Here is a 115,343-nt window from a genome sequence, read left to right on the forward strand (position 1 = left end):
GTTCACCTTTTATAAGTTCAGGCTCCCGCAACCACTGAAATAAATAAGAATGAAACGACACGCTTAAAGCGTGTTTTTTTATGTCTAAAATTTGGTGTGTATATTGTGGCTCATAACCCGAAGGTCGTCGGTTCGCTTTTTACAAACTCAGGCTCCCGCAACCACTGAAATAAATAAGAATGAAACGACACGCTTAAAGCGTGTTTTTTTATGTCTAAAATTTGGTGTGTATATTGTGGCTCATAACCCGAAGGTCGTCGGTTCACTTTTTACAAACTCAGGCTCCCGCAACCACTGAAATAAATAAGAATGAAACGACACGCTTAAAGCGTGTTTTTTTATGTCTAAAATTTGGTGTGTATATTGTGGCTCATAACCCGAAGGTCGCCGGTTCACCTTTTATAAGTTCAGGCTCCCGCAACCATTGAAATAAATAAGAATGGAACAACATACTTAAAGCGTGTTTTTTATACCTGAAATTTGATGAGTGTGGTGATTTAGCTTATAGGTTAAAGATCGTCTTCACAGCATGAGGCATTCACTACTCATAAGCACAAGCTCCCGCCTCCCTGAGATACACTTAACAAAAGTTATAAACGACTTAAAATAAATCGTTATTACTTAAAACTTTGTTTAGTTTGTGTTAAAACGGCACAAATATTTTTGGGTTGTTACAAATATGACTGAACTTTACCACTGGTTTGATTTAATAGGTATTGCGGTGTTTGCTGTATCGGGCACTTTACTAGCGTACGAAAAAAAAATGGATGGCTTTGGGGTCGTAGTTTTAGCGACGGTAACTGCTATTGGTGGTGGTACAGTGCGAGATCTAATTTTAGATGTTCCTGTCTTTTGGTTACAAGATCAAAGTTACTTTTTTGCCATACTAGCTTCAGTATTTGTTACAACGCGCCTTATAAATAAGCAAAAGCCGATACCTCATTATATTTTACAAACAGCGGATGCGTTTGGTTTAGCTTTTTTTGCAGTAATGGGGGCACAAAAAGCGCAGCTTGTTGGTATGCCCGATATGACTGCGGTAATTATGGCTGTAATTACAGGCTGCTTTGGTGGATTAATTCGAGATGTGCTTGCACGCGAAATCCCTATGCTATTAAAAGGTGAGCTTTACGCTATTACCTGTATAGCGGGTGGCACTGTTTATACGCTTGGCATTAGTTTTTCGTTAGCAACCGAAATGGCGATGGTATTAGGTATGTTAATGACCTTATTACTTCGTTTGGCTGCTATAAAATGGCAAATCACATTACACGTTTTTAAATATCCTGACTAAACTGGTGTAATCACACCATTTACTAGGATAAGGAATGTCGTTAGCTCGTATATTTTCTCGTGCTCAAGTGGGTATAAATGCCCCTGAAGTTATTGTAGAAGTTCACCTAGGCAATGGGTTACCCGCTTTTCATATTGTAGGCCTGCCCGAAGCGTCCGTTAAAGAATCAAAAGACAGAGTGCGTAGCGCACTCGAAAACTCTCAATTTGGTTTTCCCGACCAACGAATAACCGTAAATTTAGCCCCAGCTGACTTGCCAAAAGATGGTGGCCGGTTTGATCTTGCTATTGCGGTGGGTATTTTAGTCGCCTCTGGGCAAATAGTGTGCCCTGATATTCATAAGTACGAGTTTTATGGTGAGCTTGCTCTTAATGGTGAGGTGCGTGGTGTAAACGCTATTTTACCTTCGGTACTTGCTGCAAAAGAGCAAGATCGTTGCTGCTTTTTACCTCTTGCAAACGACAGCCTAGCAAGCCTAGTTAATGGCGTTAAACGCAAAGCCGTAAGCTCTATTCAAGAAGTGTGGGGGGATTTACTTAATCAACAACCCTTACCATTAAATATAGAGTATCCCGACTGCACACAAGCCCCTGACTTTTTACTCGATTTAAGCGATGTGAAAGGTCAGCCCGGTGCAAAGCGAGTACTCGAAATTGCTGCAGCTGGCGGGCATAATTTACTTAATTAAATGTCTAATAGACCCATAAAGTATTTAAAGTAAATATTAGAGAATTACTTTAATATAAGTAGCAAAGGATTAGCAGAAAGAAGACAGGACTATTATGATTTGGGCTATATACGTGTCAGACAAACCACATTCACGAATTAACTTCCCGATTGGGATGAGCAATGGTGTATGGGGTGTCCATGATACGAAAAAAGATTCAATCTCTAAGGTTAAAGTAGGGGATATAGTATCCTTTGTTTATTCAATTTCATGGTTAAAAGCAGAGGGTAAACCACCTAGAGGCTTCTCTCGGGTCAGTAAAGAAAATGTACATAACTTTAGAGGTGTTGTGCAGCAGCTCATTACAGGAAAGGTTACAAGGTCTTACTACTCTTCGGAGGCTGAGGTGTGGCCTGATGATAAATACCCCCATAGATTTGATTTTGAAATTATCGAACGGCATGAAGGTGGGGTCTACTTCGGTGATGAATTTTTCCACAATGATTTCGTTGAAGCTGTGCGTTATTCAGCGTGTACGCAAGGCTCTATTACTCCCGTATCTAATATCGAACAACTTACTGAAATTAAGGTGGTTGAAGATAATGAAGAGGTCTCTGAAGAGCATTCAGGACATGAGGGAAAGCCTATATGGCGGCTGCATAAATCACGAGAAAGAGACTCAAAATTAGTACGAAAAAAGAAAGAAGAAGCCCTAAAAAATGCGGGTAAACTTGAGTGTGAAGTTTGCCAAATGGACTTTGAGAAAACGTATGGAGCAATCGGTTATGGATTTGCGGAGTGCCATCATGTTAACCCTCTAGCCTTCAGAAATGAGAATGAAGAAACTAAGCTTAAAGAGTTGGCAATCTTATGTGCTAATTGCCACCGAATGATTCATCGCCAAAAGCCGTGGATGTCCATCTCAGAGTTACGGAAAGTTTATAATGAGCAAAACAATTAAAGACATACAAAATAACTTGAAAGACTTTGCTATCGAAAGGGACTGGGAGCAGTTCCACTCCCCCAAAAACCTCAGTATGGCTTTAGCTGTAGAGGTTAGTGAGCTACAGGAGCACTTTCAATGGTTAACAGAAGAGCAGTCTTACTTAGAAGGTAATGAGGTTACAAAGGAGGCGGTGCAAGAAGAGCTTGCGGATGTTTTTCTGTATTTGGTTAGGCTTTGTGACCAATTAGATGTAGATATTATTGAATCGGCTAATAAGAAAATCAAAGTAAACGCTGCTAAGTACCCTACTGAGCTTTGTATGGGGAAGTCTTTAAAATATAACCAGCTTTAAATTGTGTAGGGGTTATTAGTCATAACTCTTTCGATAGAAGGGTAATTTTATAATGAAAACGCTGATGGAATTTTAAAAGTGAGGTGCTTACTTCTTCTATTACTAACTTTATTGTCGGTTAACTCAACATGCGCACATTTCATCCCCAGCTCTTGGACTAAAGCTAAGCAGTTGGCTAGGGATGTAGTTTACTCCGATAATGCTATTACACAGTATTGTGGATGTTCGTATGAGCCTAAAGGAGTTAGTGGTGGCGTCGTAGATACGGTTTCATGTGGTTATGACGGCTCTAATATAAAGCATCGTAATGCTATAAATGTTCTTGATTGGGAGCATGTTGTGCCTGCCTCTTTGACACCAGCTAAAGAAATGAATTGTTGGGTTAATGGCAGTCGTAATATATGCGAAAGAACTTCTAAAGAGGCTAAAGCTATCATTTTTGACCTTCATAACCTCGTACCATCAATAGGGCAAACTAATCGAATCAGGTCTAACTCAAGGTATGGGATTATCGAAGGGGAAGAGCAAAAGCTGGGTTTATGTGATTTTGAATGGTCTAAAGGTATTACTGAACCGTCGGAACGAATTCGAGGTGAATTGGCTAGAGTGTGGTTGTATATGAGTTATAGACACAATGTCGTTATGCCTGAAGGTGAGCGCCTAATGTTTCTTAGGTGGTCTCTTAGTGACCCTCCTGATGAGTGGGAATATACTAGGAATGCTAGGATTAAGGAGCTTCAAGGTAACTCTAATATATTCATCGATATGTTTAAATATTAGTTTAATTGAGCAGTAAATCGTGACGAGTGACGTTAATAGCCTAGCGAGCATTCATTAGATAAGTGATTACTTAGTGTTTGTTCGTGTTAGCTGTTAACACCTGAAGAGGCATCTTATACAACACTATACGAGTTTATACTGTAAGCTTATCGAGCATAAGTTTGAATATAATCAGGTTTACTGCATGGTTCGGAAACCCCTGTAGGCCTTATATATAAAGACCTGCAGAGGAATTCTTATGTATAACTATAGGATAGGGCTGAACTAGAACGCAGCGACTTCCTTCTCTAGTTGCTTTCTAGCTTCTTTCGCCATTTTGACTCGCTCATGAGGTAATGTGAAGTCATACTCAATCATTGAGTTGTCACATTGAGTGCCATGTTGAGCCAGTTCTTTAAGAGCTAACGTACCACCAACCTTAAAAAACGTGTCATAGACTCCATTGGCTAGGCGCTCTATGGTTTGTGGCGGGTGATTTGTAATTGTTTGAGTTACAGGGTACCCAAGCCTCTTTAGCTCTTTAGAAAGTGTCGTTGATATATTTACCCCACTAGATGTGAACTCTGTTAAAGCCTCTCCTTTTTTTTGAGGTATTAAGCAAAACTCAGCAGCTAGTAAAGGTAAGTTGTAACGCTCACGACATATGTCTTTAAAGTTGCTGTCAGTTATGTTTTCACCTTTAAGTACGGATTGTTTAGAGGTAAATGGGAAGGGAAGGTTTGAATGCTCTCTGTTGAGTTTTGCAGGTGCAATCATTAGATTAGCGTATGTGAGTTTACCTACAAGTTCTCCTTCCCCTTTGATTGGGTCGATATGGCATAGGTGGTAATCGTAGGTTTTAGTAACCTCTTGACCATCACTTTTAAATCCGCATGCTTGACGGTAGAATTTCCATAGGTGGAGTAGTGCTCTTAGCTCATTGGTATCACTAGGTATTGAGTTAGTGCATTGGCGCTGGAAAGCTCTTCGTAGCCACTGACCAAAAGAGCTACTAAAGAATTTATAGTCTATAGTCTTGGAATGGCAGTCTTGGCATATCTTAATGGTAGAGCGGCGTTGCTTACCTGTAATTGGATTGGTTGTGAGGGCTTTTACCCTGCGTTTACCGCACTCTTTACAGGTAACAACCTGTTGTTTTGACATTAATATGATTCCTTAATTGTCTTTATGTTTGATGCACAAATGAATTAGCGAACGATTCAAACTTACGTATCGCTGTGCTGATATGGTGATTTTTGAGGGAATGAGCTATTTGCTATTCTTAGACTCTTTTATAATGCGACTTACTGAGCTTACTGCAATATTGTGCTTTGAGGCTGTTTTACGTACTGAAAGGCCGTTGTTGATGTCTCTCATTATCTCTTGTCTATCTATGCTCGCACTACGACCTTTATAAAGACCTTTCTGCTTTGCGGCCTCAATACCTTCACGCTGTCGCTCTAATATAAGTTCACGTTCAAATTGAGCTACTGCACCCAACATGGTAAGCATTAAGTTATTCATTGAGTTTTCACCACCAGCGGAAAAGGTTAAGTTTTCCTTTATAAACCTGATGCTTACACCTTTTGATTTAAGGCTTTCGACAATCTCTAAGAGGTCTTTCGTATTACGTGCCAGCCTATCCATAGAGTGAACAACAACCTCGTCACCCTCACGAACATGATTAAGCATAGCGTTAAGTTGGGGGCGCTCAGTGCTCTTTGCTGAGGCTTTCTCAATAAATTCCTTGTCATAGCTTACATTCACAAGTTGTCTGTCAGTGGATTGCTGAGAGGACGAGACACGAATATATGCGACTGTTTGATGCTTACTCATTATGAGTGTGTTCCTTTATAAGTCTAAGACCCATAAATGATATCGTGCCGATAATAATAAATCAACTTTAATGGGAACGGTTTTGTGTTCTTTTGAGTGTACTCATTTAGTATACCTTTATAGGCACATTATATAAGTAAGCTGGGGGGGGTAAACAGAGGTGGATTGAGCGAACAAGCTGAGATATATAAAGTTAGTCTAACTTTGTTATCAAACTCACTACTGCAACATTCATTTACAAATCAATAGGTTATGTGTATATTGTTGTGAATTGTATTGAAGGGGTTATAGTTATGACTAAATCAGAAAAAGCGCAAAAGATTAAATCTTACCTTTGTAGTGGTGACGATAAGTGGCTCTCATATGATTCAACCTTAAAGGGTTGTATCGGTTTTAAAGTTGATGGATTAGCAAGGGTAATTAAAATCTCCTCATATTCTTCTGTCACTAGCGGGTACGAAGAGGTAGCTAGAGAGGTTAAGAATGCAGGCTTAGACCATGGGCGATGCTTGGAAGTCGTTGATAATTACCTTAGGGTGGCTCGAGAGCGTCGGGAGTCGTTTGAGCAGCTCAGAAGAGAGTTGAATGAGGTGTTTGAAGAGAAGGTTCAGCAGCGTGTGGATAAGGCGTTACAAGGGCAGCGAGAGAGCAGCTGTTGAATATCAATATAATAATACTTAGCGATTTAGCCTAAAAATCAAACTTTTCAAAACAACGTTTTGTTCAAAAAGCATGGTACGACGCAATCGCTAACTTTATCTATTACCTCCGACCCTCCCCCGCAGCGTGGTGTGGTGCCAAAGCTTTATTTTATGTGACTTCAATATGGTAGGTGGTGAAATAATACACTTTTTGAACATCGTTATATTCAATTGTAGCTTGTTGCCATATGTCTTTCTTTACATCATTCCCAAGCCAATCTTTCTCTGTAGTATACTTAACCCTATCCTCTAAGTTGTTGTAAACAATCTGTGAAATACCAATGTCATTATGATGCTTATCACCAATCTTTACTGATTTATTAATGGCATTTCCAATCCATACAAGGTCACGGTTATTTTCACCTGCTATACCCACTTTAGAGCACAGGATATCTCCATAGTGAATACCTATACCAAAATCAACGGCAGTATATTTTTCCATTTTCCTTTTTACTTTTGAATCTGGAGATGTGAGCATCCATTTCATTTGCATCGCTGCTGAGACAGCATCGCTTAACCTAGTTACGGTCTTCCCTTGAAACAATACAAGCATACCATCACCATTAAAGCTTCTAACTTCACCATTAAGGCTTTTGGCGATCGTCACAATAGTATGAAAATATGCTTTGTGGATTTTAGCTACCGAAGTTCTATTATGCTTATTTAGGATAGCAGTCGAACCACGCATATCAATATATAGGACTGTAGCGGTTAGTCTTAAGCCCTTATTTCCAAAGGTTAATTTTTTATCATTAATGTCTGGAATATATGTAACCTCAGTTACTTCAAATGTATCATCGATTATTTCGGTTACTTTATTATCAATGCCTGATTTCATTATTTCTTTTCCCTAAGAAGGTAGATGAGTATTGTGATGGCTGGAGATATTACAGAAGCCAGAGTAAACCAAATTGCTGCATTAAAGTAATTGTACTTACGATTAGCAATAGTCGCGTTGGTTATAATCTGAAATGCCAAATCTTTTTGGTAGCCAGTAAAATCAGGCGTTTTTTCGCCAATCTTATCTGCTAGTTTGGTTAAATACGATGACGTGGAATATTTCGCAATGTGCCCAAAAAATAAAATATTATCATTATCGTATTTTCCTTTAGGTTTTGACTCCCAAGGCATGTTCAGTGCAGGCATAACTGATAATAAACATATTGATAGGGATATAAGGCTCAATAAGCTACAAAATATCAAATAGTAACTCGCATAGCAGTTGATATTTTCACTTAAGCTGAGTCTACTAAACCCAAAAATTAGAGCTCCATTTCCTGCGATTAATGTTGCAGATTTAGTTTCTGCATATTTGAGCCAGTCATTTATATTTGAAAAGATGGCACTTAATTTTTCATCCATGCTACGATTTTTTCCTCCAGTAATTTAGCCGTCTTGTTGGGACTGCTATTCTATTTTTACATCATGCTCTTATGTGGTGAACCTTTATTAGTAACAAATCGAATTAACCATTACCAACAATAAATATGATGTCGAGATTAGGTTATCTCACAAAAGAAAAGAGTTCCTCACAGTATTGTGAGTCTAAACACAAAAGTGTTGATTAAAACAATGCCCACATCACCCTTTTACTAACTGTCAGGTGAAGGCTAAACTTATTGGTTAAGACTAAAAAGAGCAATAGCAAAGTTGAAGTTGGTGGTTAGGCTTCTACCTTAAAACTCATTCCGTCACCTGAAGTCCATATCTCAGTATTCTCATCATAACTCAAATGTATATCGTCACCCTCATTCACTAAGATATCAATAGACTTCTTGCTAGGGTAAAGCACGATGGTTTTTAGCTGTCGCTTAAGGTGCTGGTGGAGCTTTAGTCGTTCAGATTGCTCGTTTATGTTCCCTGTGAGTTCAGTAAGGTCTAAAGGCTCATCATTAATAGCCTTAGCTGCTTGTATGTCGGCTAGCTCTCGACTTACCTCACTAATGCGGCTTTCTTTGTTACGGATAGCTTTACTAATGTATGTGCTAAAACCATTCTCATCGATGTCTTGAAGTAGTTCATCTATTTGCTTTTGCAGTGTTATTAATTCACCTTCTAGACTCATGGTTCTAGCTGTGTCCTCAGGCTTTTTGGCATAAGGTGTAAGCAGGTTTTGTAGTGCTATTAGAATAACCCATTGGGTATAGTAATAACGGTGACTAGTGTACTTACAGCCCCCGCCATATCTCGCGAGGCTACATACTAAGTAGTAACCACCTTTGGGTGAACTCCCTTTATTTACAAATTGAACAGATGAACCACACTCGCAGGATATAAAACCCGAGAAGATGTTCCTTGTTAAACCCTTTTTAATTGAACCTGTGCTACCTGTTCTTCTGCTTTTAATGCCTGCTTGGGATTTATACCATAAGCTCTCATCTATTATGGCAGGGTAATAGTCTTTGATGACCTCTCCTGTAGGTTCACGTTTACCTAAAGAGTTGTTTATGTGGGGATGGTATTCGCCAAGAGCAATGCGACCATTAAGTATTTTAGTTATATAAGATGGGTGCCATTTGCTTGCTCTAGAGCTAATAGGAAGAATGCCCTCATCATTTAACTTTCTAACAATAGCAGCTTTTCCGTAACCCTCAGCTGACAGTAGGAATATGTACTTAACTACAACAGCTTTTTCCATTGATATTAGTATATCTTTTTTATCATCGCTGTAGTGTAACCAAGCGGGTAGAGGTGACCCCATTAACTCTGTGGCAGCTCTTTTCTGTTTCTTGTGCCACGCATCGCCTACACGTTTACTCTTTGTAGCAGACTCCTCATGAGCGCGACTCATGGATACAAGCGATATCATAAGGGCTTGCATATTCATCTCACCCTTTTTATACACTTGCCTATCCATTAGCGTGACGACTGTTATACCGAGGTCAACAATAGTCATAAGGAGCATAAGTGAGGTTTCAACAGGTTGGCGGCTCATGCGGTCAAAGCTCTCAATGAGTAAATAGCTACCTTGTTCTATCGCTCCTTCTTTTACTGCCTCTATAAACTTACCTAACTCGCCATCTGAGGAGTTCTTACCTTTATAGCCACTAACACCTAAGTCTCTAAATGAGAGACTCTGAAGAGCTAATCCATTACTATTAGCGTATTCTTGTGCGCTTTCTAGTTGGCGTTTAAGACTTCTTCCTTCGATTTGTCCTTTGGTGCTGAAGCGAATGTAACTATATGCTTTATTCATAAATCTTAATTTTCTGCAGTTGAATACTGATGGGTCTATTAGGGTATTATAACCTATTTTTAGGTCCTCCAGGTACTGGTAAATCGATGCTGGCCCAGCGAATGGCAACTATAATGCCTACTATGTCGGACGATGAAGCTATTTCGACAGCTGCGCTTTACTCTATTATTGGGCAATCCATAGATTTAACTAATTGGCGACAGCGGCCATTTCGTAATCCACATCATACTTGTTCAGCTGTTGCCTTGGTGGGGGGCTCTTCGAATCCTAAACCTGGTGAAATTTCTCTGGCACATAACGGTGTGCTCTTCTTAGATGAGTTACCGGAATTCGAGCGTAAGGTACTTGATTCACTGCGTGAGCCAATGGAAACCGGTACGGTTACTATTTCACGTGCAGCTAGGCAAATGGAGTTTCCGGCGCAGTTTCAGCTTATTACAGCATTAAATCCAAGTCCAACAGGAAGTCATACAGATAAGCGGGCAACTCCCGATCAAGTTATGCGTTATTTATCGCGCGTGTCGGGGCCTTTTATTGACCGTATTGATTTGCAAATAGAACTGCCTCGTCTAACGAGCGTTGAACTACAAAGTACTCAGCCAGAGGAAAGTAGTGCTGAGGTTAGAGCAAGAGTTGAAGCGGCTTATTACCTACAGTTAAAACGCCAAGGTAAGGTTAATGCGAGGCTTAATAATAAAGAAATGAGTGTGCACTGTGTACTGGCGCCAGCAGAGTTGCAGTTTTTAGCCAGAGCAAGCGAAAAGTTGTCTTTATCGCCACGCTCTTACCATAGAGTGATTAAAGTGGCGCGGACTATTAGTGATTTAAACGGGGCTGAAAATATTAGTTTAAATGAGCTTAAGGAAGCACTTAATTACCGTGCATTTGAGCGCCTTATTGCGCAATTAACTAAATATTAAATAGAGAGCATATAGCCTTTACCGCGAACGGTAACAATACGTTTTTGATCTTTTTCGTCATTTAATTTTTTACGTAAACGACCAATAAGCACATCAACAGTACGATCGTTTGGACTCCAATCGGGCTGGCCTATTTCTTCTGATATTTTTTCACGGGATGTAGCTTTACCTGCATTACTAATTAAGCAAATAAGCACTTTATGTTCGGCTTCAGTTAAGCGTGATTCAACGCCTGCAGCAGTAATTAATGTGCGGTTATCGGGGTGAAGCTTAAAGTCAGCATATTCTATAAACTCTTCGCTTTCGTCGTCTTCTAGGTTAACGGCAACACGCTTATAGAGCGCGCGCATGCGAAGTTCTAACTCAAGTAAATCGACAGGCTTACAAATATAGTCATCGGCACCTTGTGCAAGGCCTGCAATACGATCGGCTTGGGAGTCACGACTCGATAATACAATAACGCCAATATCGGTAAGTGTGTTTAATTCTTTTGCGAGTTGAAGCCCATCGCGCTTTGGCAAAACAATGTCAATTATGGCTAATGATATAGCACCGCGCAGGTTTACCCGCTGCCTTACAATGCTAAGTGCATCAGCGCCAGTTGGGTCTACCTCTATTGTAAATTCGGTATCTGAAAAGTGATTTTGGATGCGTTTAACGAGTAGTTCATCGTCTTCAACCAATAAAACATTAATAGCCATAGTACTTTATTTTGAATGCTTATAGCTCTGTATGGTAGCACCATTAGGTAAATGCTGAGAAGGGGGTTTATTAGTTTTAAGTAACTTAATATTTCAAAGGTGTAGAAGGTGTTATTAGAGGATGAGATTAGCACCTTTAAACTAATTAAAAGGTGCTAAGTAATTAATACTACAATTAATAAATCTGTATTAAGTCGTTATTTAGAAGAAGCAGACTCAGTCATTTTTATACATTGAGTCCCACCATTGAGGTTCATCTTTTAGCTTTTTATCAAAGTATGCGAGCATGGTGTTCCACCAATCAAATCGTTTATCGCGTGCAAATATTTGATGATCGGCGCCTTTGTATTCGATTAACTCTACGTCCTTATTAAGCAGTTTAAGCGCAGTGTACATTGTTAAGCTTTCGCCAACAGGTACATTGGTATCACTATCACCATGAAGAAGTAGCATAGGTGTTGTTACTTTGTCGGCATGAAACACAGGGCTGTGCTGGCTGTAAAGCTCAGGGTTATTCCACGGAAAGCTATTTTTTGATGCTTCGCCAGAATATAGGTAGCCCCACCAACCTTCACCCCAATATGAGGTAATGTTAGAAATACCTGCATGGGCAATGGAGGCACTAAATATATCGGTTTTAGTTGCTAGTAGCATGGTCATAAATCCACCGTATGATGCCCCTAAATTTCCTACCTTTTCACTATCAACATAGTTGTATTTCTTTAAAAAGGCTTGCGTGCCTTCGATAATATCGTCTGCGGTGTAGTCGCCCCAGGCATTAACATGTTGCGCTGAAAACTTTTGTCCAAACCCTGTTGCGCCAGTAGGTTGTACTACATAAACAACGTAGCCATTTTCTGCCCATAAGTTAAACGGGTAACGACCTGTAAAACCACGCGTAACGGGTGAAGTACCGCCGTAGTAATACACGAGCGCAGGGTGCTTTTTAGTTTTATCTAAGTTGCTAGGAATGTACACACGACCCGTTATTTCGACACCATGTTTATTTTTAAAATTAAACTCTTCTAATGTAGGGAGTCGTGTATTTGCATAGCTACTTGGTTTTGAATCCCATATTAAATCTGTTTTATTTTTACTTACGTTAAGGCGCTTTAGTTGTTGTGGAGCTAAAGCGTTGGTACCACTTAGTAAAATTTCGGTATTACGGTCGTATGAGTAACTAAATTGTTCAACAATATCCAATCCTGTATTTAACTTTTTAAAGCGCTGTTTACTTAAATCAAATAGGTAAAGTGGTTGAGTGTCTTGCTCTGTTACTTTAATGAGCGCATCGCCGTTTTCTAAAACTTGCAGTTGGCCAATAGCGGGGTCGAACTGTTTACTAAGTGCTTTTACGTTTTTACCGCCTTCAGTAAGTAGATAAAGTTGCCCGTCGTAGTTATTGGCAAGCATTGCTTTTGGTAGAGCTCTGCCTGCGCCATTTTTAAAGTCAGGGCCTGCAACTACATAAATGTCTTTATTTGCATATTTAGCTAAATTAAACGTTTTAAATTTACCAAGCGATGAAAGCTTATTTGATTTTAAATCGAGTTCAACTAACTCTGTTTCTGGGTGTGTTGATGCCTGCATTGCCATTACTGGGCGGCTCATTAATATTTTGCCACGGTTACTATTTGAATCTTCAAGGCTGTAAGAAAGAGGACCTTGGCTAAGTGCTTTTGTTAAACCACTTTTAGTATCAAGCATATAAATTTGGCTGGTGGAGCGTGCATACGACCAGCGATCTTGTAGACCTTTATAGTGCTTAGTTAAGCTGTTAGTGTTCTCAGGTGATTTAGACCAGCTAAACAAAAGACTGGTGTCGTTATAAAAGGTAAAGCCATTGGCTCCTTCTAAATCGTTTGCTAATGTTTTTATTGAGAAGTTTTTACGGCTAAGTTGTTTAAGCTCACCATTTAACAAATACACTAAATATTGGTTATCTGGACTCCAAATAATGTTACTTGGTTGGCCTGCTTCGAAGCGATAAAGCGTTTGATTATCTGAATCTTTAAGGACAGTAACTGTATTTGCTTGGTTTTGTGTTTTATCGCTATAAGTGCGAGTAGTAGTAACGTACTGCTTGGCGTTAGGTGCGAGTGATAATTGGCTAATTGTAGGAGCATCAAACAATTGTTTTGCAGATAAGCGCTTTGTTTGTGAGGCGCTAAGCGTAATTTTATCAACCTCGCTTTTAGCTGCAAAATCAAGCATTACGTCGTGCCAATTAGCTACTTGTTGGGCTACTATTAAAATAGAGTGAGTACTGTTATTTAAAGCTAACTTATAGCTATTTTTATCACCTGTTTGTAGTTCGCCATTAATAAATAACTGACCTTGCTCAATCCCTTTTAAGGTAAGCGTACCTTGTGTAAAGCGGGTTGTTTCAATATTAAATTTTAGTGCCTGTAACCCACCTAAAGTGAGCGCATTGATTTTATTAAATGGCTGCCAATTTTGTTTTTTCCCAAATACAGAAAAACTATCTGAGTCTGCTTGTAATTGAGGTAATAGGTTATTAATAATGGCATTACCATGAGGTGTTTGAAAAGGCTTTAACTGCATGTCTTCGGCAAGTGGGCCGATAAACTGAATTTTTGATTTATCCAATGGTGCAGCTATTGCAGCAAAGCTTAAGCTGCTAAGCGTTAAAAGAGTCGCTGCATGCTTAAATAGCTTATTTTGATGACACCATGGTGCGCTAAATTTCATTATTATGCCTATTATTATTGGAAGTTTGGCCAAATATAGCATGTATTGATACCATGCTCACATATCCAATATAGAGGAGAGAAAGTGACTTTACTGATAGTTTATATGGTAGTGGCGATTGTTATTTCGTTTTTATGTTCTGTGATGGAGGCTGTGTTATTAAGTATTTCGCCCAGCTATGTTGCATCACTTAGGAAAGATCATCCTGAGCTTGCTAAACAGCTCGAAAAACTTAAAAACAACATAGATCAGCCTTTAGCTGCTATTTTGACTTTAAATACGGTTGCCCATACTGCGGGTGCTGCTGGGGTCGGCGCACAGGCAGCTGTCGTGTTTTCCGATGCGGCTGTAGGTATTGCATCAGCCATTATGACATTCCTCGTATTAATCCTTTCTGAAATTATTCCTAAAACTTTGGGGGCTAATTACTGGCGAGCTCTAACGCCAAGTGTTACTTACGCTTTGCGGTTTTTAGTTATATCGCTAAAGCCTTTTGTATGGTTTGCACAAAAGCTAACAAATTTAATGGGTCCAAAGCACGATGAGGCTTACTATATTCGTCAAGAGATAGAGGCAATGGCTGATATAGGTACGGAGTCGGGCGCATTACATCAAGATGAGTCTGAAATAATTCGTAATCTATTGCATTTTAGACATGCAAAATTATGCGACTTAATGACGCCTCGAACTGTTATTTTTAAAATCCACAAAGACTTAACCGTTAATCAGTATTTAAACGATCACGGCTCGTCATCATTTTCTCGTATATTGGTATTTGATAAAGACAGCGACGATATTGTAGGGTTTGTGCATAAAAACGATATTATGCTGGCATTTCACCGTTTAGGTACCGATTACAAAATTAGCAAATTGATTAAGCCTATTTATACGGTGCCGAGTTCTCAAAATGTATCGTCGTTACTGCAAACTCTTTTAACAAAGCGCACGCATATATGCCTAGTTGTAGATGAGTACGGTGACGTGCAAGGTATTGTAACGCTAGAGGACATGATTGAAGCTTTAATGGGGCTAGAGATTGTAGATGAGCGTGACCAATCTACTAATATGCGCGCAGTAGCAAGGCAGCGTTGGCACAAACGTTTAGCAAGTAGTGCGCATATAGTCAGTGAAGAAGATAAACACACTCGGGGTGATAATTAGTTAACCAGCCCCGATTAAATATTAATACCGCTTTAAGCGGGGCTACCATCAGTTTTCAGCCAATCTTTAGCCCAAGATATAAATTCGTCTTGTGGTTTAGGACGACTAAATAAAAAACCTTGTATGGCTAGTTTTCTTTTATAGTGCCTTAAATAAACGAGCTCTTCTGGGCGCTCAACACCTTCTGCCACTAAATCTAAATTATCTTTACTCGTAATGTTAAATAACGAACTTACAACCACTTGAGAAAATAAATCTGTTTCTATATGGCTAATGAGTGAGCGGTCTATCTTAATTTCAGTAAAAGGAAGGTTTCGAAGTTGATTCATATTAGTAAAACCAACACCAAAGTCATCTAGCGATATACCAAAGCCGTGCATTCTTAACCTGTTTAGTGTTTCTAATTGCATGAGGCTTGAGAGTGCATGTTGTTCTGTTATTTCTATAATTATATTACTAGGCGTGAGTTGATTTAGTTCTAATATGAGTAGTAATTTATTAGGACAGTTTAGGTCGTCGAGCTGAGTTGGCGATAAGTTAAATGCCATCTTAAAATCATGACCTAGTTGCGCTTTCATATTTTTGAATTCGCTGGTGGCCTTTTCAAAAAGAGAAAATGTAATTTGATTAATTAAGTTATGTTGCTCGGCAATACCTATAAACCGGTTAGGTAAAATAATATTGCCGTCTTTACTTGATAGAATACGCGCTAATACTTCAACGCTCTCAATTCTATTATTATCAGCGTTTATTTTTGGTTGATAAAAAGGCGTTATTTCATCATTTTTTAATGCTTCAATAAGCTCATCTTTTGAAATGGCTGACTCTTTTAATAAAGTATGGCTATTTAATTGCGCTACTTTAATAAGTAACCTACTTACCTGAGATAGTTGCACTGGTTTTGTAATATTACCAATGAGGTGAGCGTTATGTTGCTTGGCAAGGCTGGCAGCTAAACTAATAACTTTATGATCCATTTCAGATACAATAATGATACCGCCTTGATAATGTAGCCCTCCTAAGTGGCGGATTAATTCCATACCATCCATTTCGGGCATATTAAGGTCAGTAAAAATAGCATCAAAGTAGTTTATATCAGAAGCAACTTTTTCGAGGGCTTCAGCAGCACTCAAGCAGGTGACTACATTATCAGACATATTTAATTCATTTAATATGGCTTCCATAACAATCAAAATCGCTTTTGAGTCGTCAACAACTAAAATGTTAGGCACTATTTTGTTCACTGTTATCCCTTTCAATGTATAGCTTATGGTTACTATAAAAGTAGTAGTGTTTTTTTATTTTGTCAGTATCAAATGCTTTTATTTTGAAAATAGTTATAGAACACCTTCACTCGTGTTTTTAAGTTGATTAGGTATACTAGCGCCATTATTTTAAATGGTCTTAATTATGATAAGAATAGATCTTACTTTAGCCGAGCAGCCATTTTCGCTTATGGTGTCTGGGCAAAAAATTGTGCAGGTGTTTCATGCTCAACAAGCTATTACCTTTGATAATCCTCGTGAAAACTATTATCAGTTTACTTACGACAACAAAGTAATAGGTATTGATACAGCGGCGGTGAAAGAGCAAAGTATTTCGCTTTTTGTGGATGAGCAATTTGCAACACAACTTGCGTTACCAGCACCTACAAATGGATCACCTAAAAAAGGCTTTTTAGGGTTGGCAGCATTAGGTTTTAAGCTTTTTAAAAGTGCTAAGGTAATTAAAGTAGTGCTTGCTGGGGCTTCTGTTGCAGGCTATGCGTGGTTATTTAGTATTGAATTTGCATTAATGCTAATTGGGTGTTTAGTTGTACACGAATACGGCCATGTGCGAGCAATGAAATACTTTGGCATAAAAACTAAAGGTATTTATTTAATCCCATTTGTAGGTGGGCTTGCTGTAAGTGACGATAAAATAACGACTCGTTGGCAAGATGTAGTTATATCATTAATGGGGCCTGCATTTGGTTTAATAACTTCTGTGCTGGGTGTGGTTTTATATTACGTCACTGAAATGGAAATATTTGCAGGTGTTGCGGTGCTTAGTGCGTTATTAAATTTATTTAATTTATTACCAATTTTGCCGCTTGATGGCGGGCATGTATTAAAAAGTATCAGCTTTTCAATGCGTTCATGGATTGGCTTAAGCGTATGCTTATTAGGCGTACTATTTGGCTTATGGCTAAGCTACACCTTTGGATTAATGTTACTGGTATTCTTTTTGTTTGTTGGTGCGCTGGAAATTGTATTTGAATGGCGAGGCCGTCACTATTCACATTTAATGCCACTAGATAAATATGGCCAAGGCTTTTCAGCGGTTATGTATGCAGTTGTAGTAGCTGGGCATGTAGCTGTAATGATGCACTTTGCCGATTCAGAAAATCCAATATTGAGTTTGCCGATGACTATTTTATCGAGCTAGCAATAATAACAGCATGGTAGTTCAAAGCTCGCTCACTATGCTGTTTTTTGTACGTTGCTTTTTAAGGTTTTTGTGCATTTGTTGTTTAGAAAGGAGGCTGTCGCTCAGCAAAGTGGGCGTTTAACAGGGGCAATTACGCTTGCCCAACCGCTCGGAATAAAATTAACAGTGTTTATTTTAGCTTGTGTAGCGATAGCAAGATATTAGTTTTGGTTCGTTTCTTAATGGGGTAATTGATATGGTACTATCCCCCAGAATGAAAAATAACAAGAAGCCGTGAGCTGATAGAATTATGAATGATGCGATAAAACAACAAGTAAATCAAAGCACAGGGGAATATTTATTGTACACGCTCTATTGGTTGGCCTTTTTTTTACTGGTGCTCCCAATACCCTCAAACTTGATTATTTTTTTATTGGATGGTGGATCATTAGTATTCAATTCCAATCCTATTTACCTTCTTATATCTACCTTCCTCACTGCTGTACTTACGCTGCCATTTTTAAAGTTTACTCTTGATGCGCAAAATAAAAGCGAAGTTATTGGGCGCTTAGCAATAAAAAAAGTGGCTCTTTTTCCTTTAATCATTACAGTGCTATTAACAGCGGCTTTCGTTTTACTGGAACAATGGCTTTTTGGTTTTATGGAAGTCGCCTTGCCAGATTTTATGTTAGAAGTTGAAGCACAAACAAATTCGCTTTTAGCCAAAATTATGCTGCTTTTAGCAGTAGTATTTATTGGGCCCATATATGAGGAGGTGATTTTTCGAGGAGTGGCATTCTATAGGCTGAAAAAAACCGCCTTGGGAGCCAGTGGCGCAATTATTATCCCAAGTATTGTATTTACATTGATACACTGGCAGTATGATCAAGTTGAAATTTATATTTCAGTGTTTGTATTTTCGTGCTTGATGGGACTACTTCGTCATCTATCGGGTAACTTGTGGTATTGCATTATCGCTCACATGATCTGTAATTTATTAGCACTAGGTGAAATTATTTTGTGATATTAGGTGACTCATCAGTTAATTTTACTTTCTTGCTTAGTTCTTTTGGTTTGCAGCTGGCAAGCGCGATATAAAATCGCGCCTATTTATTACCAAAATACTTACGGATAAAAACTTAGTATCAACGCAATAAAAACCCCTGTTACCAACAACTGCACAACACAAAACCCCATAATATCTTTTGCTTTTAAGCCTGCGATAGCAAGGACTGGTAATGCCCAAAACGGTTGAATTAAATTAGTCCACGCATCACCCCATGCAACGGCCATTGCAACGCGCGATATATCAGCACCTAGCTCTTGCGCTGCAGGTATTACAATGGGTGCTTGTACAGCCCATTGGCCACCGCCAGAGGGAACAAACATATTAACGAGCCCTGCACTTATAAAACTAAAGAATGGCAAGCTATCAGCATCTGCAACGGCAATAAAGCCACGTGATATTTGTTGTGCTAATCCGCTATCAACCATTACCGCCATGATGCCGGCATAAAAAGGAAATTGAATAACAATGCCAGCCCCGCTTGGAATTGCTTGTTGCAGACTGTTAAGTAAATTATGGGGTGTTTGATGCAGCGTAATAGCCATAAACAAAAACAGGGCAATTATACTATTGAGGTTTAAGCCGCCACCAGAGATAAAAAAGTAATAGCTTAAGTAGGCAAGCCCCATTAAGCCAATGCCCATACCTAGCAGTTTGCTTTGTTCCAAATGTTGGGCGGGTCTGGTTATTGTTGTCAACTTAGGTGCTATCTCTTGTAAAAGAGCTGGGTCGATATATACGCTTTCTTGCTCACTTGGCAGCATATAGCGATTAACGAGCGGCATAATAATAAATAAGCCAACTAATATTGCTATATTAAAGCCCGCAAATAAGGTGTGCTCTGTACTAATAATACCAATGCTGGCTTCTGAAAAGTGGCCATCGGTTGCGATAGTTAAAGGAATCGAACCGGCTAATCCGCCATGCCATACAACAAAACCTGAGTAAGCGCTGGCTACTAATAATCGATAATCAACACGAGTATGTTTTGCAATTGCCTTGGCAAAAAGGGCACCAATAACTAAGCCAAATCCCCAATTTATCCAGCTTGCTAAAAGCGAAATAAGCGTTACTAATATAATTGCTTTAGGTGCGGTGCTTGCAAATGTTGCTAGTTTTTCTAATAACTTACTTATAGGTGGCGTACTTGCCAGCATGTAGCCTGTGATTAACACTAGTAGCATTTGCATAGCAAAACTTAATAAGTTCCAAAAACCACCTCCCCACGCTTGTAATACTTCAATGTTGGTTGCGGTTGTAAATAAGCTCGCACTGACAAGAGTAATTGTTGTAAGTAAAATTACAAATATAAAAGGGTCGGGAAGATAGCGCTCTACAATTTTAGCAAAAGGGCGGGCTATTTTATTAAGCATAAGCACAACTGTTTTGGTTATTATTTTAACGCTAATTAATCATGAAAAATCACCATTGGCAAACAGCATTTAGTCTTATATTTGCGGTTAAAAGCTTAAACATTGCTTAAAAGCATCGCTTACAGTAACGTACTGTTTATAGATAATTTACTAACGAAGACTTTGTATTATGCCGGTGATATTTAAAAGGCTAGCGTTACTTGTTCGCGCTCATATAGATCAGTTGAGTTGGCAAGCAGTGGCATTAGCTATTTTGACTCATATGCTATTAACATGGAGCTTGCTATTTATAGCGAATGAGAAAGCGTTAACTTCGCTTACTACCTTTTTTTACTATTACACAGTAACAACATCAACAGTGGGATATGGTGACTTTAGTCCAACTACTGATCTTGGTCGTTGGGTGGTTGCATTAATACAAATTCCATTTGGTTTAGCTTTATTTGGTGTCTTGCTAGGAAAAGCAGGACAGACAGTTACTTACTTAATTAGGCGCGCTATGACTGGTGATAAAAACTTTGCCCACAGTAACCACCATATTATTATTTTTGGTTGGCACGACACTCGTACAAAAAAGATGATTGATTACATTTTGGCAGATACGAAGCGAACCGATCGTCGTATTTTACTCGCGGTAACCGAGCAAATGGATCATCCTTTTTTAGCTAACGAAAGCGTCGATTTTGCACGTTTAACGAGTTTTACTAATTTAGCTGAACTAGAGCGTGTAGCTATTCGCCGTGCCGATAAAGTGATTATTGATGGGCAAGATGACGACCAAACATTTACGACAGCGCTGCGTATTAGTCGCTTAGTAAAAGACGATTGCCATATAAGCGCTCACTTTTTAGATGAAACCAAAGTTGAGATGATGTTAGAGCATTGCCAAAATGTAGAGTGTAGTAGTGCAAAATCAGCTGAGATATTAGTACGCTCAATGCAAGACCCAGGTTCGAGCCGTGTGCAAGAGGAGCTGCTATCTACTTTACACGGCGATACACAATTTAGCTTGAAAGTACCAAGTGGCTGCAAAGATATGGAGTTTGGTACTTTGTTTCATCACTTTAAACTTGAGCATGATGCAATACTGTTAGGCGTAGCTCATAATTTAAGTGCGCAAAATATGGATTTAAACCCGCCATTAGATTACAAAGTAAATGAGGGTGATATTTTGCATTATATATCGGTAGAACGAGTATTAAGTAGTGAAGTAGATTGGTCGAGTTTAGAAAAATAATGAATGAAGTTGTATTTTTAATTGTTGTTTTAAGTGCTTACATTTTACCTGTCGTTATTGTACTTAATAGTAAGCGTTCAAAAGGCCATGAAAAGAACGGCTGGCTGATGGGAATCATTATATTTTCGTGGTTAGGATTAATGATGTACTTTGCTATTGTGCCCAAGCATGGGCACAAAAAGAAAAAGGCAAAATAGAGTCATTAGTTTTTATAGCCGCTTTTGCTGGAATATTACTCTTCTAGCTGTTTGAGTTTATGCTCAATTAGAGGGTCGTCAGGTAAAAGTTGCTGGGCGACTTCTAATAGCTGGATAGCATCATTAGGGTGTTCATCTTGGTGCTTAAGCGCCACATCAATCAAGGGCTGAATATCAATTTTTGCCTGATGCTCTTGTACATGCACTTCTTTTTCATCAGCTAAAATTTTATGCGCTGTACTCAATAATGCTAAACGATGCGGTGAGCTTGCATTAGCCGAATTGAGGCTTTGATAATAATCCTCTTTTAAGCGTAAGGTTTTGGTTTGCATGCGAAACTGTGCAATATCGATTTGCTGATGTTGAATGAAATCAACGGCTACTTGCTTATAAAACCCAAACTTATTCAAATATGTGGCGTGTGTGCCATGTCCCATACCAAATACTCGTAAGTGAGTTAGCTGCTTATAGCGCTTAGCGTGCATTCGGTCTACACGATTAGTAGGATCGTAAATGATATAGCCTTGGGCATCTCCTAAATCTAGATCGTGATAATCCTGTTGCCAGTCAAACTGCTGAGCTATATCGGTACTAGAGCGGTCATCCCACGGTACTAATTCTTTATTTTTAGTACTTACCGGGTGAAAGAACAGTACGTGGTTTAGTTTCAATAGTTTAGCAAAAGCGCCAACAGCAAATCCGCCGCGGCTTAAGCCATAGCCTAGTCGACAATCAAATGGAGTGATTAATGTTGATAATTGCTCGAGAAAAAAGATTAAATTACGATTACGAAACCAATTACTTTTACCTAAATGTTGAAAAGCGATTATGTTTACGTTTTGTTTTTGAGCTAAGTGATAACCCCATGGTGCAAAATCAGGGTGAAGATCTTGCTCTTGTACATTTGTGCCTGCAGGGGAGAAAGTAAAAAGCAGGGGTTTATTAATGTCAATAAACTCATATTTTACAAATACATCGCCTAGTAAATCACTACCCGTCATGGGTAATTGAGTTTGTTGCTCATTGCGCGGGAGAGTTAACCATTCATCTAACCAATACAGTAATTTCATTAATCCTCCAGCTATAAGTCAGCGTAGATCATATCAAACTCAATGAAATCAGGTCAAACCGAGAGGGCGTTACTGCGCCATTTTGATTATTTCATCCCAGTCATTTTTAGTAACAGGCATTATTGATAATCGTCCGCCTTTTTTAAGTGCTATTTCGGTAATATTATTATTCGCTTTAATATCTTTAAGGCTAACCAACTTGTTTAAATGGCTTTGGTAAGTAACTTCAACAACAACCCAACGTGGTTTATCGCTGGTGGCTTTGGCATCGTAATAGTCGCTGCTTAAATCAAACTGAGTAGGATCTGGGTAGGCATCGTGTGTCACTTCGGCAATACCCGCTACGCCTACGTGTTTACAGCTTGAATGATAAATCAAGACTGAGTCACCAACTTTAACGCCATCACGCATAAAGTTTCGCGCTTGGTAATTACGCACTCCTTCCCAAAGTGTAGTTTGTTTTGGTGCATTTTTTAAATCATCAATCGAAAAGGCATCGGGTTCGGTTTTAAAAAGCCAGTAAGCCATAACAGTATTCCTAACAAATATTTACTTCCCACTATTGTATAGTATCATTTGGATACTAGGGTAATGAGGAAGAAATAATGAGCCAAGTATTAGATGATTTATTGTCGTTGTTAACACTTGAAGAAATTGAGCAAGGTTTATATCGAGGACAAAGCCAAGATTTAGGCTTTGGTGCTGTGTTTGGCGGTCAAGTTATGGGGCAGGCGCTTTCTGCAGCTAAAGAAACTCTACCTGAGGGGCGTATAGTCCATTCATTACATTCTTACTTTTTACGCCCAGGTGATCCGGCTAAACCGATTGTTTACGACGTAGAAACTATTCGTGACGGAAAGAGCTTTAGTACTCGGCGAGTAAAAGCGATTCAGTACGGTAAGCCTATTTTTTATATGACCGCGTCATTCCAAGGTGAAGAAAATGGTTTGTCGCATCAAGCAACAATGCCTGATGTACCTGCACCTGAAGAGTTACGTTCATCGCTTGAGTTTTATCAAGATAACGCTTCGCATATCCCTGAAGTCATCCGTAATAAGTTTACGCGTGAAATGCCAATTGAAATGCGACCGGTTACTTTTCATAACCCATTTAAGCCAGAAGTTATGGAGCCGGTAAAACATATTTGGTTTAAAGCTAATGGTGAAATGCCGGACGATCAGCGCATCCATAACTATTTATTAGCGTATGCGTCTGACTTTGAATTTTTGCCAACTGCATTACAGCCACACGGTGTGTCGTTTATGCAGCCAAATATGCAGGTAGCTACTATTGATCATGCAATGTGGTTTCATCGCCCATTTAGAATGGATGATTGGATTTTGTATTCAATTGATAGTCCAAGTGCGAGTAATGGATGTGGTTTGGTACGTGGACAGTTTTTTGATCGCCAAGGCAACTTAGTTGCCTCAACAATGCAAGAAGGAGTTATGCGCCAGCGCTAACCGCCTTCTATAGATATAGTACTAGTTACACTGATCTTGTACTATATCGCTGATTGACTGCCAGACGCGTGCTGGCAGTAATGTTTTAAGGTATGCGTAGGTTTCGCATAGTTGTGTACTACCTACCAAGCCCTTATCACCTTCTGTTATTAATGACTCGCCACGTAAGTTTTCAATAAAACTAACAAGTACTTTTTTATCAAAAAACTCAGGTGTTTTAATACCATGCAGTGTACCTAAACGCTGTGCAAGTACTTGGCTCTCTCGTTCTAATTCTGCTTTTTCAATACCATCACTTGTTTGAATAAAACCAATTACAATAGCGTATCGTTGCAGAGTAAAGCTAAGCGCTCGTCCAAGCATTTCTAGCTTAGCTAAGCAGTCATTACTGTTCGTTATATGAATGTTATCGCCATCAAACTCAATTAAATTTTGATCAGCAAAATTAGCTAAAATACGCGTTATATAGTTTTCATCAAGAGGCTGTAAGTACCATTCTTTAGCAAATAACGGATAAAACGTTTTTACAAGTTGCTGGCATTGCTCAATAGTTGTGCTGTGTTGTTTAAATAGATGCAGTGCAATTAAGCTTGGAACTGCAAACAAGTGCAATATGTTGTTTCGGTAGTAGTTAAACAATACCTTTTCTTTATCGCTAATAGTAATAATTTCGCCAAATTCATCACTTATAACTTCAAACTTATTAAGCTTTAATGCATGCGTTAGTAATTGCTCTGGTGTTTCGTCTGGGGCTGTTACTTTATCGCTGTAGCTGGCGTCGCGTTGTAAGCGTAGATAAAAATCAAGTTGTGCTAATAGCTTTGGTTTACTCAATGCTTGTTTATCGTTAACCAGCAATATCATCGCTAGTAAGTTAACCGCATTAAGCGCCGCTGCATTATTAATTTTAACCATTACTTGGTCAGCAAGTTTAGTCACTTGTGGTGCTAACCATTGTGGCTTCTGTACATCAGTAGGATGTATTGAGTCACGCCAATCAGGTTGGTTATCATTTAAATATTGGTTAATGGAGATTGGATCACCAAAGTTTAAATTACCACGACCGTAGTTTTTAAGGTTTTTGATTGCCTTAAAAATTCCAAAAATAGATTCGCCTTTTTTATCTTTTCCATCCAGCTCTTTAAGATAGGTGTTAATTTCCATTACGTGCTCGTAGCCAATGTATACAGGAACGATAGATATTGGTCTGTCTATTCCACGTAGCATTGCTTGTAATGTCATTGATAGCATACCCGTTTTAGGTGGAAGCAGACGCCCAGTTCTACTTCGACCGCCTTCTGTATAAAACTTAACAGAGTAACCTTTAATAAATAACTGGCTTAAATACTCTTTGAATATGGCAGAGTAAAGTTTATTGCCTGCAAACGAGCGACGAATGAAAAATGCGCCTGAGCGTCTAAATATGCCTCCGGCAGGGAAAAAATTAAGATTTACGCCTGCAGCAATATGTGGCGGCACCAAACCTAAATGGTAAATAGAGTAGGTAAGTAGTAAATAATCCATATGGCTGCGATGGCACGGCATATAGATAATTTCATGGCCTTTATCTGTTAGTTCATGAATTTGCTCTGCGTGCTTAATATCTATACCGTTATAAAGCTTATTCCATAACCAAGTTAAAAATCGCTCGGCCACACGTATCATTGCCTCAGAGTAATTAGCTGCTATTTCATCAAGTAGTTTAAGTGCATTTTGACGGGCTTCGGTTTGGCTAATATTTTTAGCTTTAGCTTCATCTTGAATTGCTTTTTTTATTGTTGGTGACGCTAATAATGAATTAAATAATTGCTCGCGAGAGGGCATTTTAGGACCAGTTGCTGCAAGTTTTTGACGTTTAAAGTGTACGCGTGCAACACGTAACAACTTATGGGGTAATTCACTTACGTCAGCTTTTTCATTTACTAAAAGCGATAAGTCGAGAGGCTGACTGAAGCGAATAAAGTTATCGCGACCTGAAAACAACACCACAAAAATCTTTCTAAACCAGCTCGGAGTTAGAGAGTGTGTAATTAAAGTACGTAATCCTGGCTTTTCTTTACCTGGGTCGCGTCCCCATAAAATAGTAACCGGAACAACTTGTACGTTTTGCTGTCCGCTCTCTATTAGGTACTCAATGATTTGTTTACCTTGAGCTAAAGCATTGGTTGGTTTAGCTTCATCACCAAATAGTGGTGGCGGGTTTTTAATACCAATAAAACGATCTAAATTTTGGTTGCCTAATACTTGCTCTTCGGTTGGGCTAGGTAGACCATTTTTTTTACACGCATGTGCGAGAGCCGCTAAATCAAATCGTGAATTTAAACGCACTATATAAAATGTAGGGTACTCAGGGTTTAGCTCATACTGTTTAATAGGATTTTCTGGCAGCACTTTGCTTTTTACAAATAAGCGGCTAAATCCAGCAGACATAACATTTAAACAATAATTAAAAATACGCATCGACTCACCATATTGAGAGTATTAAGGCCAAAATTAGCGCAGTAGGATATCATAATATCTAAAAATCCCTTAGTTTGCGTAATTAAGGTGTTAACTTGCTTTATTGACTAACAGTAGAGGTATTAGTTCAAGTATAGCTAGTAAGTATGTATGGGTGCTTATTTAATCAAATTTACTGACATAGTATTGTTTCTAAATAGTTGTTGCATTTATCACCAATACCTCTATAATACGCAGGCTTTCAAAATTCCTCTGGGAACTAGAAAGGATAAATTAAGCTTGGATTTCAAGCTAATAAACAGGAGTTCCGATTTGGAACTCAACGTAGATATAATCAAACAGCCGGCATCTTAAGTTTTAAGATTGTTTCGGTCGTTTTTTTATGCTCTTTTATATGCTCTTTATATTGAGGTTAAGAATGTCAAATCAACGCATTCGTATTCGCCTAAAAGCTTTTGACCACCGTTTGATTGACCAATCAACGGCAGAAATCGTGGAAACTGCGAAACGCACTGGCGCACAAGTACGTGGTCCAATCCCACTACCTACACGCTTTGAACGTTTTACTGTACTAACTTCACCGCACGTTAATAAAGATGCGCGTGATCAGTACGAGATCCGCACCCATAAACGTCTGATAGACATCGTAGAACCAACTGACAAGACTGTAGACGCGCTTATGCGTTTAGATCTTGCTGCTGGTGTTGATGTTCAAATCAGCCTGGGTTAATCGAAAGATTAGAGAGGTTTTAGGAAAATGGCATTAGGTCTAGTCGGTCGTAAAGTGGGTATGACACGAATCTTCACTGAAGATGGTGTATCTATCCCTGTGACAGTTATTGAAGCGACACCTAACCGCATTGCTCAGATCAAATCTGACGCAACAGACGGTTATAACGCGCTTCAAGTAACCGCAGGCACTAAAAAAGCAAGTCGTGTAAACAAAGCTAAAGCGGGTCATTTCGCTAAAGCTGGTGTTGAAGCGGGTCGCGGTCTGTGGGAATTCCGCCTTAACGGTGGTGAAGGCGATTTTGAAGTAGGCGCTGAGCTTACTGTTGAATTATTCAACGAAATCAACAAGGTTGACGTAACCGGTACTTCTAAAGGTAAAGGTTTCCAAGGTGGTGTTAAGCGCTGGAATTTCAGCATGCAAGACGCTACACATGGTAACTCTCTATCTCACCGTGCTCCTGGTTCAATCGGTCAAAACCAATCACCTGGTAAGGTGTTTAAAGGTAAGAAAATGGCCGGTCATATGGGTGCTGAGCGTGTAACGACTCAAAACTTAGAACTAGTTCGCGTTGACGCTGAGCGTAATTTGCTTTTAGTTAAGGGTGCAGTACCTGGAGCTATTGGCGGTGACGTTATCGTTAAACCAGCTGTTAAAGCATAAGTCCTGGAGATTTAGTGATGGAATTAGCAATTAAAGACGCTTCTGGCGGTCTTGAAGTTTCTGAAGCTACTTTTGGACGTGAGTTTAACGAAGCATTAGTACACCAAGTAGTTGTTGCATACGCAGCAGGTGCTCGTCAAGGTACTCGTGCTCAGAAGACACGTTCTGAAGTAAGCGGTGGTGGTAAAAAACCATGGGCTCAAAAAGGTACTGGCCGTGCACGTGCCGGTACAATCCGTAGCCCAATTTGGCGTTCAGGTGGCGTTAGCTTTGCAGCTAAACCACAAGACCACAGCCAAAAAGTAAACCGTAAAATGTACCGTGGTGCGATTAAAAGCATCTTATCTGAATTAGTTCGTCAAGAGCGTTTAATCGTTGTTGAAAGTTTTGCTCTAGCAGCACCAAAAACTAAAGAACTAGTTGCTAAGCTTAAAGAACTTGAGCTTAAAGATGTTCTTATCGTGACTGAAGAAGTAGATGAAAATCTTTTCTTATCGGCACGTAACCTTTATAAGGTTGACACACGTGATGTAGCTGGTATCGATCCTGTAAGCTTAATTGCTTTCGATAAGGTACTTATTACAGCCGCTGCTGTTAAGCAACTTGAGGAGGCGCTAGCATGATTCGCGAAGAACGTCTTTTAAAAGTGATCCTTGCTCCACATATCTCTGAAAAAAGCACAATTGCTGCTGAAGAAAACAATACTATTGTTTTTAAAGTAGTAAATGACGCAACTAAAGCTGAAATTAAAGTAGCAGTTGAGAAGCTTTTTGAAGTAGAAGTAACTGGTGTTCGCACACTTAACGTTAAGGGTAAAACAAAACGTACTGGCGCACGTTTCGGTCGTCGTAGCGACTGGAAGAAAGCTTACGTTACTCTTAAAGAAGGCAGCGAGCTAGACTTTGTCGGCGGCGCCGAGTAATAAGGGGATAGAATTATGGCACTTCAAAAGTGTAAGCCTACTTCTGCGGGCCGTCGTCACCTAGTTAAAGTGGTTAACTCTGATCTACATAAGGGTAAGCCATACGCACCACTTTTAGAGAAAAACTCTAAATCAGGTGGTCGTAATAACAATGGTCGTATTACGGTTCGTCATATCGGTGGTGGTCATAAACAACACTACCGTTTAATCGATTTTAAACGTACTAAAGATGGCATTCCAGCTACTGTTGAACGTTTAGAATACGATCCAAATCGTAGCGCAAACATCGCTCTTGTATTATATGCAGACGGTGAGCGTCGTTACATTATCGCACCTAAAGGCTTAAAAGCTGGCGATGCAATCCAGTCTGGTGTTGATGCACCAATCAAGCCTGGTAATGCATTACCAATGCGTAATATGCCTGTAGGTTCGACTGTTCACAACGTAGAATTAAAACCAGGTAAAGGTGCTCAAATAGCACGTTCTGCTGGTGCATACGTTCAAATCCTTGCTCGTGATGGTCAATATGTAACATTACGTCTTCGTTCAGGCGAAGTTCGTAAAGTTGAATCTGATTGTCGTGCGACTCTAGGTGAAGTAGGCAATGCTGAGCATATGCTTCGTTCACTTGGTAAAGCAGGTGCAAATCGCTGGCGTGGTATTCGTCCGACAGTTCGTGGTGTTGCCATGAACCCGGTAGATCACCCACACGGTGGTGGTGAAGGTCGTACATCTGGTGGTCGTCATCCTGTGTCTCCATGGGGTAAACCGACTAAAGGTGCGAAGACGCGTAAGAACAAGCGTACGGATAAATTTATAGTACGTCGTCGTACTAAGTAATATTGAGGAATAGCCATGCCACGCTCTCTCAAGAAGGGTCCTTTTATAGACCTACACTTGCTGAAGAAGGTAGAGAAAGCTTTGGAAAGCGGTGAGAAAAAGCCAATTAAAACTTGGAGCCGTCGTTCAATGATCATACCTAACATGATCGGATTGACCATTGCTGTCCATAATGGTCGCCAGCACGTACCAGTTTTCGTTTCTGACGAAATGATCGGTCACAAACTAGGTGAATTTGCACCAACTCGCACTTACCGTGGCCATGCTGCGGATAAGAAAGCGAAGAAACGATAAGAGGGGAAGATAAATGCAAGCATTAGCTAAACATAAATTCGCCTCTGGTTCGGCGCAAAAAGCACGTCTAGTTGCAGATCAGATCCGCGGGTTACCTGTAGATCGCGCACTAGAAATCCTGGCGTACAGCCCTAAGAAAGCCGCTGTATTAGTTAAGAAAGTACTTGAGTCTGCTATTGCTAACGCAGAGCATAACGAAGGTGCTGACATTGATGAGCTTCGTATAACAACGATCTTTGTGGACGATGGTCCTACAATGAAACGTATTATGCCTCGTGCTAAAGGACGCGCAGACCGCATCCTTAAGCGTACAAGCCATATCACTGTTATGGTTTCAGATAGCTAGGAGTATAAGTAATGGGACAAAAAGTTCATCCTACTGGTATTCGCCTAGGTATATCTAAACCTTGGGTTTCTACCTGGTACGCGAGTTCAAAAGATTTCTCTGCACAGCTTTTTGGCGATCACAAAGTTCGTACATTCCTTACAAAGGAATTGAAAACGGCTTCTGTGTCTAAAATCGTTATTGAGCGTCCAGCAAAATCAATCCGAGTAACAATCCACACGGCTCGTCCGGGTGTTGTTATCGGTAAAAAAGGCGAAGACGTAGAAAAATTACGTCAAGCGGTAACTAAAATCGCTGGTGTACCTGCTCAGATTAATATCTCTGAAGTACGTAAACCAGAACTAGATGCACAACTAGTAGCAGACGGCATTGCCTCTCAACTAGAGCGTCGTGTTATGTTCCGTCGCGCTATGAAGCGTTCGGTACAAAATGCAATGCGCATCGGTTCTAAAGGGATTAAAGTTGAAGTTAGCGGTCGTCTTGGCGGCGCTGAAATCGCACGTTCAGAATGGTATCGTGAAGGTCGTGTACCTCTACATACTCTTCGTGCTGATATCGATTACGCAACTTCTGAAGCCTTAACCACTTATGGTATCATTGGTGTTAAAGTTTGGATCTTCAAAGGCGAAGTTATTGGTGGTTTACCACTAGTACAAGAGCAAGAGAAGCCAGCTAAACGCGCACCAAAGAAAGCCAAGAAAAGTGCTAAGTAGAGGTAGCGAGTAATGTTACAGCCAAAACGTACAAAATTCCGTAAAATGCACAAAGGCCGCAACCGCGGTTTAGCGCAAAACGGTAACAAAGTAAGCTTCGGTACTTTCGGATTGAAAGCAACTGGCCGTGGCCGTATGACTGCTCGTCAAATCGAAGCAGCTCGTCGTGCTATGACGCGTCACGTGAAACGTCAAGGTAAAATCTGGATTCGTGTCTTCCCTGACAAACCGATTACAGAAAAACCTCTTGAAGTTCGTATGGGTAAAGGTAAAGGTTCTGTTGAATATTGGGTTGCTGAAATTCAGCCTGGTAAAGTACTTTACGAAATGGAAGGTGTTTCAGAAGAGCTTGCTCGTGAAGCGTTTGACCTTGCTGCTCGTAAATTGCCATTCAAAACAACTTTCGTAACTCGGACGGTAATGTGATGAAAGCTAGCGAACTAAAAGATAAAAGCGTAGAAGAGCTTAATGCTGAACTTCTAGGACTACTTCGTGAGCAATTTAATATGCGCATGCAAGCTAGCACTGGTCAGTTAGCTCAGACACACACGCTAAGAACAGTACGCCGCGATATCGCGCGTGTAAAAACAGTTATTAACCAGAAGGCAGGTCAATAATGAGCGATAAAATTCGTACTCTTCAAGGCCGTGTAATCAGCGACAAGATGGAAAAATCTTTCACTATCGCTATCGCACGTTACGTGAAGCACCCAATCTATGGGAAATTCATTAAACGTACGACTAAGTTACACGTACATGACGAAAATAACACAGCAAAAGCGGGTGACGTAGTTACTATCCGTGAATGCGCACCAATTTCTAAGAATAAATCTTGGACTTTAGTAGACGTTATTTCTAGTCCAAAACAAGCTTAATTTTTTAATTAAGTTAGTTTTGTAAAAAGCCCTGGCATTAGCTGGGGCTTTTTGTATTTAAAGCACTCGCAAGCAACAAGCTAGGGTGAGCCGGACCACTTGGGTTTTGTCTTTATCTGAAAAAATAAAGTGGTGTAAAGTAGTGATTGAGAGTTTCATGTACCAGTTACCTTTTTTTGGTAGACGAATTATCTACTAGATCAAAAATGAGATAATGAAATTACACATCTCAGTTAATTTAATGACAACATAGAGTCATCTAATTCATTATGTTGCTTTTACCTTACTCTCTTTTAATTTAAAACTCACTTATCTTATTTTATTACAATAATACAGTTTCAAAGTATCGAAAGTAGTTATCCATATACAACTTTCATCATCATCGAATCTGGTTTTTTTATGTCTAAAACCTCAATTTATCGCCTTAAATTAATATTCTGGTATGATTAGCTAATATGCGCTTTTGAATGAATTTTTGAGGTAGTAATGACGCGTAGTTTTGAATTTCATTTAACTGATGAAATTGCCACGGTTGCAATGGGGAATTGCGTTGCTGATATTATCGAGCAAGGTGCGGTTATTTATTTACATGGTGATTTAGGTGCGGGTAAAACAACGTTTACACGTGGTGTAGTACAAGGTTTTGGCCATACAGGCAAGGTTAAAAGCCCAACGTATACACTCGTAGAGCCTTATGAACTTGAGCGCGCAAATGTTTATCATTTTGACTTATACCGTTTAGGTGATCCTGAAGAATTAGAATACATGGGTATACGCGATTATTTTTCAACAGATGCAATTTGTGTTGTTGAATGGCCTGAAAAGGGTGGTGAGTTTATTCCTGTGCCTGATTTAGATATTACTCTGAGCTATGTGGGTAAAGAACGTAAAATTGTTATTAATAGTGCTAGTGAGCGCGGTATAACAATTGTCGAAAAACTAAATAACAAATAATAATATAGTTAAGGCAGTAATATTCAAATGAGCCGAGGTGCAGTTAAACTTTTTATTTATCTTATGGTTATTACCATAAGCTTGCCGTTGTGGGCCAAAAATACAATTAATAGTGTACGCGTATGGCCGTCACCGGATAGTACTCGTGTGGTATTTGATTTAAATGATAAGCCCGACTTTAGCTATTTTATGCTTAAAAATCCTAGCCGTTTAGTGGTTGACTTAGAGAACACTAGCGAGTTAAAAATATTGCCAGGTGTGCCGCCAAAACATCAAATAGTAAGCAAATTACGTTACTCAAAGCCTAAAAATAAACAAAGCGTGCGTTTGGTATTTGAATTAAGTGCGCCAATAAAGCCTGTTGTATTTGCTTTAGCGCCTACCGGTCCTTATAAAAATAGACTCGTTGTTGATTTATATAATAAGAGCCAAGAAAAATCTGTTGTATCACCTGCACAAACAGCGGCTAAAAATCGCCAATTAAGCCAAGAACGAGACATCGTTATTGCAATTGATGCAGGGCATGGCGGCGAAGATCCTGGCTCCATAGGTCCATCAGGCACGTACGAAAAAACAGTAACACTGCAAATTGCAAAACGGCTTGAGCGCATGATTGATGGCGAGCGTGGGATGATTTCGCGCATGGTACGAAGCGGTGACTATTTTGTAAAACTTAATACGCGTACTAACCGTGCTCGTGAAAAAAAAGCTGACTTTTTTGTTTCTATTCATGCTGATGCATTTACAAGCCCTGGACCAAATGGTGCCTCTGTTTGGGTATTGTCGTTAAGGCGTGCTAATTCAGAAATAGGTAAATGGATAGAAGATAAAGAAAAACACTCTGAGCTTTTAGGTGGCGCTGCTGATGTAATGAAAGATGCCGCTAACGAAAAATACTTAGCGCAAGCATTGCTTGATATGTCGATGGATCACTCTATGAAAACCGGCTTAAACGTAGCTGACGAAGTTGTTAAAGAGCTCAGTAAAGTTGCTAAATTGCATAAAAAAGATCCTCAACATGCGAGTCTTGCTGTACTTAAATCACCAGATATTCCATCAATTTTAGTAGAAACAGGGTTTATATCTAATCCACGAGAAGAAAAGCTGCTTAAAAGCGCTAACCATCAAGAACGTTTGGCTAAAGCTATATTCACTTCAATTAAAAATTACTATTTAAAAAATCCACCGGATGATTCTTTGTTTGCTAAATTAAAATCGCAATATCCAACAAAGCACAAGGTACGCCCGGGTGAATCTTTAAGTATGTTGGCGAGTCGCTATGGCGTTACAATTACTGAATTAAAACAAGTTAATAAGCTTAGCTCTAATACTTTATTTATTGGGCAAGAGCTAGATATACCGCAAAGTTAGTCATTATTATTAGCGCAATGCTTGCTAGGAAATCTCATGAATATTGAAATACTACCCGCGCGTTTAGCTAACCAAATTGCCGCTGGCGAAGTGGTTGAACGCCCCGCGTCGGTAGTAAAAGAACTGGTCGAAAACAGTTTAGATGCTGGCGCTACACGTATTCAAATAGATATTGAGCGTGGTGGTCATAAGCTTATTCGCATTCGTGATAACGGCTCAGGGATAAGTAAAGATGAGCTAACGCTTGCACTTTCTCGTCACGCTACCAGTAAATTAAAGTCACTTGATGATCTCGAAAATATTTGTTCACTTGGTTTTAGGGGCGAAGCGCTTGCGTCAATTAGCTCTGTATCGCGTTTAACGCTGAGTTCAAAACCAAAAGATCAAGAAGCAGCATGGCAAGCATTTGCAGAAGGTCGCGATATGGCCGTGCAAGTAAAGCCAGTAGCGCACCCTGATGGCACAACCATTGAAGTAAAAGATTTATTTTTTAACACCCCAGCTCGTCGTAAATTTTTGCGTACCGAAAAGACTGAATTCAGTCATATTGATGAATTGATAAAGCGTATTGCGCTTAGTCGCTTTGATGTTTCTATTACACTAACTCACAACGGAAAAGTAGTAAGGCAATATCGTGCGAAGACAGATCCTTCTCAGGCTATTACACGTGTGGCACAAGTTGCAGGTAAGGCCTTTGCAGAGCAAGGTTTACATATTCAATCAGGCGAGGGCGGCCTACAGCTGCATGGCTGGGTGTTACCTGTCGGTTCAGCTAATACGACTCAATATACTTATGTAAACAATCGCATGATGCGCGATAAGCTTATTTTGCATGCTATACGCCAAGCATTTGAAGAGGTAAGTGGCACTCAAGAGCTTCCAGGGTTTGTTATTTATATTGATATTGACCCACGACAGGTTGATGTAAATGTTCACCCTGCCAAACATGAAGTGCGCTTTCATCAAGGGCGCTTAATTCATGACTTTATATTGCAAGCTATTAAGCAAGTGGTAGTGCCGCTGCAAGGTGAGTTTACGAATGAACCGTTTGGCTCTGAGGTGGAATCTGCGCCTGTGTTAATGGGGTCAACGCATATTAGCGCTAATAATATAGAAAGCGAAGGTGTGTTTGATTACCCTAAATCGCAATTACAGCCCTCTTACTCTGGAAGTGCTGGTAGCTCAAGTTCGTCCTCAGGTACTAGAAGTGTTGGCGGTAGTGGTGCATTCCGTGCTACACCAAGTACGAGCCATCATGACGTAAATGCGTTTTATCAAGGTGTAAGTGAGCAACACGCTGCGCATTTTGATAACGTAGCAAATATACCAGCAACACAGCAGCAGTTTGAGTCAGCGCATAATGTTTTAAAGGTTGTTTCCATCATCAGTATTAATGAAGGTGTGTGTGTATTTAGTGAAGAGCAGCAATTGTATTGCTCACATTTCAAATATGCATTGGTAGATGATTGGCATACACAAATCAAGGAGCTTGGTAGCTTAGAAGGGAAAGCCCTTTTGCTGCCCGTAAGAGTAAACCTATCGAAAGAAGATTGCTTGCTCATAAAAGCACAGCAATCATGGTTTACTTTACTTGGTTTTGAACTCGTAATAGAAAAACAGTTTGTAATGGTTAAAAAATTGCCAGCGTGCTTATATTTACTTGATGTAAGTACCGCGATAGGTGAGTTACTTAATGGATGTAAAGCGGAGCTTGAAAATATAGAGAGTTGGTTAGAGTGGCAGATGAAATGTGTACCAACTCGATTTTATTTGAGCAATGTATTTTTAGCGCAACAAATGCGCTTACAAAATAATCCGCAAACTATTGAACGCTTGCGCGAAAAAGCAGTTAAAATAGAGCTAAATCACTATTTAACGCAATTAGATTAAGGTATCAGTGTTGAGTAATTTACCAGTCATATTTTTAATGGGTCCAACTGCTGCTGGTAAAACAGCATTGGCAATCTCACTGTGCGAGCATTTAAATACAGAAATAATCAGCGTTGATTCAGCGTTAGTGTATAAAGATATGAACATTGGTACTGCAAAACCCGATGCAGAAGAACTTGCTAAAGCTCCGCATCATCTGATTGACTTGCTCGATCCGAGTGAAACATATTCAGTTGCTGATTTTAGGCGTGATGCAGTACATAAAATTGACGAATTTCATAGACAAGGTAAAGTGCCTGTATTGGTTGGAGGTACAATGTTGTACTTTAAATCTTTAATTGATGGTTTATCGCCTTTACCTGAAGCAGATGCTGTAATAAGAGCTGAGTTAGAAGTACAAGCTAAAGAATTTGGCTGGCCTCATTTATATAAAGAATTAGCTAAAGTTGATCCAAAAGCAGCCGAAAAAATAAGTGAAAATGATTCACAAAGAATTAATCGAGCTTTAGAGGTTTATAGATTAACTGGTAAGACCATGACTGAGTTGCAAAAGCAAAAGCAGCCTGCTTTACCTTATACTTTTCATCAATTTGCGATTGCACCGCAAGAACGCAGCGAATTACACCGCCGAATTGAAGAAAGGTTTAAAATAATGATTGATCAGGGGTTTGAAAATGAAGTTTCGACCCTATATCTACGTAAGGATTTACACCCCAATATGCCTTCTATTCGTTGTGTTGGTTATAGACAAATGTGGGATTACCTTGCGGGTGAAACAAACCATGATGAAATGGTTTTTCGTGGCATCGCAGCAACACGTCAATTGGCAAAACGTCAGTTAACGTGGCTTCGTAGCTGGCCTGATGTTACGTGGTTAACAACAGGTGACGAAGAAAACTTGCATCGTGTAGTAAGTTCGCTAAGCTAGTAGTAGTTGAATATTGTTTTTTATCAAATAAGTTCAGCCACTTAATTATAATAACACCTAGAACGAAGGAACAATAACATGGCAAAAGGCCAATCGTTACAAGACCCATTTTTGAATGCACTACGACGTGAGCGCATTCCAGTATCAATCTTTTTGGTAAATGGCATAAAATTACAAGGCAAAATTCAGTCATTTGACCAATTTGTTATTTTACTAGAGAACACCGTAAATCAAATGGTTTATAAGCATGCAATTTCAACAGTTGTCCCTGCTCGCGCAGTTAACTTCCAAGCAGTTCAAGGGAGTGAAGAAACTGAAGAGCCAGAAGCTGGTAACTTTTAATTAGGAGCATAATGTTTGTTTGACCGCTATGAATCCGGCGAACAGGCAATTTTAGTTCATATCGACCTACCTAAAGAAGGGGATCGTGAAGATCTTCATGAATTAGAGATGTTGGTATCTTCTGCTGGTGTTAGTAGTTTGGCGGTTGTGCAAGGCAGCCGTCAAGCACCACATCCGAAACTATTCGTCGGTACCGGTAAAGCAGAAGAAATAGCTGAGATTGTTAAAATCCACAATGCAGATGTCGTAATTTTCAATCATCAACTCAGGCCGTCACAAGAGCGTAATTTAGAGCGTGTTTGTCAGTGTCGTGTGCTTGATAGAACGACGCTAATTCTTGATATTTTTGCCCAACGTGCACGTACCCATGAAGGTAAGCTGCAGGTTGAATTGGCACAACTTCGCCATATGTCGACTCGATTAATTCGTGGCTGGACCCATCTTGAACGCCAAAAAGGCGGGATTGGTTTACGTGGACCTGGTGAAACCCAACTTGAAACCGATAGGCGATTACTTCGTGCCCGTATTCAAAATATTCGTGCGCGTTTAGCTAAAGTAGCAGTGCAACGCGAACAAGGTAGGCGAGCTCGTACTCGTAACGAAATACCTACGGTATCGTTAGTTGGCTATACTAATGCGGGTAAATCTACATTATTTAATCGAATTACGAATTCAGATGTATACGCGGCCGATCAGTTGTTTGCAACGCTTGACCCGACTCTACGTAAGCTTGAATTAGGTGATGTTGGTCCTGTTATCTTAGCTGATACAGTGGGCTTTATTCGTCATTTACCGCACGACTTAGTTGCTGCTTTTAAAGCAACGCTAACTGAAACTCGTGAAGCTGATTTACAATTACATGTAATTGACGCAGCAGACTCTCGTCTTCAAGAAAATATTGAACAAGTACAATCGGTGCTTAAAGAAATTGAAGCCGATGAAGTACCACAGCTATTAATTTATAATAAAATTGATGCGCTGGATAACGTAAGCCCACGTATTGATCGAGATGACGAAGGCCAACCTATAAGAGTGTGGCTTAGCGCTCAGACTGGTGAAGGGTGTGAATTACTTAGTGAGGCTATTAGTGAACTACTTGCTAAGAAGATGTTTAACGAAACATTATTTCTTACGCCATTGTATGGTCGCCTAAGAGCTGCATTGTTTAGTTTAAATGCAGTACATGAAGAACGCTTTGATGAGCAAGGTAATTGGCTGTTAGATTTTAGAATGCCAATGGTTGAGTGGAATCGTTTAATTAAAGAATTTGGTCCTGAAATTGCTGGTTTTATCTACCGTAATTAAAAATTGACGTTTTAATGTCGGTTTTTGTATGAGAAACGCGGTAGATTTGTTAGATTTAACACAATTTCCTAATTTATTTAGATAACAATGGAGTATAGCTATGGCCTGGAATGAACCGGGTAATAATGGCAATGACAAAGATCCGTGGAATAATAAAGGCGGACGTGATCAAGGCCCACCTGATTTAGACGAGGTGTTCCGCAAGTTTAGTAACAAGTTCGGCGGCTTATTTGGCGGGAAAAAATCCGGCAATGGTAGCGGCGGTGGACTTGGCGGAGCCGGTATTTCATTCATACTTATTATCGCCGTTATTGTATGGGCGTTAAGTGGTATTTATACGGTTAAAGAAGCCGAGCGTGGTGTAGTTCTACAATTTGGTAAATATGACCGAATTGCTGATCCCGGCCTGCGTTGGAAAATGACTTTCATCGAAACGGTAATCCCAGTAGATATTGAAGCAGTTCGTTCACTATCGGCTTCTGGTTTTATGCTTACTGAAGACGAAAACGTAGTGAGCGTAGAGTTTCAGGTGCAATACCGTGTTATTGACCCATATCTTTATGAGTTTAGCGTAACCAACGCTGATAGTAGCTTAGAAGAAGCGCTAGACAGTGCACTACGTTATGTTGTGGGCCATGCAAAAATGGACCAAGTATTAACTAATGGCCGTGAGGTTGTTCGTCAAAATACATGGGATGAGCTTAATAAGATTATCGAACCATATAACTTAGGTTTAATTGTTACTGACGTGAACTTTAAAGACTCTCGTCCGCCAACTGAAGTTAAAGATGCATTTGATGATGCGATTGCTGCACAAGAAGATGAAGAACGTTTCATCCGTGAAGCAGAAGCATATGCTCGTGAAATTGAGCCTCGTGCTCGTGGTCAAGTAACGCGTATGACTCAGGAAGCTGAAGGTTACCAAGAGCGTATAACATTAGAAGCACAAGGTGAGGTAGCTCGCTTTGAAAAGCTATTACCTGAATATCAAGCAGCTAAAGAAGTTACTCGTGAGCGCTTATACATTGATGCAATGGAAGAAGTGCTAGGCAGTAGCTCTAAAATATTGGTTGATGTTAAAGGCGGTAATAACATGCTTTATTTACCTCTTGATAAGATTATGGATAAGCAAGGGACAGCAACACGTGTTGCACTTCCAAGCTCTAGTGATATTCAAGATTTACGTAATAAAGTAAATACGTCGCGTAATAGCTCTGTTAACAGTGGCAATGACCGCTTTAACAACGACCGCTTTAATGATGGGAGATAATCATAATGAAAAACTTTAGTTTAGTAATACTATTAGCTGCCATTGTTATGTCTTTCTCATCGGTATTTGTTGTACCTGAAGGGCAAAAAGCAATTGTAATGTTATTCAGTAAAGTACAAAAAGATAGCGACGACAAAGCGATTGTATATGGCCCAGGCCTACAATTTAAGGTGCCATTTTTTAGTCAAGTACGTCGCATTGATGCACGTATTCAAACGCTAGATGGTGCGCCAGACCGTTTTGTTACTAGTGAGAAAAAAGACTTAATTGTTGATTCGTTTGTAAAATGGCGTGTGAACGACTTTAGCGCTTTTTACTTACGTGCACGTGGCGATAAGCAATACGCTGAAACGCTACTTAAACAAAAAGTAAATAATGGTCTTCGTACAAACTTTGGTACACGTACAATTCGTGAAATTGTATCGGGTGAGCGTAGCGAATTGATGGAAGAAGCGTTAGTACAAGCTTCTGAAAGTGCGCGTGAGCTTGGTATTGAAGTACTAGACGTACGTGTTAAGCAAATTAACCTACCACAAGAAGTAAGTAGCTCTATTTACCAACGTATGCGCGCTGAGCGTACTGCTGTTGCAAAAGAGCACCGTTCTGAAGGACAGGAAAAAGCTGAGACCATTCGTGCGGGTGTTGACCGTCGTGTAACAGTAATGCTTGCCGACGCGGAGCGTAATGCGCGTTCTGTACGTGGTCAAGGTGATGCTGACGCTGCTGGTATTTATGCTAATGCGTATAACAAAGACCCTGAGTTCTTTAGTTTTGTGCGCTCGCTTGAAGCTTATAAAAAGACTTTTAAAGATAAGCAAGACGTTATGGTGCTTTCACCAGATAGCGACTTCTTTCAATATATGAAAGGTGCTAAAGCTCAATAAGCTTTACCTTAATTATTTAAAAGTTAAAAAGCCTCGCATTTGCGGGGCTTTTTGTTAAATGCTATTTGTAATCATAAATCACTGTTATTTATGTGGTTATTAGCTGATATTTCGGTAGAACAGTTACGCGCAGAAAAAATAAGCTGAACAGGGGTGATCTTTACTTTAGTTTTCTGGTAAAATCTCGTCCTAATTTTCTCTAAGTGAATTTACGATGGGTAAAAACGTTGTTGTATTAGGCACCCAATGGGGTGACGAAGGAAAGGGTAAGGTAGTTGATCTCCTTACAGACAAAGCATCTTTAGTAGTTCGTTATCAAGGTGGCCACAATGCGGGTCATACTTTAGTTATCGAAGGTGAAAAGACGGTTCTACACCTTATTCCATCGGGTGTATTACGTGACAATGTTAAATGTGTGATTGGTAATGGTGTAGTTTTATCACCAGAAGCGCTAATGAGAGAAATTGGCATGCTTGAAGAACGTGGCGTACCAGTACGCGAGCGTCTTTTAATAAGTGAAGCATGTCCACTAATCTTGCCTTTCCATGTTGCATTAGATGTAGCCCGCGAAACTGCTCGTGGCGATAAGCCAATTGGTACAACTGGTCGTGGTATCGGTCCAGCGTACGAAGATAAAGTGGCGCGCCGTGGTTTACGCGTAGGTGATTTATTTAATCCTGAAGTTTTTGCAGCTAAATTAAAAGAAGTTCTTGAGTACCATAACTTCACTTTAGTTAACTACTACAAAGTAGATGCTGTAGATTTTCAAAAAACGTTTGATGATGCAATGGCTGTTGCAGATATCTTAAAAGCAATGGTTGTAGATGTAACTGAGCTTTTAGATCAAACGCGTTTAGCAGGCGAAAACATTTTATTTGAAGGTGCACAAGGTACATTACTTGATATCGATCACGGTACTTACCCTTATGTAACATCTTCAAACACAACTGCCGGTGGCGTTGCTACTGGTGCTGGTTTTGGTCCACTAAACCTTGATTACGTTTTAGGTATTATTAAAGCGTACACGACACGTGTTGGTTCAGGTCCTTTCCCTACAGAGCTTTACGATGGTCTTGAAAAACAAGATCCAGTAGGTAAGCACTTAGGTGATAAAGGTCATGAATTTGGCGCAACAACAGGTCGACTTCGTCGTACTGGTTGGTTAGATGCAGTGGCTATGCGCCGTGCAGTTCAAATCAACAGTATTTCAGGTTTTTGTTTAACTAAGCTTGATGTTTTAGATGGCTTAGAAACACTTAAAATCTGTACTGGTTATAAGCTTGAAGATGGCACTGTTACTAACATAACGCCATTAGCAGCAGAAGGTTACGATAAAGTAACGCCAGTATACGAAGAAATGCCAGGTTGGTCAGAAAACACTGTTGGTGTAACAAGCCTAGACGGTTTACCAAAAGCGGCGATTGACTACATCAAGCGTATTGAAGAAATTACGGGTGTTCCGATTGATATTATCTCTACAGGTCCAGACCGTGTAGAAACTATGGTACTTCGCAACCCGTTTGCGTAATTACTATTAGATTGAAAAAAGCTGCTTAGTGCAGCTTTTTTTATATCTAAAATTCACCTTGGAACGATCTTTGTATACTATTTAGTAGGTTTATTTTTAAAAGTGGTGAACATGCATTTATTTTCTCGTAATTGCGTATTAAAGCTTTCATTTATTTCATTAGCTTTATTTATATCAACCAATAGCTTAGCTACGGAAAGTCCAGCAGCCGTACCGCTGTATACAGAATCTGAGCTAATTGCGTTAATAAATAAAAACACGCATTTAGCGCGCGTAAAGGCAGATGATTGCCAGTTGGTACAAGATATAGAAGCACGAGCCAATAAAATGGCATTGCCGTCTTATCAGTTTTTGTATGGCGATATGCTGGCTTATAACGTATGTGTCGATCGAAATGTAGAGTTAGGTGTGTATTACATGCGAAAAGCGGCTGAGCAAGGCTTAGCGGCAGCGCTAGAGCAATTGGGGCGTTACTACGACACAGGGCGTTTAGTTCAGCAAGATAAAGCAATGGCAATTACGTATTTGCGTGAGGCATCGTCGCAAGGCAATTTAAAAGCACAATTACGTTTAGTTAAATTATTTAATGATGGCTATGGCAGCCCGCGTGATTTTGAAGATGCCTATCGTTGGCTATTTAATTCTATGGTGGCAGATAAATCGACTCATAAAAAAATTGAGCGAGCGTTGACTAAGTTAGCGCAAAAAATGCCAGATAGTGTGGTTGCGCGAGCTCGTCTTCCTATTTAATGGCCCTTAAAAAACAAAACCCTAACTTTTTAAGTTAGGGTTTTTTGAGTTTTTACAGGTAGTAAAAGTGTTTAACTTTCTTCTTTAGCCTTTGTTTGCGGGTCTTTTAAAACCGACATTTTAGGCGGCTGTAATGCAACAACACGCTCGCCTTCTTGCGGCGGTTTTTCCATGTTGATTGTAAATGGTCTTAGTTTAATTGGCGTATCGTCGTCGCTGTCTTTATCACCTTTAAGAATAAATAAAGGGATAGCCTCAGGGTTCATTTCTAGGTATTGCTCCCAGCTAAACTCATCCGAGATACGTGTTGAACTAACCTTACCGCCTTTAGCTATAATACTGCTCAAACGTGCATATGAACCTTCGTCGCCAAACAGTATTTGTCTGGATAAAAACGTTGCGCTGTCTTTATTTGCTTTAGCATGCGACGTTGATGAGCGAAGCGAGAATACATTTTTTTCATTAAGTAAATGCGAAAAGTATTGAACGCCTAGCGCATTATGATGACGATTTGGCGATAGCGCTAAGACACTGCGAATAGTTGTCAGAGGTAAATAACGTTCAGCATGCTCTGACTGTGGGTTACCGTAATAACAAGCTAAGCCATCCATACGTGCCATTCTGCAGTTTTCCCATGCAGGATCTGAAAGGTGAACCGGAATATTCTGCTCTTGTAAGCCACGCCCAATTGCACGTGATACATGGTTCGCACCAATAATTAATATTGTGTTTGGTGATGGTTGGCGAACACCTAATAGCTTAGCAACAGGAATGGCTGTTAAGCTTTGCAGCACAACCGTAATGATGATCACTGTAAATATGAGTGGCACCATTTTTTCAGCATCAGCAACGCCAGCTTCCATCATACTTAGTGCAAATACCGACCCAACGGCTGCGGCAACTATACCCCGAGGAGCAATCCAAGCAAGTACCAAGCGAGACTTCATTGGTAGGTCAGTGCCAAAAGTCGAAATAGCAATACACAGTGGGCGTGCAACAAAAAGCACAATAGCTAAAAATATAAATACGTCGCTGTCGAGCATCATCAAATCAGAAAGCTGTAAGCGTGCTGCAAGTAAAATAAACAGCGTTGATATTAATATCATCGACAAGTCTTCTTTAAACTCAAGTACAGAATCTATTTCTAAATCGTCTTGGTTCGCAAGCCATATACCAAATACAGTCACTGCCAATAAACCTGATTCATGGCTTAAATAGTTTGATACAGAAAAACTAATAAGTACTAGCGCTAAAATCCCAAACTTATGTAATTCAAATGGCAGCCACTCGCGACGCATTAATAGTGTTGTTAGCCAACCAGCGGCAACACCAATACTTAAACCAACACCTAGGGTTTTAACTAAAGCAATAATAGTATGACTAAATACTTCGCCTTGGCCTACAAGCATTACGGCTTCAAATACCAATACAGCAAATAATGCGCCAATAGGATCTATTACAATACCTTCCCAGCGAAGTATGCGGTCTATATCTTGTGTTGGGCGCATTGAGTTTAATAACGGTGCTATAACGGTAGGGCCTGTTACAACTAGCACTGCGCCCAATACTGCAGCTACACGCCAATTAAGCTCAAGCAACCAGTAGGCGCTAAGGCTAATAATAATACAGGTAGTAAGCATACCGATTGAGCAGAGGTTTCTTACGACTTTTCCTATCCCTTTTAATTCCCTGAAATGCAGAGTTAAGGAACCTTCAAATAAAATGATGGCAACGCTTAGAGATACTACTGGAAACAGTAAATCACCTAAAAGCGCATCAGGGTCTAAAACACCGCTAAATGGTCCAAGTAAAAGACCAGTAAGCAATAAAAAAAGAATAGCGGGTACTCTAAAAGCCCACGCGACCCATTGGGCAAGCACAGAGCAAAGTGCGATACCGGCTATGTAAATTGCTGACATAGATTAAGAATTCCTTATTTATGACGATATGTTTAGAAAGTATAACTTTTGTTAATTATTAATACAGGGGTATACACCGGAAACTCAAATATTACTAATCAATTTTAGCTGCTTATAAAAGATTAGTACGCTTAAATCATTTAACGAGAGCTTAGCTAGCTTATTTTAATGTGTATTAATTGTTTAATTTATTGAATTTTAATGACAATATAAAAAATGTGAGTGTTTTGTAATAATCTAGTTCGATTTTTAACCTTGATTTTAAAGGGGTATTTAGTGTATTATGCTTCGTGTTCTAATAATTAGTCATCTAACGAAGTTTATTGAAGATAAAACAGGCTTGTTAATCTTAACGTCATTTTTAATCTTTATAATCAGGAGTTAGTAATGTTTCTGGTGTTCGAACATTAAAAAAATATCATTTGCCGAATTCTTGGTATGGTTTTGCCAAACAAGTTTATTTAATTATTTAAGTAAATAAAGGTTTGAGTTGAACTATTACTTTCAATGTTTAACCCCCATCGTGGCGGTTAAATCTCGGTCCTTTGGTCTTCACCCTATCTGTTGGTGTATCAGACTTTAGAGGCTCTATGCATGTTGTTAATAAAAAAGCCACACACAGCTTTTTACAGCGATGCATAAACAACACTTTTAAATTTTTTGATTAGTGCTGCTCAATATTATTGGGTTGTTGCTACTTTACACTTGACCTCAAATCTAAGCTTCTTGTTTTAGATGTGGTTTTTGCGTGTGTGTAAAAAAGTGTTGCCTAAATGAAAAGCAAAATTCGAAGCTATGTTTTAAACCTAGCTACTTAGTTTTAGCTCGTCTAATTAAGATGAGCGCAGATAAAATGGAAAGTTGAGCATTTATGCAAAAGTTAAATTGGCGACGTATCGTACTTAAAGTAGGTAGTGCATTAATTGCACCAGATCAAGATGGCTGCCGTTCGCGTTACATATTAACCATCGCACAGTTCATTGTTCGTTGTCGTGCCCGTGGAATTGAGGTGATTTTAGTATCATCGGGTTCTGTAGCGGCTGGAGCGCATTTATTCCCTTCAGACAAACCTCGTTCTGTGGTGATGAAAAAAGCAATGGCAGCAGCAGGTCAAACAGAAATGATCGCCATGTGGGACCGCTTTTTTGACTTTCCATCTGCGCAGCTATTATTAACGCACGGTGATTTACGTGATCGCGAGCGTTACCAAAGTATTCGTGAAACAGTGTTTACTTTACTTGAGCATGGTGTTCTTCCTATCATTAATGAAAATGATGCTGTAACTACCGACGACTTAAGAGTGGGTGATAACGATAACTTATCAGCAATGGTTGCAGCAGCTGCCGACGCTGATGCTTTATTAATATTCTCAGATGTTGACGGGCTATATGATAAAAACCCTAACTTGCATGATGATGCGGTGCTACTGCCTGAAATAAAATCAATTGATGAATCTATTTATGCTATGGCAGGATGTGCTACAAGTGCCGTTGGTACTGGTGGTATGAAAACTAAAATAGAAGCGGCAGAAAAAGCAACGTCACATGGTATAGCAACTTATATTATAAACGGCTTTAAAGAAGAAACATTTACGAAATTGCTAGCTGGGGAAAATCCTGGTAGCGTATTTTTACCGTACGAAAAACCGATGCAGGATTCTGTGCATTGGATGACACACACAGCAAACGAGCAAGGTGAAGTTGTTGTTGATGGATCATTTGATGAATCCCTGGAAGGGGAAAGCGGCTGTATTCGCGGTGATGAAATCATGGAAGTCCATGGTGAATTTGCTGTTGGTGATACTATTTTAGTACGTAGTGAAGACGGTACGCGTTTAGCTAAAGCGACCGCAAATTATAGTAGCTGTTTGTTAAACTTTATTGCAGACAACGAACAGAGTGAATTCAGCGAAAAAATGCAGGATTCAATTGGACCAGTTATATCTGAAAAACATATCGCATTATTGGAGAAGTCATGAGCTTAATTACGGACATTTCACGCCAGACAGCTAAAGCTGCCCATACACTTGCTTTACTCGACACCGAGACTAAAAATCAAGTACTAGTTGAAATGGCAGCGGCACTAAGAGAGCAAAAAGCATTTATAATCAAAGAAAACGAGAGTGACCTAAGCGCAGCACGCGACAATAACTTAGCAGCCTCAATGATAGACCGCTTAACGCTAAACGATGAGCGCATTGAAGCAATGGCAGAAGGCATTGAAGTAATAGTAAGCCTAGATGATCCTGTTGGTCAGCTACGTGATATTACAGAGCGTCCAAATGGCATTAAAATTCGTAAAATGCGCGTACCTCTTGGCGTTGTGTGTATGATTTATGAAGCACGCCCAAATGTAACAGCAGACGCTGGCGCATTGTGTTTTAAATCAGGTAATGGCGTTATTTTACGTGGCGGTAAAGAAGCACTTAAAAGTTCGCAAGCTATCGCAAGTGTAATGCACAGTGTACTTGAAAAGCATAACTTACCAGTATCACTTATTTCAGTGATCCCAGATCCAGACCGTGCACTATTAATGGAATTGATGCAGCAACGTGAAAGCATTGATTTAATAATTCCACGTGGCGGTGAAGGCTTAATTAACTTTGTTACCGAAAACAGTACGATCCCAGTAATTCAGCATTACAAAGGCGTTTGTCATCTATATGTAGATAAAGATGCAGATCTTGAAATTGCGCTTAACTTACTACTTAACGGTAAAACGCAACGTACGGGTGTTTGTAATGCACTTGAGGGCTTAGTAGTTCATCAAGATGTTGCAGATGAGTTTTTAAATCTTTGCGCAGTTGTATTACGCCAAGAAGGTGTAAAAATAAATGCCGACAGCTTTGCAGCTAAATATTTTGATAATGCAACTGTGTTAGCCGATAAGGAATTTGGTGAAGAATACCTAGACCTTGAAATTGCTATTCGTGTGGTGCCAACTTTCAGCGCTGCTGTGGATCATATCGCTCAGTTTGGTTCCAACCATACTGAAGTGATTTGTACTAAGAACGCAGCTGCTGCAGAGTTATTCCAGTGTAGTGTTGACGCTTCTGTAGTAATGGTTAACACATCATCTCGTTTTTCTGATGGCTCACAACTGGGTTTAGGTGCAGAGATTGGTATAGCAACCTCTAAGCTTCATGCGTACGGTCCGATGGGTCTTGAATCACTGACCACAGAAAAGTATTTAGTTAATGGAGTGGGCCAAGTTCGCGAGTAACTGCAAACTTAGGTTCATAAAAAGCCGAGCATATTCATGCTCGGCTTTTTAGTTTGTAAATTACGCAACGGTTATTTTAATTTATCAAGCCAATCGCTTGCAGGTTCAGGTCTATGTAAATAGTAGCCTTGAAGAATAACTTCTGGATATTCCTGCAATAAATCAAAATGGGATTGGTTCTCTACGCCTTCAGCTACAATCTCTAACTCGAATAAACGGCCTAAGCTTACAATCATATCAATAATTAACTTATCGTTATTATCAGTCGGTGCTTCCAATACAAAAGAGCGGTCAATTTTTAGTTCTTGTATAGGTAATTGTTTTAGATAAGTTAAACTCGAATACCCAGTACCAAAGTCATCAATAGATACCCTAATACCTAGCTTCTTGAGACAATGAACAGCCTCAATAGCCGCTTCCATATGATTAAGCAATGTCCCTTCAATTATCTCAATAGTGAGTTGCTGAGGGTTAATGCTATGTTGCTTTATTTGTTGGCTAATAAAGCTTAAAAAACGCGCTTCATGAAAGTGCCTGCCACTTACATTAATTGATAGGTTTAACTCAGGGTGAGTTTTACTAAGTTGCGTTAATATTTCTAGCGCATTTGTAGTCACCCAGCAATCTAAGTCATAAATTATATCTGACTCTTCAGCTATAGATATAAACTCACCAGGGCTAATAAAGCCTTTTTGGGGATGCTCCCATCTTAATAAAACCTCAGCCCCTTTAAGATTTTGGCTTCGGTCAAATTGGGATTGTAAATATAGCGATAACTCATTATTTGAAATAGCTTTGCGTAAATCTTGCTCTATTTCAAAACGACGTTTTGCTTGCTCGCCAAACGAAGTATCAAAAAAGGTAACTCTATTACCGCCTTTCTCTTTTGCCTTGTAACAAGCTGCCTCACAGTTACGAATAGTTTCAATAGCGCTTTCCCACTGATCTTCTCGAGGAAAAATATACGTGCCAATACTTACCGTTAAGCTAACGTCTTGCTCACCTACCTTAAAAGGATGGTTTACACTTATAAGCAGCTCTTGAGCTTTATTTTCTGCCATAGCTTGGGCTCTAACTCTGCCAACGCCTTTTTCAACTGTACACAGTACTGCAAATTCATCACTGCCTAAGCGAGCAATAACATCTTTTTTACTCACCTTAGAATGAATTCGTTTAGTTAATTCTTTTAAAATGTTATCGCCAGCAAGTAGGCCTAATCCATCATTTATTGAGTGGAAGCTGTCTATGTCAATAATATAAATATAGGCATAACTATTTTCGGTACTACAAACCTGAAGTTGCTGCTCTAACTGTTTTAAAAAGCCATTTCGGTTTGGCAAACCCGTAAGCTCATCATGCCATGTGAGGTAGTGTATTCTTTCTTGTGTTACTTTAACGCTCGAAATATCACTAAACACACCAATATAATGCACATTAGTATCTTGATCGCCTTTAACCATACTTAGAGTTAGTAGCTCAGGGTAAAGCTCGCCATTTTTGCGTCTGGTTACAAGTTCTCCACTCCAATATCCAGCTTGATTCGCATGCTCCCATACTTGATCAAAGCTAATACTAGGGTGGTTATTTTGTTTAATGTCGTGCAACTGCATTTGCAGGGAGTCAGATTCAGAGTAACCAGTAATGCGGCAAAATGAAGGGTTTACGGCAATAATTTTTCCGTTACTGTCGGTAATAACAACGCCATCGGCGGTTCCCGTTAGGGCTTGATAAAATAACTTTTGTTTTGAAGAGAGCTCTTTTAATTCTTCTTCACGCTGGCTTAGTTCTTTCGCCAGTGACTCTATTTCAAGTAGTTTATCGTGTAGGTCAAAGTTTTTTTCTATAAGCCTATCAAGCATGCCCTGTGCGGTAATATGGGTACGGATACGTGCTCTAACGAGCGCTAGCTTGTAAGGTTTGTGTATGTAGTCAATTGCGCCCATAGCAAAGCCTTTTTCTTCAGACTCTTCTTCGGTAAGCGCAGTGACAAATATAACAGGGATCCCTTTAGTATTTTGTTTCGCTTTGAGTATATTGCATACTTCGTAGCCGTCCATGCCTGGCATCATTATGTCTAATAAAATTAAGTCAGGGCGAGTTGACTCAACAAATACTAATGCTTGTTCACCACTAGTCGAAATACGTACATCGTAATCAGTTAAAAGTCCTTCAACTAATACGTGTAAATTACTAGGTTCGTCATCAACAATAAGAATTAAAGGTTTATGCTTTTTCTCTGTGGTTAATCCATTACTGTTTGCGAGATAATTTGAATGCACTATCTATCCTTCTTTGCGTTCTTTGCAATATTAAATCTAGTTCAGGTTAGTGGTTATGCCTAATTTTTATTATCGTTTCTATACTTATCAATAAGCTCAATCACTAGCGCGTAGTTAAAATGATCAATTGCTTCTTTGAGTTTAAATAAAGAGTGCCCTCTATCATATTGATTCATTTCTAGCTGTCTAATCAAACTGCTAGGTACAGGGCGAGCTGTTAATGCTAATGAGTATATATTATCAATAACCGAGTCTTCGTTTTCTAACTGATTTAGTTGCTTATGCTCTTTTTTAAAGCCGTCAGCTATCAAAAACTGTTTTACAGCAAAAAGTGTAAGAGTTAATTGCTCGTTAAAGCTAGATAAGTTAATACTCTTCTCATCTATTAAGTTTTTCTCAATACTTTGCGTGCTTTGTTGCAGTAGCTCCAAGCCTAATGTTCCGGCCAATCCTTTAAGTGTATGTACTAGTCGAATTAAGCTTTCTAACTCTCCATTTTTGATTAATATATCAGCTTTAATTGAAAAGTCATTGTAATCGTTGACAAACTGAGTAAATAATTTAGCTAACAATTCATCATTGTTTTCTACGTTTTCTTTTGCCAGCTGCAGATTAATTGTATTTAATGGTTTGTTACTTTGTAGGTGTTTTTCTATACTTTCGAAAAGAGCATCAAAAATAATTGGTTTTACTAAAAAGTCATCCATACCCGCTCTAAACGCTGCTTTTTTATCATTAGGATCTGCGGCTGCTGTAATTGCAATTATGGGAGTTTTGTAGCCCCGCTCTCTTAATATACTTGTTGCCTCTAAGCCGTCCATAACTGGCATCTGAACATCCATAAAAATAATATCAATGTCATTTGTCTCTACTTTACCTAATGCATCATGTCCATCATTAGCAATGATCACGGCCATATCTAACCTTGCTAAAAGGGCAGAAGCTATTTCTTGGTTAATCTTATTATCGTCAACCACCAATGCATTAAAACCCGAGAATTTAGGATGAGGCCTTAATTGCTTTTCTTTAAAATTATCAGGTGAAAGCTTCCTTAAAATTTCTACTTCACTATTTTTATTACCAATAATTGTAATGTCTATACTTTCATTTTTTGTAATTGGCTCAGGAGACTCTTCATCAGTAATCAATAAAATAAGCGTCAATTTTTCATTAGTATTTTTATTTTGAGCATACAGTTGTTGTAATATAAAGTTATCTTTGAGCTCTTTTTGTTTTATCGACATTATTACAATACTAAATGGGCTATTAGGTTGAGCCATTTTAGCAATGGCTCTTAATGGTTCTTGTGTGGTTTCTGTTGTTATATTTATATCACTTAGCAAGTCCATTAATTTTTTAATTTGCTCATTATCGGGGCTAATTAATAGGGCATGTTTTTTAAGTTTTTGCTGCTCAGATAAGGTAAAGGGTAGAGTGAAGAAAAACTCGCTACCTTGATTAATCGTGCTCCTTACTTGTATATCTCCGCCAAGTAGTTTAGTTAATTGTTTGCTTATAGTGAGTCCTAAACCGGTTCCACCATACTTTCTTGTTGTGCTTGAATCACCTTGCGAGAAAGACTGAAATATAATTTTTGATTGCTCTTCAGTCATCCCAATACCGGTGTCTTTTATACTAAAGCGAAGGTTTATTGTTTTTTCGTGTTGAGATGTCGCTTCTATAATTAATGATATTTCACCATGCTCAGTAAACTTAATTGCGTTACCTACACAGTTATTTATTATTTGGCTTAAGTGCATGGGGTCGCCAATAAGTTCAAGCCCTGCATCAACATGCAAAGTAAAGTTTAATAACAAACCTTTTTGCTTTGCATTGGTTGAGAACAAGTTTTGTACGTTAGAAACAATAGTATGTAAGGTAAATGGAATTTTCTCTAACTGGACTTTTTCCGATTCTAGTTTAGAAAAATCCAGAATATTATTTAAAATCTGCAATAAATTTTGAGCGCTTGAAAAAGCTTTGTCTGCATAGTGTTTTTGCCTTAAAGGAAGCTCGCTGCTTTGTAACAGTTGCAACATGCCCAATATGCCATTCATTGGGGTGCGAAGCTCATGACTCATGTTGGCTACAAAATCTATCTTTGTTTTATTGGCTTTATCAGTTTGCTCCATAGCACTCGTTAGGTCGGCATTCATTGCTTCCATTTGGGTATTTAATACACGAGTTTCGTTGAGCAGTTCTTTGGTTTGCTTGTTTTTTAGATACAAAGCGTTAGCGGCTTTTATTACCGATGCTATTTCTGTTTGATTTTGGTTGTTATTTGAAATAGTTACTGGCTTTTCGTTATTCATATCTTTAAGTAGTAAAGTGAGCTGAGTAATCGGTTTTATAACTGATCTGAAAATAAAATAGCTTAAAAACAAAATGATTAACATAATTAAAACGGCAAATATATTTGCCTGCTCTGTATTTTTTGTTAAGTGGTTACCTAATAGCTCTTCTGTTTCGGTTAGTTTATTTTTTTCTATATTTTTAATTTCATTAGTTAAATATAGCAATTCGTTTTCTATGCCTGTAAGCACTACATTTACAGAAAAAGTGTAGCTACGGGTAAGTAATACAAGTTGGTTATAAGCTTGTTTTAAGCTTGTTGTTTTATTGGAGAGGGATTCATTTATTACAGAGGTGCTCGTTAGTTTTTTATGTAAGTGATTTAAGTTTTGTTTTACATTTTGTGCTTCATCAAAATTAGGTTTATAGAGGTAGCTTATAATTGCGTGTTGTAAATTACTTATTGTGAGTAAAACATCGTTGAAAATAACCTTGTTACTGTCGCTTGAAGACTCCTCTAAATTACTAATTGTTACTTGTAAGTCATCAATAGGCTGTTTGAACTGAGTAGTGTAAAGATGTTCGCGTTTTTGTCTGTTTACGACAACTTGGCCAAATGTATCTTGGTAGTTACTTAAATACTCGCCAAGGCGTATTAGTGAGTTTTTGTATTCAAGGGGATGGTGTAGAGTATTTGTTTTTAGTTGCTTAAGGTTTAGATTTGCCTTATTTAAATAAAAATTAAATTTGGTAATCGTATTTTCATTTGCATTGTCAATAAATGAGACTGCATACGCTTGCAAAGAGATAATATCGTTTTCTAAGTGATTCACAGCTTCGCTTTGAATAAGCGCGTTATGCTGCGACTTTTGCAAGTTTAGTAAGGTCGTTTGCGAATAGTTAAACAAGTAACTTTGCAAAAGAAGTAATCCAATCAGCGGACACAAAGCTAATATTATTTTTGATTTAATTGAATTTATTATCATTATCGGCTAATCAACTCATACCATTTTTGTAGACTGTAGTCATAGGTTGGCATAACGGTGTTCCATACTGCTACATTGCTAAAGCGTTTATGGTAACTACCGCCGTTGCGTTGCTCACCCGCTTTTACTGCTACGTCGCCATTTGTATTTAATAAATCTATGTTTGTTGCTTTTCCACCATACCAGTAATCCCATTCGGCCTGAGATAGAAGTAGTTTAGAGCGTTGTGGGTTACTAATGTAATAACCTTGGCGAGCAATAAATGCACCAGGCCAGCCTGAAAGCCACCAATTCATATAGTCGTAAGCTGCATCTTTTACGCTACTTTGTGTTTGTGACGATAAACACATAACACCATGCCATCCTCGGTAGCCTTCTTTTGGCGCGGCAAAACGAACATTAATATTTTTACTGTTTAACGCAGAGACGGCAGGCGAAAACATACTTTCTATATGGGCACGCTTACTTTTCATAAACTCAATCGATTCAGGGACCGAGTTCCAATAGCCACTAAAATGACCTTGGCGTTTAAAGTCGAGTAATATACTAAACAATCTATCAAGTTCTGGGCGGGTCATTGCACCTATATCGTTAAACTTTATAAGTCCTTTGCTTTGTGCTGCTAGGGCTAGGTCAAATAATCCAATGGTAGGCGCATTTACAATGGCTACTTTACCTCGGTTCTCGTCATCAAGCAGCCAACTCCAGCTTTCTGTTTCGTATGCTATACCGGGCTTAATAAAGTTGGTGTTGTAACCAAAAGAGTCAACATTATGCACATAAGGCAAAAAGCTAATATGATCGCTTTCTTGAGCGCTTAATGTGCCATCGGGTTGAACATTTAATAATTTATAGGGGGCATCACCTGCACCAATACTTGCAGTTTCGGTTAGTTTTCCCGTTTTAGTGAGTGGATTTATCTCGTTAAAGTAGGTGAGTCGCTTTTTTTCTATTGGCTGAATAGAACCTGCATCCCAAAGCACATTAATGCTGTTTGACCACTGTTCGTATAAATCAAAGGAGCTAGGGTCCATTGATGCCTTTTGCAAAACAGCAGCGCTGCCTGCTGGAGTAAATTCTATATTAATACCTAAGTCACTCATCGCTTGCTTGCGGATAGCCTCTTGGAGTGTTACATGAGTACCAAGTACTCTTAATGTGACTTTTTTTCGGGCAAAAACATAAGGCGCATGTGTTATCGCACCAGCTGTTAAACCTATAGCAGCTAGCTTTTTTAGCGTTGAACGCTTAGGGTTGTCCATGTTAAGCCTAAAGTATTAATGTGTGACATTATGTATAGCTAAGAACTTGTAAAGACACAAGTTGAATGGATAAATTTAAAATTATATAGAATGAAAATTAGAATAGTAGGGTATCAAAAAATAATAAAAACAATGGAAAAATAGAAGAGTAGAACGAATTTGAAAAGGAGTAGGAAAGTGGTGGAGCTAAGCAGGATCGAACTGCTGACCTCCTGCGTGCAAGGCAGGCGCTCTCCCAGCTGAGCTATAGCCCCACATTCCTAAATTACATATAATGTAACTGCTTGACTGCTGAGTTCCAAGCGGGACGAACTTTAAGTTTTTTTATAAATTTGGTCAAGTATTTTTTCGTAAATTTTCACCGTTTTCGTCAATTTTTGTTAGACTCGGCTTAATTCAAAACTAAAACGATAAAAAACAATGAAAAAATGTGTTCTGGCGCTTATGGTTTTACTCGCTGGTTGTGCCTCGAATGATGAGCCGCCTTTTGAAATAAATAATAAACAGTTTCACGAAAAGCAAGATGATCAAGGCAATAAACTTTTTGCTTATGTTGTTTCGGTAAAAGCTAAGCATCGTGAAAACTTTAACTTAGACCGTGGTCCAAACAAGAGACCAAGCCGTGGTGAGGTTAAGCAGTATATTGAACAAGAGCATTTTGAAGAATCGAGTGTTTTAAAATTGCAGTTAGAAGATCAAGCTGTTGAGTTATTAAACGAAGAGTTAAAAGAGCGTCAGTATTGCGATAATAAACACGAAGTAAGTGAAGTTTTATGGCGAGACCTAAGCGTGCAATTAAGAGGGCGTTGTTTGTAATATGTATGCGGATAAAACTAAGTTAGCAGAGCTTTTAGCGCACCTAGATATTGACTATGATGGAATAGAGCATCCGCCGCTACATACTAGCTTAGCAGCTGATGAATTTATGATTGAGCGCCCTGGTACTCGCCTAAAAAACTTATTTTTACGTGATAACCAGGGTAAACAACACTTTTTAGTTATTACAGCACACAATAAGCAACTCGATTTAAAAGCGCTCTCAAAACAACAAGGGCTTTCGCGTTTAGGGTTTGCATCGAGTGAACGATTAGCTAAGTATTTAAAAGTAGCACCAGGGTGTGTATCAATGTTGGCGCTTTTAAATGATAAGCAAAACGAAGTAAGCTTATGGGTTGACCAAGATATTTACAGCGGTGATTTATTTCATTGCCATCCGTTTGAAAACACCCAAACATGGTTGCTTAGTAAAGCTGACTTAAACACATTTTTTAATCACACAAACCATCAGCCACGCGTTGTATTTTTACCCTCAAAATAAGCCCACATAATTAATGACAAACCACATAAGCAAACGGCTAATAAAGTAAACATAAATGCCGTTTGACCATGATGTTGGTATACCACACCGGGTAATAACGAACCCAATGCACCACCACTGTAATAAAACGATACATATCCGCCGTTGGTTACACTTGGTGGGGCTTTACTGATTTTATTAACGAGCGGTGCGGCAGTTGAATGAATCACAAACATAGCACCGCAAAACAAAGTAAATGCGATTAAAAATAAGCTAAGCTGACGGCTCATTAATAAAATAATACTCACACTATAAAAACTAAATACCGCAGTTAATAAATGCCAAGGCGAAGGGACTTTTTTAAGTAACCAAGGTGCAGCAATAGAGGCGAGGGCACCAATTAAATAACCACTGTAAACCAAACCTATGTCACGAGTATTGGTAATTAAAAACGTGTTTTGTAATATAAACGGTAAGTAGTTAAGTAGTGCCGCAAAGCAAAAAAACATACAAAAAACGGCGCCGTAAACTTTAAGTACAGCGCCTTCTTTAAGTTGTTTAATGTAATCGAGTGGGGAGAGCTGCGACTGTTTAGCTGGGTTTGTAAAGCGAGAATGCTTAACTGTCAAAGCTAAGCAAATAAGCATAAAAGCAATTACGTAATAAAAGCTCTGCCAATTCCATAAGTCGCTAAACAAAGCTGCGAGCACACGACCAAAGTAACCACCAACTATGCTGCTACCAATATATAGGGTCATATTTTTTTGAAGTGTATCAGCGCTATAACTCATACCTATATAGCTAGTCATTGCGGTTAAAGCTGCAGGGAGCGTTAAACCTTGTAAAAATCGGACTAATAATAAAAGCTCAAAGCTAGGTACATAAATAAAAAGTAAGCAGCTAAGGCCTAAAAGCACCATTGCAATACGTAATATAAGTAGTGGATTTATTTTTGCTAAAAATAAACCGTAAACAAGCGGGGCAATGGCTAAGGGCAACATAGTTGCAGTCATTAAGCTGCCAGCTACCGCAGGGGCTACATTAAATTCGCTCGCAAAAAGACTAAGTAGAGGTTGCGGTGCATAAAGTACAAAAAATATAAATACCGAGCAAACGAGTAGATGAGGTAAACGCATTATATGGCTTATACATTTGCTGATTGGTTGTCTGGTATTGTATTAAAAATTGTTTTTAATTGATAATTAAAACCATGCCCTTTGCGCCATATCATGGTTTGTTTTAACTAGTTTGCTAGATTAATGTCGATAGCGCTGTTATTTGAACTCGTTGGTGATTAAAATAACCCTAATATTAGTTTTTAGTGGAACAAAGCCATGGGTTCATTACAAGACCAATTGCTTCAAGCAGGATTAACAACATCGCATAATGCTAAAGTTGCTAAATCAGAAAAGCGTAAGCAACAAAAAAAGCAAAAGAAAGGGGCTACTAGCAACCCAAGTGATCTGCAAAAGCATATTCAACAAACCAAGCTAGAGCAGCAAAAAAAAGCTGAAGAGCTTAACCAAACACGCCAAGTGAGCTTAAAGCAGCGCGAACAAGAAGCGCGTGTTAAACAAATTTTAGAGCACCACAACCAAGACGCTATTCGTGGTGAGCGCACATTTAATTTTACTTATCAAAACAAAGTAAAAAATATCGACGTGAACGAGAAAACGCAAAAAGCGTTATCGGGCGGTCGTTTAGCTATTTGTGTACTAGAAGGGCAATTTTACGTATTAGACGACGAACCAGCACGCAAAGTGGCTGAAGTTGACGAAAAGTATATTGTTTTTCATGTAGAGCCAGAAAACAAACCAAAAGATGAAGATGACCCGTACGCAGACTTTGAAGTACCAGATGATATAGTGTGGTAATAGTTTATTAAGGGTAAGCTCATTTTTATTTGCTAAAGTATATAAAAGTGAGACAGAAACGAGTTAGCGGTTTTTGGTTAAGTTGATCGTCTAGCGTCGTTTCGTACGTATGCTTTTTATTTGATTGTTTACTACAATCAATAGAACAGTTTTTCTAACCGTCAAAAAAGAAGAGTAAATACAATGAGCAAGATGAAAACACTACTATTAGGTGCGGGTATTACTTTAGCCGCAAGCTTCTCGTTTAATGCAGCAGCGGCCGATGGCGCCACACTTTATACCGCTAAAAATTGTCAAACTTGTCATGGCGCTGAAGGCAAAGCACCAATTATGGGTATGTATCCTAAGCTAAATGGTCAAAACAAAGACTACTTAGTAGCGCAAATGAAAGACATCAAATCAGGTGCACGTAATAACGGTATGACTATGGCTATGAAAGCAATGGTTGCAACGGTAACTGATGAAGAGTTTGAAGCAATTGCAGATTACCTAGCTAACGTAAAATAATCTACGCAGCTATACCATTTAAATACAATTGGTATTTTAGTTTTACAAACAGCCACACAATAGTGTGGCTGTTTTGTTTGGTGTTTGCTATAAAATAGAGACTGCTTTAGACTTCTAAACATCTGTTCGTACAGGTTAGTAATGTACGTTTTTAAAAGGCTTATTATGTTTGATTTACCCCAACTCAATTTAAAAAATAAAGTATCAGCACAAGAGTGGCAACTTCGTGTTGATTTAGCCGCATGTTATAGACTGGTAGAGCACTTTCGTTGGGGGGATTTAATCTATACGCATTTATCAGCACGTTTGCCTGGCACCGATCACTACCTAGTGAATGCCTTTGGTTTAACCTTTGATGAAGTAACTGCGTCTAATTTAGTAAAGGTCGACTTAGACGGTAACATTATTGATGATACGCCATTTAGTATTAATCCAGCTGGTTTTACTATTCACAGCGCTATTCATGAGGTACGCGAAGACGCTCATTGTGTTATTCACCTTCATACTAAAGAAACAATCGCTGTTGCTACACAAAAAAATGGTTTATTACCGCTTAGCCAGTATTCAATGTTTTCACTGCCATCGCTTTCTTATCATGGCTACGAAGGGCTTGCGGTAAACGACGACGAGCGAAAAGTGTTGCAAGACGATTTAGGCAGCACTAACCATATGTTATTGGTAAATCATGGTGGCTTAACGGTAGGCCCAACGGTAGGCGATGCGTTTATGCGCTTTTATGATTTACAGCGAGCGTGTGAAATTCAATTAGCGCTACAATCAAGCTCGCAAGAGGTTATTGAAGTACCGCAGCCTATAATCGACAATATTTATAATCAAGCAAACGTAGTACACAGTGGCAGCACTGGCGGGCAACTTGCGTGGCCTGCGATGTTACGTAAAGCGTATCGACTTGACCCTAGTTTTGCAAAATAACCCATAGCGGTTAATAAGGAATTTTAATGAAAGTAAATCGCGTTGAAGTATTTGATATTCACTGTCCTGATAGACCTTCTTGGACACCTGTGTTTGTACGTATTCATACTGACGAAGGTATTAGTGGTGTTGGCGAAGCGGGCCTTGCATACGATTTAGGTCACAGTGCTGCAGCGGCTATGATTAAGGAAATGGCAGATGCCTTTTTAATCGGCCACGACCCATTTCAAACAGAAAAGCTATGGTCTCGTATGTTACGTGAGAGCTTTTGGGGCTTAGGTGGCGGACCTGTTGTATATGCTGCAATGAGCGCAATTGATACCGCGCTTTGGGATATAAAAGGTAAAGCGCTTGGTTTACCTGTATACCAATTACTGGGTGGTAAAGTTAACGATAAACTACGTACGTACGCATCGCAATTACAGTTTGACTGGGATAGCGAATTTAAAGCGCTAGTACAGCCGCAAGAATATGCAGAAGCGGCTTTAAAGGCGATGGCCGAAGGTTACGATGCAGTAAAAGTAGATCCAATTCAGTACGATAAAGACGGTAATACTTATTACGACCGTACAAAAATAATATCACGTACTGAAATGAAGCTATATCGTGCGCGTATGCAAGCTATTCGCGAAGCAGTTGGCGACGAAGTGGATATTATTTTTGAATGCCACAGTTTACCAGGTGTGACAACAGCCATTCAGTTGGGTGAAATTGCAGAAGAATTTGACTGTATGTACTTTGAAGAGCCAGTTAACTATTTAAACCATTCATTACATGCAAAAGTAGCAGATAAAGTTAATGTGCCAATTGCTGGTGGTGAACGTTTGTATAATCGCTGGGGTGTGCGCCCGTACTTAGAAGATCAAAGTATTGATGTTCTGCAACCTGATATTGGCTTATGTGGTGGTTTTACCGAAACCAAAAAAGTGTGTGATTACGCTGATATTTTTGATGTGCGTATTCAAGCTCATGTATGTGGCGGGCCTGTTGCAACAGCAGCATCACTGCACTTAGAAACGGCTATCCCTAACTTTTTAATTCATGAGCACCATACTTATGCGATTAAAAAGTGGAACCGCGAGTTATGTTTACAAGATCCACAACCTAAAAACGGCTTCTTTGAAGTGTCAGAAGAGCCAGGGTTGGGTATTGAGTTAAACGATGAGATTGTCATGCGTTCTCAGCGTGTAGAAATTAAGTAACTTTTTAACCTGAGTTTAGGTTATATAAAAGCCGGTAAGTGATTAGTCACTTACCGGCTTTTACTTGCTTGGGGGGAGGTAAAGCTTGTTATAACTCGTTAATTTTACATTCGACATCTTTAAGCTCAATAGTTGCTTTACTATCAAGGTGGCGTATATAGCATCGCTTGCCTTTAATCATCAATTCAAACTGATCGGGTGTATTGCGACTTTGCGTGTCGATAATATTATTACCATCTACATTGCTAATGGTTACTGTGCTGCTGGTAGTAAATACATCATCAGCTAATTGAGTCTCTTGCATATGTACCAGTGTTCTAATTGCCTTGCTAACGGCTGTTTTATTCGGCTTTACCAGTAGAGCATGTTGCAGCTTAGGTGTAGGGTCTGGACTTTGCGATATGCAGCCATTGAGAAGAAACGCTGAAAATACAACGATTAGTAAAAAGTACATTTTCATAAATTGGCCGTATTATCATAAAAATAGAGTTTAATATAACTAGTTTTACTTACACTTGGTAGTAGTGCTTAGCGTTTACATAGCTAAGGTCATGCCATGTCTTATCGTTTGAGCATAGCGCCTTATGGCAGTGCCATAGATTGTTGTAGCTTGTATTTATTTGGCACACAGGGAAGTTGCTGGCAAACATAATACGCTGCTGGCCAAAGTGATTAAAAAGAAAATTAAAACACGCCGCTTGTTGTTCGCTGGTGAGTTGTAGTAATTCAAAACCAGAAAACTTAATTGCAATATTGTCATGCTGAGCAAGTAACTCAACACCTTGTTGCCAAGTATTTAAATTACTTGGCAGTCCTGCATGATTAATTATAATTTGAAGCTGCGGTAGCTGCTTAGCGTAGTAAGCTATTTGTTTGGTTATTTCGCCATTTTCAATATCAAACTGAGCTTCAAAATGCAGTCGGGTATCTGATAATGTTGTTAGGTTTTTAAAGCTATTAGCATCTAATAAACGCTTTGCGTCAGTACCTTCGGTTATATCTCTAATGCCACACAAACTCAGATGAGCTAAAGCTTCTAGCGAGTTTATAAACTCATCAGCCGATGAGTCAATTTGGTTGTAGCTAATGGCTTTAAATGGAATACCTTTTAAATGCAAGCTTAGCCAATTTAACTCGTTAATAGGGGAGATGTTATCAAACCCAGCTTCTATATGAACAAGCCCTACGAGTTCAAAGTCAGTACTTTGAACTAGTTGCTGTGCACTTACTGGCTGTTTTATTTTTTCTAAATTTGGCCACGCTGGTGGGTTAGCACCTTGTAGCCATGAGTATTGACCTTCTACTAAATTAAAAAAGTGTACGTGTGGGTCAATAATTTTTAGGCTCATTGCGCATTACTCATTGAACAGTCTTCATTGTGCAGTGTAGCCACCGTCTATGCTTTGTAGGCTGCCAGTAATAAAGCTGGCATCGTCGCTTGCTAAAAAGCTCACAAGAGCAGCAACTTCGTCGGCTTGACCTAATCGGTTAAGCGGTTGCAGACTTGCTTCCTCGGCAACTATTTCAGCTTTGTTTGCGCCACTTTTTGCACAGTACGCATCTATTGCGTTATGAAAAAGCGGAGTTTCTATTGTGCCTGGGCATACCGCATTTGCTCTAATATTAAAACTCGCGTAATCAAGCGCTGTTGTTTTAGCCATTGAAGCAAGGGCATGTTTTGTTAGGTTATACGCAAAAGAGTTTTGCTTACCTATAATTGCCTGATCGGAAGCGACTAATATAATAGCGCCGCTATTTTGCGCTTTCATGCTTGGCAATACGCTTTGTACAGCGGCATAGGCGCCTTTAACATTAAGCGCAAAAAGTGCATCGAGAGTTTGCTCGTCGGTGCTTTCTATATTTGCGCTTAAGTGTTTACCAGCATTAGAAACAAGTACATCAATACGTTGGCTTTGTTCACAGATAGCGTTGATACAGTTGCGTACCGCCGATACATCACTTACATCACACTGATGAAATATACCGATTTCGCTTAGCTCTATATCAAGGTTATGTACTTCATAGCCATTGTTTAGCAAACGCTTTACTACGGCTAGGCCAATACCTTTTGTGCCACCTGTAACTACTGCAACTTTAGACATACTTACTTCCTTTATTGCTAACTAGTGAGAGTGACCACAGCCGCCTTCAGCGTGCACGTGTCCGTGAGAAACTTCTTCACTTGTTGCTTCACGTACCGATATAACTTCAACGTCAAACGTTAGCGTTTTACCAGCAAATGGGTGGTTTAAATCACAATCTGCGTTAAAACGACCAACCTTAACTATAGTAACCTGATGACGACCTTGGTTAGAGCTAACCATTGCTGTCATACCTGGTTTCCATACTTTAACGTCGCCTTGTAGATGCTTAAGCGGAATGCGTTGAATTAAGTCATCAACACGCTCGCCGTATGATTCACTTGGCTCTAGAGTTACACTAAATTTTTCGCCTGCTTCTTTACCTTCAAGTGCTTTTTCTAAACCAGGAAGCATGCCTTCGCTGCCATGAATGTAAGTAAGTGGCGCTTCGTTTGTGCTACTTTCTATTTGCTCGCCCGCTTCGCTAAGGGTGTAATGAAATTCAACCGCTGAATTTTTGCTAATTTGCATGCTTGTCTCTTCAAATAATAACTATGTTAGGGCGCAATTTTACGCGAAATATACTTGTTTATAAACTTAACGTGGCTGATTTAGTGTTTTTTGTAAATTTAGCAGAAAATCTTTTTTTGTTGGGGCTGCTTTTTGCTTTTCAGCCTGTGGTATAAACAGTACTAATTGAGTGCCAGGCTTTAAAATACTTGATGCAGAGAGTTTGTTCCATTTTGCCAAGTCGCTATGGGGTACATCGTAAAGTTGACTTATACTCCAAAGGCTATCGCCCGACTTAACTTCGTAATCTATTTCAATGGTGGGAATCGCAATCTCTTGGTGTTCTAAATAAGGGCTAATTTTGTAATCAACAGTTAATGTGCTTGGCAGGGTTTTAGGTTGTCCAACTAATAACTTTTCTCCAACGCCTATTAAATTATTATTTTTGTTATTAAGTTGTTTTAAAGCTTTTACCGACATACTAAAACGTCTAGCGATACCGTAAAGCGTGTCGTTTTGTTTAACGATGTACTCTCCAGCAAAGTTTGATTTAAAAAACTGACTTTTTAATAAAGCCTCTTGCCCTATAGGAAGCAGTAAAGTATGCGGCCCGTTAGGTGAGCTTTGATTTTTTAAATATCCCTGATTAATCGCGTGTAACTGCTTTGAACCTATACCAGAGAGCTTAGCGATGACTGAAAAGTCGAACTGCTGGCCTATATTCATTTGTGTGGTAAATGGCTTATATGCAAGCTTTGGGCGTTTAATGCCCTTTTGTGGGTGCTTAACTAAATAGCTTAAAGCGAGTAACTTGGGTACGTAGTCGGCGGTTTCTTTTGGTAGACTAAGTGACCAGTAATCGGTGCTTTTACCGCGTTTTTTGTTTTTTTCGATTGCGCGTTTAACGCGGCCCTCACCACTGTTATAAGCAGCCAAAGCATGTAGCCAATTACTATCAAAGCGTTTGTGTAAGTAGCTTAAGTAATCAAGTGCAGCATCGGTTGAAGCAAGTACGTCTTGGCGACCGTCGTACCATTGGTCTGACTTAACTCCAAAGTGATGCGCTGTTGCGCCAACTAACTGCCAAACACCAACAGCTTGCTGTGATGAGGCTATCGTTGGTCTAAAATCGCTTTCTACAAATGGTAGTAATGCGAGCTCCATAGGTAATTGCTTTTGCTCAATTTTTTTTACGATGTGATACAGGTAAGGCGCTGCGCGTTTGCTCACAGTTTGTAAGTAGTTAGGTTGCTTTGCGTACCAGCTGATACGCTTTTTTAACGCGCGATTTTGATAAACCGTAAAGTGTAGATTGTTGGCTATATGCACCCACAGATCGGTGGTTTTTGGTGGGCGCTTTTTTACGATTGTTTTTTTGAATTGAAGTGGCGTAACGTGCTCACTAACTTGGGGCGTTTGAGCTACTTCATCATCAGTATCATAAGTATAGTCAGGCTCAAAATGAGTAAATATTTGTGGAGCTTCTAGTGGTTCTTGCTCCGTTGATTGACAACCAAATAACAAAATACCCAAACAACATAAAACCAAACTGCGCATAGTGATCACTTTTGTAAATTCCTTTTATTATTTTAACACAATCCGTTGTGTTGAGTTATTCTGCGCTTTTTGCGCGATTTAGGCCAGCTTGTAAAAAGAAGTTGCTCGATTTTATATTAAGCGCTTCTTGTTTATAAGGCTCAATAACTGATTCAGGAAACGACAGCATTAACTGCTCAATACTTTGATCTTTATTGTTTTTAACGTGCTCTGTTATGGCTGTTAAAAATGATAGAGGCTGTTTCAGTTGCTCTTTTGTTAATGTACCGCCGTGCCCAGGTAAAATAATAGTGAGCTTTTCGTCGTTAATATATTGCTTAAGCAACGCTTGCCAACTTTTAAGTTCACCGTGTCCAGGGTAAGGAAGCCAGTCAACGATATCGCCACCAATCAGCACACTGCCATTATTAGTAGTAATAGTTAAATCGCCGTTAGTATGGGCTTGCTGCGGCTTAAGCGTTACCTCAAAATCACCAAGGTCGATAACTTTACGACTATCAATTACTATTTTGGGTTTGCTAAGCTGATACTCCTGCCAGCGAAAAAGTCGTTTTTTTGCAAGTTCTAACTTATTTCGCCATTTAGCTTGCTCTTCTTTGGGCACATTCGCTAATCGTTGGTAGCTCAGCTCAATGCTCTTTTCATAGGTGTCTAGTTTGTCGGTATATGCTGTTTGATAAAGGTTAAAATTTTTATTTACCTGCTGATGGACAATGAGCTTAGCACCTGGATAAAAATTTTGCATAACCGCCATACCTAGCAAGTGATCGTCATGGTAGTGGGTAGCCACTAAATAGCATAAGGGTGTTTTAAGGCGCTTCTTTAAATCTTCAGCAAGTTGTTCAACTGCGGCAAAATTGGCGCTCGTATCAACAAGTAGGGCACATTTTTCGCCTTCAATTAATACTTGGTTAGAGTCGTAAAAGCGAAGCTTGTCTTGTTGCTTTAAAAACTGAATATGAGGGTTTATTGTATTCCAAGTGACGGCAGCATAGGTGCTAGGTACTATTGATAATAAAGTGCATGCTAATAGTAAGTGCTTACATGAAGAGGCTATGTTTGAAATTTTTAACTTCATTTATTATCTCTACGCTGATGTTTAATTACTTTAATAATAAACAAAAAGCGCAGTATGCGCTTTTTATTTTTGGTGTTTGGGGTCATTTGCCAAATGCTGACTGAGTTTATCAATCAATTGGTCTTGATGCTGTTGTTCAACTGTAGCCTGTGTTTTTGCTTCTAGCAATTCGTGGCTTAAGTTTAATGCTGCCATTAGTAGGGCTTTTTGATCGTTTCTAACGGTTGAGCGTTGCTTCATTTGCTCAACTAAGTCATTTAGATTTTTAGCTGCTGCTATTAATGCATCTTCCTGCCCTTCAGGGCAAGCAAATTGCTGCTCTTTACCTAGCAACTCAACAGTGACCCGCTGGTTTTGCAGCTCAGACATTAGCTAGCCTGTTGTGCGCTTTGTAACTTATCAAGAAGACCAGATAAAGTAGTGCTGGCATCTTTTTGCTTTTCTTCATTTTCTAAAGCTTCAAGTTGTAGCAATTCGTTGTCATCGCTTAGTTTAGTGTTCTGTTCTTTTAAAGTAACAACATCTGTTTGTAATTGGTTATTACGTTCGATTAAAGAATCGATCAGTTGTTCGAGTTGTTGAAGAGTAGTGTTATTCATAAAGGCGCTCATATAACTGTAATTAATGTCATGCAAATGTAAAGCAAAGTGTGTTGATTTGCCAGCATTTACGGTGGTTTTAGCTGATTTTTCTTCTTCATTAAGGGATAATTCAGCATATGAGCTTTTTCATTCAGAAATGGTTCACTTAAACACTCTCTTATCTTGGTGTAAGTTGCCAAAGCCTAGTGCTTATGGTTCACTTACGATATTAAATTGCGTATGGCGAAAATAAATAATGCTTAGTTACAGACACTCATTTCATGCGGGTAATCCTGCCGATGTGCTTAAACATTTAGTACTGGCACAAGTGCTAAATTATCAAACAATTAAAGATAAACCGCTTGATTATATAGACACACATTCAGGTGCTGGCTTCTTTGAACTTGCAGCTGCCGATGCGCAAAAAACGCAAGAGTATCAAGATGGTATTGAAAAACTTTGGCAACATAAAAGTGAGCATGCTGAGCTTAATAAATACATTGAATTAATTAAGTCATTTAACGACACTGACGAACTTGCGTTTTATCCGGGTTCACCAAAAATTGCAGAACATTTTTTGCGCCGCCAAGATAAGGGTTGGTTTTTTGAACTGCACCCGCGCGATTTATTATTACTTGAAGAAAACATGCAAGGTAAGCGATCTATTCGTGTACGTGGAGAGGATGGTTTTGCAGGTTTAGTTGGTTTATTACCACCAGCATCTCGCAGAGCGTGTGTGTTAATTGACCCTCCATACGAAATTAAAGATGACTACGAAACGGTTATAAAAACCTTAGTTAAAGCTCATCAGCGTTTTGCTACAGGTACTTACATGATTTGGTATCCGGTTGTAGACAGAGAACGCATTGATAATATGGAACAGGGCTTAATTGACTCAGGAATGCGCAACATTCAGTTATTTGAATTAGGCACTGAAGCGGATACTGACGTACATGGTATGACAGCATCGGGCATGATTGTAATTAATCCTCCGTGGAAGCTAAAGCAAACAATGGATGCAATAATGCCTGAACTTGTTAGTTTGTTAAGTGAGCCAAGTGGTTTTTACAGAAGTGAGCAACTCGTTGATGAGTAACTTTAAATAGCGCTTATAACGAATAATAAAATGCCCAGCTTTGCTGGGCATTTTATTTAAAATCAATACGAATATGTTAGGTAATATATATGAGGGAGCTAAATATTAATTAAAATAAACCGCACTAAAAGTAGCAAGCGTATTACCGCGACTGTTTTTAAGTTTTAGTGATTCACCTGTTATTTCCCACTTTGAAGTTTTGCTAAGTACGTCAGACATAGCCGCTTCTTGGCTCATATTATCCGAGCACATCTTTTTTGTACTTGCTAGCTGACTAAGTGTAATTGTTTGCTGCTCGGTACTATAGCTTCCGCTAAAATTATTACAGCCTAAAAAGCCATTAACGCGGTGGTCTTTATTGAACTGAATGAACGGTTCTTTAGTTGTAACATTCACAGTTTGAGCATTTATTGTTATTGCTTTCCAGTAAGTATTTGTGAGTGTTACATCGGGTTTATGAGTCGACACTTTTGAAAGCTCAATTTTATAGGGGGTAGTTAACTGTGATTCTGTAAACGGGTCGTGATTTGTTGTACTTGTGTAAAGCACTTTGTCTTTATTTATAATTCTGGCGCTTAGGCTATAGCGATGTTTACCGCTAATTTTGCTGGCATCATAAATTAGCTCAACGGTAAATGGCGGGGCTTGGGTAACATCAATCACTTCTTGTGTGATTATATCGGCTTTTACATCCATTTTAGATACATTGGAAAGCGTAACTATTAATTGCGAGCCAGGGCGAAGCATACTGCGATCTTTGTAGCTAACTTGAATAGTTAGGGTAGATATTGCTTTTGCTTGCTCTGTATTTTCAGTTGGCTTAGTTTGCTCACCGCAGCCAGTTACTGCAAAAGCGCTAAGCGCCAATAAGCCAATCCCTGCAACTGCCTTTTTACGCGAAGATACTGCTTGATGCTTTTCCATGTTGGTTATCCTTACTCAATATTATGTCCTTAGTGTATTACCTAGTTACTTAATCATTCCTTAACTTATTTTAAACATAAAAAAAGGCGCATTAGCGCCTTTAATAATTAAAAACAAACGATTATTTTTTAACAAACTTAGTTAAAATAACAATGCGCTGGCCGTCAACACGCCCTTCAATATGTTCAGGGTTGCTGGTTAGACCAATATTACGAACAGCTGTTCCACGTTTAGCGGTAAGGCTACTGCCTTTAACATCTAAGTCTTTAATTAGGGTAACAGTATCGCCTGCTTGAAGTACTACACCGTTGCTATCTACATGCCTTAAATCATCATCTTCGGCAAGTGCTTTTTTAGCCCACGTTAGCGTGTCTTCTTCAAGGTAAATCATGTCTAGCGCATCTTGTGCCCAGCCATTATCAGGCGCTAAACGCGAAAGCATTCTGTAAGCTACAACTTGTACTGCAGGAGTTTGGCTCCACATGCTATCGTTTAAACAGTGCCAATGTGTAGGCGTTATTTCGCTGTTATTCTCGATTTGATCTTTACATGTTTGACACGTATAAATGCATTTATCTGAGTGGGTTTCAGTTACCGGTGGTACTTCATAAACAGATAAGTTCTCGGTGGCTGCACACAATTCACATTGATTACTACTACGTTCGATTAAGGCTTTTTCAATACTCATGGGGCTCTTTCTGGTTCTGGTCGAGTTAACATTTGCTGCTATTATACTCCAAAACACGAGCTCTGCGCCATTAGTCCCTTAATTTTGTGTGGGTATATTGCTCATATACTTATCTTCAATACTTTTTATATAACCTTGAGTATGAAGGTTTTTAATTGCTAGGTTTATTTGTGGCAATAACTTTTTATGTTTGCTCAATAAACGAATTCTTAAAAAACCATGGGAATGCTGTGCGCCAAATGTAATGTTTATCCCTAACTTTTTTGCCCAATATAGCGCAGTTAACTTGCCTGCTAGTGCAGCTTCTACGCGGTTTCTTGATAGAGCGGTCATAAGTTCTTTTTCGGATGGAAAGTCAACACGCTCAAAGGTGTTGTCATTAAAGTAATAGTAACCTAGTACCGTTCCTATATTTTTACCCTTTAAGCTATCAGTGCTTTGCCAGTTCTGGGCATTTTGAGGAAGAGTAACAATCATTTCTGAAGCATAAATAAGCGGCTCTGAAAAAACATAACGAGGATCATTTCTCTTACTCTTTGGCAGCCATTCTAATGAAATAACATCAAAATCGATTATTTCATCTTGTAAATATTTGGTAATACGCTTTGTGGGTAGGTCGATATGAGAAGCTGCAATATTTGCATCATCGAGAATTTTTTCAATAATTTCGGGTAATACACCAGGCTTTTCTGGATCATTTGTATAATATGGATAATGACTACCTGACGCGCTAACATTATATTTGAGGGGAGTAGGATTAATGCTGGCATAGCTAGAAAATACAAATAGCAGAGGACTCAGTAGTAATAACCGAATAAAGTTAGCCAAATCTCCACCTTTTATATTAATATTTTTATATTAGTGTTGTGTAATTTTAACATTTTTGCAATGACGACTATGTTTATCTTATGCGAGTTGCATTAAAGTACACATATTATTGGCTGTTTTGCCATCTTTTATTTATAGGTTTAGAGCCAAGTGAAATTAAATAACATACCTGATGAGGTACAAAAAATAACTCAGTTTGTCGCGCGGCAACCTATTTTTGATATAGACCAGAATGTATTCTCTTACGAACTGCTCTATCGAGACTCTGCTAATAATGCGTTTCCTGTGGGCACTTCTGATGTGCATGCAACAAGCCGGCTGTTTTTTAATGCATTAATGTTGGTAGGTTTAGATAGGCTTACCGCGCATCATTTGGCTTTTATAAACTTGTCATCAGAAACTATTCTCGATAACTTTCCCAAACTTTTATTGCCAGAAAATAGTGTTATTGAAATAGTGGAGCGAACAGGTAATATTCCTGCGGTTGCTGAGCGTGTGCAAGAACTTAAAAAAGAAGGCTATGTTTTTGCACTTGATGATTACGATGGCGATCCAAAATGGGAGCCTCTGTTAGCGCATGTTGATTACATAAAAATTGAGATAGATGATCCGGTTATTAAAACCAATATACGCATTAAAAAAATAAAACGTGCAAATCCACATGCAAAAATAATTGTTGAACGAATAGAAACGCATGAACAATTTAATATATTAAAATTGGCAGGCTGCGATTTATTTCAGGGGTTCTTTTTCTCTCGCCCAGAAATGATTACATATAAAGGTGTAGAGCCTTCAAAGTTAACTGTATTTGATCTATTGCGTTTTACAGCAAAACAAACACTTTGCTTTAAAGAAGTTCATCAACGTGTGGCCAGAGATGTCGCCATAACAGCGCGAGTTTTAAAGTTAGCTAATGCGCGTTCAGGTAAAGCAAATTTAGTCATTACTTCTATTTCGCAGGCTGTTATTTATTTAGGTGAAGACACAATTAGGCAATTTGTACGTGTTTTAGCAATTAGTGAGTTGGGGGTCGAAAAGCCAACAGAATTAACTAAGCTTGCTTTAACGCGAGCGCAATTTATGTCGCTTATTTTGGAGCAAAACAACAGCGATTTGACAGAACAAGGTTACTTAGTCGGTCTATTTTCTGTGCTTGATGCTATTTTAGATGCTGATTTAAAAGATATAGTTAATGAATTTACCTTGGATGCAGCTATATCAGATGCTTTGTTACTTGAAAAAGGTATTTTAGGTGAATGTTTATCATTAGTAAAAGAGTTTGAAGTTGATAACCTTGATAAAGCGATGATTCAGTTGGCTAAAATAAATCCTGAGCTACATGTTGGGCATATGTTTAATTTTTTACTGGATGCTGTTTTATACAGTGATGACATTATTGAGGCAATAGCAGAATAAATATGCGTAATTGGTTGTCGGTTATAAGTGTAGTGGTTGCTCTTTGTTTATTGTTTCCTGGTATTACAAAACCAGTATTAACAATAGAGGGCAGCATAGATAAATCAAAACTAGCGCAAGCGGGTATTGAAATGCTGGCTGAAGAGGGCGATGGTCGCACTCGCAGCATGCTAATGATGTTCTCGAACATGCTAGGGCTCGATAAGTTAGAAGGTGAGATTAGCGCCTATAACAAAACACAAAGTATTTTAGGCACAGTTAAAGAGCTTGCTAGCAATAATAATTTATTTGTAGCCGCTTTAGTGGGGTTGTTTTCTATTGTTATTCCAAGCTTGAAGCTGCTATTACAATTGCTTTATTGCTGCCTACCTTTGAATGGGTTTAAGCAAAAGCTCGGTCTGGTTATTTGTGCATTAAGTAAGTGGAGCATGGTTGATGTATTTGTTATTGCATTAATAGTGACTTACCTAGCAGGTAACGCCCATGGTAAAAGTGGTGAGCTACTTGTTATGAATGCACAATTTGGTGAGGGTTTTTGGTATTTTAGCGCATATTGTATATTTGCAATTATTGCGAGTAACTTAATTAAAACACCTGCTAAACCGCAGTCTACATAATTAAAGTATTTGTGGTTGCCGTTAGGTTACCTTACAATCATTTTAAAGTTTATTAAAAGGCATAATGTTGCAACGTTTTTACGCTAGTTTACTCATGATAACTTTGCTGCTCACTTTTGTGGGTCAGGCAGTTGCGTCTGTAGCTATGGTATGCGAAATGCCACATATGCCAACTAAAACAGTAATGCATGCCCAAATGCCAATGACACAAAGTAGTGATGCAACTGCGGCTGCTAGTATGTCTGAAAATATGATGCAGATGGATTGTTGCGACGACGAAAGTACGCCGCAAAATGATTGTAAATGCCCTATCAGTGGCTGCGCTGCTAACTCAATGCTTAATGTTGATACTTTATTTAGCGTTACTTTACTTGAATCTGAAAAAGTAAATGTACGTGTATTTACTACACAAATTAATATACCTCGTTCACTCTACCGCCCTCCTATGTCTGCTTAATAGCAGGATAGGTGTAATATCAATTTTATTGAAAACATGCTCATCTAGGAACTAAATACCTCTCTAACTGCGTTAAAAATTACTTATATAAAGCAACTATACTGCGTAATTTTTTCCTTGTTATAGAGCTATTTCCCTACCGCAATAATAGATCATTAATTCAATGCAATTGATATAAAAGGTTTTTGTAAAACTCCTAAACACCTTTTTTGCTTCCTAATTTAAGATTTTCTTTTATTTTTAGATGGAGCAGGTGATGAACCACGCTGTAAGTATTAAAGTCGTATTATGTAGTGTTGTGTTATTTAGCACCGCTGTTAATGCGCAAAACAATCCAAACAACCTAAATACCGAAATACTAAAGCAAACTAGTCATGAGCAAACGCTTAGCTTAACGCAAGCGCTTAATTATGCGCTAACGCATGAGCCATGGCTAAAAGCGAGTGGCTACCAAGAAGATGCAGCAATAGCACAAAGCATTGCCGCAGGCACCTTACCCGATCCTGTTTTAACGGTTGGCTTACTTAACTTACCTACTAACGGTTATGCGTTTGATCAAGAAGGGATGACGCAGCTTAAAGTTGATTTGAGCCAAAAGTTTAGCCGAGGGAATAGCTTAGCGCTTAAACAAAAAGCATTAGCACAGTCTGCTCAACAATATCCTTGGCAGCGCGCCGATCGCTTAGCACAAGTAAAAGCAATTGTGATTGAGTCGTGGTTAAACGCGTATCGTGCTCAGCGAAGTATTGCTTTGATTGAGCAAGATAAAGGGCTATTTACTCAGCTTATTGACATTACCGAAGCAAGCTACGCAAGTACCTTAGGTAAAACACGTCAGCAAGATATTATTCGTGCGCAATTAGAGCTCACCCGCCTTGAAGATAAGCTAGTTATGCTTGAGCAGCAGTTTGAAAGTGCTAAAGGCCGTTTAGCACAGTGGTTACCTATTAATATGCTTGTGCAGCCTTTAAATGCCGAGTTTACTAAAACCACAGGGCTGGTTGATTTTTCGAGCCTTGAATTTGATGAACTAATACAGTTGCTTATGGCGCATCCCGCAATTATTGCGATAGAAAAAACCGTAACGGCAAAGCAAACCGAAGTTGCACTCGCTAAGCAAAGCTACAAACCTCAAATGGGCGTTAATGTGGGTTATGGTTACCGAGATGATACCCCGATGGGTGAGTCGCGAGCTGATTTACTCTCGGTAGGGTTTAGTATTGATTTGCCATTGTTTACTGATAACAGACAAGATCAACAGGTTAAATCGGCTATTGCTAGTGCAGAAGCGACTAAAACACAAAAGCTGGTGGCGCTTCAAAAACTCAAAGGCATGTACTTTAAGGGGTTTAGCCAACTCGCTCGTTTGCAAAAACGCGATGCGCTTTATCAAAATACGTTATTACCGCAAATGTCAGAGCAATCTCAGGCAACACTTAATGCTTATACGCGCGACGATGGGGATTTTTCTGACGTGATGCGCGCGCGCATTAGTGAGCTTAACGCCAAAATAGACGCACTTAATATTCAAGTAGATCAACATATTATTACCGCCCGCCTTAATTATTATGCAAGTAGCTTAGATACCCAAGTAATGGCAGGACAAACTGGAGAATTACACAATGAATACTAATTTAAAGTTACTTGTTGCCGCCTTAGTTGGCGCAGGCGCCTTTGGGTTAATAGGCGGCTTAGTAATGCAATTTTTACCTAGCAACTCGCCAATGAATGAACAGCAAAATGCTAACAAACAACCCTTATATTGGGTAGCCCCTATGGATAGTAATTACAGGCGTGATACGCCAGGGCTTTCTCCAATGGGAATGGATTTAGTACCTGTGTATGAAAACGCTAGCAACGCTCAGGACGGACTTGGTGCTGTAACTATTTCGCCTGCAGTCGTTAATAACTTTGGTGTAAGAACTGCCAAAGTGCAGCTTAAAACACTTCACAGCGATATAAATACTGTGGGTTATGTGCAATATAACCAAGACCAACTTATTCACATTCATCCGCGTGTAGAAGGCTGGATTGAAAGTTTATACGTTAAAGCACAAGGCGCAGAAGTTAAAGCTGGTGAGCCTTTATATACATTGTATTCACCACAATTGGTGAACGCACAGGAAGAGCTTTTATTGGCAGTTAATCGTAATAATACCGTGTTAATTCGCGCTGCAAAGGCGCGTTTAGAGTCGTTAAATGTGTCTGATGGATTTATTGAGCGCTTACAAAAAAATAAAAAGATAATGCAAAATATTACTTTTTACGCAAAGCAAAGTGGTGTGGTAGATGAGCTAACAGTACGAGAAGGCTTTTACGTTAAACCTGGCACATCAATGATGAGTATTGCTCAGCTTGATGAAATTTGGGTAGAGGCGGAAGTGTTCGAGCGCCAATCAGAACAAGTGAGCGTTGGTTTACCTGTAACAATGACGCTTGATTACTTAAAAGGTCAAAAGTGGGAAGGTAAGGTTGATTACATTTACCCCGCGCTTGATGCTAAAAATCGGACGCTGCGTGTAAGGCTTAGGTTTGAAAATGCAGATCATCGGTTAAAACCAAATATGTTTGCACAAGTGAGCATTCACGCTAAAGCGAGTAAGGCGCAATTTACAGTCCCTAAAGAAGCGGTAATTCGCACGCAGCATCAAAACCGTGTAGTTATTGCATTAGGTGAGGGTCGTTTTAAATCGGTAGAAGTCGACGTTGGGCAAATTAATAGTAATGAAGCGGTGATTTTGTCAGGTGTAATGACAGGTGACACGGTAGTGACTTCAGCGCAATTTTTAATAGACTCTGAATCGAGTAAAAGCTCTGACTTTAAACGAATGGAAATGCCTAGTTCTGGTATTAGCTCAGGTATGAGTTCGGATTCTGGTTCAGACTCAAATATGAACATCAACATGCAGCCACAAAGCGCCACGGTTAACGGCACTATTAACTCCATAGATACACAAAACCGCATTATTAATATTAGCCGAGAAGCCATTGAAAAATGGAATCGAGAAGCCGCCACAATGGACTTTGTATTAGCGCCAGACTTTGATATTAGTCAGTTTGAAAATGCCCAGTATATTAATTTTACTTTTAGCATTATTAACGATGAATTTGTAATTACTAAAGCGCAAAACGCAGAGCCGATTGATCATTCTACTATGCAACCTATGCAACCTATGCAATATAGTTCTCACTAGGAGCCATTATGATAACTGCCATTATTCGCTGGTCTGTTAGCAATCGCTTTTTTGTGTTGTTGCTTACATTAATTTTACTGGGTGGAGGATTGTTCGCGGTAAAAAATACTCCCGTGGATGCCTTGCCTGACTTATCTGATGTTCAGGTAATTATAAAAACTACTTATCCGGGGCAAGCTCCGCAAGTAGTGCAAGACCAAGTCACATTTCCGCTCACCACCGCAATGCTTTCTGTGCCGGGTGCGCAAACGGTAAGAGGTTTTTCGTTTTTTGGTGACTCGTACGTTTACGTTATTTTTGACGAAAAAACCGATTTGTATTGGGCGCGTAGCCGAGTACAAGAATACCTAAGCCAAGTAGCAAGTAGATTACCCGATAACGCTACGCCAGAGCTTGGTCCTGATGCGACAGGGGTCGGTTGGATTTATTTATACGCACTCGTTGATAAAACAAATAAACACGATATTAGTCAGCTACGAAGCTTACAAGATTGGTTTTTAAAGTTTGAGCTACAAACTGTGCCCGGTGTATCTGAAGTGGCTGCTGTTGGTGGCATGGTTAAGCAATACCAAGTCAATGTAGAGCCCGATAAATTACGGGCATATGGTATTCCGCTAAGCCTTATTCAAACGGCTATTCAACAAGGCAACCAAGAGATGGGCGCCTCGGTAGTTGAAATGGCTGAAGCTGAATACATGGTAACAAGCACCGGCTACATTAAGAGTGTTGCCGACTTGGAAGCTATTCCGCTTGGTGTAAACGCCAACGGTACTGCGCTGCAATTACGTGATGTAGCTGATATTCGGGTCGGACCGCAAATGCGCCGTGGTATTGCAGAGCTAAATGGCGAAGGCGAAGTAACCGGCGGCATTGTTATTATGCGCTATGGCGAAAATGCACAAAAAACCATTGAGCTCGTAAAAGAAAAACTAGAATCGCTTAAAAAGGGATTACCAGAGGGCGTTGAAATAGTCCCTGTGTACGATCGCTCTAACTTAATAAATAACGCGGTAGATAATCTAACAAGTAAGCTAATTGAAGAGCTTATTGTAGTTGCCTTAGTGTGTGTGGTGTTTTTGTTTCATGTGCGCTCATCGCTGGTGGCGATTATTACGTTACCGCTTGGGATTTTAACGGCATTTATAATTATGTATTGGCAGGGGATTAACGCCAACATTATGTCTTTAGGAGGAATTGCAATAGCGATAGGCGCAATGACCGACGGCGCTATCGTTATGATTGAAAATATGCATAAGCATATGGAAAAAACGCCCCTTACCAAGGAAAACCGTTGGGAAGTTGTGGCTAAATCGGCGAGTGAAGTAGGTCCTGCATTATTTTTTAGTTTATTAATTATTACCGTCAGCTTTATGCCGGTATTTATTTTAGAAGCGCAAGAAGGGCGTATGTTTGCGCCACTGGCTTACACTAAAACCTATGCTATGGCAGCGTCTGCTGGGCTTGCGATTACCTTAGTGCCGGTATTAATGGGTTACTTTATTAGAGGTAAAGTTATTTCGGAGCAAAAAAATCCAGTTAACCGATTACTTGTTGCAGCGTATCGGCCATTACTTAACTGGGTGCTTAAATTTCCAAAAATGACATTGGTACTCGCGGTGGTTGTTTCTGTTATTGGCTTTTACCCGGTAAACAAAATAGGCAGTGAATTTATTCCGCCACTCGATGAGGGCGACTTAATGTATATGCCCACAACGTATCCAGGTTTATCGGTAGGTAAAGCGCGCGAAATACTACAGCAAACCGACAAGTTAATTGCCACAGTACCTGAGGTTAAAACGGTATTTGGTAAAGTTGGGCGAGCAGAAACTGCAACAGATCCTGCGCCTCTTACAATGATAGAGACGTTTATTCAGCTAAAACCAAAAGACGAATGGCGCGAGGGTATGACCCTTGAAAAGCTGAAAAAAGAACTCGACGGCTTAGTTAAGTTTCCAGGGTTGACGAATGCGTGGGTAATGCCAATTAAAACACGTATTGATATGCTCGCAACGGGTATTAAAACTCCCGTGGGCATTAAAGTTGCGGGACCAAAGTTGAGCGAAATTCAAAAAATTGGTCAACAAATAGAAGTGCTTTTAAAAGATGTGCAAGGCACCGCATCGGTTTACTCAGAGCGAGTAGCCGGTGGACGTTATATAAAAGTAGATATAAATCGTGAAAAAGCCGCGCGTTATAGCTTAAACATTAGCGACGTACAGCAAGTTGTATCTACTGCAATAGGTGGTACAAACGTAACACAAACGGTAGAAGGGCAAGAGCGTTACCCTGTTAATTTACGTTATCCGCAAGCATACAGAGACTCGCCAGAAGAGTTAATGTTGTTACCTATTGTAACGCCTACAGGGCAGCGTATAGCACTTGGTGATGTAGCTGATGTATTTATTGAAGATGGACCGCCAGGTATAAAAAGCGAAAATGCGCGCTTAAACGGTTGGAGCTTTATTGATATAGACGGTGTTGATATTGGTACTTACGTTGAGCACGCTCAGCAAGTGCTCAATAAAGACCTAATACTACCTGCTGGCTACTCAATTACGTGGGCTGGGCAGTATGAATACATGCAGCGCGCTAAAGACAAATTGACTTATGTATTACCACTTACATTAGCGATTATTATTGTATTGCTTTACCTTAATTTTAGAAGCTTTGCTGAGGTCACTATTATTATGGCTACGTTGCCACTGGCAATGATTGGTGGCGTATGGCTAATGTATTTAGAGGGCTTTAACTTTTCAGTTGCAGTAGGTGTAGGCTTTATTGCCTTAGCTGGAGTAGCGGTAGAAATAGGAGTCATTATGTTGGTGTATTTAAACCAAGCCTATCAAGAAAAGTGCCTCGAAGCAGAGCAAGCCGGAAAACCGCTTAGTTTAGTGCAATTACAGCAAGCTATTATTGAAGGAGCAGGGCTTAGAGTGCGCCCAGTAATGATGACAGTTGCGACAATTATTATTGGCTTGCTACCTGTGCTTTATGGTACGGGTACCGGAAGCGAAGTAATGAGCCGGATAGCAGCGCCTATGGTTGGCGGTATGGGTATTGCAATTGTACTTACCTTACTCGTTATTCCTGCTGTTTACTTGCTGTGGCGCAAACAAGGACTTAAATAATAAATACACAGAGTAATACGCTAATTTGATGGCGTATTACTCTATAAAAGTTACTCATAATTTGTAAGTTGTTCTATTAAATAGCTCGTTATTACTCATATTTAAATTAACTAGCTGTTTTTAAAGGGCTTTTTAATTGGCACACTTTACGCAGTGTATTACCTATACAGTCAACAAGTAAGGAATGCACATGCAAGTTAAAACAATTAAAGAGGTATACGATTGGACCGTTTTGTTTCATACGCAAATGGCGGCTAATTTTTATAGCGTAAAGGATTTACTCGATGAACATAATGCAATGCTGGTGGACTACTACCTAAATTACGAAAAAAAACTCGCCGAAGATTTAGTCGGGTTTAAAGCGATAACTGAAATAAATACGCTCGATACATACAGCTATGAATACTTTGCTAAAAATCCTGAGTTAATTACCTTTGATGATATTAGTAAAGATCAGCAATTCGATGAGAAAGTTATCCAAGCTTATTTATCAGAGCAGCATCAAAAAGTGATTGAGCTATATGAATATTTACTTGAACGCGCCGAAACCCAAAGTGGGCAAGAAAAGCTTCAACAAATACTAGAGCTTGAAAAGCAAGGTATAAAGCAAATGATGCAAAGTACTAATCGACATATGGATATGTAGCTATAAAAGCAGGGTGTTAGTCACCCTGCTTTTGCTGGTCTAGGAGCAATTAAGTGCTATACCTACCTTTTTCAAATAACGTTGCTCTAGCTCTAAATCTGCTTGCAGTAGAGTATGCTCTTGCAGGTAGTTATCGCAAAACTTTATAAATAATCCGGTGCTATTTGCGCTAATTTCCATATTTGGTTTTTGGCTCACTTGGCGTTTCTGATTAAATAAAATCGCTAAACGTAAAATAGTGATGAGTTTAAGTACTTGTTGTTGCGAAATAGTTATAAATTCAGAGAGTTCATCGAGTTTAATTTTTTTACGATAAAAACGAATGAGTGAGCTGAGTATTAATTGCTCTTGCTGCGTAAAGCCTGGGAGCTGGCTATTAGCAACAATATAGGCGCTGTGTTTATTAATACCCGATGAGTTAATCGATAGACCAATTTCATGTAATTTTGCTGCCCAAATGAGCAAAGCAACATCGTCTTTATTATTAAGCTGCCAAGACGACTTTAAACGTTCATAGAGCCAAATAGCGGTATCTGAAACTCGCGTTGCGTGAGCTTTATCTACAGTGTACCTGTCGCTAACATTATTTATGGTATTACTGCGTATATCTTTATCAGCCAATTTTTGCTGCATTTCATGAAGCAAACCCTCACGTAGCGAAAAATCACTATAAGTTAGTTCGGTGATTGCAAACTCTCTAAAAATTGCAATTAAAATGGCAAGTCCGCCACACATACTCTGCTGGCGTTCTGGTGTTAGCCCTTCGATTTCTAAATTATCAATTCTTTTTGCTTTTATAAATTGTTGTTTAAGGCTTAATAAGTCGTCGTAAGTTATGCAAGGCTGATGTGGATTTTGAGCGCTCACCATAGCCAAAATGGATTTAATAGTACCAGATGTACCAATAACGTTTTTCCAACCCTCGGCTACATAATTGGCAAAAATAGCTTCTATTTCTTGTTCAGCTTTTATTTCAGCTTTATTAAAGCGTCTTGAATTTATTATACCGTCACTGAAAAATTGATTTGTGTAACTCACACAGCCCATATTTCGACTCGTAAGTAACTTATGTTTAAAGTGCTCACCAACTATAAGTTCTGTACTACCGCCGCCTATATCGATAACAAGGCGGTTATCTTCATTATGAACGTAATGGGCAACTCCTTGATAAATCAGTCGTGCTTCTTCTTGTCCTGCAATTACATCTATATGAAAAGGAAATGCTTTATTAGCCTGTGTTAAAAATGCATGAATATTTTTAGCTCTACGAAAAGTATAAGTAGCTGCTACTTTTACGTTGCAGGCGGGGAAATCTTGTAGTGTTTTTGCAAACTGTTTAAGTACAATTAAGGCACGGTCAATTGCTTGCTGGCTTAGCCTAAATTTATCGTCTAGGCCATCCGCTAAATATACGCGCTGCTTTTCTTTATGCAGGATTTGTAGTGTGCCATCAACTTCACGAGCGACCACTAAGTGAAAGCTATTTGAGCCTAAATCGACGGCTGCTATTGAGGGATGATCATTCATTATTATAATTGTGTTCCCATTTTTTTAGATGGTCATAAATTGCAATTTGCGAACGTATTTTTTTTCTGTTTCCGCGTCTAACATACGTATTTTTTTGTTCACTGTCGATTAGTCGCGCTTTAGTACGATCTTTAAATTGTAGCTCTAAAATATCAATAATGAGCTGTTTTAATTTAGCATCTAAAATTGGTACGCCCACTTCTACACGATGATCTAGGTTGCGTGTCATCCAATCGGCAGACGAAATATATACTTTATCATCGCCGTTATTACCAAACACCATCACTCTAGGGTGCTCTAAAAAGCGGTCAACAATACTTATTACTCTTATATTGTCGCTGAACTTAGTAATCCCAGGTATTAACGAGCACATTCCGCGTACAATTATACGTACTTTAACGCCTCTGCGGCCCGCGTAATAAAGCTTATCGACAAGCTGCTTATCTACTAAATTATTTATTTTGAGAGTGATTTTTCCTAGTTTTCCATTTTCTACATGTTGAATTTCTTTATCTATTAAATCTAAAAGCATATCGCGTGCATTAACAGGTGAGATCATTAAGTATTCAAAATTAAAGGGTTTATAGCTGCTTTCTATAAATTTAAATACACTATCGCACTCCTCAGAAATACCAGTATGTTTAGTGAAAAGGCTAAAATCTGTGTAAATTTTTGCCGTTTTTTCGTGAAAATTCCCCGTGCCTATATGTGCGTATTTTACTATTTTGTTTCTTTCTTTTCGGTGAATAATACACAATTTACTATGTACTTTTAATGCTGGAATACCAAAGATTACTTTTATACTGGCACTACTTAATACCTTTGCCCATTCAATATTATTTTGCTCATCAAAACGAGCTTTTAATTCGACCATTACCGTTACTTTTTTGCCATTTTTAGCTGCATTGATAAGTGAAGAAATAAGCCGAGACTTACTTGCAACACGATAAATATTAACTTTTATTTGTGTAACCATAGGATCAAATGCAGCTTGGCGTACAAATTCTAATAAATGGTTAAAGGTATGATATGGGTAGTAAAGTAATATGTCGTGACAGATTATGGCATCAAATACACTGGTATGTTTGTTAAATGCGGTACTTTGAAGTGCTGGCAGTGGCTTATTTTCGAGATACTGACGGCCTACATTTGGAAAAGTAATAAAGTCTCTAAAGTTTCGGTAGCGGCCTGCAGGTATTAATGCATCGTGGTGGGTCACGTTTAAACGCTTTTTCATTACCTTTAACATGCTCTCTGGCATTGCTTCATCGTATACAAGACGAACTGGTTCTGCGTAAATTCGCTGTTTTAGGCCTTTTGACATTTTATCAAGTAAGCCCTCTTCTAGCTCATCATCTAAATTATATTCTGCGTCGCGAGTTAGTTTTATCGCATGACCTTGAATGGTTTCAAAAGTAAAAAAGTTACTAAATACATCATTTAAAAAATATAAAATTACGTCATCTAGCATTACAATAGTTTTATGACGTCGAGTTTTTTCTGGTGGTAGTATTATGAATCTAGACACTCGGTCTGTAGGTACTTCTAGCATAGCAAAATGACTTTTTTCATCGCTCATTTCTACAAATAAGTAGGTCATTGTGTCGTTTATGTAGTCGGAGTAATCTTTATTTTCGTCTAATAAAATAGGAGATATATGCTGCAATACATTGTCATGGAAATAATTTTTCAACCAGTTTAAATGAAACTCAGTGAGTTCTTCTGGGCGGTCCACATGAATATTATGCGCTGTAAGGTCGTTTAAGATTTGCTGATGAATTAAATTAAACTTTTTGCCAAGTTGTAATACTTTTTTTTGTATTTGGCTTAATAATGCTTCATCTTCTTCAAAGTTAGCATTTGGCAGTTTATTCAATAAAATACGGCGTTTAACGTCTGCCACACGCACCCTGAAAAACTCATCAAGGTTATTAGAAAAAATACCTAAAAAACGTATCCTCTCAATAATTGGATTGTTTTTGTCTTTTGCTTCTTGCAGTACGCGCTCATTAAACGACAGCCAGCTAAGTTCCTTAGCAAAGTATTCAATGACTTGAGGTTGTTCTGTGTAAGCGTTCATATTTTATTCCGTAATTAGATACTGAATAAAATATAGTGTAGATTAATGACATTAAAATGACATGCGTGTCATATGTATGACACGCATAAATTGAGGTTAAACTTCTTCTGTATCTACAATTAAATCACTTGTGATTGACTCTAGTGCTTCAATAACTTCATCTTTATTCATGCCATTTGGCAACGTGACGGTAGCAACAGCGCTAAAAATAGGCACTCCCCAATTAGGTGCGCTTTGTTGTCTTGAATTTAAATGAGTAATATTAGCGCCTTTATGGCGTATTACACTTGCCAGCTCTTGAACAATACCTGGACGATCGTTGCCTGTTATAACTAGGTTAATTTGCTCTAGTGTTGATGGTTCAATCTCTGTGTTTCCGGTTTCAATACGAACGTCTAACTTAGGTAACTTATTTAAAGCACTTTGTAATGACTGAAAATGCTCCTCAGCAACTTCAAGTTGAATGATACCTGCAAAATGACCTAATAAATGGCTTAAGTTACTGCTTAGCCAGTTGCCATGATTCTGTAATACGACTGATGAGATGCTCTCGACTAAACCGGGGCGATCTTGCCCTAAAATAGTTATAACCAACTGCTTCATAAATAATTCTCTTTTTAAGCCCAAAGAAAGTAAATGCATAGGCATTAAGTGTATTGTTTAATATAAATTGTCTGTTATTGCACTTTGTATAAATCTTTGATTTTAAATTAATAAAAATGGATATAGTTGTGTTGACTCTACGCAGTATCAATAGTCATTATTATTTACTAAGTACTCTTTGAGTATTGACCTCGATAAATACTTTGTCCAATTATTTTATAATTTAGTTCACTTATAAATCATCGATTTGAAGTTAATTTAGGCATTTACCTCGCGAGTCTTATTTAAAAGTGTTTTAAAGTGCTTATTGTTACCGTTGTAACAATACTGTCATCTTGATGAAATATAATTTATGCAACGTTAAGATTTAAGGGTGTTTTGATGACTTCAAATCCGAATAAGCCGACTTTTAATACGGATCGAAGCCGTCTATTTAAAGATCGGTTTGCCAAATTTGGCATAACCGCAGGTGGGATAATGGTATTAGTAGCGCTGCTATTAATATTCTTTTACCTTCTTTATGTAGTACAGCCAATTTTTGAATCAGCAAAAGTAGAAAAGCGCGATAGCTTTCATGTTGCTAATTCACAGCAAATAGTAGGTTTAGGCGTAGAAGAGCAAACTGAAGTAGCTTATTTACTAAGTGAGCAGGGGCAGGTTGATTTTTACAGTGTTGAGTCAGGTAGTTTTGGTAAAAAACTCAAAACGCTTAATGCAGAGTTACCTAGTGATGCAACAAGCTTTGCTACTAGCGCGCCTTTTCAAGGGCATTATGCGTTTGGTTTAAAAGATGGCACCGTAATGGTTGTTGCACCTAAATTTTTAGTTACCTTTCCAAACAACGAACGTAAATTAACACCTCGCTTAGGTTTTCCTCTTGGGGAAATGGCTTTAGAAGTAGATGAGCAAGGTGCGGCTATTAAACGCTTTGCATTTAGTCACTATGAAGACAAAACAGCAGTTGTAGCACTTACCGAAGATAAACGTGTACTGTTTAGCAGTTTTGTTGCTGAAGAGAATATGTTTACTGGTGAAGTTGAGTGGGTTGTTGAGCGTACAGAACTTGATGTTGAAGGACGTGTAGACGAGTTATTAATGTCGCCAGATACAACACGTACTTTTGTGCGTTCTGCTAATCAAGTGTATGTATACGATACACGCGACCCAAGTGATGTAGAGCAAATTCAATTACTTTCGGCTAACGAAGAAAATGCAAATATTGTATCTGCACAGTTGTTGGCTGGTGCAAACTCATTAATGCTTGCGAATGATAACGGTGAGGTTTCACAGTGGTTTGAAGTAAACACTGACACAGGCCGCGAATATCAAAAAATTCGCTCATTTGAAACGACTAAGCAAAGTAAGCTAAATATATTTACTGAATTTTACCGTCGTACTTTTTTTACTACCGGCAATAATGGTGAGCTAGGTGTGTATTACACAACAAGTGAAGCAAAACTTTGGCAAGGTAAAGTAAGTGAAGGTGCAATAGAGAACTTTGCAATTGCACCACGTTCAAATGCTGCGTTAATTTTAGCGGATAACAAACTAACCGTATTAGATATTCACAACGAGCATCCAGAAGTTACTTGGTCAGCACTTTGGCAAGAAGTCTGGTACGAAGGTTACCCAGAGCCAGGTTATATATGGCAGTCAACATCAGCTAGTGATGACTTTGAGTCTAAGTTTTCATTAGTGCCAATTTCGTTTGGTACATTAAAAGCTGCACTTTACGCGATGTTGTTTGCTGTACCAATTGCGCTTTCGGCGGCTATTTACACGGCATACTTTATGTCGAGCAAATTACGTAAAGTGGTTAAGCCTACCGTAGAAATAATGGAAGCATTACCAACGGTTATTTTGGGTTTTTTAGCGGGTCTTTGGTTAGCACCGTTAATAGAAGAACACTTACCTGCGATTGTTGGGTTACTCGTACTATTACCGCTAGGTATGTTAGCGACGGGTTTAGCTTGGACTAAATTGCCAACAAAAATTCGCCATAGAATTCCTGAAGGTTCTCATTCAATTATCCTTATTCCGGTCGTCTTACTTATTGGTTGGTTTTCGTTTGCGATGAGTGGATTTGTTGAGCTTTGGATGTTTGACGGCAATGTACGTCAGTACTTAACAAATGAGCTGGGTATGACATTCGATCAACGTAACTCACTTGTTGTAGGTATTGCGATGGGTTTTGCGGTTATTCCTACCATATTCTCAATTGCAGAAGATGCTGTATTTAGTGTTCCAAAGCATTTATCAAACGGCTCATTAGCATTAGGTGCAACGCAGTGGCAAACACTAATACGCGTTGTATTACTAACAGCAAGCCCTGGTATTTTCTCAGCGGTAATGATGGGACTTGGCCGAGCAGTTGGCGAAACCATGATTGTACTTATGGCCACGGGTAATACACCTATTATGGATTGGAGTATTTTCCAAGGTATGCGAACGCTTGCGGCAAATATTGCAGTTGAAATGCCAGAGTCTGAAGTAGGCAGTTCACATTATAGAATACTGTTCTTAGCGGCCTTTGTACTATTCATATTCACATTCATTTTTAACACAGTAGCTGAGTTTGTTCGCCAGCAGCTGCGTGAAAAATATAGCTCGATGTAAGCGGAGAGACACGACATGGTAAAGCAGTGGTTTAAGTCTGGTTCTCCTTGGATTTGGATGACCGGTGGTGCAGTGAGCATCAGTTTGATTTCAGTTTTAGGCTTATTAGCAATGATAGCCTGGAAGGGATTAAGTTTTTTTTGGCCTTCGGAAGTTGTGCAATTTGAACTTGAAGGGTCGATTGCAAAGCAAACCGTGATTGGCGAAGTTTACGACCGTGAATTAGTACCAAAAACGCGTTTAGCCGCGACAGGTATTGATGTTAGCGAATTTGAAAAAGAAGAAATAGAGCGCTTGCTTATTAAAACAGGTAACCGCGAATATGTAGATTTAGATTTTCGTTGGATATTAGAAACCGACATAAAAAATAAAACAGCACCAGCGGCGCTTGCTGTATTTGAGCGTAGTAAAAACGGTAATTTTTATGGTTATGTTGAAAGTGTAATTAAAGATGGTAATCCAGTCGAAGGCGATAAGATTGAAGCGCTACATGAGCTTGTAGAGCGTGCAGTAGACTTAAACGACGAAGCACTTGATTTGCAAAATGGTGACATTGGGCATATTAACTACGCACTTGAACGCCTTCGTTTAAAAGAAAAGGGCTACTTACTCGATAATGCACTTACTGATGAGCGTGTTGCTGAGCTTGCTCAAGAGCGTGCTGAATTACGTGCACAGTATGGTGTACTTGAAAAAGATTTATTTGCACTACGCAAGCAAGCTAAGCGTGACCACGTAACTGTAAAAGATATGCGCGGTGAGGTTGTAACGATTCCAATGTACCAAGTACTTGATGTTTGGTTTCCAAACGACATGGGCTTTTTTGCAAAGCTAGGTCACTATTTTGTACAGCTAGGTAAGTTTGTATCTGATGATCCACGTGAAGCAAATACAGAGGGCGGTGTTTTCCCTGCTATATTTGGTACTGTGTTTATGGTTATGTTGATGGCTGTAATAGTGACACCGTTTGGCGTTGTTGCTGCGATTTACTTACACGAGTACGCCGCTAAAAATGCAATCACTAAAATGATTCGTATCGCGGTGATTAACTTGGCTGGTGTTCCTTCAATTGTATATGGTGTATTTGGCCTTGGCTTTTTTGTATACATGTTAGGTGGTAGCTTAGACCAACTATTTTATCCAGAATCGTCGCCAACGCCAGTATTTGGTACGCCAGGTGTAATGTGGTCGGCATTAACGCTCGCTATACTAACGCTGCCAGTTGTTATTGTATCGACTGAAGAAGGTTTATCTCGTATTCCAAGTACCGTACGTGATGGTTCACTAGCGCTTGGCGCAACAAAAGTAGAAACGTTATGGCGCATAATTATTCCAATGGCAAGCCCTGCAATTATGACCGGTTTAATACTGGCAGTTGCGCGTGCTGCAGGTGAAGTTGCACCGTTAATGCTAGTAGGCGTCGTAAAAATGGCCCCTACATTACCACTTGATGGCAACTTCCCGTATTTTCACTTAGATAGAAAGTTCATGCACTTAGGCTTTCATATATACGATGTTGGCTTCCAAAGCCCTAATGTTGAAGCGGCACGCCCGCTGGTATACGCAACGGCCTTTTTATTGGTGTCGGTGATTATTACCCTAAACATAACGGCCATTGGTATACGTAACCATTTACGTGAAAAATTCAGATCGCTTGAACACTAATTAGTAAAGATTTTATAGGTAACAAAAATGATTACAGTCGCTCCAAAAGTAAACCAAGCTAATATAGGCCAGAAGTTAGACCTAGAAAATTTAACTGATGACCAAAAAGCGCTAGAGATTAAAGATCTCGATCTTTACTACGGTGATAAGCAAGCGCTTAATAAAGTAAATATGAACATTCCAAAAGGCCAAGTAACTGCGTTTATTGGACCATCGGGCTGTGGTAAATCAACGTTATTACGTTGCATTAACCGCATGAATGATTTGGTTGATATTTGTCGTATTGAAGGTGAAATATTACTTCACGGTCAAAATATTTACGATAAGAGCGTAGATGTAGCAGCACTTCGTCGTAATGTAGGTATGGTGTTTCAGCGTCCTAACCCATTTCCTAAATCAATTTATGAAAATGTGGTTTATGGCCTACGCTTACAAGGCATTAAAGAGAAGCGTAAGTTAGACGAAGTGGTAGAGCAATCACTTCGTGGTGCTGCTTTATGGGATGAAGTAAAAGATAGATTACACGATAGTGCGTTTGGCTTATCGGGTGGTCAGCAACAGCGTTTAGTTATTGCTCGCTCAATTGCAATTGAGCCAGAAGTACTTTTATTAGATGAACCTACATCAGCACTTGACCCAATTTCTACTTTGGTAATCGAAGAGCTAATAAACGATTTAAAAAACCAATTTACCGTTGTTATTGTTACTCATAACATGCAACAAGCGGCACGCGTATCTGATCAAACAGCCTTTATGTATATGGGAGAATTGATTGAGTACTCAGACACAAATACCTTATTTACTACACCAACGAAGAAAAAGACCGAAGATTACATTACCGGTCGTTACGGTTAATTAGTCCGTTATAGCGTGTTGTGCAAGATAAAGAGAGAAGGTAACTATGGAACATAATATTAATAAACATATTTCTGGGCGTTTTAACCAAGAGCTAGAAAATGTACGTAATCATGTATTAAGCATGGGTGGATTAGTTGAGCAGCAGTTAAATAGTGCGCTTGATGCTGTGAGCCGTAACGATGCAGAGCTTGCTCAAAAGGTACGTCAGAACGATTATAAAGTGAATGCTATGGAAGTAAGCATTGATGAAGAATGTACGCGTATTATTGCGCGTCGCCAGCCTGCAGCAAGCGACTTACGTTTAGTGATTGCAATTGCAAAAACAATTGCTGATTTAGAGCGTATTGGCGATGAAGCTGAGCGAATTGCTAAAGTTGCACTAGACTCATTTACTAAAGATCAGCAAGATTTATTAGTAAATATTGAAAATATGGGCCGTCAAGTTTTAAAAATGCTACACGACGTACTAGATGCATTTGCGCGTATGGATGTGCAACGCGCATTTCAAGTACATAAAGAAGATGCAAAAGTTGACCGCGAATATGAAGCTATCACACGTCAAATAATGACTTACATGATGGAAGATCCACGCTCAATCCCTAAAATCATGGACTTAGTTTGGTCTGTTCGCTCATTAGAGCGTATTGGTGATCGCTGTCAGAACATTGCTGAATACATTATTTATTTTGTTAATGGCAAAGATATTCGCCATACATCTCAAGAAGATATAGAAAAATCACTATGATTTTTTATCCATCATGTATTTCTATTAAAGCGGCTTAGTGCCGCTTTGTGTATTGCAAGCTTTAGTGAAGTAATAAAAAGCGTTCACAATCTTGGTTAATACTGTAAAATTCATGCTGCAAAGCATATCAATTTGATTAAAGGGTCAGTTATGCCTACAAACGCGTTTTTAGGAGTATTTGCAAAATCTCCTATCAAACCAATGGAAGAACACATCAAGAAGGTTCATCAAGCAAGTAAAGCTTTGATACCTTTTTTTAATCACGTATTTAAAGAAGAGTGGGTACAGGCAGAAGAGCTTCGCATCACTATTCGCAATTTAGAACGTGAAGCTGATGATATGAAAAGAGATATACGTTTACAGTTACCGCGTGGTTTATTCATGCCGGTAGAGCGTACAGATCTTCTCGAATTAGTAACTCAACAAGATAAAATTGCCAATAAAGCGAAAGACATAGCTGGGCGAGTGATTGGTCGTGAAATGACCATTCCAAAAGTTATGCAAACTGACTTTTTAGCTTATTTAACACGTTGTGTAGATGCGACTAAACAAGCATCAAAGGCAATTAACGAGTTAGAAGAATTGCTAGAAACGGGTTTTAAAGGTCGAGAAGTCACCTTAGTAGAAAAAATGTTAGTTGAATTGGATGCGATAGAACAAGACACGGATGAAATGCAAATAAAAGTACGCCGCCAGCTACGTGATGTAGAAGGTGAGTTAAACCCAATTGATGTAATGTTTTTATATAAAATTATTGAATGGGTTGGCGAGCTTGCAGATATTGCAGAGCGCGTAGGATCACGTCTTGAGCTGATGTTAGCTCGTTAATTTAAAATCAGTTCAAACACGAAAGATTAAGGTTTTACAATGGATATCATTGCATCTTACGGCACGGTATTAATTTTAATTGCCGCAGCAGTCGGCTTTTTTATGGCTTATGGTATTGGCGCGAATGACGTAGCTAACGCCATGGGTACATCTGTAGGTTCAAAAGCACTTACAATCAAACAAGCAATTTTTATTGCGATGATTTTTGAATTTGCAGGCGCTTACTTGGCAGGTGGTGAGGTTACATCAACAATTCGTAAAGGAATTATTGATGCGGCACCATTTGCAGATATTCCGGAGCTTATGGTTCTGGGTATGATTTCGTCTTTATTTGCAGCGGGTGCTTGGTTATTAATGGCCTCGTTCTTAGGTTGGCCAGTATCAACGACTCACTCAATCATTGGTGCAATCATTGGTTTTGCGTTAGTTGCTGTCGGCACTGAGGCGATTCAATGGGATAAAGTAGGTGGTATTGTTGGTAGTTGGATTATAACGCCCGCCATATCAGGCTTTATTGCATACTTAATATTTATGAGTGCACAAAAACTTATTTTCAATACAGATGCACCACTAAAAAATGCTAAACGCTATGTACCACTTTATATGGGTTTAGCAGGTTTTATAATGGCCTTGGTTACAATTAAAAAAGGCTTAAAGCATGTTGGTGTTGATTTAGGTGCAGCCGAAGGGTATGCCCTTGCAATCGCAGTTGCAGTAGTTGTTGCTATTATTGGTAAAATTGCTATTTCTCGTTTAAATATCGATCCAAAAGCAGATAAACAAATGCAGTTCAACAATGTTGAAAAAGTGTTTGCTGTTCTTATGGTATTAACAGCATGTTGTATGGCCTTTGCACATGGTTCTAACGACGTTGCTAATGCAATTGGTCCATTAGCTGCTGTTGTAAATATTGTTGAAAACAATGGTGAAATTGCTAAGAAAGCCGCTATTGCTTGGTGGATTCTACCTTTAGGTGGTTTTGGTATTGTTGCGGGTCTTGCTATTTTGGGCAAAAAAGTAATTAAAACGATTGGCGAAGGTATTACACATTTAACGCCTAGCCGTGGTTTTGCTGCTGAATTAGCCGCTGCTTCTACCGTTGTTATTGCATCAGGTACTGGTATGCCAATCTCTACTACTCAAACCTTAGTAGGTGCGGTATTAGGTGTAGGTATGGCACGTGGAATTGGTGCACTTAACATGGGTGTTATCAGAAACATCGTAGTTTCTTGGGTAATTACATTGCCAGTTGGCGCTGCCCTTGCTATTGTTATTTTCTACGTACTAAGAACCGCATTTGGGGTTTAACAAAAAAGTACTCAAAGACTTTTAGCTTGAAAAGATCTCAATGCCCTAGGTGTTGGGGTCTTTTTATTTGTGGAAAGAAAAAATGACCAATCTTCCAAGTATCAAACAGCTACAGTATTTATTAGCTGTTCATCAACATCAGCACTTTGGCAGAGCTGCCAGTGCCTGTTTTATTGGGCAATCTACTTTAAGCAGTGCTATTCAAAATCTTGAAGAAACTTTGGGTTGCCAGCTTATTGAACGCGAAAATCGCAGCCTCATGTTTACCAGTATTGGTGAAGAAGTTGTTGAGCGCTCTCGTAAAATAATTAACGATACAATTAGTTTAAAAGAGCTCACTAAAAGCTTTTTAACACCACTGAGTGGTAAATTAACGGTGGGTGTTATACCTACAATTGCTAGCTTTATAGCGGCTCCTCTGTATCACTTTTGTAAAGAAACCTTTTGTGATTTAGAACTGGTATTAATAGAAGATACGAGTGATAAGCTACTGGATAAACTTGAGCATGGGCATATTGATTTAGCGCTACTTGCACTGCCATACGAAACCGATAAATTTCATACACAAGTATTGGCAAAAGATCAGTTTAGTTTAGTGCACCATAAGGATTACAGCGCTGCAAAGGGCGTAGTCGACTTTAATCTATTACCAGAGGCCAGCGTATTCTTACTTGAGCGTGAACACTGCATGACAGGCCATGCGCTTAGTGCATGCCATTTAAACCGTGCTAGTTGTATTAACCCATTTGAAGCAGCAAGCTTGCATACATTATTGAGTATGGTTGAGCATCAGCTCGGGGTGACTTTTTTACCACAAATGGCGATTAACGCCGGAATTTTAGATAATAAAAATATGGTGGCTACACCATCACAAAGTGATGCATATAGAGATATTGGCATATTGTGGCGCAAAACTACGGGGCGGATCCGCGACTTTAAGTTATTTAGTCAACAGCTTGAGGTATTTTTAAAGCGCCAATGTAGTTTAGATTTTTCTAAATTAGAATAGGAAATGAATGAAAGCAGCCTATAAAGGCTGCTTTTGATTTTGAAGATGGCTTTCAAAAGGCTCAAGTTCGGGTAAAAATAGTAAATAAATCCATACCACTAAGTTAAAGTAAGGCACGCAGCCTAATACAGTAAAAACCTTAACTGGGTAGCCTTTAATATTTGCGTAACGATAACACTGATACGCGATTGCAAAATGTATAATCAGTAATAACATAACTAGCTGTGTCATACCTTTCTCCTTAAAAGCCCAAATAGCTTTGAAACCCACTATAAATATCAGTACTACGTCGCCAAAAGGTAATGTCATGTTTTTAAAGTGAAATGCATTAAAAGGTACGACATTTTTCATTTGATACTGAAAGTATAGGCAAGAAAGGTAATATTGGTAGTAACAAATTGTTTAATTTTGTTTATTTTGGGCTAGCTTGTTGTTGGTAAAACGTTTTATTTTTTGAAATTTTTTCAAGTTCATCTTTTACTTTTTCAACAGGTATTGGGCGTGCAATAAAGTAGCCTTGTCCATAATCAACACCTATCTCTTTTAGTGCAAAAAATATCTCTTCGTTTTCAACGTACTCAGCTACAGAGCGCTTATCGAGAGACCGACTAATATCATTTATTGCTTTTACTAACGCTAAGTCTATAGGGTCATTAAGCATGTCGCTTACAAATGAGCCATCAATTTTTACATGCTGTGCCGGAAGCTGCTTTAAATAGTTGAATGTACTAAAGCCAGTTCCAAAATCATCAATAGAAAAATGACAGCCTAAGCTATTAAGCTTCTCGATCATTTTACGAGTCGCTTTTAAATTGTTAATACTTGCTGATTCAGTTATTTCAAAAATTATCCGCGAAGGGGGCACGTTATACTTTTCAAGATTTGATTCAATTAATGGCAGTAAGCGTTCATCTAAAAATGATTGTGCTGACAAATTGATAGCAACTTGATTTAACTCTGGGTGCTTAGACACACAAGCAACGGCATTACGTATAACGCATTGATCCATCAAAAATGTGTCGTTAAGCATCTCTAAAGAGGGAATAAATTGATTTGGGTATACAAGTTCACCTTTGAGCTTTAAGCGTAAGAGCGCTTCAAAATAAGCAACTTTACACTCTTTAAAATCCCAAATAGGTTGGTAATGCAGTTCAATATTATCTTGCTGCAGTGCTTGGCGAATTTCGTGACCCCATTCAAGCCCTGTTTGAAGCGTATTGTTTTGAGCATCCTCTTTTGAATAGCAATGTACTAAGTTACGCCCTAAATTTTTGGCAATATACAAAGCAATATCGGCTTGTTTTAAACACTCATTAGGATCATTATTTTGTGTCGTAATTTGAGTTAAACCGATAGAGCAGCTAATTGTATATATCTGATCTTCTGATTTAAAAGCATGTTTTTCTATCGCGCTGCACACACCCTCAGCAATAAGGTGTGCATCCAGTAAATTCATATCGGTAAGTATTACTGCAAACTCATCGCCGCCTATTCGGCACACTAAATGGTCTTCGCCAATATTTGCTTTAAATAATTGCGCCACTTCTTTTAATACTATGTCACCTTGGTGGTGACCTTTGCTGTCGTTTATTATTTTAAAGTGATCGAGGTCAATATAAATAACAGCATGCTCTATGCCATCATACGTGTATTTATCTTGGCATATTTTATTAAGCTGTTGGTCGAAGTAATAACGGTTGTGTAAACCAGTTAATGGGTCATGGTGTGCTAAATGACGTAGTTGGATTTCTGCTTGTTTACGTTCGTGTATGTTGTCGATAGTGGCGGTTATGGTCGCGTTATTACGACTATTTTTGATTAGCTGTAATCTGCATTCGACCCAAATTAAATTGCCATTTTTATGGGTGAGCTTTACTTCTATTTGTTGCTGCTGCTCGCCACCATGTAAAATGTCGTTAATAGTGTAATTTAGTCTTCCTTTATCTTCGTTATTACAATAAGCGCTTAATGGGTTTTGTAGTGATGATTTAACACCAAAACCGCTTAATGCTTCCCAGGCAGGGTTAATAAAACGAATATGACCTTGTTGATCAAGCTCTAAAACAACCGTATTCAAATGCAATAAAATACGCTGATGAGCCGAAAATAACTCCTTATAACGCACTTCACTCACGCTTAGTTGCTCTACTTTGTAAGCAAACTCAGCATAACTCACCATAAAATCTTCACGTCGTGCGGCGTGGTCACACACTTTATTTAAAAATGAAGGGTCGTATGGGGCTCTAATAAAGTCGGTAACACCAGAGAGCAAAAGCTGCTCAGCGTAATCAGCATCATCACTTTCTATAATAGTAACAATAGCTTGTTTGGAATTGTGCTGTAGGATTTCTTCAACGAGTACACTGGAGCTCTCTGTACTTGATGTCGTGGCATCGAGTAGCACAATTGAAAACTGCTGTTGGTTGTAAGCGTTTAGTGCTGCTTTGGCTGAGGTAACGTGAGTAATAGCAAAGTTTAACTTTAACTGTTCACTAATTTTGTCGGCCGTATTTTGAAGTGGCTCTAATAGCAATAAATTTAGTCGGCTACTTTTCTCTAGGTGAGTAGATAGAACATTCGCAAGCACTTGAGGAAGCATGTCTTTATGTTCAAATGGTAATACAGCATCTATCCCGTAGCTTCGGGCTGTTGTTTCGGCAATACGCTCACAGTAAATTGGCGGGATAAGTAAAATTGGGGTGTTTTTTGGTGTTTTTAATAATCCTGAGCGGATCATCCTCGAAAAGCGCCAGCCGTCAATTTTACCAACATTAATGCCCGTTATTATAATATCAACAGGGTGTTGTTTTAAAAGCTTTAAAGCTTGTTGGCTATCTTGCGCATCAATAAAGGTAAATACATTTAAGCTATCTAAAGTGGCCTTAATCGCGCGGCGTTCAGCACTACTTGCGTTTAATATTAGCAATTTAAGCTGGTTTGGCACGTGTTGATTACCTCTAATGTAACTTATAATAATTCAGCCGAACAAGAATAGTGACATTTAACCATAAGAACAAGAAAATTAAATGACAAACACGTAAACAAGGCATTATAAGTTTGGCTGATTTCTTGAGCTTAATATCCGATACATATACACTTGGCGCGATTTTAAATGATGTGGATTACTAATTATGCGCGTGGCTGACTTTAGCTTTGACTTACCTGATGAATTAATAGCTCGTTTTCCTAAAGCGGAAAGAACTAGCAGCCGTTTACTTACTTTAGATGGCCCAAGCGGAACTCTAGAACATAAAGTGTTTAGCGACATACTTGATTTAGTAAACGAAGGCGATTTGTTAGTCTTTAACAATACACGCGTTATTCCAGCACGTATGTTTGGTCAAAAAGCCTCTGGCGGCAAAGTTGAAGTTCTTGTAGAGCGAGTGCTAGATGAACATCGCGTACTTGCACATGTACGCGCGAGCAAGTCGCTTAAGGTTGGTAACGAAGTTATTCTTGAAGGCAAAGCTAAAGCAATAATGGTTGCACGCCACGATACATTATTTGAGCTTGAGTTTGATCATAGCCAAAATGTGCTAGATATACTTAATGATATTGGTCATATGCCACTGCCTCCTTATATTGACCGACCTGATACCGATGCTGACCGTGAGCGTTACCAAACTGTTTATGGAGAAAAGCCAGGTGCAGTTGCTGCGCCAACAGCGGGCTTACATTTTGACGATAAGTTAATGACGGCACTGAAGGATAAAGGTGTAAACATGGCCTTTGTTACTTTGCACGTTGGTGCAGGTACTTTTCAGCCAGTACGAGTAGATAGTGTTGATGAGCATATAATGCATTCCGAGTACATAGAAGTGCCCGATGATGTAGTTGCTGCCGTTGCACAAACCAAAGCAAGTGGCGGGCGCGTAATTGCGGTTGGCACAACTTCAGTTCGCTCATTAGAGTCGGCAGCTAAAGTTCACGGCGGCAAGTTAGATACGTATTTTGGTGATACCGATATATTCATTTTTCCGGGTTACCAATTTAATGTTGTTGATGCCATGGTCACTAATTTTCACTTACCTGAGTCAACACTCATTATGTTAGTAAGTGCTTTTAGCGGACAAGACAATATTATGGGCGCATACAATACCGCAATTGAACAACAGTACCGCTTTTTTAGTTATGGTGATGCGATGTTTTTAACACGCAAGTAACAGCTTGTTATTTAATGCTCAGTAAAAAACATTAAAAACCCCAGCTTCGTTGCTGGGGTTTTTGTTTAGCGTAATAAGCAAGATTGAATTTATCGCAGCTAATAGTATTAATGAGGCAAAAAGGGTAGAATCGAGCGGTTAAATTATAGCTTGTTGGACTGTTTTTCCGACATTGAGGATGATATGAAATTTGAATTAGATTGTACTGACGGAAAAGCGCGCCGCGGCCGCTTAATTTTTGACCGTGGTGTAATAGAAACACCTGCATTTATGCCTGTTGGTACTTACGGTACTGTAAAAGGTATGACACCAGATGAAGTAAAAGCCACTGGTGCGCAAATATGTTTAGGTAATACCTTTCATTTAATGCTTCGCCCAGGTACTGAAATCATTAAGCAACATGGTGATTTACACGACTTTATGAATTGGGATTTCCCAATTTTAACTGACTCAGGCGGTTTCCAAGTATTTAGCTTAGGCGCAATGCGTAAAATCACTGAAGAAGGCGTGTTATTTCAATCTCCAGTAAATGGTGATGAAATTATGATGTCGCCTGAAAAGTCGATGGAAGTACAGCGCGACTTAGGCTCAGACATCGTTATGATTTTTGACGAGTGTACGCCATACCCAGCAACTGAAAAAGAAGCTAAAGATTCTATGGAGTTATCTCTTCGTTGGGCTAAGCGTTCAAAAGAAGGGCATGGCGACAATCCATCTGCTTTGTTTGGTATTATTCAAGGTGGTATGTACCCAGAATTACGTGCACAATCGCAAGCAGGCTTAGAAGAAATTGGCTTTGATGGCTATGCATTAGGTGGTCTATCAGTAGGCGAGCCTAAAAACGAAATGATGAATATTCTTGATCATTGTGCGTTTAAAATGCCAGAAGACAAACCACGCTACCTTATGGGTGTAGGCAAGCCAGAAGATTTAGTTGAGTCTGTTCGCCGTGGTATTGATATGTTTGACTGTGTTATGCCTACACGTAATGCGCGTAACGGCCATTTATTCATTACCACGGGTGTTGTTAAAATTCGTAACGCAGTGCATAAAACAGACACAGGGCCACTTGACCCTGAGTGTGATTGCCATACGTGTAAAAACTATTCACGAGCTTATTTGCATCACCTTGATAAATGTAACGAAATTTTAGGTGCGCGACTAAACACAATTCATAACTTACGTTACTATCAACGTGTTATGGAAGGTTTACGTAATGCGATTAGCGAAGGTAAATTAGAAGAATTTGTACAAGATTTTTATGCTCGCCGAGGCCAAGACGTGCCAGAGCTAGTAGATATAAAAAATTAAACTTTAAAATTAAAGAGGAAGTATCATGAGTTTATTTATTTCAAATGCACACGCAGCAGCTGGTCAACCTGCGGCAGGCGGTGGTTGGGAAATGCTAATTATGTTAGCTATTTTCGGTTTGGTTTTTTACTTTTTAATCTACCGCCCGCAAGCTAAGCGCGTTAAAGAGCACAAAAGCTTAATGAGTATGATGGCTAAAGGCGATGAAGTACTTACCCAAGGTGGTTTAGTGGGTAAAATTGTGAAAATTTCTGAAGAGAAAGATTTCATCGTTATCTCTTTAAACGAGCAAGCAGAAGTAACAGTACAAAAATCTGCAGTATCTGCAGTATTGCCAAAAGGCACAATGAAGTCGCTATAAAAATAATAAGGACGACCCCGTGTTAAACAAGTTTCCAGTTTGGAAGTATTTACTTGTTTTAGCTGTGGTAGCCATTGGCCTTTTATATGCCTCTCCAAACTTGTATGGTCGCGATCCGGCTATACAAGTTTCAGGTGCTAAAGGCGCTGATGTAGATCTCAGTGTTGTAGACAAAGTAAACGCAATCCTTGAAAAAAATAATGTAACCGCTAAATCGACAATACTTGAAGATGGACAAATTTTAGTTCGTTTAAAAAATGTTGAAGAACAGCTTAAAGCGCATGACTTACTGCGCGATTCACTGAGCGACGATTACATTTCTGCCATTAATATGGCACCTGCTCAACCAGCTTGGTTAAAAGCGGTTGGTGGTAACCCTATGAAGCTAGGGCTTGATTTAAGTGGTGGCGTACATTTCACCATGGAAATCGACATGGCAACAGCGGTTGATAACCAGCTTGAGCAAATGGAACAAGATTTTCGTAGCGACCTGCGCGAAGAAAAACTACGTTACCGTAGTGTTCGCCGTGTAGCAGGCTCCGATCGTATGCGTGTAGAAATGCGTACCGAAGCAGATAAAGACGCAGCAGAGAGCTTCTTAGAAACTCGCTACCCGCTAAATGTCTACATTGATGACAGCAGTAACGATAAAGCATTCTTTGCTACAATGAGTGAGCAAAAACTCAAAGAGATTCGTGACTACGCTATCAAGCAAAATGAAACGATTATTCGTAACCGTATCAACCAAATTGGTGTTGCAGAGCCTAACGTACAACGCCAAGGCGCTGAGCGTATTATTGTTCAACTACCAGGTATTCAAGACACAGCACGCGCTAAAGAAATTTTAGGCGCAACAGCAACACTTGAATTTCGTGAAGTAGACGAAAACGCTGATATTAGCGCTGCTGCCCAAGGTCGTATCCCAGCGGGTACTGAAATGATCATGAGCCGCGACGGTTACCCTGTTGTACTTAAAAAGCGTATTATTCTAGAGGGCAGTCATATTACTGGCGCGCAATCTGGCGCTGATGAATACCAACGCCCACAAGTTAGTATTACGCTCGATAGCAAAGGTGGGGCAAAAATGAATGCCTTTACCAAACGTGCTATTGGTAAGCGTATGGCAACGGTATTTATTGAATATAAGCCATCAGGTAAAAAAGATGCAGACGGTAAAGCGCTTCCGCCTATTAAGGTAGAAGAAGTTATTAACGTAGCAACAATTCAAGCTCGTCTTGATCGCTCGTTCCGTATTACAGGTATCGATAACCCAGCTGAAGCACATAACTTAAGTTTGCTACTTCGTGCAGGTGCGCTTGTTGCACCAATTCAAATTGTTGAAGAGCGCACAGTAGGTCCAAGCTTAGGACAAGAGAATATTGAAGCGGGTATGACTGCGGTTGCACTTGGCTTTGCGTTTGTACTTGTGTTTATGCTTGTGTACTACAAAGGCTTTGGTATGGTTGCAAACCTTGCGCTTGCGGCTAACTTAGTACTGATTGTTGGTGTTATGTCTTTAATTCCAGGCGCTACACTTACTCTGCCTGGTATTGCCGGTATTGTATTAACGGTAGGTATGGCAGTTGATGCTAACGTACTTATTTTTGAACGTATTCGTGAAGAGCTGGCCGATGGCCGTAGCCCTCAACAAGCGATTCATTTTGGTTACGATAGCGCATTTAGCACTATATTCGATGCCAACATCACCACGCTAATTGCTGCCATTATACTGTTTGCAGTAGGTACCGGCCCAATAGCTGGCTTTGCAGTAACACTTGCGATTGGTATTTTAACTTCAATGTTTACAGCCATCGTTGGTACCCGTGCGGTAATCAACTTGTTTGTTGGTGGTAAACGTATTGATAAACTTTCGATTTAAGGAGCTGACATGCAAATTTTAAGTTTGGGTAGTAGAACCCTTCGTTTCATGTCTCTTCGTAAAGTGGCTATGGGTTTTTCGACGTTATTAATTTTAGCGTCGTTTGCATCAATTTTTGTTAAGGGCCTAAACTTTGGTTTAGATTTTACCGGCGGTACAGCGGTAGAAGTGGGTTTTTCACAACCGGCTGACCTTAAAAAAGTACGTGATGCACTAGCTGATAATGGTTTTGCTGATGCATCAGTGCAGCTATTTGGTTCAAGCCAAGAGATTTTAGTTCGCTTAGCACCACGCGGTAGCGATGTAAAAGCTGAAGTGATTGGTAACCAAGTAATCGACGCACTTAAAAAAGCAGACGACAGCGTAGTAATGCGCCGTATTGAGTTTGTAGGCCCAAGTGTAGGTGAAGACTTAAAAGAGCAGGGTGGCCTTGCCATGCTAACTGCGCTTATTTGTATCTTAATCTATGTTGCATTTCGTTTTGAATGGCGCTTTGCTGTGGGTGCGGTAGGTGCACTACTACACGATGTTATTATTACTGTGGGTTTATTTTCGGTATTAGGTTTAGAGTTTGATTTAACTATACTAGCGGCAATTCTTGCGGTAATAGGTTATTCACTTAACGATACGATTGTTGTATCTGACCGTATACGTGAAAACTTCCGCAAAGTGCGCATTGATGATACTGTAGAAATTATTGATATTTCACTTACACAAACACTTAACCGTACACTTGTAACTTCAATCACGACTATTTTAGTATTGATTGCTTTGTTTGCATGGGGCGGACAAACCATTCATGGCTTTGCAACTGCATTGCTGTTTGGTGTGTTTATTGGTACTTATTCTTCGATTTATGTTGCGAGCTCTGTTGCTATAGCAATGGGCGTAAGCAAAGAAGACTTAATACCAGAAGTAATTGAAAAAGAAGGTGCAGACCAAGACGCTATGCCGTAACTAGGTTTATACTTAATAAAAACCGCTCTTATGAGCGGTTTTTTTATGAGCGCATTTTTTTGCGCAATAAAAATGTCATACACACTTGGTACTTTATTGCTCCAATCAAAATAGTTATTAGGCAAATACGTGACGATTCAGCGCAAAGTATTAGAGTACATTTTAAAAAGCGGTGAAATAACTACGCTGTTTCAGCCTATCTTTGATATTAGTAATCAAGTTATTTTAGGTTACGAAGCACTTAGTCGAGGACCTAAAAATAGCCCGTTAGAAATGCCTAATACGTTATTTAAAGTTGCCCATGAGGAAGGTTTAATTTCGGAGCTTGAATTACTATGTCGCTCAAAAGCGATTGAAAACTTTGTAAGGCTTAACCTACAAGGTAAATTATTTTTAAATGTAAGCCCTAAAACACTATTAGATCCTTGCCACCCTAAAGGGGAAACACTGCACCTAATAGAGCAATTTGGCTTAGCTGCTAACCGTGTAGTTATAGAGGTTACTGAGCAAGAAAAAGTAGATGATGGCTTCTTGTTATTAAAAACGATTGCCCATTACCGAGAGCTCGGTTTTACTATAGCAATAGATGATTTAGGCGCTGGGTATTCAGGGTTAAAGCAATGGTCTGAACTATGCCCCGACTTTGTAAAGATTGACCGCTATTTTATTGATCATTGTGATGAAAGCGAAGTTAAAAAAGAGTTTTTGAAATCTATTACCGTTTTGGCTAGAGCTACTAATACTCAGGTTATTGCCGAAGGCATAGAGCGCGCAGAAGAGCTTACATTGGTAGAGAATTTAGGTATTAGTAATGTACAAGGGTTTTTACTCGAAAAGCCATGCATAAAGCCAAGTGAGGACTTCAGCTCAGAACAGCTGCAGGCACTTTCATTTGTGCAATCAAACGCATTATTAGATCAATCAATGGCCATAGGTCGCCTATCGATTACGCAACCTGCAATAAATAGTGATACTCGTTGTAAAGATGCACATAAGCTCTTTGAGCAAGATAAATTACTTATAAGTATTGCAGTGTTAAGTACTGAAAATCAGCCAATAGGGCTACTTCACAGAGATCAATTAACAGAAGTTTTTGCAGCGCCCTATGGACATGCCCTTTACGATAAACGCCCAGTTACTGCACTTATGGATAAGCAGCCCTTAGTCGTTGATGAAAACCAATTACTCGATACCGTAAGTAAGCAAATAACTGAGCAAGACTTTGATATACGCCGTCATATAGTGATAACTAGAGAAAAAGCTTATTTAGGATTAGCGCCGCTTCGCGATATTTTAAAACACATAACCGAAGAAAAAATACGTCATGCACAACATGCTAATCCGCTTACTATGCTACCTGGTAATGTAGCAATTAATGAGGCTATAGAGCAGCGATTAAGAGGTAGTAATTCGTTTTCACTCGCGTATATAGACCTTAATCATTTTAAGCAATTTAATGACTTATATGGCTATGCTAGCGGCGACAGTGTAATTAAACTATTAGCTGATGTAACAGTGCAAGCGTGTAAAAATAGTGCTAACTTTGTAGGGCATATAGGTGGCGATGACTTTATGGTGGTGTTTGATCAGCACAACGCTGTTGATATATGTAATACCATTATTGAGCAGTTTGAACACCAGTCTCGTATATTTTTTACACCTGAGCACATAAAGAGCAAAGGGTATTGGGCCACAAATCGTGAAGGAGAAAAGCAATTTGTGCCTTTACTAACGTTATCGATTGGCTTAGTTGTGCCTGATTTACAGCAATGTAAAAACAGCCATCAGGTTGCAGCACTTGCAACTGATGCTAAAAAAGAGGCCAAACGTTATCGCCATAGTTATTTGTTTATTTGCAAACGTAAAGGGCCAGCACCCGCTGTGGTGCGCTTAGCAAGCAATAAGCAGGTGATTTAAATAAAGTAGGTAATTATTATGTTGCCAATAAAAATTTCTATTAGTGTATTAACTCTGTTTGTAAGTTTTGCACTTGTGGCGCAAGAGCAAATAATTAATGTAGCTCAAAAGCAAGATGTTCAAAATGCTCGTGAAGAGTACCTTAATGAGCTGTTGGTACGTGCACTTGAGAGTGTTAACTATCCCAGTGTTATCCGAATGACCCCTATATCAGATCTGCAAAAGCGTAAGTTAATAAACCTAGATGATAACGAATTAGATATGTATTGGAGTATGAGTAGTCCAGAGCGAGAGACGCTCGCTTTGGCAATAAAAATTCCACTATTTAAAGGCTATATAGGTAAGCGAGCTTTATTAACTAATAAACAAAATGTAGCACGTTTTAAAAACGTAAAAACTCTTGAGCAGCTAGGAGAGTTTTCAGCAGTGCAAGGTCACAACTGGCCAGATACAAGAATTATGTCGTACAACGGGCTACATGTAAGGCCGCTTACTAACTACCAAGCCATGTTTACTCTAACAAGCCGTGGGCGAATAGATTACTTTCCTCGCTCGTTTATTGAGGTTAATTCCGAACTTATCGAAAACAAGCAAAGTAACCTTGTTGTGGTGCCAAACTTGTACATAAGCTACCCAACGGGTATTTATTATTTTGTGACTAAAAGTAAACCTGAATTGGCAAAGGCTATTGAAGAGGGGTTAATTGTGATGCAGAAAAACGGCGAGTTTGATGCATTATTTGATGAATACTTCGCAAAGGATTTAAATACTTTACCGTATACAAAAGGCAAAACGGTTGAGATTAAACTCGATAATCCTTATTTTTAGGCACAAAAAAAGGAGCCTGAGCTCCTTTTTAGCATGCTATTAATAGCATTAAATTAGCGAAGTAACGACTCAGTTAATACTGGACGAATTTCACGAATAATTGCTTGAGTCAGTTTTGGTGAACCACAGATGATATTGCCGCTGTGGCTATAGTTATTACCACCAGCGAAATCTACAACCATACCGCCGGCTTCTTTAACCATTAGTTCGCCTGCAGCAGAGTTCCAAGGTTTTAAACCAATTTCAAAAAAACCATCAACACGGCCAGCAGCAACGTATGCCATATCTAAAGCAGAACAACCTGCGCGGCGAATGTCTGCAGTGTGTACAAACAATGCTTTAAACGCTTCAGTGTATGCGTCCATGTGGTTTTTGTTTTTGAAAGGGAAGCCAGTAGCAAGTACAGTGCCTGCAAGAACCGTCGTTTTGCTAACACGTAGACGTTTGCTGTTTAACTGAGTGCCTTGTCCGCGAGACGCAGTGAAAAGCTCGCCACGAATTGGATCATAAATAACAGCTTGGTCTAAACGACCTTTAACTTTAAGTGCGATAGAAACCGCGTAATGAGGGATACCCTTGATGAAGTTAGTTGTTCCATCGATAGGATCTACAATCCATTGGTAATCATCATCCTTGCCTTTATGCTCACCTAATTCCTCACCAACAATAGAGTGAGTAGGGTAAGACTGTAAAATAGTGTCACGAATTACGGCTTCGGCTTCTTTATCAATGTTAGTTACTAAGTCGTTAGCGCCTTTTTGTTGCACTTCAACTTTTGATAAATCTTCACTTGCGCGAAGTAAAATTTTGCCTGCGTTGCGCGCAGCGCGAACCGCAATGTTTAACATTGGATGCATGGTATTACCTTTGGGTTGTAAAAGAACGTTTATATATTTCAGCCGGCGTATTTTAGCGACTTTTGACATAAAGTAAACAATAAACCCCAAATACTTATGTTTGTTTTTTATACAAGATTGAAATGTGTATATATTTTTAAAAAATAATAATGAGCAATTAATAAGTCATTATGTTCCTTTATGTGTTTATTAAATCGAATTAATTTTAAATAACGCTTTACCTAAAGTTAGCTTGAGGTTTTATCGTGCTCCTAACTTAATTGATAGGACAACATAATGTATTTAGAGCACGTAAACTTAGTCGCGAGTGATATAGATAGTATGCTTAAATTTTACCGAGCTGTATTTCCACATTGGTCGATTAGAAGTGAGGGCAGAGGCGATTGGCATGGAAAACCAAGACGCTGGGTACACTTTGGGGATGACACGCATTATATTGCGATAAGCGATCATGGTGAGGGTGAAAACAGAAACTTATCGGGCCATCAAGTTGGTTTTGCACACTTTGCTTATGTAACTAGTAACTTAAATGAAGTAGTAGCACGCTTAAATAAAACGGGTTTTGGGATAAGTAAGCAAGGTAGTGAGAACCCTTTTAGAAAGAATGTTTATTTTATTGACCCCGCAGGGTTTGAAGTAGAATTTGTAGAATATTTAAGTGATATCCCAAGTGAGCGAAATAACGATTTATAATAGGTTAAGCACCGCAAAGTGCGGTGCTTAACGAGGCTTTATGAACGATTATTTCCAGCGCCAAGTTGTGTTTTTAGCTCATTAGCAAAGCTCATAAATTTTTCTTTGATTGTGCGCTTTATTTTTACTTCGACTGAGCCCATTACTGCCTTTCCTTCAATGTGAATAGTAGGACCTTGGCGTTTGTTAAGCGACACAGATTTATTTTCAAGGCTACTTAAAATACAAAACATTTTAGACACTACATTTACATGCTCTGGTACGTAAATCTCATCACTACCAAAAATACAGTTAACGTGAATAGTTACATTTTGATGCGCAAAAATGGCATCGGTAAAATCTAGCACCACCGATCCCATAAAGTTACTCAAATATATATTCTTTGGCACGACCCACTGACCGCTTCGCTCGTTAGAGCCTAAAATGCTGCGTAATGTAAAATCATCATCACTGTTTTGTTGTGCACTATAATGTGGTGTAAATTGCGATTGTTTTTCTGCTTTATATTGCTGATCAGTATTAAGTGTTAAATCTTCTACTAAGGCTAAAAGAGCTTCGTTATTAGGTGCATCCATCGCGTTATCTAAGCGTCTCTCAAATGCATCAACAGAAATCACCCCATGACTGTAATTATAAATTAATTGATCAATTACTTGTTCGCGTACTTGCTCTATTGGGCGGTCTTCGACTTTTACAGACATGGGGCATTCCTTATTATGTTTGCTATTAATACTGCTTCTGATGTTTATATGCAAAGCACGCACCAAATATAATAATCTTAATTATCAATGGTTTAATTTTCAATGATGTTTTATGTTTTGTTATATTAACGATAGATTAACCAAAAATGCAATTATCTAGTTATTTTCACTATTTGAGAAAGTTTTACCGAGTAGCCTGTAAATAGTTACACAGCTATAGATAGTGCCTTATCCCAGAATTACATCAAGTCATTGAAATATATATATAAATAAAGTTGGCCTAAAGCTCGCATTAGTTAAAGTGTCTTTAATCAAAAGGAGAAAGATTATGAAAACATTTAACAAATCTATTATCGCAGCTCTAGTTCTTGGTACTACGGCTATGGGTGCCCAAGCAAACAGCTGGGAAAACGAAAGTAAAGATGCTTGGATTGATGGTAAGGCAGAAACAGTTCTACTTATGAACACTAATCTAAACAACTTTGACATTAACACTGATGTAAAAAATGGCAAGGTAGTACTTACAGGTAAAGTTAATAGCGAGCTTGATAAAGAGCTAGCAGAAGAACTTGTACTTAGCCTAGATGGCGTATCTGATGTTGAAAACAGCCTTACCGTTGTTAAAAGCATGGACACAAAAGATAGAAACAAAGACATGATGGACGATGATGATAACGACCTAACGGACGCTAAAATCACCACTGTAATCACAACTCGCTTCCTGTTTGATTCAGAAGTTGGTGGTACAGACATCGATGTTGATACCGACAACGGTATAGTAACTCTGAATGGCTCAGTAGAGTCTGAAGCTGAAAAACAACTAGCAGTTAAAATTGCTAAAAATGCTGAAGATGTTCGTGACGTAGTTGATAAACTATCTATTACTGCTGAATAACACAGTATAGTTAAGGCCCACTAACACTGGGCTTTACGCCTTTTTAATGCTTAATTTAAATGGAGTTTAATCATGGATATTATTCGTATAATACTTTCAGTTTTATTGCCGCCATTAGGTGTATTTTTGCAAGTTGGCTTAGGTATGCATTTTTGGTTAAATATTTTATTAACACTGTTAGGTTATTTCCCAGGGTTAATACATGCGATCTACATTATTGCGAAAAAATAATGACAGATTATATATTGTGTAAGCCGACTACTGAGGTTTAGCTAAATAAAAAACTTCAGTACTGATCGGCTCACAATATTAGTTTTTAAAGTAAATATTTTTTATCAAGATCTAATTTTTAATTTACTCAAACTAAGTGATTTATTTCTTGTAACTCACTCCCAACATTCCCTCAGCCACACCTATCGTTTACTTCAATTAAGCTTTCTAACTAACAGTAGTGTTCTGATTCTGTATTGATGCCATTTAGGACATCTTCAACATTAGTTTATTTATATATCTACAATACGCGATTAATTACTCTATTATTAAGTGGCAATATTACCATCACTTCTAGTGTTATCATTAAACCGAGTTTTTACGCATATTGAGGTAGCTAATTGAATATTCGACTTATACTGTCAGGCGTTGTGTCATTCGTTTTTTATTTTAGTTGGGCCTACTGGGCAAACAGTTCGGCAGATATTGCTAAATCGGTCACGCTTCAAGCTGCATTAGTGCAAGGTTTGTATAGTGGATTTGTAACACTGTTTTTTACCTTTATTTTAGAAAAGGTCGTCAACAAGTATAAGTCTAGTTATGTAACGCTTGCGTTTGTAACTCCAATTATTTGTATGTTTCATTCTAAAACACCACAAAACGTAGCAATACGACAAAGCTTCAATAATGCAATTAACTCTAGCGCCTCGTATTTAGGTAACAAAAAAATAGCAGGTGTACTTTTTGCGCCTATTATTCCGATTACTGTTCAATCGAGCTTAGTGATTATAGTGAATGTAATTAATGAGACACCTAATTTGGCACTTACAGTAGCTCCAAGCATATTTTTTACAGCCTTGTATGCCTACACATATATGTTAGCTTTACTTAAAAAAATAGAGCGTTAAATATAAAAGACTACATGTTGAAGGAAGGTTTTTATAATTTAGTGCAGAGAATATAGTGGAAAATATCTTACGTTTTATGTTTATACCCGCCTAAAAGATTACTATTTAAGCAGTTAGCTTACTGATTATTAAAATAAAGGTTTTTGGTAGTGACAAGCACCTAAAAAGTTTTTATACTGCAGTCCGCTTTAGTCGCTCTGTGACTAAACGCTTCAAAAATTAACTGTCTTGCAGTTATATAAAAGTTGGCCCCTTAGCTCAGTTGGTTAGAGCACACGACTCATAATCGTTAGGTCCCCAGTTCGAGTCTGGGAGGGGCCACCACTTTTCAAAGCTTTCCAAGTAAATACCTACTAACAGAAATCACCCTGTGCTACCTCTGTGCTACTTTTCACTATAAATCAATTATTAAAAATAGTCCTATCAAATTAATTGATATTGCAATTAATATCTTTAAAGTACGCATTTGGTCTCTTTTTAATAGAGCTAACTAAAAAGGATTCATTGCAGTCATTATTTTATTGGCTGTTAAAGCATATGAGGCAATATATGGATAATGGCTATACCCTACTGATTTCTATACTAAGTGGCTTATTTGGAGCCCTAATATCAGCTTTCTTGAGTTTTAAAGTTAGAGTTATAGCCCAAAATAAAATAAAAAAGGACTTAGAACATCGTATTGCTTATGTCTATGTATCTCAGTTAAGTTTTTTGGTTGCTGCAAATGCATGGTTACAATCTTTTTTTGAGAAAATAGAAGCCCAAGTAGACACTCCGATCCCTGAAAATGAGTTTACTTTTTCACACGCGATATCAATTATCTTTGAGGATATGATTAGAGAAAATAATAGTCATTCATACGAAAATATAGTTGGTTTTGAGGGATTAATAGAGCTTCATATTGACAACCTAACAAAGACTTATCTGACATTTGAACAACAAGCTGAACTACCGAAAGATGCTCTTATCTTTTACCAACGTTATGAGAAGAAACTAAAAAATGTTGTTGTAATTATTAAGCAATTTAGCTCGTACCTTTCAGATAAAGAGCAGTTCTTAAAGCTTGATGCCATTCAAATTTATCAAGCAATCGAAAATATTAAACTATTTCTTGATTCAGCAGGGTTGCTGCGTACAGCAATGATTAAGGTCGGGAAAATAAATCAAGCTGAAGCTAACTTAATGCTTGAGCAACAATTACAAACTATTGAAAAAGATATTTTAGTAGCAGGTAAAAATAAGGTGCAACTATCAAAAGCAAGACAATTTTTAATTAGAGAAGGGGCAATTAAAAAGTGAAAGATATCAAGCCCAAGTTAATGTTACCTTGAAATCAATGTTTTATGTTGTCCATAAAAACTCTATTGATTATAAAGATCGGCTGGTAAGTAGCGACTGAATATGCATACGATTGAACTTTTACAGTATTTTTGGAGATAACATGACATTATTTTGGGCTGCTATTAGTGCGGTTTTAGTTTTTTATTTTAGGGAGTCAATAAAAGTTGCACATCAACAGCGAAATATAACATCAAAACTTGATGCTTATTTGGTTCACTGGTCTTTGAAAATAATAGAGGGTGATGACACTGTCTTTAAGTTATCTAGTGTAGGTTTAAGCTGGGCTGAAAAGCATCAGAATTGTAATAGTATTGAAGAAGTATTAAAAATAAATGAAGAGTTCAAAGTAAAACTTCAGGAAATGAAAAGTGAGTTATTTTTAGGAGGTGTATTTGAAGAAGTGATCTCAAGTGCTAATCAGAAAGTGAAAAGCAGTGGGCTTAGCTTAGATCAAATCTCGAAAATGCTAACAGAGTATCGGCGTGATTTTATAGACGGAAAGTTGTATCCAAGCGATAATGACTTATCGGTACTCTCTCCATCAACGGCTAGGTTAGCTATATCCTTAAAGCTTAATATAATATCTATACTTGAGGGGTTGGTGATATTATTGGTTAAGATTGAAAAAGCTCCAAATCAAATGGAATCAAAAGATGAATTATTTGATTTATATATTTGCTGGCTTAAAGTTGTTCGAGATAAACACTTATTGATCAAGTCAAATCGAGAGCTACTGTCTGAAGGGGTATTTAGGATTGCCTGCAGTAACTTCATTTCTGGTTTATGAAGCTGGGCTCAAAAAACTGATCAATTAAGTGTTATTACGTATTACCTTAAATAAACCTCAGTAATTTCAGCTCTGAAGTGGCCTAGCTCTTGCGACACAGTTTCAAGAGCAATAGCTCTCGCTAACCCCAAGCTTTTTAGTTCTGCCATTCTCTCTTGTGCATAGCTGTGTCTAAGACCATGACCGCCATTAGAAAAAAAGAGTGTGCGACTAGATGCTTTAGAAAATGAGCACGACCATTTATGGCCACCACCAATATCATAACGTTGCAAATAGTTAATTTCCCTGTCACGAACGGTTATAGGCTGTGCTAAGCGCCTTTGTTCTAGCTGTGTAGCTAATGCGTTAGGTATTAATACATCACGGATTAGGCCGCCTTTGCCTTTCACTGTATAAATACAACCTTCTCGACCAAGCCATTTGCTGTCTAACGTTGGGCGGCTATCTGCTTTACGCTCTGATACTCTGGCTATTGTTAAAAGTTCATGGGCTCTTAATCCTGCTGCGTAGGCTATTTGTGTAGATAAATTATACTTTCTAGTTTGATGTTCACTGATTGCATGAGCTTGGACTGGAGTGTAGGCGCGAGATTTTTCGATAATCTCTTTTTCGGATTTTATTACAGTCAGCGTTTCTTTAGGGCCAAGTTTGCCGTTGAGTTTAAACATAGCTTGGATTGCTTGCCGTTCCATATCTAACGTTTTTTGGCCTGCAAACTCACTGCGATAATCAAGGTATTTATAAGCATCCTGAATGCTCATACCCTGTACACCATTAATTCCAATATCTTTTGACCACCGAGCTATTTTGATAAGTGCTGTTTTATAGCTTCGAGCGGTACCTAGAGATTTAATAATTTTGTGCTTGTATAAGTTTTTAGCCAGCTTCTCCGCTTGCGTTTCTGGTTTTGCGAACTTAGCCATTCTTTTGTACCCACCGTTTTACAGTTGTCCAATGTACTCTCACTCCTTTACGCAAGAGCCATCTTTGTAGGTTAGCTATATTCGTATCTTCTTCGTAAAGAGCCAGAAGTCGTTGTTTATGTTTATCGAGCTTGGATGGCTTAAATCGTTTTTTACTGATCAATTTTTTCTCATTTTTTAGGCGCAATGCTTCTGCTTTAGCATTAAAGGTCATAGTTATTCTCCGGTGTGATTGTAAGAAAAACTGGCTGATAAAGCTCAGCGGCTAACGCCTATTCGCCCCTGTTTTACGCATGCGTAAGGCTCGGACTGATCGCGCCTAAAAATCAAAAGACTTGGTTTTATGATGAAGCTGAAAGCTTCTGAAGTGGGGGTTACAGAGAATGTAACAACGTGTTGAAGGCAGCAGAAAAGCGCCTGTTTTTTTCATGCCCAAAGGGCTTGATTAATATGTAGATTAGCAGCTTTAATTTAAATTTCAATCTGCAAATTAAAATCTGCGTGTAAGATGCTCAAGAGTCCATCCCCCGCTATGTGCAAGCCTATTTTAGGCTTCTACATAGCGGGGGATGGGCGAAGCCCAGAAAAGAGGAGGGAATTGCTCATGATGCCTCATTATGTTACTGATGATTTAGAGTATTGTAAGGGCAATCTAATTTTCGTTTTGGTTGAGTCTTTTTAAAGTAAATGTATTTGGTTCGATTCGAAAATATTGCTCTTGATATTCATATTTAACTCTTAGGGCTATCAAAGAGTTTCTGAAAGTTTCGTAAAAAGGGCGAATTGTTTGAGTTTCAGCTATGTAGGGTTTTTCTAACATATATTTTGCAAGAGCGACGCCCCATTTGGGTCCTTTAAGCACGTTATTACTCACGTAGGGGAAGGATTTATATTTAGCTTCAAATGCTTTACCAGTTTTTACTTCACTCCAGTCTTCTTCTTTGATTCTTGAAACATCATTATCGTTTTCACTTTCTAATTGGCAAACTACCTCGATAAGCTCAGTAAGAGTAAAATTTCCAAACTCAAAATCTGGGCTATTTGCGTTAACATAACCAACAATTCCCTTATTAGATAGTTGCTGATTGATTGCTTTTACTACAGGGCGTACATCAGTATCAAAAGTAATAAAGCTTAAACGTCTCAGCTTTCTATCTTGTTTTAGGTTATCGGAGAGTCTAAGAGCCGCGTTAGCTCGTTCTTTACCTACAGCACCTTTGAGGTTTATAAGTTCAATACCTACATTAGATGCACCAGGTAACATATGATTAGCAGCGAAGTATTCAGTTTCTCCCTCTAGGTACCATCTAACAACACTTCCAGTATGTAGCCCAAACTCAAAAGCTAAATGTGGTTTGCTTTTTGCTGAATCTTTAATTGGAACAATAGAGCCATATGCTCGTTCTCGTGCTTCTTTAGGCCATTGCCCAAAAGCAATATCCTCTTCAGGCCACTCAACTCCATGGATACTTTGAAAGCCAAGCCTTATTACTTCTGCAATGTGTCTTATCCACAAAGCTGCCGCTATGTGACTTTTTAATTTTTTTCTTTTTTCCCATGGGGATAGGCGTAAAAGTACATATAAGTTCTCATTGCCATCAAGTTTTGCAGCAATACATCTCAACTCTGTGTGCGCTTTTGACCAAAACTCTACATCTAGTTTTTTTAGTAACTTATGCACATCCTTTTGATAGGAATTTACCAGGTTATCAAATTTAGTTTCATCATAAAAAGTACTGAATGATTTTTGTGATGTGATACAAGGCCAATATAAAGGTTCCAGTATTATTGCTAAACTAGATATTAAGTCGTATTCATTAACTTTTTCTTTGATAACTTCTAATTTCGGGTGCCTATTCATATACTGCTTCAGGAAATCAAAAAAGGTATCTCTATAAATTGTTGACGTAGGAGTGATGTGTAAAGAGCATTGCTCAATGGCTATATAAATAGGTAATAGGCGAAATGGGTGAAATAAAATTTTTTGTTGTTCTGCTAATTCATCAGAATTTATCCAATTTAACTGTTTAAATTTACTTGGATCACCAGTTACAGCCCCACTGACAATAATTGAACAATCACGAACAAATTTTATCATTTGCGATTCTGTTAGTAATTTATTTTGGGTAATTTCTGAGAGCCGTTCCTTGTTCTTTTTTATGAAGTTAATTATTTCACTTTGATTATTTTTCATATAAATCCCTAATATTTGAAGCTTCTTGTCATTCCATGAAATTCAAAATTTTGACAGCTAACTTATCCTCAATACAGTACAAGTAAGCAGTGGGCACTTCTAAAATATCAGCAAGTGCTTTCACAGTTTTAAAGTCAGGAGCATGTACGCCTTTTTCGTATTGGTTCATTCTTGCTGATGCTGCAAATTGATCCATTCCAGCCAAAATTCCCAACTGTTTTTGCGATAGCCCTTTGGCTTTTCTTGCCTCTTTTAAGCGTTTTGGAAATGGTGATTCGTCATTAGTTTTCATTATTTATTGTTCTTAGCTTGAAAACTAAGAGTTTCTTAGCTTTAATTGAATCTAGATACTAAGGAATCCTTAGCTTTTGCTTTTGTAACGAATTTAGTTTGGAGGAATGAATATGCTTGAAACGTTTGTGTGTGTATTGGTCGGGGCTATCTACTTGCTGGTAAGTATCTTTACAAGCGATGAGCAGTCGTCGAACGAAAACGAGCAACTAGATAAATTGAATGATGGTATGGGCAATATTATCGCTGATGGTGAATTTATGTCGCGTGAAGAAGCTGAAGATGCACAATCACGTGGTGAGCTTTACGACACCTATTACTAATCACTTAAAGAATAGGGGGAGCAAAATTAGGCATGCCTAATTTTAAGGAGCAATTTATGCTACTTTTAGATCTATACAAAAATGTTGAGCTAAGGCCATTCATCCCAGTAGTCATTGAGTTTCAGAGCCGCTTGGCTGGTATCGAAGCTGAATGTGAACCATTAGGGCTATCATTTGAGAAAGAAGTGCAGTCAGAGCAGGAAATCTTTTTTGCTCTGATTTCTCAAAAAGCGCTGGCTTTCGATGTAACAAATGAAATGGGTGAGGTTTGGGATATTAGATTAGAGCCTTTCAGTCATTTTAAGTCTCGAAGCAAAAAAATAACTTTTCCCTTCATAGGCTGTAATGAGCAGAAGCAACAAAATATAAGGGAGTGGATTATTGCTTTATGTAATTGGGAAGGATCTTTTCTATACTCAAGTGCAAAGCATTAGCAGAGATTGCAGTTATGACATTATACGAATGGTTTCAAATGTGGATTTTAATGGTGTTAACGATTCGCGCTACTCGACGCTATGACAAGCTGAAAAATGATCTTTTCACAGCAATAAAAGAAGGCCGAATTTAAACATGGCTCCTGTACTCGCTGGTTGCGCTTTGATTCTAAGTTTTGTGATCTTCTTCGCTACTTTTTTTTATCTTAAATGTAAGTGATATTACGTAGACCTCTCCAAAAGCCTACTTAAAAAGATTATCAAGAAAATTTTTTTGTAGGTATTTTCACTAGCCGATCCCCACTTTAAAAAATAATATAGATAAAAATCATAAAGTTATTCTTTTTCGTTTACTAAATCTTTTCACTTTATCCCTAAAAAATCAAAAACCCCCTGAAAGTTCCCCTAGCTTTTCAAGGACAACTATCTGATC

The 115,343-nt window shown here is 38.9% G+C and carries 109 protein-coding genes, 2 tRNA genes and 2 pseudogenes; 73 read left to right on the forward strand and 40 right to left on the reverse strand.

Annotated features, from left to right (window positions below):
- Positions 1–679 precede the first annotated feature (679 nt).
- From BW142_RS04230 to BW142_RS20920, 5 genes and pseudogenes are all read left to right on the forward strand, one after another.
- Positions 680–1,294 (forward strand): trimeric intracellular cation channel family protein, encoded by a 615-nt coding sequence (locus BW142_RS04230; protein ID WP_076924004.1) that lies wholly within the window; start codon positions 680–682, stop codon positions 1,292–1,294.
- A gap of 34 nt (positions 1,295–1,328) precedes the next feature.
- Positions 1,329–1,976 (forward strand): annotated as a pseudogene (locus BW142_RS04235) (magnesium chelatase domain-containing protein); the annotation flags it as partial.
- Positions 1,977–2,094: 118 nt separating this feature from the next.
- Entirely contained in the window at positions 2,095–2,922 is an 828-nt protein-coding gene (locus BW142_RS04240; protein WP_171972309.1) for an HNH endonuclease, read from the forward strand.
- A complete protein-coding gene (locus BW142_RS04245; RefSeq protein WP_076924006.1) occupies positions 2,906–3,259 on the forward strand; it encodes a nucleotide pyrophosphohydrolase in 354 nt (117 codons plus the stop codon). The genes BW142_RS04240 and BW142_RS04245 overlap by 17 nt, the downstream gene beginning before the upstream one ends.
- Before the next feature lie 78 nt (positions 3,260–3,337).
- Positions 3,338–4,039 (forward strand): endonuclease, encoded by a 702-nt coding sequence (locus BW142_RS20920; RefSeq protein WP_363925746.1) that lies wholly within the window; start codon positions 3,338–3,340, stop codon positions 4,037–4,039.
- 264 nt (positions 4,040–4,303) lie between these two features.
- Here BW142_RS20920 and BW142_RS04255 read toward each other — a convergent pair whose 3' ends face one another.
- Together BW142_RS04255 and BW142_RS04260 are read right to left on the reverse strand one after the other, a co-directional pair.
- Positions 4,304–5,182: a hypothetical protein gene (locus BW142_RS04255; protein ID WP_076924008.1), complete on the reverse strand. Its 879-nt coding sequence runs from the start codon at positions 5,180–5,182 to the stop codon at positions 4,304–4,306.
- A gap of 105 nt (positions 5,183–5,287) precedes the next feature.
- Positions 5,288–5,854, reverse strand: a complete 567-nt coding sequence (locus BW142_RS04260) for a recombinase family protein (protein ID WP_076924009.1) — start codon at positions 5,852–5,854, stop codon at positions 5,288–5,290.
- A gap of 293 nt (positions 5,855–6,147) precedes the next feature.
- Here BW142_RS04260 and BW142_RS04265 point away from each other — a divergent pair, with 293 nt between their 5' ends.
- Complete coding sequence (locus BW142_RS04265) at positions 6,148–6,513, forward strand: hypothetical protein (RefSeq protein WP_076924010.1); 366 nt, start codon at positions 6,148–6,150, stop codon at positions 6,511–6,513.
- Between the two features lie 151 nt (positions 6,514–6,664).
- Here BW142_RS04265 and BW142_RS04270 read toward each other — a convergent pair whose 3' ends face one another.
- The 3 genes from BW142_RS04270 to BW142_RS04280 form a co-directional block, all read right to left on the reverse strand.
- Positions 6,665–7,393 carry an adenylate/guanylate cyclase domain-containing protein gene (locus BW142_RS04270; RefSeq protein WP_076924011.1) on the reverse strand — a complete coding sequence of 243 codons (729 nt, stop codon included), beginning with the start codon at positions 7,391–7,393 and terminating at the stop codon, positions 6,665–6,667.
- Complete coding sequence (locus BW142_RS04275) at positions 7,393–7,917, reverse strand: Pycsar system effector family protein (protein WP_076924012.1); 525 nt, start codon at positions 7,915–7,917, stop codon at positions 7,393–7,395. The genes BW142_RS04270 and BW142_RS04275 overlap by 1 nt, the downstream gene beginning before the upstream one ends.
- A 301-nt stretch (positions 7,918–8,218) precedes the next feature.
- Entirely contained in the window at positions 8,219–9,751 is a 1,533-nt protein-coding gene (locus tag BW142_RS04280; RefSeq protein ID WP_076924013.1) for a recombinase family protein, read from the reverse strand.
- A gap of 53 nt (positions 9,752–9,804) precedes the next feature.
- Between BW142_RS04280 and BW142_RS04285 the strand changes: the two are divergent.
- Positions 9,805–10,671, forward strand: a pseudogene (locus BW142_RS04285) (ATP-binding protein); the annotation flags it as partial.
- Here BW142_RS04285 and BW142_RS04290 read toward each other — a convergent pair.
- Together BW142_RS04290 and BW142_RS04295 are read right to left on the reverse strand one after the other, a co-directional pair.
- On the reverse strand, positions 10,668–11,372 hold the full coding sequence (locus tag BW142_RS04290) for a response regulator transcription factor (RefSeq protein ID WP_076924014.1): 705 nt from the start codon (positions 11,370–11,372) through the stop codon (positions 10,668–10,670). The pseudogene BW142_RS04285 and the gene BW142_RS04290 overlap by 4 nt on opposite strands.
- A gap of 216 nt (positions 11,373–11,588) precedes the next feature.
- Positions 11,589–14,084, reverse strand: a complete 2,496-nt coding sequence (locus BW142_RS04295) for a prolyl oligopeptidase family serine peptidase (protein WP_076924015.1) — start codon at positions 14,082–14,084, stop codon at positions 11,589–11,591.
- Between the two features lie 84 nt (positions 14,085–14,168).
- Here BW142_RS04295 and BW142_RS04300 point away from each other — a divergent pair, with 84 nt between their 5' ends.
- A complete protein-coding gene (locus tag BW142_RS04300; protein ID WP_024590554.1) occupies positions 14,169–15,245 on the forward strand; it encodes a hemolysin family protein in 1,077 nt (358 codons plus the stop codon).
- A 32-nt stretch (positions 15,246–15,277) separates the two neighbouring features.
- Here BW142_RS04300 and BW142_RS04305 read toward each other — a convergent pair whose 3' ends face one another.
- A complete protein-coding gene (locus BW142_RS04305) occupies positions 15,278–16,489 on the reverse strand; it encodes an EAL domain-containing response regulator (RefSeq protein WP_076924016.1) in 1,212 nt (403 codons plus the stop codon).
- Positions 16,490–16,655: 166 nt separating this feature from the next.
- Between BW142_RS04305 and BW142_RS04310 the strand changes: the two genes are divergently transcribed.
- Complete coding sequence (locus tag BW142_RS04310) at positions 16,656–17,672, forward strand: site-2 protease family protein (protein WP_076924017.1); 1,017 nt, start codon at positions 16,656–16,658, stop codon at positions 17,670–17,672.
- Positions 17,673–17,964: 292 nt separating this feature from the next.
- On the forward strand, positions 17,965–18,678 hold the full coding sequence (locus BW142_RS04315; RefSeq protein WP_076924018.1) for a type II CAAX endopeptidase family protein: 714 nt from the start codon (positions 17,965–17,967) through the stop codon (positions 18,676–18,678).
- Positions 18,679–18,779: 101 nt separating this feature from the next.
- On the opposite strand, the gene BW142_RS04320 is transcribed toward BW142_RS04315, so the two are convergent.
- Positions 18,780–20,093, reverse strand: a complete 1,314-nt coding sequence (locus BW142_RS04320; protein ID WP_076924019.1) for a TIGR00366 family protein — start codon at positions 20,091–20,093, stop codon at positions 18,780–18,782.
- A 169-nt stretch (positions 20,094–20,262) separates the two neighbouring features.
- On the opposite strand from BW142_RS04320, the gene BW142_RS04325 reads away from it, so the two are divergent.
- Positions 20,263–21,330, forward strand: coding sequence for a potassium channel family protein (locus BW142_RS04325; protein ID WP_076924020.1), 1,068 nt, complete (start codon positions 20,263–20,265; stop codon positions 21,328–21,330).
- Positions 21,330–21,527: a PLDc N-terminal domain-containing protein gene (locus tag BW142_RS04330; protein ID WP_076924021.1), complete on the forward strand. Its 198-nt coding sequence runs from the start codon at positions 21,330–21,332 to the stop codon at positions 21,525–21,527. The genes BW142_RS04325 and BW142_RS04330 overlap by 1 nt, the downstream gene beginning before the upstream one ends.
- Positions 21,528–21,562: 35 nt before the next feature.
- Here BW142_RS04330 and BW142_RS04335 read toward each other — a convergent pair whose 3' ends face one another.
- Both BW142_RS04335 and BW142_RS04340 read right to left on the reverse strand, forming a co-directional pair.
- Positions 21,563–22,597 (reverse strand): cytosolic protein, encoded by a 1,035-nt coding sequence (locus BW142_RS04335; protein WP_076924022.1) that lies wholly within the window; start codon positions 22,595–22,597, stop codon positions 21,563–21,565.
- Between the two features lie 69 nt (positions 22,598–22,666).
- Entirely contained in the window at positions 22,667–23,125 is a 459-nt protein-coding gene (locus BW142_RS04340; RefSeq protein ID WP_076924023.1) for an EVE domain-containing protein, read from the reverse strand.
- Positions 23,126–23,202: 77 nt separating this feature from the next.
- Between BW142_RS04340 and tesB the strand changes: the two genes are divergently transcribed.
- Positions 23,203–24,060 carry an acyl-CoA thioesterase II gene (gene tesB / locus BW142_RS04345; protein ID WP_002957902.1) on the forward strand — a complete coding sequence of 286 codons (858 nt, stop codon included), beginning with the start codon at positions 23,203–23,205 and terminating at the stop codon, positions 24,058–24,060.
- Positions 24,061–24,081: 21 nt separating this feature from the next.
- Here tesB and plsB read toward each other — a convergent pair whose 3' ends face one another.
- Positions 24,082–26,520, reverse strand: coding sequence for a glycerol-3-phosphate 1-O-acyltransferase PlsB (gene plsB, locus BW142_RS04350; RefSeq protein ID WP_076924024.1), 2,439 nt, complete (start codon positions 26,518–26,520; stop codon positions 24,082–24,084).
- A gap of 418 nt (positions 26,521–26,938) precedes the next feature.
- Here plsB and rpsJ point away from each other — a divergent pair, with 418 nt between their 5' ends.
- From rpsJ to BW142_RS04455, 21 genes are all read left to right on the forward strand, one after another.
- Positions 26,939–27,250, forward strand: coding sequence for a 30S ribosomal protein S10 (gene rpsJ / locus BW142_RS04355; RefSeq protein ID WP_002957900.1), 312 nt, complete (start codon positions 26,939–26,941; stop codon positions 27,248–27,250).
- A gap of 27 nt (positions 27,251–27,277) precedes the next feature.
- Positions 27,278–27,913, forward strand: a complete 636-nt coding sequence (gene rplC, locus BW142_RS04360; RefSeq protein ID WP_002957898.1) for a 50S ribosomal protein L3 — start codon at positions 27,278–27,280, stop codon at positions 27,911–27,913.
- A gap of 17 nt (positions 27,914–27,930) precedes the next feature.
- A complete protein-coding gene (gene rplD / locus BW142_RS04365) occupies positions 27,931–28,536 on the forward strand; it encodes a 50S ribosomal protein L4 (protein WP_002957897.1) in 606 nt (201 codons plus the stop codon).
- Positions 28,533–28,835: a 50S ribosomal protein L23 gene (rplW, locus tag BW142_RS04370; protein WP_002957896.1), complete on the forward strand. Its 303-nt coding sequence runs from the start codon at positions 28,533–28,535 to the stop codon at positions 28,833–28,835. The genes rplD and rplW overlap by 4 nt, the downstream gene beginning before the upstream one ends.
- Positions 28,836–28,850: 15 nt before the next feature.
- The gene (gene rplB / locus BW142_RS04375) at positions 28,851–29,675 is read left to right on the forward strand and encodes a 50S ribosomal protein L2 (RefSeq protein WP_002957895.1); all 825 of its coding nucleotides are present in this window, start codon (positions 28,851–28,853) and stop codon (positions 29,673–29,675) included.
- 15 nt (positions 29,676–29,690) lie between these two features.
- Positions 29,691–29,969, forward strand: a complete 279-nt coding sequence (gene rpsS / locus BW142_RS04380; protein WP_004588689.1) for a 30S ribosomal protein S19 — start codon at positions 29,691–29,693, stop codon at positions 29,967–29,969.
- A gap of 13 nt (positions 29,970–29,982) precedes the next feature.
- On the forward strand, positions 29,983–30,315 hold the full coding sequence (gene rplV / locus BW142_RS04385) for a 50S ribosomal protein L22 (protein ID WP_002957892.1): 333 nt from the start codon (positions 29,983–29,985) through the stop codon (positions 30,313–30,315).
- An 11-nt stretch (positions 30,316–30,326) separates the two neighbouring features.
- Positions 30,327–31,028: a 30S ribosomal protein S3 gene (gene rpsC / locus BW142_RS04390; protein ID WP_002957891.1), complete on the forward strand. Its 702-nt coding sequence runs from the start codon at positions 30,327–30,329 to the stop codon at positions 31,026–31,028.
- Positions 31,029–31,040: 12 nt separating this feature from the next.
- Entirely contained in the window at positions 31,041–31,454 is a 414-nt protein-coding gene (gene rplP / locus BW142_RS04395; protein ID WP_002957890.1) for a 50S ribosomal protein L16, read from the forward strand.
- Positions 31,454–31,645: a 50S ribosomal protein L29 gene (gene rpmC / locus BW142_RS04400; protein ID WP_002957889.1), complete on the forward strand. Its 192-nt coding sequence runs from the start codon at positions 31,454–31,456 to the stop codon at positions 31,643–31,645. The genes rplP and rpmC overlap by 1 nt, the downstream gene beginning before the upstream one ends.
- On the forward strand, positions 31,645–31,902 hold the full coding sequence (gene rpsQ, locus BW142_RS04405; protein ID WP_002957888.1) for a 30S ribosomal protein S17: 258 nt from the start codon (positions 31,645–31,647) through the stop codon (positions 31,900–31,902). Before rpmC ends, rpsQ begins: the two co-directional genes overlap by 1 nt.
- A gap of 486 nt (positions 31,903–32,388) precedes the next feature.
- On the forward strand, positions 32,389–32,856 hold the full coding sequence (gene tsaE / locus BW142_RS04410) for a tRNA (adenosine(37)-N6)-threonylcarbamoyltransferase complex ATPase subunit type 1 TsaE (protein WP_076924025.1): 468 nt from the start codon (positions 32,389–32,391) through the stop codon (positions 32,854–32,856).
- A 27-nt stretch (positions 32,857–32,883) separates the two neighbouring features.
- The gene (locus BW142_RS04415) at positions 32,884–34,227 is read left to right on the forward strand and encodes an N-acetylmuramoyl-L-alanine amidase (RefSeq protein ID WP_024600226.1); all 1,344 of its coding nucleotides are present in this window, start codon (positions 32,884–32,886) and stop codon (positions 34,225–34,227) included.
- A 36-nt stretch (positions 34,228–34,263) separates the two neighbouring features.
- Positions 34,264–36,117, forward strand: a complete 1,854-nt coding sequence (gene mutL, locus BW142_RS04420) for a DNA mismatch repair endonuclease MutL (protein WP_076924026.1) — start codon at positions 34,264–34,266, stop codon at positions 36,115–36,117.
- A gap of 10 nt (positions 36,118–36,127) precedes the next feature.
- Positions 36,128–37,045 (forward strand): tRNA (adenosine(37)-N6)-dimethylallyltransferase MiaA, encoded by a 918-nt coding sequence (miaA, locus tag BW142_RS04425; RefSeq protein WP_076924027.1) that lies wholly within the window; start codon positions 36,128–36,130, stop codon positions 37,043–37,045.
- 78 nt (positions 37,046–37,123) lie between these two features.
- Positions 37,124–37,387 (forward strand): RNA chaperone Hfq, encoded by a 264-nt coding sequence (hfq, locus tag BW142_RS04430; RefSeq protein WP_024590569.1) that lies wholly within the window; start codon positions 37,124–37,126, stop codon positions 37,385–37,387.
- A 15-nt stretch (positions 37,388–37,402) separates the two neighbouring features.
- Complete coding sequence (gene hflX, locus BW142_RS04435) at positions 37,403–38,692, forward strand: ribosome rescue GTPase HflX (RefSeq protein WP_076924028.1); 1,290 nt, start codon at positions 37,403–37,405, stop codon at positions 38,690–38,692.
- A 100-nt stretch (positions 38,693–38,792) separates the two neighbouring features.
- Positions 38,793–39,962, forward strand: coding sequence for an FtsH protease activity modulator HflK (hflK, locus tag BW142_RS04440; protein WP_010554352.1), 1,170 nt, complete (start codon positions 38,793–38,795; stop codon positions 39,960–39,962).
- A gap of 5 nt (positions 39,963–39,967) precedes the next feature.
- Positions 39,968–40,846, forward strand: a complete 879-nt coding sequence (hflC, locus tag BW142_RS04445; protein WP_002957880.1) for a protease modulator HflC — start codon at positions 39,968–39,970, stop codon at positions 40,844–40,846.
- Between the two features lie 214 nt (positions 40,847–41,060).
- The gene (locus BW142_RS04450) at positions 41,061–42,374 is read left to right on the forward strand and encodes an adenylosuccinate synthase (protein WP_024600222.1); all 1,314 of its coding nucleotides are present in this window, start codon (positions 41,061–41,063) and stop codon (positions 42,372–42,374) included.
- 111 nt (positions 42,375–42,485) lie between these two features.
- Positions 42,486–43,124, forward strand: a complete 639-nt coding sequence (locus BW142_RS04455; protein WP_024600221.1) for a tetratricopeptide repeat protein — start codon at positions 42,486–42,488, stop codon at positions 43,122–43,124.
- Positions 43,125–43,195: 71 nt separating this feature from the next.
- On the opposite strand, the gene BW142_RS04460 is transcribed toward BW142_RS04455, so the two are convergent.
- Positions 43,196–45,043, reverse strand: a complete 1,848-nt coding sequence (locus tag BW142_RS04460; RefSeq protein WP_007586413.1) for a sodium:proton antiporter — start codon at positions 45,041–45,043, stop codon at positions 43,196–43,198.
- A gap of 871 nt (positions 45,044–45,914) precedes the next feature.
- On the opposite strand from BW142_RS04460, the gene proB reads away from it, so the two are divergent.
- The gene (proB, locus tag BW142_RS04465) at positions 45,915–47,021 is read left to right on the forward strand and encodes a glutamate 5-kinase (RefSeq protein WP_024600220.1); all 1,107 of its coding nucleotides are present in this window, start codon (positions 45,915–45,917) and stop codon (positions 47,019–47,021) included.
- Positions 47,018–48,265, forward strand: coding sequence for a glutamate-5-semialdehyde dehydrogenase (locus tag BW142_RS04470; RefSeq protein WP_076924029.1), 1,248 nt, complete (start codon positions 47,018–47,020; stop codon positions 48,263–48,265). The genes proB and BW142_RS04470 overlap by 4 nt, the downstream gene beginning before the upstream one ends.
- A 71-nt stretch (positions 48,266–48,336) precedes the next feature.
- On the opposite strand, the gene BW142_RS04475 is transcribed toward BW142_RS04470, so the two are convergent.
- The 4 genes from BW142_RS04475 to BW142_RS04490 all read right to left on the reverse strand — a co-directional run bounded on the left by BW142_RS04475 (position 48,337) and on the right by BW142_RS04490 (position 55,338).
- Positions 48,337–50,544 carry an EAL domain-containing protein gene (locus tag BW142_RS04475; protein WP_076924030.1) on the reverse strand — a complete coding sequence of 736 codons (2,208 nt, stop codon included), beginning with the start codon at positions 50,542–50,544 and terminating at the stop codon, positions 48,337–48,339.
- Between the two features lie 59 nt (positions 50,545–50,603).
- Positions 50,604–53,822 carry an ATP-binding protein gene (locus tag BW142_RS04480; protein ID WP_076924031.1) on the reverse strand — a complete coding sequence of 1,073 codons (3,219 nt, stop codon included), beginning with the start codon at positions 53,820–53,822 and terminating at the stop codon, positions 50,604–50,606.
- Positions 53,822–55,084 carry an extracellular solute-binding protein gene (locus tag BW142_RS04485; RefSeq protein ID WP_076924032.1) on the reverse strand — a complete coding sequence of 421 codons (1,263 nt, stop codon included), beginning with the start codon at positions 55,082–55,084 and terminating at the stop codon, positions 53,822–53,824. The genes BW142_RS04480 and BW142_RS04485 overlap by 1 nt, the downstream gene beginning before the upstream one ends.
- A 178-nt stretch (positions 55,085–55,262) precedes the next feature.
- Positions 55,263–55,338 (reverse strand) — tRNA-Ala (locus BW142_RS04490).
- A 166-nt stretch (positions 55,339–55,504) separates the two neighbouring features.
- Here BW142_RS04490 and BW142_RS04495 point away from each other — a divergent pair.
- Both BW142_RS04495 and BW142_RS04500 read left to right on the forward strand, forming a co-directional pair.
- Complete coding sequence (locus BW142_RS04495; RefSeq protein ID WP_024600215.1) at positions 55,505–55,900, forward strand: hypothetical protein; 396 nt, start codon at positions 55,505–55,507, stop codon at positions 55,898–55,900.
- A gap of 1 nt (position 55,901) precedes the next feature.
- Positions 55,902–56,402, forward strand: a complete 501-nt coding sequence (locus BW142_RS04500) for a prolyl-tRNA synthetase associated domain-containing protein (protein ID WP_076924033.1) — start codon at positions 55,902–55,904, stop codon at positions 56,400–56,402.
- On the opposite strand, the gene BW142_RS04505 is transcribed toward BW142_RS04500, so the two are convergent.
- Positions 56,369–57,517, reverse strand: a complete 1,149-nt coding sequence (locus tag BW142_RS04505; RefSeq protein ID WP_076924034.1) for an MFS transporter — start codon at positions 57,515–57,517, stop codon at positions 56,369–56,371. The genes BW142_RS04500 and BW142_RS04505 overlap by 34 nt on opposite strands.
- Before the next feature lie 198 nt (positions 57,518–57,715).
- On the opposite strand from BW142_RS04505, the gene BW142_RS04510 reads away from it, so the two are divergent.
- The 4 genes from BW142_RS04510 (at position 57,716) to BW142_RS04525 (ending at position 60,897) form a co-directional block, all read left to right on the forward strand.
- The gene (locus BW142_RS04510) at positions 57,716–58,255 is read left to right on the forward strand and encodes a DUF2058 domain-containing protein (RefSeq protein ID WP_002957867.1); all 540 of its coding nucleotides are present in this window, start codon (positions 57,716–57,718) and stop codon (positions 58,253–58,255) included.
- A 183-nt stretch (positions 58,256–58,438) separates the two neighbouring features.
- Positions 58,439–58,762: a c-type cytochrome gene (locus BW142_RS04515; RefSeq protein WP_024600212.1), complete on the forward strand. Its 324-nt coding sequence runs from the start codon at positions 58,439–58,441 to the stop codon at positions 58,760–58,762.
- Positions 58,763–58,927: 165 nt separating this feature from the next.
- Positions 58,928–59,695, forward strand: a complete 768-nt coding sequence (locus tag BW142_RS04520; RefSeq protein WP_024600211.1) for a class II aldolase/adducin family protein — start codon at positions 58,928–58,930, stop codon at positions 59,693–59,695.
- A 26-nt stretch (positions 59,696–59,721) separates the two neighbouring features.
- Entirely contained in the window at positions 59,722–60,897 is a 1,176-nt protein-coding gene (locus BW142_RS04525) for a mandelate racemase/muconate lactonizing enzyme family protein (protein WP_007375956.1), read from the forward strand.
- 88 nt (positions 60,898–60,985) lie between these two features.
- Here BW142_RS04525 and BW142_RS04530 read toward each other — a convergent pair whose 3' ends face one another.
- The 8 genes from BW142_RS04530 to BW142_RS04565 all read right to left on the reverse strand — a co-directional run bounded on the left by BW142_RS04530 (position 60,986) and on the right by BW142_RS04565 (position 66,722).
- Entirely contained in the window at positions 60,986–61,357 is a 372-nt protein-coding gene (locus BW142_RS04530; protein WP_076924035.1) for a hypothetical protein, read from the reverse strand.
- A gap of 49 nt (positions 61,358–61,406) precedes the next feature.
- The gene (locus BW142_RS04535) at positions 61,407–62,246 is read right to left on the reverse strand and encodes an amidohydrolase family protein (protein ID WP_076924036.1); all 840 of its coding nucleotides are present in this window, start codon (positions 62,244–62,246) and stop codon (positions 61,407–61,409) included.
- 24 nt (positions 62,247–62,270) lie between these two features.
- Positions 62,271–62,999, reverse strand: coding sequence for an SDR family oxidoreductase (locus BW142_RS04540; RefSeq protein ID WP_024600208.1), 729 nt, complete (start codon positions 62,997–62,999; stop codon positions 62,271–62,273).
- A 21-nt stretch (positions 63,000–63,020) separates the two neighbouring features.
- Positions 63,021–63,509 carry a peptidylprolyl isomerase gene (locus BW142_RS04545; RefSeq protein ID WP_007586440.1) on the reverse strand — a complete coding sequence of 163 codons (489 nt, stop codon included), beginning with the start codon at positions 63,507–63,509 and terminating at the stop codon, positions 63,021–63,023.
- A 66-nt stretch (positions 63,510–63,575) separates the two neighbouring features.
- Complete coding sequence (locus BW142_RS04550; protein WP_076924037.1) at positions 63,576–65,045, reverse strand: LysM peptidoglycan-binding domain-containing protein; 1,470 nt, start codon at positions 65,043–65,045, stop codon at positions 63,576–63,578.
- Between the two features lie 55 nt (positions 65,046–65,100).
- Positions 65,101–66,123: an MBL fold metallo-hydrolase gene (locus BW142_RS04555; RefSeq protein ID WP_076924038.1), complete on the reverse strand. Its 1,023-nt coding sequence runs from the start codon at positions 66,121–66,123 to the stop codon at positions 65,101–65,103.
- Positions 66,124–66,186: 63 nt separating this feature from the next.
- On the reverse strand, positions 66,187–66,492 hold the full coding sequence (locus BW142_RS04560) for a cell division protein ZapA (protein WP_002957856.1): 306 nt from the start codon (positions 66,490–66,492) through the stop codon (positions 66,187–66,189).
- A complete protein-coding gene (locus tag BW142_RS04565) occupies positions 66,492–66,722 on the reverse strand; it encodes a hypothetical protein (RefSeq protein WP_007586448.1) in 231 nt (76 codons plus the stop codon). The genes BW142_RS04560 and BW142_RS04565 overlap by 1 nt, the downstream gene beginning before the upstream one ends.
- 238 nt (positions 66,723–66,960) lie before the next feature.
- Here BW142_RS04565 and rlmJ point away from each other — a divergent pair, with 238 nt between their 5' ends.
- Positions 66,961–67,800: a 23S rRNA (adenine(2030)-N(6))-methyltransferase RlmJ gene (rlmJ, locus tag BW142_RS04570; RefSeq protein WP_076924039.1), complete on the forward strand. Its 840-nt coding sequence runs from the start codon at positions 66,961–66,963 to the stop codon at positions 67,798–67,800.
- A gap of 105 nt (positions 67,801–67,905) precedes the next feature.
- On the opposite strand, the gene BW142_RS04575 is transcribed toward rlmJ, so the two are convergent.
- The 3 genes from BW142_RS04575 to BW142_RS04585 form a co-directional block, all read right to left on the reverse strand.
- Entirely contained in the window at positions 67,906–68,724 is an 819-nt protein-coding gene (locus BW142_RS04575; protein ID WP_076924040.1) for an META domain-containing protein, read from the reverse strand.
- Between the two features lie 121 nt (positions 68,725–68,845).
- The gene (locus BW142_RS04580; protein ID WP_076924041.1) at positions 68,846–69,412 is read right to left on the reverse strand and encodes an alkylphosphonate utilization protein; all 567 of its coding nucleotides are present in this window, start codon (positions 69,410–69,412) and stop codon (positions 68,846–68,848) included.
- A 78-nt stretch (positions 69,413–69,490) separates the two neighbouring features.
- Entirely contained in the window at positions 69,491–70,240 is a 750-nt protein-coding gene (locus BW142_RS04585) for a transporter substrate-binding domain-containing protein (protein WP_076924042.1), read from the reverse strand.
- A 150-nt stretch (positions 70,241–70,390) separates the two neighbouring features.
- Here BW142_RS04585 and BW142_RS04590 point away from each other — a divergent pair, with 150 nt between their 5' ends.
- The 7 genes from BW142_RS04590 to BW142_RS04620 all read left to right on the forward strand — a co-directional run bounded on the left by BW142_RS04590 (position 70,391) and on the right by BW142_RS04620 (position 79,698).
- Positions 70,391–71,656, forward strand: coding sequence for an EAL domain-containing protein (locus BW142_RS04590; protein ID WP_076924043.1), 1,266 nt, complete (start codon positions 70,391–70,393; stop codon positions 71,654–71,656).
- A gap of 2 nt (positions 71,657–71,658) precedes the next feature.
- The gene (locus BW142_RS04595; protein ID WP_076924044.1) at positions 71,659–72,273 is read left to right on the forward strand and encodes a paraquat-inducible protein A; all 615 of its coding nucleotides are present in this window, start codon (positions 71,659–71,661) and stop codon (positions 72,271–72,273) included.
- Positions 72,274–72,367: 94 nt separating this feature from the next.
- On the forward strand, positions 72,368–72,730 hold the full coding sequence (locus tag BW142_RS04600) for a hypothetical protein (protein ID WP_253188795.1): 363 nt from the start codon (positions 72,368–72,370) through the stop codon (positions 72,728–72,730).
- 256 nt (positions 72,731–72,986) lie between these two features.
- Positions 72,987–74,363 carry a TolC family protein gene (locus tag BW142_RS04605; protein ID WP_076924045.1) on the forward strand — a complete coding sequence of 459 codons (1,377 nt, stop codon included), beginning with the start codon at positions 72,987–72,989 and terminating at the stop codon, positions 74,361–74,363.
- Positions 74,353–75,924 (forward strand): efflux RND transporter periplasmic adaptor subunit, encoded by a 1,572-nt coding sequence (locus BW142_RS04610; protein ID WP_076924046.1) that lies wholly within the window; start codon positions 74,353–74,355, stop codon positions 75,922–75,924. The genes BW142_RS04605 and BW142_RS04610 overlap by 11 nt, the downstream gene beginning before the upstream one ends.
- An 8-nt stretch (positions 75,925–75,932) precedes the next feature.
- On the forward strand, positions 75,933–79,052 hold the full coding sequence (locus BW142_RS04615) for an efflux RND transporter permease subunit (RefSeq protein ID WP_076924047.1): 3,120 nt from the start codon (positions 75,933–75,935) through the stop codon (positions 79,050–79,052).
- 190 nt (positions 79,053–79,242) lie between these two features.
- Positions 79,243–79,698, forward strand: a complete 456-nt coding sequence (locus BW142_RS04620; protein WP_024600196.1) for a hypothetical protein — start codon at positions 79,243–79,245, stop codon at positions 79,696–79,698.
- Positions 79,699–79,737: 39 nt separating this feature from the next.
- Here the strand turns inward: BW142_RS04620 and BW142_RS04625 are convergent, their stop codons facing one another.
- From BW142_RS04625 to BW142_RS04635, 3 genes are all read right to left on the reverse strand, one after another.
- Entirely contained in the window at positions 79,738–81,225 is a 1,488-nt protein-coding gene (locus BW142_RS04625) for a hypothetical protein (protein WP_076924048.1), read from the reverse strand.
- Positions 81,218–83,305 (reverse strand): polyphosphate kinase 1, encoded by a 2,088-nt coding sequence (ppk1, locus tag BW142_RS04630; RefSeq protein WP_076924049.1) that lies wholly within the window; start codon positions 83,303–83,305, stop codon positions 81,218–81,220. The genes BW142_RS04625 and ppk1 overlap by 8 nt, the downstream gene beginning before the upstream one ends.
- A gap of 96 nt (positions 83,306–83,401) precedes the next feature.
- Positions 83,402–83,908 carry an ACT domain-containing protein gene (locus BW142_RS04635; RefSeq protein ID WP_002957843.1) on the reverse strand — a complete coding sequence of 169 codons (507 nt, stop codon included), beginning with the start codon at positions 83,906–83,908 and terminating at the stop codon, positions 83,402–83,404.
- A 381-nt stretch (positions 83,909–84,289) separates the two neighbouring features.
- Between BW142_RS04635 and BW142_RS04640 the strand changes: the two genes are divergently transcribed.
- From BW142_RS04640 to BW142_RS04670, 7 genes are all read left to right on the forward strand, one after another.
- The gene (locus BW142_RS04640; protein ID WP_076924050.1) at positions 84,290–86,524 is read left to right on the forward strand and encodes an ABC transporter permease subunit; all 2,235 of its coding nucleotides are present in this window, start codon (positions 84,290–84,292) and stop codon (positions 86,522–86,524) included.
- Positions 86,525–86,539: 15 nt separating this feature from the next.
- Positions 86,540–88,189, forward strand: coding sequence for a phosphate ABC transporter permease PstA (gene pstA / locus BW142_RS04645; protein WP_076924051.1), 1,650 nt, complete (start codon positions 86,540–86,542; stop codon positions 88,187–88,189).
- Between the two features lie 27 nt (positions 88,190–88,216).
- Positions 88,217–89,044, forward strand: coding sequence for a phosphate ABC transporter ATP-binding protein PstB (gene pstB, locus BW142_RS04650; RefSeq protein ID WP_007586464.1), 828 nt, complete (start codon positions 88,217–88,219; stop codon positions 89,042–89,044).
- A gap of 46 nt (positions 89,045–89,090) precedes the next feature.
- The gene (gene phoU, locus BW142_RS04655; protein ID WP_007586465.1) at positions 89,091–89,792 is read left to right on the forward strand and encodes a phosphate signaling complex protein PhoU; all 702 of its coding nucleotides are present in this window, start codon (positions 89,091–89,093) and stop codon (positions 89,790–89,792) included.
- A 150-nt stretch (positions 89,793–89,942) separates the two neighbouring features.
- Positions 89,943–90,620: a TIGR00153 family protein gene (locus tag BW142_RS04660; RefSeq protein ID WP_024600191.1), complete on the forward strand. Its 678-nt coding sequence runs from the start codon at positions 89,943–89,945 to the stop codon at positions 90,618–90,620.
- A gap of 39 nt (positions 90,621–90,659) precedes the next feature.
- Positions 90,660–91,928, forward strand: coding sequence for an inorganic phosphate transporter (locus BW142_RS04665; RefSeq protein ID WP_007586466.1), 1,269 nt, complete (start codon positions 90,660–90,662; stop codon positions 91,926–91,928).
- A gap of 82 nt (positions 91,929–92,010) precedes the next feature.
- Entirely contained in the window at positions 92,011–92,937 is a 927-nt protein-coding gene (locus BW142_RS04670; RefSeq protein WP_024600190.1) for a hydrogen peroxide-inducible genes activator, read from the forward strand.
- An 18-nt stretch (positions 92,938–92,955) separates the two neighbouring features.
- Here BW142_RS04670 and BW142_RS04675 read toward each other — a convergent pair whose 3' ends face one another.
- The gene (locus BW142_RS04675) at positions 92,956–93,168 is read right to left on the reverse strand and encodes a hypothetical protein (protein WP_002957835.1); all 213 of its coding nucleotides are present in this window, start codon (positions 93,166–93,168) and stop codon (positions 92,956–92,958) included.
- Positions 93,169–93,349: 181 nt separating this feature from the next.
- Positions 93,350–95,881 (reverse strand): GGDEF domain-containing protein, encoded by a 2,532-nt coding sequence (locus tag BW142_RS04680; RefSeq protein WP_076924052.1) that lies wholly within the window; start codon positions 95,879–95,881, stop codon positions 93,350–93,352.
- 187 nt (positions 95,882–96,068) lie between these two features.
- On the opposite strand from BW142_RS04680, the gene queA reads away from it, so the two are divergent.
- From queA to BW142_RS04715, 7 genes are all read left to right on the forward strand, one after another.
- Complete coding sequence (queA, locus tag BW142_RS04685; protein WP_076924053.1) at positions 96,069–97,100, forward strand: tRNA preQ1(34) S-adenosylmethionine ribosyltransferase-isomerase QueA; 1,032 nt, start codon at positions 96,069–96,071, stop codon at positions 97,098–97,100.
- A gap of 183 nt (positions 97,101–97,283) precedes the next feature.
- On the forward strand, positions 97,284–98,411 hold the full coding sequence (gene tgt / locus BW142_RS04690; protein ID WP_024600187.1) for a tRNA guanosine(34) transglycosylase Tgt: 1,128 nt from the start codon (positions 97,284–97,286) through the stop codon (positions 98,409–98,411).
- 25 nt (positions 98,412–98,436) lie between these two features.
- Positions 98,437–98,772: a preprotein translocase subunit YajC gene (gene yajC / locus BW142_RS04695; RefSeq protein ID WP_002957830.1), complete on the forward strand. Its 336-nt coding sequence runs from the start codon at positions 98,437–98,439 to the stop codon at positions 98,770–98,772.
- A gap of 19 nt (positions 98,773–98,791) precedes the next feature.
- Complete coding sequence (secD, locus tag BW142_RS04700) at positions 98,792–100,651, forward strand: protein translocase subunit SecD (RefSeq protein ID WP_010554381.1); 1,860 nt, start codon at positions 98,792–98,794, stop codon at positions 100,649–100,651.
- Between the two features lie 9 nt (positions 100,652–100,660).
- Positions 100,661–101,608: a protein translocase subunit SecF gene (gene secF, locus BW142_RS04705; RefSeq protein ID WP_024600186.1), complete on the forward strand. Its 948-nt coding sequence runs from the start codon at positions 100,661–100,663 to the stop codon at positions 101,606–101,608.
- Positions 101,609–101,737: 129 nt separating this feature from the next.
- The gene (locus tag BW142_RS04710; protein ID WP_076924054.1) at positions 101,738–103,525 is read left to right on the forward strand and encodes a bifunctional diguanylate cyclase/phosphodiesterase; all 1,788 of its coding nucleotides are present in this window, start codon (positions 101,738–101,740) and stop codon (positions 103,523–103,525) included.
- A gap of 18 nt (positions 103,526–103,543) precedes the next feature.
- Positions 103,544–104,353 (forward strand): transporter substrate-binding domain-containing protein, encoded by an 810-nt coding sequence (locus BW142_RS04715; RefSeq protein ID WP_076924055.1) that lies wholly within the window; start codon positions 103,544–103,546, stop codon positions 104,351–104,353.
- A 53-nt stretch (positions 104,354–104,406) separates the two neighbouring features.
- Here the strand turns inward: BW142_RS04715 and suhB are convergent, their stop codons facing one another.
- Entirely contained in the window at positions 104,407–105,210 is an 804-nt protein-coding gene (gene suhB / locus BW142_RS04720; protein WP_007375998.1) for an inositol-1-monophosphatase, read from the reverse strand.
- 276 nt (positions 105,211–105,486) lie between these two features.
- Between suhB and BW142_RS04725 the strand changes: the two genes are divergently transcribed.
- Positions 105,487–105,903, forward strand: coding sequence for a VOC family protein (locus BW142_RS04725; RefSeq protein WP_024600183.1), 417 nt, complete (start codon positions 105,487–105,489; stop codon positions 105,901–105,903).
- 38 nt (positions 105,904–105,941) lie between these two features.
- Here the strand turns inward: BW142_RS04725 and BW142_RS04730 are convergent, their stop codons facing one another.
- Positions 105,942–106,604: a LiaF domain-containing protein gene (locus tag BW142_RS04730; RefSeq protein ID WP_076924056.1), complete on the reverse strand. Its 663-nt coding sequence runs from the start codon at positions 106,602–106,604 to the stop codon at positions 105,942–105,944.
- Between the two features lie 328 nt (positions 106,605–106,932).
- Here BW142_RS04730 and BW142_RS04735 point away from each other — a divergent pair, with 328 nt between their 5' ends.
- The 6 genes from BW142_RS04735 (at position 106,933) to BW142_RS04760 (ending at position 110,745) form a co-directional block, all read left to right on the forward strand.
- Positions 106,933–107,499, forward strand: a complete 567-nt coding sequence (locus BW142_RS04735; protein WP_024600181.1) for a BON domain-containing protein — start codon at positions 106,933–106,935, stop codon at positions 107,497–107,499.
- A 72-nt stretch (positions 107,500–107,571) separates the two neighbouring features.
- Complete coding sequence (locus BW142_RS04740) at positions 107,572–107,730, forward strand: YqaE/Pmp3 family membrane protein (protein WP_002957822.1); 159 nt, start codon at positions 107,572–107,574, stop codon at positions 107,728–107,730.
- A gap of 380 nt (positions 107,731–108,110) precedes the next feature.
- Positions 108,111–108,617 carry a hypothetical protein gene (locus tag BW142_RS04745; RefSeq protein WP_083707553.1) on the forward strand — a complete coding sequence of 169 codons (507 nt, stop codon included), beginning with the start codon at positions 108,111–108,113 and terminating at the stop codon, positions 108,615–108,617.
- A gap of 247 nt (positions 108,618–108,864) precedes the next feature.
- A tRNA-Ile gene (locus tag BW142_RS04750) sits at positions 108,865–108,941 on the forward strand.
- A gap of 225 nt (positions 108,942–109,166) precedes the next feature.
- Positions 109,167–109,916, forward strand: a complete 750-nt coding sequence (locus BW142_RS04755; protein WP_076924058.1) for a hypothetical protein — start codon at positions 109,167–109,169, stop codon at positions 109,914–109,916.
- A gap of 142 nt (positions 109,917–110,058) precedes the next feature.
- The gene (locus BW142_RS04760) at positions 110,059–110,745 is read left to right on the forward strand and encodes a hypothetical protein (RefSeq protein WP_076924059.1); all 687 of its coding nucleotides are present in this window, start codon (positions 110,059–110,061) and stop codon (positions 110,743–110,745) included.
- A gap of 41 nt (positions 110,746–110,786) precedes the next feature.
- On the opposite strand, the gene BW142_RS04765 is transcribed toward BW142_RS04760, so the two are convergent.
- The 4 genes from BW142_RS04765 to BW142_RS04780 all read right to left on the reverse strand — a co-directional run bounded on the left by BW142_RS04765 (position 110,787) and on the right by BW142_RS04780 (position 114,154).
- Positions 110,787–111,668 carry a site-specific integrase gene (locus tag BW142_RS04765; protein ID WP_076924060.1) on the reverse strand — a complete coding sequence of 294 codons (882 nt, stop codon included), beginning with the start codon at positions 111,666–111,668 and terminating at the stop codon, positions 110,787–110,789.
- Positions 111,661–111,882: a hypothetical protein gene (locus tag BW142_RS04770; RefSeq protein ID WP_076924062.1), complete on the reverse strand. Its 222-nt coding sequence runs from the start codon at positions 111,880–111,882 to the stop codon at positions 111,661–111,663. The genes BW142_RS04765 and BW142_RS04770 overlap by 8 nt, the downstream gene beginning before the upstream one ends.
- 438 nt (positions 111,883–112,320) lie before the next feature.
- Positions 112,321–113,862, reverse strand: a complete 1,542-nt coding sequence (locus tag BW142_RS04775) for a hypothetical protein (RefSeq protein WP_076924064.1) — start codon at positions 113,860–113,862, stop codon at positions 112,321–112,323.
- Between the two features lie 28 nt (positions 113,863–113,890).
- Positions 113,891–114,154, reverse strand: coding sequence for a helix-turn-helix transcriptional regulator (locus tag BW142_RS04780; protein WP_033032037.1), 264 nt, complete (start codon positions 114,152–114,154; stop codon positions 113,891–113,893).
- A gap of 112 nt (positions 114,155–114,266) precedes the next feature.
- Between BW142_RS04780 and BW142_RS04785 the strand changes: the two genes are divergently transcribed.
- Together BW142_RS04785 and BW142_RS04790 are read left to right on the forward strand one after the other, a co-directional pair.
- Positions 114,267–114,476, forward strand: a complete 210-nt coding sequence (locus tag BW142_RS04785; protein WP_076924065.1) for a hypothetical protein — start codon at positions 114,267–114,269, stop codon at positions 114,474–114,476.
- A 56-nt stretch (positions 114,477–114,532) separates the two neighbouring features.
- Positions 114,533–114,910, forward strand: coding sequence for a hypothetical protein (locus BW142_RS04790; protein ID WP_076924066.1), 378 nt, complete (start codon positions 114,533–114,535; stop codon positions 114,908–114,910).
- Positions 114,911–115,343 lie beyond the last annotated feature (433 nt).

Source organism: Pseudoalteromonas sp. EB27 (assembly GCF_001974875.1).
In the GTDB taxonomy this organism is placed as follows: Bacteria; Pseudomonadota; Gammaproteobacteria; order Enterobacterales; family Alteromonadaceae; genus Pseudoalteromonas.

Coding starts and splice junctions, on each gene's coding strand:
- BW142_RS04260 (WP_076924009.1), bottom strand. CDS start 5,854: ATGAGTAAGCATCAAACAGTCGCATATATTCGTGTCTCGTCCTCTCAG.
- BW142_RS04640 (WP_076924050.1), top strand. CDS start 84,290: ATGACTTCAAATCCGAATAAGCCGACTTTTAATACGGATCGAAGCCGT.
- BW142_RS04480 (WP_076924031.1), bottom strand. CDS start 53,822: ATGATAATAAATTCAATTAAATCAAAAATAATATTAGCTTTGTGTCCG.
- BW142_RS04665 (WP_007586466.1), top strand. CDS start 90,660: ATGGATATCATTGCATCTTACGGCACGGTATTAATTTTAATTGCCGCA.
- rplC (WP_002957898.1), top strand. CDS start 27,278: ATGGCATTAGGTCTAGTCGGTCGTAAAGTGGGTATGACACGAATCTTC.
- hfq (WP_024590569.1), top strand. CDS start 37,124: ATGGCAAAAGGCCAATCGTTACAAGACCCATTTTTGAATGCACTACGA.
- rplW (WP_002957896.1), top strand. CDS start 28,533: ATGATTCGCGAAGAACGTCTTTTAAAAGTGATCCTTGCTCCACATATC.
- BW142_RS04625 (WP_076924048.1), bottom strand. CDS start 81,225: ATGAATGATCATCCCTCAATAGCAGCCGTCGATTTAGGCTCAAATAGC.
- BW142_RS04600 (WP_253188795.1), top strand. CDS start 72,368: ATGATAACTTTGCTGCTCACTTTTGTGGGTCAGGCAGTTGCGTCTGTA.
- rpsS (WP_004588689.1), top strand. CDS start 29,691: ATGCCACGCTCTCTCAAGAAGGGTCCTTTTATAGACCTACACTTGCTG.
- BW142_RS04320 (WP_076924019.1), bottom strand. CDS start 20,093: ATGCTTAATAAAATAGCCCGCCCTTTTGCTAAAATTGTAGAGCGCTAT.
- phoU (WP_007586465.1), top strand. CDS start 89,091: ATGGAACATAATATTAATAAACATATTTCTGGGCGTTTTAACCAAGAG.
- BW142_RS04610 (WP_076924046.1), top strand. CDS start 74,353: ATGAATACTAATTTAAAGTTACTTGTTGCCGCCTTAGTTGGCGCAGGC.
- BW142_RS04605 (WP_076924045.1), top strand. CDS start 72,987: ATGAACCACGCTGTAAGTATTAAAGTCGTATTATGTAGTGTTGTGTTA.
- suhB (WP_007375998.1), bottom strand. CDS start 105,210: ATGCATCCAATGTTAAACATTGCGGTTCGCGCTGCGCGCAACGCAGGC.
- BW142_RS04765 (WP_076924060.1), bottom strand. CDS start 111,668: ATGGCTAAGTTCGCAAAACCAGAAACGCAAGCGGAGAAGCTGGCTAAA.
- BW142_RS04540 (WP_024600208.1), bottom strand. CDS start 62,999: ATGTCTAAAGTTGCAGTAGTTACAGGTGGCACAAAAGGTATTGGCCTA.
- BW142_RS04470 (WP_076924029.1), top strand. CDS start 47,018: ATGAGCTTAATTACGGACATTTCACGCCAGACAGCTAAAGCTGCCCAT.
- rpsJ (WP_002957900.1), top strand. CDS start 26,939: ATGTCAAATCAACGCATTCGTATTCGCCTAAAAGCTTTTGACCACCGT.
- BW142_RS04565 (WP_007586448.1), bottom strand. CDS start 66,722: ATGAATAACACTACTCTTCAACAACTCGAACAACTGATCGATTCTTTA.
- BW142_RS04620 (WP_024600196.1), top strand. CDS start 79,243: ATGCAAGTTAAAACAATTAAAGAGGTATACGATTGGACCGTTTTGTTT.
- BW142_RS04340 (WP_076924023.1), bottom strand. CDS start 23,125: ATGGCTTACTGGCTTTTTAAAACCGAACCCGATGCCTTTTCGATTGAT.
- BW142_RS04265 (WP_076924010.1), top strand. CDS start 6,148: ATGACTAAATCAGAAAAAGCGCAAAAGATTAAATCTTACCTTTGTAGT.
- BW142_RS04500 (WP_076924033.1), top strand. CDS start 55,902: ATGTATGCGGATAAAACTAAGTTAGCAGAGCTTTTAGCGCACCTAGAT.
- BW142_RS04335 (WP_076924022.1), bottom strand. CDS start 22,597: ATGAAATTACTGTATTGGTTAGATGAATGGTTAACTCTCCCGCGCAAT.
- BW142_RS04270 (WP_076924011.1), bottom strand. CDS start 7,393: ATGAAATCAGGCATTGATAATAAAGTAACCGAAATAATCGATGATACA.
- plsB (WP_076924024.1), bottom strand. CDS start 26,520: ATGCGTATTTTTAATTATTGTTTAAATGTTATGTCTGCTGGATTTAGC.
- BW142_RS04530 (WP_076924035.1), bottom strand. CDS start 61,357: ATGAAAATGTACTTTTTACTAATCGTTGTATTTTCAGCGTTTCTTCTC.
- BW142_RS04280 (WP_076924013.1), bottom strand. CDS start 9,751: ATGAATAAAGCATATAGTTACATTCGCTTCAGCACCAAAGGACAAATC.
- BW142_RS04660 (WP_024600191.1), top strand. CDS start 89,943: ATGCCTACAAACGCGTTTTTAGGAGTATTTGCAAAATCTCCTATCAAA.
- BW142_RS04760 (WP_076924059.1), top strand. CDS start 110,059: ATGACATTATTTTGGGCTGCTATTAGTGCGGTTTTAGTTTTTTATTTT.
- BW142_RS04740 (WP_002957822.1), top strand. CDS start 107,572: ATGGATATTATTCGTATAATACTTTCAGTTTTATTGCCGCCATTAGGT.
- BW142_RS04785 (WP_076924065.1), top strand. CDS start 114,267: ATGCTTGAAACGTTTGTGTGTGTATTGGTCGGGGCTATCTACTTGCTG.
- BW142_RS04295 (WP_076924015.1), bottom strand. CDS start 14,084: ATGAAATTTAGCGCACCATGGTGTCATCAAAATAAGCTATTTAAGCAT.
- tesB (WP_002957902.1), top strand. CDS start 23,203: ATGAGCCAAGTATTAGATGATTTATTGTCGTTGTTAACACTTGAAGAA.
- BW142_RS04450 (WP_024600222.1), top strand. CDS start 41,061: ATGGGTAAAAACGTTGTTGTATTAGGCACCCAATGGGGTGACGAAGGA.
- BW142_RS04770 (WP_076924062.1), bottom strand. CDS start 111,882: ATGACCTTTAATGCTAAAGCAGAAGCATTGCGCCTAAAAAATGAGAAA.
- BW142_RS04455 (WP_024600221.1), top strand. CDS start 42,486: ATGCATTTATTTTCTCGTAATTGCGTATTAAAGCTTTCATTTATTTCA.
- proB (WP_024600220.1), top strand. CDS start 45,915: ATGCAAAAGTTAAATTGGCGACGTATCGTACTTAAAGTAGGTAGTGCA.
- BW142_RS04545 (WP_007586440.1), bottom strand. CDS start 63,509: ATGCAAATTAGCAAAAATTCAGCGGTTGAATTTCATTACACCCTTAGC.
- BW142_RS04230 (WP_076924004.1), top strand. CDS start 680: ATGACTGAACTTTACCACTGGTTTGATTTAATAGGTATTGCGGTGTTT.
- rpmC (WP_002957889.1), top strand. CDS start 31,454: ATGAAAGCTAGCGAACTAAAAGATAAAAGCGTAGAAGAGCTTAATGCT.
- BW142_RS04460 (WP_007586413.1), bottom strand. CDS start 45,043: ATGTCAGCAATTTACATAGCCGGTATCGCACTTTGCTCTGTGCTTGCC.
- BW142_RS04550 (WP_076924037.1), bottom strand. CDS start 65,045: ATGCGCAGTTTGGTTTTATGTTGTTTGGGTATTTTGTTATTTGGTTGT.
- ppk1 (WP_076924049.1), bottom strand. CDS start 83,305: ATGAACGCTTACACAGAACAACCTCAAGTCATTGAATACTTTGCTAAG.
- BW142_RS04415 (WP_024600226.1), top strand. CDS start 32,884: ATGAGCCGAGGTGCAGTTAAACTTTTTATTTATCTTATGGTTATTACC.
- BW142_RS04275 (WP_076924012.1), bottom strand. CDS start 7,917: ATGGATGAAAAATTAAGTGCCATCTTTTCAAATATAAATGACTGGCTC.
- pstA (WP_076924051.1), top strand. CDS start 86,540: ATGGTAAAGCAGTGGTTTAAGTCTGGTTCTCCTTGGATTTGGATGACC.
- rplP (WP_002957890.1), top strand. CDS start 31,041: ATGTTACAGCCAAAACGTACAAAATTCCGTAAAATGCACAAAGGCCGC.
- BW142_RS04780 (WP_033032037.1), bottom strand. CDS start 114,154: ATGAAAACTAATGACGAATCACCATTTCCAAAACGCTTAAAAGAGGCA.
- hflK (WP_010554352.1), top strand. CDS start 38,793: ATGGCCTGGAATGAACCGGGTAATAATGGCAATGACAAAGATCCGTGG.
- BW142_RS04580 (WP_076924041.1), bottom strand. CDS start 69,412: ATGAGTATTGAAAAAGCCTTAATCGAACGTAGTAGTAATCAATGTGAA.
- BW142_RS04555 (WP_076924038.1), bottom strand. CDS start 66,123: ATGAAGTTAAAAATTTCAAACATAGCCTCTTCATGTAAGCACTTACTA.
- BW142_RS04325 (WP_076924020.1), top strand. CDS start 20,263: ATGCCGGTGATATTTAAAAGGCTAGCGTTACTTGTTCGCGCTCATATA.
- rpsQ (WP_002957888.1), top strand. CDS start 31,645: ATGAGCGATAAAATTCGTACTCTTCAAGGCCGTGTAATCAGCGACAAG.
- BW142_RS04310 (WP_076924017.1), top strand. CDS start 16,656: ATGATAAGAATAGATCTTACTTTAGCCGAGCAGCCATTTTCGCTTATG.
- BW142_RS04290 (WP_076924014.1), bottom strand. CDS start 11,372: ATGGCTATTAATGTTTTATTGGTTGAAGACGATGAACTACTCGTTAAA.
- BW142_RS04715 (WP_076924055.1), top strand. CDS start 103,544: ATGTTGCCAATAAAAATTTCTATTAGTGTATTAACTCTGTTTGTAAGT.
- rlmJ (WP_076924039.1), top strand. CDS start 66,961: ATGCTTAGTTACAGACACTCATTTCATGCGGGTAATCCTGCCGATGTG.
- BW142_RS04755 (WP_076924058.1), top strand. CDS start 109,167: ATGGATAATGGCTATACCCTACTGATTTCTATACTAAGTGGCTTATTT.
- BW142_RS04635 (WP_002957843.1), bottom strand. CDS start 83,908: ATGAAGCAGTTGGTTATAACTATTTTAGGGCAAGATCGCCCCGGTTTA.
- BW142_RS04595 (WP_076924044.1), top strand. CDS start 71,659: ATGCGTAATTGGTTGTCGGTTATAAGTGTAGTGGTTGCTCTTTGTTTA.
- rplV (WP_002957892.1), top strand. CDS start 29,983: ATGCAAGCATTAGCTAAACATAAATTCGCCTCTGGTTCGGCGCAAAAA.
- BW142_RS04675 (WP_002957835.1), bottom strand. CDS start 93,168: ATGACACAGCTAGTTATGTTATTACTGATTATACATTTTGCAATCGCG.
- BW142_RS04505 (WP_076924034.1), bottom strand. CDS start 57,517: ATGCGTTTACCTCATCTACTCGTTTGCTCGGTATTTATATTTTTTGTA.
- BW142_RS04525 (WP_007375956.1), top strand. CDS start 59,722: ATGAAAGTAAATCGCGTTGAAGTATTTGATATTCACTGTCCTGATAGA.
- BW142_RS04510 (WP_002957867.1), top strand. CDS start 57,716: ATGGGTTCATTACAAGACCAATTGCTTCAAGCAGGATTAACAACATCG.
- BW142_RS04725 (WP_024600183.1), top strand. CDS start 105,487: ATGTATTTAGAGCACGTAAACTTAGTCGCGAGTGATATAGATAGTATG.
- tgt (WP_024600187.1), top strand. CDS start 97,284: ATGAAATTTGAATTAGATTGTACTGACGGAAAAGCGCGCCGCGGCCGC.
- rplB (WP_002957895.1), top strand. CDS start 28,851: ATGGCACTTCAAAAGTGTAAGCCTACTTCTGCGGGCCGTCGTCACCTA.
- BW142_RS04485 (WP_076924032.1), bottom strand. CDS start 55,084: ATGGACAACCCTAAGCGTTCAACGCTAAAAAAGCTAGCTGCTATAGGT.
- pstB (WP_007586464.1), top strand. CDS start 88,217: ATGATTACAGTCGCTCCAAAAGTAAACCAAGCTAATATAGGCCAGAAG.
- BW142_RS04790 (WP_076924066.1), top strand. CDS start 114,533: ATGCTACTTTTAGATCTATACAAAAATGTTGAGCTAAGGCCATTCATC.
- BW142_RS04670 (WP_024600190.1), top strand. CDS start 92,011: ATGACCAATCTTCCAAGTATCAAACAGCTACAGTATTTATTAGCTGTT.
- rplD (WP_002957897.1), top strand. CDS start 27,931: ATGGAATTAGCAATTAAAGACGCTTCTGGCGGTCTTGAAGTTTCTGAA.
- BW142_RS04255 (WP_076924008.1), bottom strand. CDS start 5,182: ATGTCAAAACAACAGGTTGTTACCTGTAAAGAGTGCGGTAAACGCAGG.
- BW142_RS04730 (WP_076924056.1), bottom strand. CDS start 106,604: ATGTCTGTAAAAGTCGAAGACCGCCCAATAGAGCAAGTACGCGAACAA.
- BW142_RS04775 (WP_076924064.1), bottom strand. CDS start 113,862: ATGAAAAATAATCAAAGTGAAATAATTAACTTCATAAAAAAGAACAAG.
- BW142_RS04615 (WP_076924047.1), top strand. CDS start 75,933: ATGATAACTGCCATTATTCGCTGGTCTGTTAGCAATCGCTTTTTTGTG.
- BW142_RS04560 (WP_002957856.1), bottom strand. CDS start 66,492: ATGTCTGAGCTGCAAAACCAGCGGGTCACTGTTGAGTTGCTAGGTAAA.
- BW142_RS04315 (WP_076924018.1), top strand. CDS start 17,965: ATGAATGATGCGATAAAACAACAAGTAAATCAAAGCACAGGGGAATAT.
- hflC (WP_002957880.1), top strand. CDS start 39,968: ATGAAAAACTTTAGTTTAGTAATACTATTAGCTGCCATTGTTATGTCT.
- tsaE (WP_076924025.1), top strand. CDS start 32,389: ATGACGCGTAGTTTTGAATTTCATTTAACTGATGAAATTGCCACGGTT.
- BW142_RS04515 (WP_024600212.1), top strand. CDS start 58,439: ATGAGCAAGATGAAAACACTACTATTAGGTGCGGGTATTACTTTAGCC.
- BW142_RS04535 (WP_076924036.1), bottom strand. CDS start 62,246: ATGAGCCTAAAAATTATTGACCCACACGTACACTTTTTTAATTTAGTA.
- BW142_RS04330 (WP_076924021.1), top strand. CDS start 21,330: ATGAATGAAGTTGTATTTTTAATTGTTGTTTTAAGTGCTTACATTTTA.
- queA (WP_076924053.1), top strand. CDS start 96,069: ATGCGCGTGGCTGACTTTAGCTTTGACTTACCTGATGAATTAATAGCT.
- BW142_RS04495 (WP_024600215.1), top strand. CDS start 55,505: ATGAAAAAATGTGTTCTGGCGCTTATGGTTTTACTCGCTGGTTGTGCC.
- BW142_RS04575 (WP_076924040.1), bottom strand. CDS start 68,724: ATGGAAAAGCATCAAGCAGTATCTTCGCGTAAAAAGGCAGTTGCAGGG.
- secF (WP_024600186.1), top strand. CDS start 100,661: ATGCAAATTTTAAGTTTGGGTAGTAGAACCCTTCGTTTCATGTCTCTT.
- BW142_RS04245 (WP_076924006.1), top strand. CDS start 2,906: ATGAGCAAAACAATTAAAGACATACAAAATAACTTGAAAGACTTTGCT.
- rpsC (WP_002957891.1), top strand. CDS start 30,327: ATGGGACAAAAAGTTCATCCTACTGGTATTCGCCTAGGTATATCTAAA.
- yajC (WP_002957830.1), top strand. CDS start 98,437: ATGAGTTTATTTATTTCAAATGCACACGCAGCAGCTGGTCAACCTGCG.
- BW142_RS04735 (WP_024600181.1), top strand. CDS start 106,933: ATGAAAACATTTAACAAATCTATTATCGCAGCTCTAGTTCTTGGTACT.
- mutL (WP_076924026.1), top strand. CDS start 34,264: ATGAATATTGAAATACTACCCGCGCGTTTAGCTAACCAAATTGCCGCT.
- BW142_RS04520 (WP_024600211.1), top strand. CDS start 58,928: ATGTTTGATTTACCCCAACTCAATTTAAAAAATAAAGTATCAGCACAA.